At 61.2% G+C, this 111,073-nt stretch carries 95 protein-coding genes (1 of these 95 running past the window's edge); 19 read left to right on the top strand and 76 right to left on the bottom strand.

Annotation, left to right across the window (positions count from 1 at the left end; all coding sequences use genetic code 11):
- From ACRQEG_RS01840 to ACRQEG_RS01830, 3 genes are all read right to left on the bottom strand, one after another.
- On the bottom strand, positions 1–824 hold an 824-nt coding region (locus ACRQEG_RS01840), incomplete at its 3' end, for a dihydrodipicolinate synthase family protein (protein ID WP_435733758.1).
- 169 nt (positions 825–993) lie between these two features.
- Entirely contained in the window at positions 994–2,451 is a 1,458-nt protein-coding gene (locus tag ACRQEG_RS01835; RefSeq protein WP_016442581.1) for a GntP family permease, read from the bottom strand.
- A gap of 136 nt (positions 2,452–2,587) precedes the next feature.
- Positions 2,588–3,871 carry an enolase C-terminal domain-like protein gene (locus ACRQEG_RS01830; RefSeq protein ID WP_016442580.1) on the bottom strand — a complete coding sequence of 428 codons (1,284 nt, stop codon included), beginning with the start codon at positions 3,869–3,871 and terminating at the stop codon, positions 2,588–2,590.
- A gap of 374 nt (positions 3,872–4,245) precedes the next feature.
- Here ACRQEG_RS01830 and ACRQEG_RS01825 point away from each other — a divergent pair, with 374 nt between their 5' ends.
- The gene (locus ACRQEG_RS01825; RefSeq protein ID WP_016442577.1) at positions 4,246–5,004 is read left to right on the top strand and encodes an IclR family transcriptional regulator; all 759 of its coding nucleotides are present in this window, start codon (positions 4,246–4,248) and stop codon (positions 5,002–5,004) included.
- A gap of 28 nt (positions 5,005–5,032) precedes the next feature.
- Here the strand turns inward: ACRQEG_RS01825 and dnaG are convergent, their stop codons facing one another.
- The 3 genes from dnaG to dusB form a co-directional block, all read right to left on the bottom strand.
- Entirely contained in the window at positions 5,033–7,069 is a 2,037-nt protein-coding gene (gene dnaG, locus ACRQEG_RS01820; protein WP_320757823.1) for a DNA primase, read from the bottom strand.
- An 89-nt stretch (positions 7,070–7,158) separates the two neighbouring features.
- Positions 7,159–8,409, bottom strand: coding sequence for a deoxyguanosinetriphosphate triphosphohydrolase (locus tag ACRQEG_RS01815; protein ID WP_320757824.1), 1,251 nt, complete (start codon positions 8,407–8,409; stop codon positions 7,159–7,161).
- Positions 8,410–8,511: 102 nt separating this feature from the next.
- Positions 8,512–9,789: a tRNA dihydrouridine synthase DusB gene (gene dusB / locus ACRQEG_RS01810; protein ID WP_320757825.1), complete on the bottom strand. Its 1,278-nt coding sequence runs from the start codon at positions 9,787–9,789 to the stop codon at positions 8,512–8,514.
- A 287-nt stretch (positions 9,790–10,076) separates the two neighbouring features.
- Between dusB and ACRQEG_RS01805 the strand changes: the two genes are divergently transcribed.
- Together ACRQEG_RS01805 and ACRQEG_RS01800 are read left to right on the top strand one after the other, a co-directional pair.
- A complete protein-coding gene (locus ACRQEG_RS01805) occupies positions 10,077–10,709 on the top strand; it encodes a DUF2382 domain-containing protein (protein ID WP_320757826.1) in 633 nt (210 codons plus the stop codon).
- Positions 10,710–10,809: 100 nt separating this feature from the next.
- Positions 10,810–11,154 (top strand): PRC-barrel domain-containing protein, encoded by a 345-nt coding sequence (locus ACRQEG_RS01800; RefSeq protein ID WP_320757827.1) that lies wholly within the window; start codon positions 10,810–10,812, stop codon positions 11,152–11,154.
- A gap of 107 nt (positions 11,155–11,261) precedes the next feature.
- Here the strand turns inward: ACRQEG_RS01800 and ACRQEG_RS01795 are convergent, their stop codons facing one another.
- Positions 11,262–12,416 (bottom strand): YibE/F family protein, encoded by a 1,155-nt coding sequence (locus ACRQEG_RS01795; RefSeq protein WP_320757828.1) that lies wholly within the window; start codon positions 12,414–12,416, stop codon positions 11,262–11,264.
- Positions 12,417–12,557: 141 nt separating this feature from the next.
- On the opposite strand from ACRQEG_RS01795, the gene ACRQEG_RS01790 reads away from it, so the two are divergent.
- Positions 12,558–13,790: a lipid II:glycine glycyltransferase FemX gene (locus tag ACRQEG_RS01790; protein WP_435733757.1), complete on the top strand. Its 1,233-nt coding sequence runs from the start codon at positions 12,558–12,560 to the stop codon at positions 13,788–13,790.
- A gap of 81 nt (positions 13,791–13,871) precedes the next feature.
- Here the strand turns inward: ACRQEG_RS01790 and murJ are convergent, their stop codons facing one another.
- Positions 13,872–15,641 (bottom strand): murein biosynthesis integral membrane protein MurJ, encoded by a 1,770-nt coding sequence (gene murJ, locus ACRQEG_RS01785; RefSeq protein WP_274734869.1) that lies wholly within the window; start codon positions 15,639–15,641, stop codon positions 13,872–13,874.
- 15 nt (positions 15,642–15,656) lie between these two features.
- Entirely contained in the window at positions 15,657–16,889 is a 1,233-nt protein-coding gene (locus ACRQEG_RS01780) for a carboxylate--amine ligase (protein ID WP_126134603.1), read from the bottom strand.
- A gap of 99 nt (positions 16,890–16,988) precedes the next feature.
- Here ACRQEG_RS01780 and ACRQEG_RS01775 point away from each other — a divergent pair, with 99 nt between their 5' ends.
- Positions 16,989–17,225, top strand: a complete 237-nt coding sequence (locus ACRQEG_RS01775) for an RNA-binding S4 domain-containing protein (protein WP_274734871.1) — start codon at positions 16,989–16,991, stop codon at positions 17,223–17,225.
- Here ACRQEG_RS01775 and ACRQEG_RS01770 read toward each other — a convergent pair.
- The 29 genes from ACRQEG_RS01770 to ACRQEG_RS01630 all read right to left on the bottom strand — a co-directional run bounded on the left by ACRQEG_RS01770 (position 17,222) and on the right by ACRQEG_RS01630 (position 47,750).
- Entirely contained in the window at positions 17,222–18,619 is a 1,398-nt protein-coding gene (locus ACRQEG_RS01770; RefSeq protein WP_126134605.1) for a glycine--tRNA ligase, read from the bottom strand. The two genes, ACRQEG_RS01775 and ACRQEG_RS01770, sit on opposite strands and share 4 nt — an antisense overlap.
- Before the next feature lie 45 nt (positions 18,620–18,664).
- Positions 18,665–19,189 carry a VTT domain-containing protein gene (locus ACRQEG_RS01765; protein WP_435733756.1) on the bottom strand — a complete coding sequence of 175 codons (525 nt, stop codon included), beginning with the start codon at positions 19,187–19,189 and terminating at the stop codon, positions 18,665–18,667.
- A 2-nt stretch (positions 19,190–19,191) separates the two neighbouring features.
- Positions 19,192–19,641 carry a Fur family transcriptional regulator gene (locus ACRQEG_RS01760; protein ID WP_126134607.1) on the bottom strand — a complete coding sequence of 150 codons (450 nt, stop codon included), beginning with the start codon at positions 19,639–19,641 and terminating at the stop codon, positions 19,192–19,194.
- On the bottom strand, positions 19,628–20,488 hold the full coding sequence (locus tag ACRQEG_RS01755) for a metal ABC transporter permease (RefSeq protein ID WP_126134608.1): 861 nt from the start codon (positions 20,486–20,488) through the stop codon (positions 19,628–19,630). Before ACRQEG_RS01755 ends, ACRQEG_RS01760 begins: the two co-directional genes overlap by 14 nt.
- On the bottom strand, positions 20,485–21,234 hold the full coding sequence (locus ACRQEG_RS01750; protein ID WP_274733218.1) for a metal ABC transporter ATP-binding protein: 750 nt from the start codon (positions 21,232–21,234) through the stop codon (positions 20,485–20,487). The genes ACRQEG_RS01755 and ACRQEG_RS01750 overlap by 4 nt, the downstream gene beginning before the upstream one ends.
- Entirely contained in the window at positions 21,225–22,199 is a 975-nt protein-coding gene (locus ACRQEG_RS01745; RefSeq protein ID WP_274733217.1) for a metal ABC transporter substrate-binding protein, read from the bottom strand. The genes ACRQEG_RS01750 and ACRQEG_RS01745 overlap by 10 nt, the downstream gene beginning before the upstream one ends.
- A gap of 23 nt (positions 22,200–22,222) precedes the next feature.
- Positions 22,223–25,753 (bottom strand): DNA polymerase III subunit alpha, encoded by a 3,531-nt coding sequence (gene dnaE, locus ACRQEG_RS01740; protein ID WP_274778467.1) that lies wholly within the window; start codon positions 25,751–25,753, stop codon positions 22,223–22,225.
- Between the two features lie 10 nt (positions 25,754–25,763).
- Positions 25,764–26,219, bottom strand: coding sequence for a GNAT family N-acetyltransferase (locus ACRQEG_RS01735; protein ID WP_435733755.1), 456 nt, complete (start codon positions 26,217–26,219; stop codon positions 25,764–25,766).
- Complete coding sequence (locus ACRQEG_RS01730; RefSeq protein WP_320757840.1) at positions 26,216–27,136, bottom strand: RluA family pseudouridine synthase; 921 nt, start codon at positions 27,134–27,136, stop codon at positions 26,216–26,218. The genes ACRQEG_RS01735 and ACRQEG_RS01730 overlap by 4 nt, the downstream gene beginning before the upstream one ends.
- A gap of 1 nt (position 27,137) precedes the next feature.
- Positions 27,138–27,740 (bottom strand): signal peptidase II, encoded by a 603-nt coding sequence (locus ACRQEG_RS01725; RefSeq protein WP_320757841.1) that lies wholly within the window; start codon positions 27,738–27,740, stop codon positions 27,138–27,140.
- 5 nt (positions 27,741–27,745) lie between these two features.
- Positions 27,746–28,327, bottom strand: coding sequence for a DivIVA domain-containing protein (locus tag ACRQEG_RS01720; protein ID WP_016442554.1), 582 nt, complete (start codon positions 28,325–28,327; stop codon positions 27,746–27,748).
- A gap of 96 nt (positions 28,328–28,423) precedes the next feature.
- Positions 28,424–28,717, bottom strand: coding sequence for a YggT family protein (locus ACRQEG_RS01715; protein ID WP_016442553.1), 294 nt, complete (start codon positions 28,715–28,717; stop codon positions 28,424–28,426).
- Positions 28,717–29,124, bottom strand: a complete 408-nt coding sequence (locus tag ACRQEG_RS01710) for a cell division protein SepF (RefSeq protein WP_284889610.1) — start codon at positions 29,122–29,124, stop codon at positions 28,717–28,719. Before ACRQEG_RS01710 ends, ACRQEG_RS01715 begins: the two co-directional genes overlap by 1 nt.
- A 40-nt stretch (positions 29,125–29,164) precedes the next feature.
- On the bottom strand, positions 29,165–29,980 hold the full coding sequence (locus tag ACRQEG_RS01705) for a purine nucleoside phosphorylase YfiH/LACC1 family protein (RefSeq protein WP_320757842.1): 816 nt from the start codon (positions 29,978–29,980) through the stop codon (positions 29,165–29,167).
- A gap of 64 nt (positions 29,981–30,044) precedes the next feature.
- Positions 30,045–31,256 (bottom strand): cell division protein FtsZ, encoded by a 1,212-nt coding sequence (gene ftsZ / locus ACRQEG_RS01700; protein WP_320757843.1) that lies wholly within the window; start codon positions 31,254–31,256, stop codon positions 30,045–30,047.
- A 231-nt stretch (positions 31,257–31,487) separates the two neighbouring features.
- Positions 31,488–32,378: a cell division protein FtsQ/DivIB gene (locus ACRQEG_RS01695; protein WP_320757844.1), complete on the bottom strand. Its 891-nt coding sequence runs from the start codon at positions 32,376–32,378 to the stop codon at positions 31,488–31,490.
- A complete protein-coding gene (gene murC, locus ACRQEG_RS01690) occupies positions 32,375–33,730 on the bottom strand; it encodes a UDP-N-acetylmuramate--L-alanine ligase (RefSeq protein ID WP_320757845.1) in 1,356 nt (451 codons plus the stop codon). The genes ACRQEG_RS01695 and murC overlap by 4 nt, the downstream gene beginning before the upstream one ends.
- Positions 33,727–34,818, bottom strand: coding sequence for an undecaprenyldiphospho-muramoylpentapeptide beta-N-acetylglucosaminyltransferase (gene murG / locus ACRQEG_RS01685; protein ID WP_435730734.1), 1,092 nt, complete (start codon positions 34,816–34,818; stop codon positions 33,727–33,729). The genes murC and murG overlap by 4 nt, the downstream gene beginning before the upstream one ends.
- Positions 34,815–36,053 (bottom strand): FtsW/RodA/SpoVE family cell cycle protein, encoded by a 1,239-nt coding sequence (locus ACRQEG_RS01680; RefSeq protein ID WP_320757847.1) that lies wholly within the window; start codon positions 36,051–36,053, stop codon positions 34,815–34,817. Before ACRQEG_RS01680 ends, murG begins: the two co-directional genes overlap by 4 nt.
- The gene (gene murD, locus ACRQEG_RS01675) at positions 36,046–37,638 is read right to left on the bottom strand and encodes a UDP-N-acetylmuramoyl-L-alanine--D-glutamate ligase (protein WP_435730735.1); all 1,593 of its coding nucleotides are present in this window, start codon (positions 37,636–37,638) and stop codon (positions 36,046–36,048) included. The genes ACRQEG_RS01680 and murD overlap by 8 nt, the downstream gene beginning before the upstream one ends.
- A complete protein-coding gene (gene mraY / locus ACRQEG_RS01670; RefSeq protein WP_320757849.1) occupies positions 37,635–38,720 on the bottom strand; it encodes a phospho-N-acetylmuramoyl-pentapeptide-transferase in 1,086 nt (361 codons plus the stop codon). Before mraY ends, murD begins: the two co-directional genes overlap by 4 nt.
- Positions 38,720–40,189 (bottom strand): UDP-N-acetylmuramoyl-tripeptide--D-alanyl-D-alanine ligase, encoded by a 1,470-nt coding sequence (locus tag ACRQEG_RS01665; RefSeq protein ID WP_320757850.1) that lies wholly within the window; start codon positions 40,187–40,189, stop codon positions 38,720–38,722. Before ACRQEG_RS01665 ends, mraY begins: the two co-directional genes overlap by 1 nt.
- On the bottom strand, positions 40,186–41,790 hold the full coding sequence (locus tag ACRQEG_RS01660; protein ID WP_320757851.1) for a UDP-N-acetylmuramoyl-L-alanyl-D-glutamate--2,6-diaminopimelate ligase: 1,605 nt from the start codon (positions 41,788–41,790) through the stop codon (positions 40,186–40,188). The genes ACRQEG_RS01665 and ACRQEG_RS01660 overlap by 4 nt, the downstream gene beginning before the upstream one ends.
- Positions 41,790–43,643, bottom strand: a complete 1,854-nt coding sequence (locus ACRQEG_RS01655) for a peptidoglycan D,D-transpeptidase FtsI family protein (protein WP_320757852.1) — start codon at positions 43,641–43,643, stop codon at positions 41,790–41,792. Before ACRQEG_RS01655 ends, ACRQEG_RS01660 begins: the two co-directional genes overlap by 1 nt.
- A gap of 16 nt (positions 43,644–43,659) precedes the next feature.
- Positions 43,660–44,049 (bottom strand): cell division protein FtsL, encoded by a 390-nt coding sequence (gene ftsL, locus ACRQEG_RS01650; protein WP_320757853.1) that lies wholly within the window; start codon positions 44,047–44,049, stop codon positions 43,660–43,662.
- Positions 44,046–45,032, bottom strand: coding sequence for a 16S rRNA (cytosine(1402)-N(4))-methyltransferase RsmH (rsmH, locus tag ACRQEG_RS01645; protein ID WP_016442539.1), 987 nt, complete (start codon positions 45,030–45,032; stop codon positions 44,046–44,048). The genes ftsL and rsmH overlap by 4 nt, the downstream gene beginning before the upstream one ends.
- Positions 45,033–45,144: 112 nt before the next feature.
- Positions 45,145–45,576 (bottom strand): division/cell wall cluster transcriptional repressor MraZ, encoded by a 432-nt coding sequence (mraZ, locus tag ACRQEG_RS01640; RefSeq protein WP_320757854.1) that lies wholly within the window; start codon positions 45,574–45,576, stop codon positions 45,145–45,147.
- 344 nt (positions 45,577–45,920) lie between these two features.
- A complete protein-coding gene (locus ACRQEG_RS01635) occupies positions 45,921–46,328 on the bottom strand; it encodes a DUF3040 domain-containing protein (protein WP_320757855.1) in 408 nt (135 codons plus the stop codon).
- Positions 46,329–46,397: 69 nt separating this feature from the next.
- Entirely contained in the window at positions 46,398–47,750 is a 1,353-nt protein-coding gene (locus tag ACRQEG_RS01630) for a DNA polymerase IV (protein ID WP_435730738.1), read from the bottom strand.
- Positions 47,751–47,882: 132 nt separating this feature from the next.
- Here ACRQEG_RS01630 and ACRQEG_RS01625 point away from each other — a divergent pair, with 132 nt between their 5' ends.
- Positions 47,883–48,716, top strand: a complete 834-nt coding sequence (locus ACRQEG_RS01625) for a spermidine synthase (RefSeq protein WP_320758115.1) — start codon at positions 47,883–47,885, stop codon at positions 48,714–48,716.
- Here the strand turns inward: ACRQEG_RS01625 and ACRQEG_RS01620 are convergent.
- Positions 48,713–49,834, bottom strand: a complete 1,122-nt coding sequence (locus ACRQEG_RS01620) for a PAC2 family protein (RefSeq protein ID WP_320758116.1) — start codon at positions 49,832–49,834, stop codon at positions 48,713–48,715. The genes ACRQEG_RS01625 and ACRQEG_RS01620 overlap by 4 nt on opposite strands.
- A 240-nt stretch (positions 49,835–50,074) precedes the next feature.
- On the opposite strand from ACRQEG_RS01620, the gene ACRQEG_RS01615 reads away from it, so the two are divergent.
- Positions 50,075–52,375: a HelD family protein gene (locus ACRQEG_RS01615; RefSeq protein ID WP_320758117.1), complete on the top strand. Its 2,301-nt coding sequence runs from the start codon at positions 50,075–50,077 to the stop codon at positions 52,373–52,375.
- A 179-nt stretch (positions 52,376–52,554) separates the two neighbouring features.
- Positions 52,555–54,714: an AMP-binding protein gene (locus ACRQEG_RS01610; RefSeq protein ID WP_320758118.1), complete on the top strand. Its 2,160-nt coding sequence runs from the start codon at positions 52,555–52,557 to the stop codon at positions 54,712–54,714.
- Between the two features lie 110 nt (positions 54,715–54,824).
- Here the strand turns inward: ACRQEG_RS01610 and nrdR are convergent, their stop codons facing one another.
- Together nrdR and ACRQEG_RS01600 are read right to left on the bottom strand one after the other, a co-directional pair.
- Positions 54,825–55,328 (bottom strand): transcriptional regulator NrdR, encoded by a 504-nt coding sequence (nrdR, locus tag ACRQEG_RS01605; RefSeq protein ID WP_016442531.1) that lies wholly within the window; start codon positions 55,326–55,328, stop codon positions 54,825–54,827.
- Between the two features lie 102 nt (positions 55,329–55,430).
- Complete coding sequence (locus ACRQEG_RS01600) at positions 55,431–56,081, bottom strand: LysM peptidoglycan-binding domain-containing protein (RefSeq protein ID WP_320758119.1); 651 nt, start codon at positions 56,079–56,081, stop codon at positions 55,431–55,433.
- A 183-nt stretch (positions 56,082–56,264) separates the two neighbouring features.
- On the opposite strand from ACRQEG_RS01600, the gene lexA reads away from it, so the two are divergent.
- The gene (lexA, locus tag ACRQEG_RS01595; RefSeq protein ID WP_016442529.1) at positions 56,265–56,972 is read left to right on the top strand and encodes a transcriptional repressor LexA; all 708 of its coding nucleotides are present in this window, start codon (positions 56,265–56,267) and stop codon (positions 56,970–56,972) included.
- A gap of 120 nt (positions 56,973–57,092) precedes the next feature.
- On the opposite strand, the gene ACRQEG_RS01590 is transcribed toward lexA, so the two are convergent.
- Entirely contained in the window at positions 57,093–59,033 is a 1,941-nt protein-coding gene (locus tag ACRQEG_RS01590) for an ATP-dependent DNA helicase (protein WP_320758120.1), read from the bottom strand.
- Entirely contained in the window at positions 59,030–60,535 is a 1,506-nt protein-coding gene (gene hflX, locus ACRQEG_RS01585) for a GTPase HflX (protein WP_320758121.1), read from the bottom strand. The genes ACRQEG_RS01590 and hflX overlap by 4 nt, the downstream gene beginning before the upstream one ends.
- A 131-nt stretch (positions 60,536–60,666) precedes the next feature.
- Here hflX and ACRQEG_RS01580 point away from each other — a divergent pair, with 131 nt between their 5' ends.
- Positions 60,667–61,266, top strand: coding sequence for a class I SAM-dependent methyltransferase (locus ACRQEG_RS01580; protein WP_320758122.1), 600 nt, complete (start codon positions 60,667–60,669; stop codon positions 61,264–61,266).
- Between the two features lie 39 nt (positions 61,267–61,305).
- Here ACRQEG_RS01580 and miaA read toward each other — a convergent pair whose 3' ends face one another.
- The 11 genes from miaA to dapB form a co-directional block, all read right to left on the bottom strand.
- Positions 61,306–62,244 carry a tRNA (adenosine(37)-N6)-dimethylallyltransferase MiaA gene (gene miaA, locus ACRQEG_RS01575; protein WP_320758123.1) on the bottom strand — a complete coding sequence of 313 codons (939 nt, stop codon included), beginning with the start codon at positions 62,242–62,244 and terminating at the stop codon, positions 61,306–61,308.
- Positions 62,241–62,801, bottom strand: a complete 561-nt coding sequence (locus ACRQEG_RS01570; protein ID WP_320758124.1) for a regulatory protein RecX — start codon at positions 62,799–62,801, stop codon at positions 62,241–62,243. The genes miaA and ACRQEG_RS01570 overlap by 4 nt, the downstream gene beginning before the upstream one ends.
- A 109-nt stretch (positions 62,802–62,910) precedes the next feature.
- Complete coding sequence (gene recA / locus ACRQEG_RS01565) at positions 62,911–64,083, bottom strand: recombinase RecA (RefSeq protein ID WP_320758125.1); 1,173 nt, start codon at positions 64,081–64,083, stop codon at positions 62,911–62,913.
- Positions 64,084–64,385: 302 nt separating this feature from the next.
- Entirely contained in the window at positions 64,386–64,622 is a 237-nt protein-coding gene (locus ACRQEG_RS01560; RefSeq protein WP_320758126.1) for a DUF3046 domain-containing protein, read from the bottom strand.
- A gap of 184 nt (positions 64,623–64,806) precedes the next feature.
- Positions 64,807–65,187, bottom strand: a complete 381-nt coding sequence (locus ACRQEG_RS01555) for a helix-turn-helix domain-containing protein (protein WP_026428564.1) — start codon at positions 65,185–65,187, stop codon at positions 64,807–64,809.
- A 156-nt stretch (positions 65,188–65,343) separates the two neighbouring features.
- A complete protein-coding gene (locus tag ACRQEG_RS01550) occupies positions 65,344–65,886 on the bottom strand; it encodes a CinA family protein (protein WP_320758127.1) in 543 nt (180 codons plus the stop codon).
- Positions 65,883–66,494, bottom strand: a complete 612-nt coding sequence (pgsA, locus tag ACRQEG_RS01545; protein ID WP_435730740.1) for a CDP-diacylglycerol--glycerol-3-phosphate 3-phosphatidyltransferase — start codon at positions 66,492–66,494, stop codon at positions 65,883–65,885. Before pgsA ends, ACRQEG_RS01550 begins: the two co-directional genes overlap by 4 nt.
- A 9-nt stretch (positions 66,495–66,503) precedes the next feature.
- Positions 66,504–69,407: an FtsK/SpoIIIE family DNA translocase gene (locus ACRQEG_RS01540; protein ID WP_435730741.1), complete on the bottom strand. Its 2,904-nt coding sequence runs from the start codon at positions 69,405–69,407 to the stop codon at positions 66,504–66,506.
- Between the two features lie 61 nt (positions 69,408–69,468).
- Positions 69,469–71,145, bottom strand: coding sequence for a ribonuclease J (locus ACRQEG_RS01535; protein WP_320758188.1), 1,677 nt, complete (start codon positions 71,143–71,145; stop codon positions 69,469–69,471).
- A 155-nt stretch (positions 71,146–71,300) separates the two neighbouring features.
- Positions 71,301–72,212: a 4-hydroxy-tetrahydrodipicolinate synthase gene (dapA, locus tag ACRQEG_RS01530; protein WP_320758187.1), complete on the bottom strand. Its 912-nt coding sequence runs from the start codon at positions 72,210–72,212 to the stop codon at positions 71,301–71,303.
- Between the two features lie 9 nt (positions 72,213–72,221).
- Positions 72,222–72,968: a 4-hydroxy-tetrahydrodipicolinate reductase gene (dapB, locus tag ACRQEG_RS01525; protein WP_320758186.1), complete on the bottom strand. Its 747-nt coding sequence runs from the start codon at positions 72,966–72,968 to the stop codon at positions 72,222–72,224.
- Between the two features lie 37 nt (positions 72,969–73,005).
- Between dapB and ACRQEG_RS01520 the strand changes: the two genes are divergently transcribed.
- On the top strand, positions 73,006–74,979 hold the full coding sequence (locus ACRQEG_RS01520) for an ABC-ATPase domain-containing protein (protein WP_435730742.1): 1,974 nt from the start codon (positions 73,006–73,008) through the stop codon (positions 74,977–74,979).
- Here ACRQEG_RS01520 and ACRQEG_RS01515 read toward each other — a convergent pair.
- The 5 genes from ACRQEG_RS01515 to ACRQEG_RS01495 all read right to left on the bottom strand — a co-directional run bounded on the left by ACRQEG_RS01515 (position 74,976) and on the right by ACRQEG_RS01495 (position 80,968).
- Positions 74,976–76,289 carry a M16 family metallopeptidase gene (locus ACRQEG_RS01515; protein WP_320758184.1) on the bottom strand — a complete coding sequence of 438 codons (1,314 nt, stop codon included), beginning with the start codon at positions 76,287–76,289 and terminating at the stop codon, positions 74,976–74,978. The genes ACRQEG_RS01520 and ACRQEG_RS01515 overlap by 4 nt on opposite strands.
- 92 nt (positions 76,290–76,381) lie before the next feature.
- Positions 76,382–78,811 (bottom strand): polyribonucleotide nucleotidyltransferase, encoded by a 2,430-nt coding sequence (locus tag ACRQEG_RS01510; protein WP_320758183.1) that lies wholly within the window; start codon positions 78,809–78,811, stop codon positions 76,382–76,384.
- Positions 78,812–79,084: 273 nt separating this feature from the next.
- On the bottom strand, positions 79,085–79,354 hold the full coding sequence (rpsO, locus tag ACRQEG_RS01505) for a 30S ribosomal protein S15 (RefSeq protein WP_016442511.1): 270 nt from the start codon (positions 79,352–79,354) through the stop codon (positions 79,085–79,087).
- 182 nt (positions 79,355–79,536) lie between these two features.
- Positions 79,537–79,917 carry a phage holin family protein gene (locus tag ACRQEG_RS01500; RefSeq protein WP_320758182.1) on the bottom strand — a complete coding sequence of 127 codons (381 nt, stop codon included), beginning with the start codon at positions 79,915–79,917 and terminating at the stop codon, positions 79,537–79,539.
- 58 nt (positions 79,918–79,975) lie between these two features.
- Complete coding sequence (locus tag ACRQEG_RS01495; RefSeq protein WP_320758181.1) at positions 79,976–80,968, bottom strand: bifunctional riboflavin kinase/FAD synthetase; 993 nt, start codon at positions 80,966–80,968, stop codon at positions 79,976–79,978.
- A 239-nt stretch (positions 80,969–81,207) separates the two neighbouring features.
- On the opposite strand from ACRQEG_RS01495, the gene ACRQEG_RS01490 reads away from it, so the two are divergent.
- Entirely contained in the window at positions 81,208–82,161 is a 954-nt protein-coding gene (locus ACRQEG_RS01490; protein ID WP_320758180.1) for a PfkB family carbohydrate kinase, read from the top strand.
- 23 nt (positions 82,162–82,184) lie between these two features.
- Positions 82,185–83,084 (top strand): DUF4862 family protein, encoded by a 900-nt coding sequence (locus tag ACRQEG_RS01485; protein WP_320758179.1) that lies wholly within the window; start codon positions 82,185–82,187, stop codon positions 83,082–83,084.
- Between the two features lie 76 nt (positions 83,085–83,160).
- On the opposite strand, the gene truB is transcribed toward ACRQEG_RS01485, so the two are convergent.
- From truB to rimP, 6 genes are all read right to left on the bottom strand, one after another.
- Positions 83,161–84,273 (bottom strand): tRNA pseudouridine(55) synthase TruB, encoded by a 1,113-nt coding sequence (gene truB / locus ACRQEG_RS01480; RefSeq protein WP_320758178.1) that lies wholly within the window; start codon positions 84,271–84,273, stop codon positions 83,161–83,163.
- Positions 84,242–84,772: a 30S ribosome-binding factor RbfA gene (rbfA, locus tag ACRQEG_RS01475; RefSeq protein WP_320758177.1), complete on the bottom strand. Its 531-nt coding sequence runs from the start codon at positions 84,770–84,772 to the stop codon at positions 84,242–84,244. Before rbfA ends, truB begins: the two co-directional genes overlap by 32 nt.
- A gap of 88 nt (positions 84,773–84,860) precedes the next feature.
- Positions 84,861–87,923: a translation initiation factor IF-2 gene (gene infB, locus ACRQEG_RS01470; RefSeq protein WP_435730793.1), complete on the bottom strand. Its 3,063-nt coding sequence runs from the start codon at positions 87,921–87,923 to the stop codon at positions 84,861–84,863.
- A gap of 127 nt (positions 87,924–88,050) precedes the next feature.
- Positions 88,051–88,287 carry a YlxR family protein gene (locus tag ACRQEG_RS01465; protein WP_435733759.1) on the bottom strand — a complete coding sequence of 79 codons (237 nt, stop codon included), beginning with the start codon at positions 88,285–88,287 and terminating at the stop codon, positions 88,051–88,053.
- Between the two features lie 70 nt (positions 88,288–88,357).
- Positions 88,358–89,434 carry a transcription termination factor NusA gene (gene nusA / locus ACRQEG_RS01460; RefSeq protein ID WP_320757329.1) on the bottom strand — a complete coding sequence of 359 codons (1,077 nt, stop codon included), beginning with the start codon at positions 89,432–89,434 and terminating at the stop codon, positions 88,358–88,360.
- A gap of 14 nt (positions 89,435–89,448) precedes the next feature.
- Entirely contained in the window at positions 89,449–90,000 is a 552-nt protein-coding gene (rimP, locus tag ACRQEG_RS01455; protein WP_320757289.1) for a ribosome maturation factor RimP, read from the bottom strand.
- A 195-nt stretch (positions 90,001–90,195) separates the two neighbouring features.
- On the opposite strand from rimP, the gene ACRQEG_RS01450 reads away from it, so the two are divergent.
- Together ACRQEG_RS01450 and ACRQEG_RS01445 are read left to right on the top strand one after the other, a co-directional pair.
- Entirely contained in the window at positions 90,196–91,335 is a 1,140-nt protein-coding gene (locus tag ACRQEG_RS01450) for a serine/threonine-protein kinase (RefSeq protein ID WP_320757290.1), read from the top strand.
- Between the two features lie 47 nt (positions 91,336–91,382).
- The gene (locus ACRQEG_RS01445; RefSeq protein WP_320757291.1) at positions 91,383–91,784 is read left to right on the top strand and encodes a hypothetical protein; all 402 of its coding nucleotides are present in this window, start codon (positions 91,383–91,385) and stop codon (positions 91,782–91,784) included.
- Positions 91,785–91,930: 146 nt separating this feature from the next.
- Here the strand turns inward: ACRQEG_RS01445 and ACRQEG_RS01440 are convergent, their stop codons facing one another.
- The 6 genes from ACRQEG_RS01440 to pyrH form a co-directional block, all read right to left on the bottom strand.
- Entirely contained in the window at positions 91,931–93,757 is a 1,827-nt protein-coding gene (locus ACRQEG_RS01440; protein WP_435730811.1) for a proline--tRNA ligase, read from the bottom strand.
- 194 nt (positions 93,758–93,951) lie between these two features.
- A complete protein-coding gene (locus ACRQEG_RS01435; RefSeq protein ID WP_320757292.1) occupies positions 93,952–94,815 on the bottom strand; it encodes a GNAT family N-acetyltransferase in 864 nt (287 codons plus the stop codon).
- Between the two features lie 10 nt (positions 94,816–94,825).
- Positions 94,826–95,365 (bottom strand): DivIVA domain-containing protein, encoded by a 540-nt coding sequence (locus ACRQEG_RS01430; protein WP_016442493.1) that lies wholly within the window; start codon positions 95,363–95,365, stop codon positions 94,826–94,828.
- 156 nt (positions 95,366–95,521) lie between these two features.
- Positions 95,522–96,400, bottom strand: coding sequence for a phosphatidate cytidylyltransferase (locus ACRQEG_RS01425; RefSeq protein WP_320757293.1), 879 nt, complete (start codon positions 96,398–96,400; stop codon positions 95,522–95,524).
- Positions 96,400–96,957 (bottom strand): ribosome recycling factor, encoded by a 558-nt coding sequence (frr, locus tag ACRQEG_RS01420; protein ID WP_016442491.1) that lies wholly within the window; start codon positions 96,955–96,957, stop codon positions 96,400–96,402. The genes ACRQEG_RS01425 and frr overlap by 1 nt, the downstream gene beginning before the upstream one ends.
- A gap of 99 nt (positions 96,958–97,056) precedes the next feature.
- A complete protein-coding gene (gene pyrH / locus ACRQEG_RS01415) occupies positions 97,057–97,806 on the bottom strand; it encodes a UMP kinase (protein WP_284898402.1) in 750 nt (249 codons plus the stop codon).
- Between the two features lie 64 nt (positions 97,807–97,870).
- Here pyrH and ACRQEG_RS01410 point away from each other — a divergent pair, with 64 nt between their 5' ends.
- Complete coding sequence (locus ACRQEG_RS01410; RefSeq protein ID WP_016442489.1) at positions 97,871–98,965, top strand: YeiH family protein; 1,095 nt, start codon at positions 97,871–97,873, stop codon at positions 98,963–98,965.
- A gap of 99 nt (positions 98,966–99,064) precedes the next feature.
- Here the strand turns inward: ACRQEG_RS01410 and ACRQEG_RS01405 are convergent, their stop codons facing one another.
- From ACRQEG_RS01405 to rpsB, 5 genes are all read right to left on the bottom strand, one after another.
- Entirely contained in the window at positions 99,065–99,946 is an 882-nt protein-coding gene (locus ACRQEG_RS01405; protein ID WP_016442488.1) for a formate/nitrite transporter family protein, read from the bottom strand.
- Between the two features lie 176 nt (positions 99,947–100,122).
- Positions 100,123–104,085 carry an SHIRT domain-containing protein gene (locus ACRQEG_RS01400; RefSeq protein ID WP_435730794.1) on the bottom strand — a complete coding sequence of 1,321 codons (3,963 nt, stop codon included), beginning with the start codon at positions 104,083–104,085 and terminating at the stop codon, positions 100,123–100,125.
- A gap of 50 nt (positions 104,086–104,135) precedes the next feature.
- On the bottom strand, positions 104,136–105,782 hold the full coding sequence (locus tag ACRQEG_RS01395; RefSeq protein WP_320757295.1) for an SHIRT domain-containing protein: 1,647 nt from the start codon (positions 105,780–105,782) through the stop codon (positions 104,136–104,138).
- A gap of 546 nt (positions 105,783–106,328) precedes the next feature.
- On the bottom strand, positions 106,329–107,177 hold the full coding sequence (gene tsf / locus ACRQEG_RS01390; protein ID WP_016442485.1) for a translation elongation factor Ts: 849 nt from the start codon (positions 107,175–107,177) through the stop codon (positions 106,329–106,331).
- A gap of 29 nt (positions 107,178–107,206) precedes the next feature.
- Positions 107,207–108,064 carry a 30S ribosomal protein S2 gene (rpsB, locus tag ACRQEG_RS01385; RefSeq protein ID WP_435730795.1) on the bottom strand — a complete coding sequence of 286 codons (858 nt, stop codon included), beginning with the start codon at positions 108,062–108,064 and terminating at the stop codon, positions 107,207–107,209.
- A 669-nt stretch (positions 108,065–108,733) separates the two neighbouring features.
- Here rpsB and ACRQEG_RS01380 point away from each other — a divergent pair.
- The 3 genes in view from ACRQEG_RS01380 to ACRQEG_RS01370 are tightly spaced (at most 14 nt apart) and all read left to right on the top strand, a layout consistent with a single transcriptional unit that may run on beyond the window.
- The gene (locus ACRQEG_RS01380) at positions 108,734–109,696 is read left to right on the top strand and encodes an ABC transporter ATP-binding protein (protein ID WP_320757297.1); all 963 of its coding nucleotides are present in this window, start codon (positions 108,734–108,736) and stop codon (positions 109,694–109,696) included.
- Positions 109,697–109,710: 14 nt separating this feature from the next.
- Positions 109,711–110,439, top strand: coding sequence for an ABC transporter permease (locus ACRQEG_RS01375; RefSeq protein WP_320757298.1), 729 nt, complete (start codon positions 109,711–109,713; stop codon positions 110,437–110,439).
- Positions 110,439–111,073 carry the 5' portion of an ABC transporter permease gene (locus tag ACRQEG_RS01370; RefSeq protein ID WP_320757299.1) on the top strand. The gene runs 118 nt beyond the window's last position, so the window shows 635 of its 753 coding nt (coding positions 1–635); its start codon is at positions 110,439–110,441; its stop codon lies off the right edge, out of view. The genes ACRQEG_RS01375 and ACRQEG_RS01370 overlap by 1 nt, the downstream gene beginning before the upstream one ends.

The following is a 111,073-nucleotide window of genomic DNA, read 5'->3' as shown; positions in this document are numbered from 1 at the left end:
GCAATGAAAATATCACCGATCTCATACACCGCAGCCAAACGCGTAATCTTCCCCAACTCCGCGGCAGCGCCCGTAACATCCCCGGCCTCATACGCCGCATGCATCGCCGCAAATACCTCAGGAATCAAATTCGTCAGACCAGAGAGCACCCCGGCCCCGCCACACACCCGATTCCCAATGTAATACTCATCAAAACCAGAAAGCACCGCAAAATCCGCACGCACCTTCTTCACCTCACGAATCACCCGCCGCGTATGACTCTGAGTATCCACCGTATCCTTGAGCGCCACAATATTTTCGTGGCGGGCGGCCAGCTCAGCCACCAACTCCGGACTCAAATCCGCACCCGTACGCTCCGGGAAGTTGTAAAGCATCACCGGGAGCTGCGTTGCGCCCGCAACCGCGTCATAAAAATCAAGGGCCCGCCCATACGAATGCCCGAAATAGAAGGGCGGAAGAGCCACCACGCCATCCACACCAGCAACCTCAGCAGCCGCGACATTCTCCAGCACCTCACCCAGCCGCGCCGCGCTCACCCCGGCCAACACCTGGAAACGCCCCGCGGCCTGCTTGACCGCGAACTTCAAGAACTCGGCCTTCTCCTCAGTAGCAAAGGAGAAAAACTCCCCGATCGAGCCGAAGAAGAGCACCCCGTTGAGCCCGGACTCGGCAAGACGATCAATATGGGCGGCCATCGCCGGATAATCAATCGCACCCGAATCGTCGATCAACGTGACCGACGGGCAATACACACCAGAAAACATTCCAACCCCTTCCAGGTTTGGGCAAATAAAAGCTACCCATTTCCATGTCTCACGCATCATTGCGACTTGCTTCGAACGATAACAGGAAGAATGCGAATCCATACCCGCGCAAAACACTAGAAGACAATAAGTTGCCGTAGGAAACATCGCTGACCGGCGCGCTGAATCATTGAACACGCCGGCCAGCGATAGCCCTACGTTAGGACCAATTCAAATTATTGAATTTACACTACAACAGGAAGAGTCCAAGACCCCAAACCAGAACTAGCCCAACAATGGAGATCAAACATGTCATCACTGTCCAGGTCTTAAACATCTCGGGAAGAGTGAACCCAAAGTACTCTTTTACCAGCCAAAGGCCCGCGTCGTTTACGAAGGAGAAAATAAACGACCCAGCACCGATTGCAAGGACAAGAAGACCTGTTTGGATCGGATCATAAGCAAGTGCAGTGGCTGTCGGCTCCAGAATGCCGGCAGTAGTAATGGCCGAAACGGTCGAGGACCCTGTAGCCACACGCACGAACACCGCAATCACCCAAGCGATCAAGATGATCGATATATTTGTGTTTTCTACAAACTTAGTGATCATATCTCCAATGCCGGTATCAATCAGAAGGTTCTTGAAACCGCCACCAGCTCCGAGGATAAATACAATTCCAGCAATGGGACGTAACGATTTCCCGGCTTCATCGTTAAGCTTTTCCCACGGGTACCTTGTCGTAACGAAAAGCGTGAGAGATGCAAATACCAGTGAAATCAGAAGGGCAATCTCGGGATTCCCGATAAACTGCAAAATCTGAGCACCCATTTCCTTGGAATCGTGAAGGTCAGGGCGGACCATCATGATAATCGAAGTGATCAAGAGAAGAATGGCCGGCATGGTGACACAAAGCAAAGACAACCCGAAGGAAGGCTTACGACGGCCTTCAACACCGTCCTCTTTATCCGCCATAGCGAACGTGTCCGGTGCACCGCGCGGCACGATGCGCGTCGAGTACTTCGCGAACAGCGGTCCGCAGATAATAACAAGAGGAATAGCAAGGACAATGCCCATACCCATCGTGATGCCCATGGAACCATTCTCAAAGGTTTGGAGAGCGGCGGTGGGCCCGGGGTGTGGAGGAACGAGTGCCTGCATTGCACAGAGGCCCGCCAGGGCTGGCATCGCGATCATCATAAGGGGCATCTTAGATTTCCGCGTAACCATGATGATCACCGGAGCCATGATGATCAGTCCAACATCGAAGAACAGGGGCAACCCAATAAGAGACCCGATGAGAGCCATTGTCCAAGGGAGCATCTTGCGAGACGACTTCGAAATCAGAACGTCAACTAAAACGCCGGTTGCTCCCGTTACCATCAAAACCGCACCCAGCATTGCACCGATACCGACTAGAATACCGACACTTTTAGTGGTGTCTCCAAAGCCGTCAAGGAAGGCGTGGACGGTGTTCATCAGCCCGAACCCGGACCCAATTCCGGTAATCAGGGCCGCAAGCATAATCGCGAGGAAGGGGTGAACTTTCGCCCAGCTAACCAAAATAATGAGGATGGCAACGCCGGTTACGATACTAATGAGAAGTGCCGCCGGGTTAAGACTTACTTCCGGGATATCGCGAGCGAAAGGTAAAAGTCCCTGGGGTATTGAGCTTTGTAGCTGACTCACACCTACAAGTAAAGCATTCATCTATATTTCCTTTTTCTGACGAGTGCAGCGTCCGCACCGCCGCACGCGGGGAATCCAAATGGATTACCAATAGCAAGCAGCGACAGCTATTTATTTAGCCCGCGTGCGGCAGTGGAACGTGGTTTTCCCGGGAGAATTAGCCTCGGTAGAGGTACTTTTCAGCGGTTTCCTGAGTCATCTCAGCACCGTTGCCGGGAGCCGTTTGCGGCATATAGTTGCCATTCTTGATAACTGTCGGGTGCACAAAGTGTTCATGTTGGTTATCAACGTACTCAATCAACCGGTTCTCCATAGTTCCGGATACCGCGACATAATCAAACATCGCAAAGTGCGCCACAGCTTCGCATAGACCAACGCCGCCAGCGTGCGGACAGACAGGCTTATTAAACTTCTTGGCAAGCAGGTATTCGATGACCAGTTCCTGCGGGCCCGCAACACGGGTTGCATCAATCTGCATGATTCCAAACGCATTCATTTGGAGATACTGCTTGAACATGATCCTGTTCTGCATATGTTCGCCAGTTGCTACAGGAATCGGATTAATAGCGCGTGCAATGGTTGCGTGTCCCACCACATCATCCGGCGAAGTTGGCTCTTCAACCCATGCCAAATCGAAATCATGGAATTCATTAATCCAAGAAATCGCATCAGGGACGTCCCACACCTGGTTAGCATCAACAGCCAGCTTCACATCAGGACCAATAGCTTCGCGAGCCAAGCCAAGACGCCGAATATCGTCTTCGACGCGGCGCCCCACCTTCAGCTTGATAAGCTTGAACCCTTTTTCTTGAGTCTCTTCCTTACACAGCGAGACCATCTTTTCATCTGAGTAGCCTAGCCAACCCGCAGCAGTGGAATACCCGGGGTAGCCATTTTCAAGAAGGTTGGCAATTCTTTCTTGCTTACCACGCTGACCGTCCTTTAGAAACTCAATAGCTTCTTCCGGGCGAAGTGCATCAGAAAGATAACGGAAATCAAGGGTTGCGACCAACTCTTCCGGTTCCATTTCACCCAGCAGGCGCCACAGAGGCTTTCCAGCACGCTTGGCTTTAATATCCCAAAGCGCTGAGAGCAATGCACCGATAGCCATATGCTCCACGCCCTTCTCGGGACCAAGCCACCGCAGTTGGGAATCCCCTACGAGCAGATCCCACGCGAGTCGCATATTGTCGAGCAGCTCTTCAACATTACGCCCGACGAGCGTGTGAGCCATAGAGTTCATTGCCGCGCAAACGACATCATTTCCACGACCAATGGTGAACACAAACCCAACACCGATAATTCCATCATCAGCGTCAGTAGAAATCTCTACATAAGCCGACGAGTAGTCAGGGTCAGGATTCATCGCGTCCGAGCCAGAGAGCGTGTTAGATGTGGGGAATCGAAAATCGTACGTTTTTACGCCGGTAATCTTACTCACGAGTAAACTCCTTTGTTTTAGTTACCCACCGTGGAAGTTCCACGTCATGAACCCTAGTCCCATTTGGGGAACTATCCTAGGACCTTTTGCGACCAAGATTTGCACCCAGTGCGTAAAACTGCACAAATACGCGAGTTTAGAATTTAGGTATGACACACTTCACACATCCTCATAATCTCGCCAAAGCTACAGGAAATAATAATTTCAGAGTCAAAACGAATGCGGGGCGACTCTTCCCCCATGACTTTGAATCGTTTCCGGTTCCTCAAGGCTCCTTACGATGAGGAGGCGCACAAGCAACAGCCAACCATCTACAATTGAGTTCCATAAAATGGAACTGGTGGTCCGTATCAATCTAGAAGAAGGTTCTTCTCTTGAGTACCAAACAGAGCCCGAGCGCAGCCGATAAAACTCTCATTGTTCTTCAGGCAGCACTGCAACACCCCCGTTTTACCGACATCGTTAACGCGACCGGCCTGGCAAAATCTAGTGTGCATCGCCTTCTCCAAACTTTGGTGAAGTACGAGTTCATTGCGGTAAGCCCGGACGGAAACTATTACGCCGGACCGGCTGCTTTGTCACTCGCCGCAACAGCATTCGAAAGAATCGACATCTCTCAACAAACGAAACCCTACATCCAACAACTTGCCCGCGAAGTTGGGTGCCAAGTACACATTGGGGCGAGGAACGGTAAGGATGCCGTTTATGTTGCCATACAAGAAACTGATACCCCGTACCGCATACCATCACGAATTGGGGATCGGCTTCCTCTCCATTCAACTTCAATTGGTAAGTGTTTCCTCGCCGATGAAGAGGATGAGGCCATCATTCGTTACGTGGCAGAGATGCAACTCCCTAAACATACACCCCGAACTATTTCGACAACCGCTGAACTGATAAAAGAAATCGACACAGTTCGTGACCGTGGATTCGCTATTGACGACGAAGAGAATGTGCCCGGAATTCGGTGTGTTGCCGTCCCTATTCGCAACCATCTTGGACGTGTGAACCATGCATTATCAATCACGACTTTAACATTGGAGAAAAGCATGGATGAAGTCATTGCTTTGGTTCCCCAAGTTAAACAAACCGCAGCAAAGATCTCGCGTTCTCTTGGTGCTAAAGAATCCTGAGAATAATCAACAGAGTAGTTGGAGTTAGCTACCCCAGCTCCATCCGTTCCTCGCAGGTGCGACGCTGTGCCTCGAGTTCCATGAGGCGGGCGAAATGCTGCTGGTAGGCGGCGTCCTCCGGGTTGGTGCGCTGAAGCGCAGAGCGTACGTCCTCAATCTGGCGCAGCACACCCAAACGAATGAGCGCGAGGGCAATCCCCCACACGTAGTGCGGGAGGCGCTGCACATCGGTCTCCGGAAGCGGCTCGGCCGCGAGCTGGGAAATCACTCCGGCCAGCTCCGGGCCACCGGCCGCGAGCACCGCCTCCACATAAGCGGCGCTCGCCTGGGGCTCGGCATGTTCTACGTCCATACCTGCGCCGGTCAGCTGCGCGAAGCGCTCGGCGAATACCCGGGTTCCCCCCGCCGCCCGAATCGCCGTATGAATGGCGTGGTGCACCGGATGGGTGAAGGTATGCGGGGGCAGATTGTCCATCTCCGCCCGCGCTGCAAAAGCCGGAAGCTGAAGATAAATCTCCAGTGCGGCCCGCTCCACTTTTTCGGTAGGGTCACGCAACTGCGACACCGGTGGCAAGGTCACCGCCTGGTACGACGGCGCATTCCCCGGCTGCACCGCGACTCCCGCCTGCTGTGTACCACCCACCGCTAGCGCCCCCGGGGCATTCTCACTAGCCGCCTCGAGCACGGCACGCGCCTGGGCCCGCCCCTGACGCCCGGCCTCCGCCACCGCCTGGCGCACCACATGCTCATCCATACCGAGCCAGCCGGCCAGATTCCGGGTGTATTCCCCGCGCAGGACCCGGTCCCGAATTCCGGCCACAATCGGAGCGCTCACTCGCAGCCCGGCACTGCGTCCCTCCGCGGTGGTGAGGGGAAGATCCTCAATAAGAGAACGAATTGCGAATTCAAAGAGGGGCCGCCGCCCGGCGATCACCTCGCGCAGCGCCTCATCGCCGCGCTGGAGCCGCACATCGCAGGGATCTAGATTATCCGGCGCTATCGCCACATAGGTTTGGGTGGCAAAAGCCTGATCTTCCCCGAAGGCGCGCAAAGCAGCCTTCTGGCCGGCGCTATCGCCGTCGAAGGTAAAAATAACTTCCCCGCCGTAAGCCTTCCCGGAGGACAGCACCACCCCGGCGGCCGGATTGGCGCCGTCGCCCAAAAGCCGCCGCACGATTTTCACGTGCTCGGCACCGAAAGCTGTACCACACGTCGCTACCGCCGTTGTGATTCCGGCTAGGTGCGCGGCCATGACGTCCGTATAGCCCTCCACGATCACCACGGAACGCGAGGTCGCGATCTCCTTTTTCGCGAGGTTGAGGCCGTAAAGCACCTGCGATTTCTTGTAGATAGGAGTTTCGGGAGTATTGAGGTATTTCGGGCCGCGGTCATCTTCCCCGAGGCGGCGCGCCCCGAAACCGATAGGTTCGCCCGTAATGGAGAAAATCGGCCACATGAGCCGCCCGCGGAAACGGTCGTAAAGCCCGCGGTTGCCCCGGGTGGCCAGGCCCGCCGTTTCGATTTCCCGGTCGGAAAAGCCGTGGCTGCGCAGGTGCGTATAGAGCGCGTCCCAAGAATCCGGGGCGTAACCGCATTCAAAATGGTCAATGGCCGCCCGCTCAAAGCCGCGTTCAGTTAGCAAAGTGCGGGCCGGTGCCGCGGCCGGAGTATCGAATTGCGCGCGATAGAACTGTAAAGCTACCCGGTGGGCATCGATAAGGCGCCGCTTGGGGGGCTCCCCGGGCTTACGCTCACGCGCGCCCTCATAATGCAGCTCGATTCCAGCGCGCCGCGCCAGCAGCTCGACCGCCTCCACAAAGTCAATACTTTCAGCCCGTTGCACGAAAGCGAAAACGTCGCCGCCTTCCCCGCAGCCGAAGCAATGCCAGCGCCCCAGGTTCGGGCGCACGTGGAAGGACGGAGTTTTCTCATCATGGAAGGGGCACAGGCCTTTGAGAGAGTCCACCCCACCGGGGCGCAGGGCCACGTACTGGGAGGCGACGTCGTCGATCCGCACCGCGGCGCGCACCCGATCGATGTCTTCCCTTTTGATGAGCCCGGCCATGCCGCCTAGTCTAAGCGAGGCCGCGGCGCAGCGCACGTGAGGACCGTGCTGCTCCACGATTCACCACACGTGAGACTGCCGCCACAATCTCAGTGCCGCAGCATTCCGCACAGGTGCGCATGCCACTGCCGCGCCGAAAGATCGGTCAGCGAAGCAACCTGGTCAATCACCAGGCGTAGCCGCGCGTCCTTATCGCTACTGGCCCACGATTCCGCCAGGTGCGGCTCTAATTCGGCCGGGTTATCCAACAGTGCTTCAACCAGGTCAAAAATAATGGCCCGCTGCTCCACGTAATGCGGTTCGTGCTCGCGCGGAGCCATAACATAAGCCACCGCGATCCCTTTCAGGACCGTGATTTCGGCAAAAGTTTCTGGCGGTACGACGACGTTACCGTTGTAGCGCACCAATTTGCCGTGCCCGGACTGCGCCCAGGTTGCCTGACAGACAGCAGAAACAAAACGGCCAATGAGGTCGGAGGTGAGGTCTTTCATGCGGGCAAAATCACGGTAATTACCACCGAAGTGCACCGGCCAGGCTTCTTCGCGCAGCAGGCGGTCAAGAGCATCGGAAAGCTCGCCCGCGCTCGGTTCGCCATACCAGGCCAGGGTATCCTCCACGACTTTCTGGCGTTCGCCCGGATCGGTTAGGCATGAAGGGTCGAAGAATCCGCGGGCGATCGCGTCCTCGACATCGTGGACGCTGTAGGCAATATCATCGGCCAGATCCATGATTTGGGCCTCGACGCAGCGGTTATGCCCGTGCTCGCCGTGAATCCACTCGAAAACATCGGCGTCATCGCGATAGTAATTGAATTTCGGGGTTCCGCCCGGACCTTCGTTATTACCCCAGGGGTATTTGATCACGGCATCCAGGGTGGCACGGGTGAGGTTAAGACCGGCCGGGCGCCCGGTGCGGGTAGTACGTTTGGGCTCGAGGCGAGTGAGAATACGTAGAGTCTGGGCATTGCCTTCGAAACCGCCGATATCCGCGCCAACCTCCGCGAGGGCCCGCTCCCCGTTATGCCCGAAGGGCGGGTGGCCGAGGTCGTGGCACAGGCACGCGGTTTCCACGATATCCGGATCGCATCCGAAGTTACTGGCCAGCGAACGTCCGATTTGAGCCACTTCCAGGGAATGAGTGAGACGGGTGCGCACAAAATCGTCCGATTCAGGCCCGAGCACCTGGGTTTTCGCCCCGAGGCGGCGTAGCGCCGAGGAATGTAGCACCCGCGCGCGGTCGCGTTCAAAATCAGTGCGCGAACGGGATTTGGGTGGTTCGTGCACCCACCGTTCGCGGTCGTCGGGCCCGTACACTTCGGCCGCCCCAAATAAATCCGTCACAGCTAGAGGGTACCAAGCCTGCGGGCGGTGCGGTGGCGGCAAGCGGAGCGGTCGTGACGGGCGGAGCACCGGGCCTGAGGCAAGCACCGCGCCGGGGCTGGTTTAGCCGCCGGAAATATCGAGTTCGGCTTCGTGGATCCGGGCCGCTTGTTCCGGGCTAAGCTCGCGCGAATCGAGCCAGCCGTCGGGCAGATGCGGGCGCTTTTCCCCGCCGGCGCGCCCGCGTTTACCTTCCGCGGCCGCCGGATAAGGCTGATCCAAGTCCAGGGCCTGGAGGCGCTCGTGGAGTTCCTCCAGGGTGGAGACGAGCCCTAAGGAGTGGCGGGTTTCCCCGCCGACCGCAAAGCCTTTGAGATACCAGGTGATGTGCTTGCGCAGCTCTCGCATGGCCTTATTTTCGCTTCCGAAATGTTCCACGGAGAGGCGGGCGTGACGCTCGATCATCGCGGCTACTTCGCGCAGCGTGGGGCGGCGCTGGGCGCTGGCCCCGTGCATGAGGGCAGCCAAATCATAGAAAATCCAGGGCCGGCCCTGGCAGCCGCGCCCGACAGCCACCCCGGCGCAGCCGGTATGGGCGCGCAGCGCGGCGGCATCTGCGGCGTCGAAAACATCACCGTTACCGAATACGGGCAGCTCCGTGGAATCTACGAGCTCCGCAATAAAATCCCAATTCGCGTGGCCGGCGTAATGCTGGGCGGTGGTCCGCGCGTGCAAGGTGAGCCCGGCAATCCCGTAGTCTTCGGAGATGCGGGCCACGTCCCGAAAAGTTTCGTGAGCGGCGTCGATCCCGACCCGGAATTTCACCGTGATCGGTACTGCGTGATCGCGCCCGCGGTTCGCGGCGCTCGCTGCCTCGGTGGCCTGGCGCACCAGGTCCTCGTACAAATCAAGTTTCCACGGCAGTGCCGAGCCCCCGCCTTTGCGGGTGACTTTCGGGGCCGGGCAACCAAAGTTAATATCGATGTGGTCCGCGCGGTTTTCCTCGATGAGGAGCCGCACCGCGGCGGCCACCACCCTGGGTTCTACCCCGTAGAGCTGGATGGAGCGCACCGGATCGCTCGGATCGGGCTGGATCATGGTCATGGTTTCCGGGGTGCGTTCCAGCAGCGCCCGGGAAGTAATCATTTCGCATACCCACAGTCCGGCCGGGGCGTAAGAACCGGGTGCGTGGGCGTCCAGGGCCTGCTCTCCCGTATTACTGAAGGGTGCGCCTGGGGCACCGCTAGAGCCCGTCGCGCACCGGATTCCCGCTTCGGCTTCTTCACGGCAGAGCTGGCGGAAGGGCGGGTTAGTCACCCCGGCCATCGGCGCGAGCATGACCGGCGTAGCCAGAGTCAGATCGCCCAGCTGAATCGCCGGCCATGCGGCATTCTCCGCCATATGCTTCCCTTCGTCCTTTCTGCGTCATGGATGAGGGTACCGCACGACCGGGAGCAAGAGTTATTCCGTGAGCTAAACACCCAGCTATATGACCTGCATCACGGTAGGCTGCAAGAGAGCTCGTCAGAGTTCCCAGGCCGATTGCGTTCTTCCCGCACCGCCCACGCCGCGTGGGGACCAGGCTCTTCCGCCGTGGCTGGGAGGTAGGTGTCACCACTACACGTGAGCAGTTAGCTTCGGCTACCTGGCCTCGGTTCTACATTTTCTATCAGGAAGGCGCACCGCATATGGCCGCGAACAGGAATGTTCAGGATCTTCTGAACGCCACCGCATTTGATTCCCATAACGATAAGCTCGGCGGAGTGAAGGAGGTATTCCTTGACGCTAAAACGGGCCAGCCCTTCTTTGTGGAGGTGGGCTACGGGCTCTTCGGTATCTCCTCCAGCCTCGTTCCGCTGCGCGGTTCGCACCTCGAGGGTGAAGAACTCCACCTGGCGTTCGTCAAGGATGCGATTAAGGATGCCCCTGATGTCGACGTGGAACAGGGCATCACCCCCGAAGAGCAGGACCGCCTGCTCGCCCACTACCACCTTACGGATACGCGCGAGGGCGACCGCTACGCCACTGAGGTTTCGCCGGTCGGTGCTGGTGAGCCCCGCGCTGCCGCTGGCGCGCCGCCGGTCACGGCTAGCGGCGCTGCAGAAAGCACGCCCCGCACTGCGGCCGAGCATCCCGCCCCGGTTACTGCTACCGCTGATAATTCCGTGGTTCATTCTGAAGAGCGCGTCAATGTAGAGGAGGAAACCGTACCCGTTGAACGGGTATCTCTCCATAAGGATGTCGTGCAGGATACCGAAACGGTCTCCGAAGATAAGGCCAAGGAACAGATCGAAGACGAAACGGACCGCTCCACCAAATAGTAGGCTCGTGAGAAACCTGGTCTGCTCGGCAAACAACCAGGCAGGCATGTCAGCCGCGCAGGCACGCGAGCCGCGCAGCGAAGCTAGGAAAAGAGGAAGAATGGCCGAGGTAACCGTCCGCGACATTATGGATGCCACCGCTTATGACCGCTCCGAGGTGGAGATTGGGCCGGTGCGCGAGGTATTCCTCGATGACGCCAGTGGGCAACCCACCTTCGCCCTCATCGGGCGGGGATTATTCAATCTTTGCTCCGCCCTGGTCCCGCTGCGCGGTTCGCGCCTGGTGGAGGGCAAGCTCATCCTCTCGGTTTCCGCAGAAGCGGTGGCCAGTGCTCCGGCCTGGTCGGTGGAGGACGGCCTGACCGAGGACCAACAGCAGCGTATTTACGAACATTTCACCCTCACCGATATTGCCGACGGCAAGGAGCACGCCACTAACGCTTAGGGACCTGATCTCCACGGGGAAGCTGTTCTCCGAGGGGAACCTGCTCTCCACGGGAACCCGGTCGCCAACGTATCGCCTGCTGTTTGGCCGCAGCGGGAACCCACAAGCTAGGCGCTCACCCGATCTCGCGCCGGTGCCACGGGGGCGAGGAGCGCGGCTACCGCCGTCGTCAAAGGAATCGCCAGCACCAAACCAACGGAAGCGGCCAGGGTGCGGGTGATTTCCTCCGCGATCTGCTCCACCTGCATGAGGTCAAGGAAAGACCGCTGGTAAATCGAAGCAAGAATGAGAAGGGGCAGCGAAGCCCCCACGTAGGCAAAAGCCAGCGTGTAAACGGTTGAGGCAATATGGTCGCGCCCAATGGCCATCCCGCGGCGGATGAGGCGGCGGCGCGGCGTGCTCGGCGATTCGGCATGCAACTCCCAGATGGTGGAAACCTGGGTAATAGTGACATCATTGAGGGCACCCAGCCCAGCCAGAATAATGCCCGCCAGCAGCAGGGTACGCATATTGATACCGCCTAGGCTCCAGGAGAGCATCGCGGTTTGTTCCCCGCCCGTACCGCTAAGATTCTGCGCGCCCACCGCCCACACCGCCACCGCCGTGGTGATAAGAAGACCCAGGAAAGTGCCGATAATCGCGGTGGTGGTGCGGATAGAAATACCGTGTGCCAGATAAATCGAAGCGAACATCATCGCAGAAGCACCGGTGAGTACCACCGCGAAAGCATTCCCGCCGGCGGCCAGCGCCGGAATAATAAAGAAGCCGACCACCAGGAGGGATACCCCGAGGCCCGCGAGCGCCGCCAGGCCCTTCCAGCGCGCCACCACCACAATGACCAGCACGTACAGTCCAGCAAGCAAGGCCAGGGGCATCCCGCGCTCAAAATCAACGAAAATATGTGCGGTGCCCGAGGTAACCATGGCAGGGTTGAAACGGGCTTCGATCACATCCCCCACTTCTAACCCGGAGGCCACCACCTCGGCCGGGACGTGCACGGGAACGGATACGCCCTCCACTTCCATCTCCACCGGGGTCTGGCCCTGCGCATCCGTTTCCCCTACCGAGGTAATCGGCCCACTCACCATACTCACACCCGGAGAATTCAGCGGAATGGAGCCCACCGGGGACTCCCCACGCGGCCACAGCACAGCCAAGGCAATAGCGGTGAGAAGCGCGAGCGGAACAACAATAGCGGCAAGCAGGCGCCCGACCTTGCGGCGCACCCGCGCCGGGACCTCGATATCTGAATGATGATGCACGCCTTCAGGCTACCGGCCCACCGCCACGCGTGGGAGAAGCGCGCGTCCGGTCCCACGGGACGTGGCAGAATAGTACGCACGGAACGGTGGGAACCGGTGTTTCCTCCCGGGACTGCCCGTCTTCGTCGTTAGACTATATATATGCATTTCACCACCCTAACTGCCGAGGAATACGCTTCCGCTACCCGCCACAGCTCGCGTCTCTTCCTCGCCCAGCTTCCTGAATACGGTCGGTGGCGCACCGAGCAGGGCGACACCGTAGATTATGTGGGGGTGCGCGAGGGCGAGGAGCTGCGCGGCGTCGCCCTCATTACCTACCAGCCGTGGAAAAAGCTGTTCACCCGCGCCATTATTACCAATGGCCCCACCCTGGATTGGGAGGACGGCGAGCTGGTGGATTTCTTTTTCACGCAGCTCGCCGCGTATCTTGCCACCAAGAAGCGGGTGATTGCGCTGCGCATCACCCCCAATGTCCCCGCCGCTTTCTATGAAGACACCACAAAAATTGCTGGTTCGCCGCTGGGGTCGCGGGCGACCGAGCAGCTACGCGCGGCCGGGTTCCAGCATATTCCCGTGGATCCCCATGACCCGGCCGATATTCATTTTATTTACACGAAAGATATTGCCGGGAAGAGTTTCGAGGAGATCGCTGATTCCCTTACGAAAACGATGCGCCGGCAGGTCAAGCACGTGGGGCGCTACGGCGTGGAGGTGCGTACCGGAGGCGTGGAGTTGTGGGAGACTTTCCACCAGCTTTACGAATCCTCGCGCGAGCGCACCGAGATGGCCGAAATCTCGGATTATTCCGCGCACCTGTATACCGCGATGATGGAGAAACTGGGCCCGGAGCGGGCTTTCCTCGCGATTGCCTACGCGCATCCGGCCACCTACCTGGAGGAGATCACCGCGAATATTGCCCGCCTCGATGAGCAGATCGCACAGAATTCCACCGAGCCGCATACTCGCAAAAAGGCGGGAGCGCTCAAGGAGCTCGGTAACCAGCGCGCCTCCCTGGTCAAGCAGGAAACCGAGGCCCGCGATTTAGCGCAGCGTTACGGCACTAGTGTGCCTTTCGCCGGGGTGCTGGCTTTCCGCTGGGGTGACGAACTGGTGCAGCTGCTCCGCGGCTTCAATAAGGATTTCACCACCTATAATCGCGATTACCCGGTGGAATCCACCCTGCTGCGCTGGGCGGCCGCCCACGATATTTCCACCTATAACACTCTCGGGATTTCCGGTATTTTTGACGAGTCCGCACCTGATTACCCGGTGCTTGAGTACAAACGCAAACTCAACGGGAACGTGGAGGAATTTATCGGCACTTTCGCCCTGCCGCTGCGCCCGGAAGCCAGGCTCACGGGAGCGCTGCTCTAGCTTTTCCGGCACGGTGCCGCGGCAGCGGTACGACGACGGGGCTGCGCCACCGGCGCAGCCCGGCTAGTTCCCCGCGCGGACTCATGAACGCCGGCGCAACCGAGCCAGGATCTTCGCCACGGGGCGGAAAAGCACGTCGATTTCTTCCATTTTTGCGAGCTTCATACCGCCCACGTAGATCAGCACCATGACGCTTCCTCCCACGATGAGGGCCAGGAGTGCCTGCGCCGGGGTCATGGGGCTAAAGACGGGGCCCACCAGGCGGGCCGCCCCGTAGCCGGCCGCGGCCGCCAGCCCGGAAATCGCCACGAGTTTGAGATGGAAGGATGTCAGGGTGGCGCCATCGACCCCACCCATGCGCGGGGACAGGTGCCACAACATCACAATGACCGCAAAAATATTGGCGAGGGAGCCCACAATGCCCACCGCCCACACCACGTGCTGGGGCGGCAGCAGCGCGCAGAATACCGTGAGCACGCAGGAGGCGCCCTGGAACGGCAAGCTAATGAGGAAGGCACCGCGGGTGTCCTCAAAAGCGTAGTAAACGCGGTCGAGTACGCTCACCGCACCGATCCCAAAGAGCCCGAGGGCCATAGAAGCCACCACTTTCCCCAGGGTGACCGCCTGCTCCGCGCTCGACGTAATAGCGAAAAGCCGCGAGACGGGAACCGCGAAAACCATGAGGCCGATGGCCGCCAGGAACATGATGGTGGAGACGATGCGCAGGGTGCGGGAAACATCGCGGCGCATGCGATCCCTATCTCCATCCGCGGCCGCCCGCGAGATCCGGGTAAAGACCGCGGTGGCAATAGAAACGACGAAAAGCGAGGTGGGTAGGGAGTAGATAGTGTAGGCGGTGTCGTAGGCGAAATTACCCGCGACGTACTCCGAATTCATGCCCATGCGAATGGCCCGGTCAGAGGCCCCGGCGGCGGCATTGGAAATGAGCGCCGTCGGGATGATCGAGGTGACCATCATGAGGAGCATCCACCAGGAAGCCCGGCCAGCCGCCCCCAACCCGGAATTACGCCACCGGAAATCGAAACGGAAATGGATACCCAGGCGGCGCAGCGGCCAGATAAGGATAAGCGCTTGGGCCACGATCCCCAGGGTGGAAATACCACCGAGCCAGCCCACCCGCGAGGCGGTCCACCGCCCGGCTTCCAGAGCATCCTCCGGGGTGGCCGAACCAAAAATAGCAAGAATGGCGAGCATCCCGAGAACCGCCACCACGTTATTGAGAGCCGGCGCCCACATATAGGGCCCGAAGTTTTCGCGGGCGTTGAGGATCTGCCCGATAACGGTGTACATGCCGTAGAAGAAAATCTGAGGCAGGCACCAGTAGGCCCAGGCCACCGTGAGACGATACCAATCCTCGGACATGGTGGCCGCCATAACTTTCACCACGGCGGGCGCAGCCAGGGTAATAAGCACCGTCACCGCCCCCAGGCCCACAATCGCCACGGTGAGGAGCTTGTTAATAAAAGCGGCGCCTTCTTTCTCCCCCCGTTTGGTGGCCCGCACGATCGCCGGCACCAGCACCGCGTTGACCAGACCGCCCACAATAATCATGTAGATGAGGTTCGGGAGCTTATTGGCAATCCCGAAAGCATTTCCAGCCGGCGAGGTTAGGCCCACCACCGCACCGAGGAGAATCGGGGAACGCACCAGGCCGAGGATGCGCGAGACGAGCGTACCGAAGAACATGATGATGGAGGCCCGCGCGGCACTCGCGCTTTTTGCACCGGAACTAGCGGAGGTATCGGGCTCCGCTAGCTCCGGGCGGGCATCGGCACAATCATCGGCCACAAAATGCCGCCCGGTCGGGCGGCGCGGGGGGAAGAAACGCATGCCTTGAGCTTAGCCTTAGAATCCAGATTCGGTGGGATGCGGGTAGAAGCGCCGCATTTTCTGCACCGCACGAATATCGGAAAGCATCCGGAAAATAGCGCGTTTCAGGTGGCGGTCCTTGCTATAGGCAATCGGATTGACCACCGGGCCACGCCGGCGCACTCGCCGCACCTGCGCAGCCAGCTGCGGATCGCGCACGTAGTTCCGGCCCGCCAGCCACGCGGGAATAATCGCGAAAATACCGGCGCGGTTAACCCGTTGGAGGGGCGCGGTTTCCCCGGCGATATCCGCCACCAGGGCGCGCGCCAGATTCACCCCGCCCACCTTAAGGTAGTAGTGCCCGCGCCCGGCCCGCGGGTTGAGATCCAGCCAGTAGGCCCGGCCGGTGCGCGGATCTATTTTCACGTCCATGGAGAAGAAGCCCCGCAGGCCAACCTCCCGCACGATCCGTTCGGCCCGGTCGGTGAGGAAACCATCCGGATCCGTGAGGATAATCCCAGCATTGCCGATAAGAGAAGGCTCATGCAGTCCCAGTAATACCCGCCCCGAGCCAATCGCGCTGAGGTGCCCGCGTGAATCAATATAGCCATTGACAACCCACTGGGTGGTGTCATCCCCCGGAATAAGCTCTTGGGCGATGAGGTCAATACCAACCTGGCGGCCGGCAAGCATGGCAAATTTCGCGCGGGCTGCGGCGGCGTCGTCGAATACCTCCACCTTTTTCAGACCCGTGGCGTACAGCGAGGTGGGGTTATCCGCGCGCGCGGGTTTCACCACAATGGGGAACGGCAGCGCGGCGAGGGCCGCGTCCCAGGTTTCGGGTCGGGATAAATGGACGACGGCGCGCCGCGGGGCCGCCTCCCCCACCTTTTCGTATACCTGCGCCATCGCCTCTTTCGAATTTGCCAGGTCCACGACCTCCGGGGCGGCGAAAGGGAAGAACCAATTCGACGCCAAACGGTGCCGGTTACGCACAATAACGTCCACACCCTCGTCAACGTTAACGAGGCAGATGAGGGTACGATCCGCGAACTCCGCGGCCAGGGAGTTAAGCAAGGCCACGAATTTTTCTTCGTCCTCCATAATGCGGCGTTCGCAGTACCGCACCGAGAGAATCGAGGAGTTATTAATATGCCCGCGCGGGTATTCGGCAACGACGAGCGAATTCACCCCGTAGGTTTCGTGGAAAAGCCGCGCAAAACTATAGGCTTCCACCTCATTACCGAAGATCACCGGCAGTGCATCCATACGTGTTCTCCCTCCGCGCCCCGCCGCGGGCACGATCATTATGCTAGCAGCGCCGCGCTAAAGTAGAAGCCAGCACTCCGCCCACGTGAAAGGACCGTCATGACCGACACCCCTATCCCCAGCATCGAGGTTCGTTTGCCGATTAAACTCGGCCAGTTCGTGAAATTAGCATCGTTGGCGGCTTCGGGCGCCGAGGCCCGCGAGCTTATCGAAGCGGGCGATATTAGCGTGAACGGTCGGGTAGAAACCCGCCGCGGCAGCGCGCTGGCGGAGGGCGATGTGATTGCCCTCGCCCAGCCGCGCGGCGCGCTGCGCGTACGAGTGACAAGCCTCTAGCAGCCCACCAGTTTCTGGGCCAGGAAGCCCTCCACCTTCTCTAGCGGGATACGGACCTGCTCCATGGTGTCGCGGTCGCGTACCGTGACCGCCTGATCTTCGAGAGTATCGAAGTCCACGGTCACGCAGTACGGGGTGCCAATTTCATCCTGGCGGCGGTAGCGGCGCCCGACCGCTCCTGCGTCGTCGAAATCAACATTCCACGAGGCCCGCAAGCGCGCGGCAAGATCCGCCGCCAAGGGGGTGAGCTTCTCATTGCGCGAGAGCGGGAGCACCGCGGCCTTGACGGGTGCCAGGCGCGGATCCAAGCGCAGCACGGTGCGCTTATCCACCCCGCCCTTGGTATTAGGCGCCTCATCTTCCACGTAAGCATCCACGAGGAAAGCCATAAGCGAACGGGTCAGCCCGGCGGAGGGCTCAATCACGTAAGGAACATAGCGTTCCCCGCTGGCCTGGTCGAAGTAGGACAAATCCTTACCCGAATGCTTCATATGGGTGGTGAGGTCAAAATCGGTACGGTTGGCGATGCCTTCCAGCTCGCCCCAATCCGATCCCTGGAACCCGAATTTGTATTCGATATCCACGGTGCGCTTGGAGTAATGGGAGAGCTTTTCCTGGGGGTGTTCGTACAGGCGCAGGTGCTCCGGGTTAATCCCCAGGTCCTTGTACCAATCCAGGCGCTGGTCAATCCAGTACTGGTGCCATTCTTCATCCTCCCCGGGCTTGACGAAGAACTCCAGTTCCATCTGCTCAAATTCACGGGTGCGGAAAATGAAGTTTCCGGGGGTGATTTCATTGCGGAAAGACTTGCCAATCTGACCGATGCCGAAAGGCGGCTTCTTGCGCGAGGTAGTTTGTACATTCGCGAAATTGACGAAAATACCCTGGGCGGTTTCCGGGCGCAGGTAGTGCAGACCGGATTCGTCTTCCACCGGGCCGAGGGTGGTTTTCAGCATCATGTTAAAATCGCGCGGCTCGGTCCATTGGCCCTTCACCCCGCAATGCGGGCAGCCCAGCTCCGCGGTGGTAATGGAATCCGGGTCGTCAATATGCTTCTTCGCAGCCTGGGCTTCCTGGAGCTGGTCCATGCGCAGGCGCTTGTGACAGTTGAGGCATTCGATGAGCGGATCGTTGAACACCCCGACGTGCCCGGATGCCACCCACACTTCCCGCGGCAAAATAATGGAGGAGTCAATGCCAACAACGTTATCGCGACTTTGCACCATGTAACGCCACCACTGGCGCTTAATATTTTCTTTCAGCTCGGTTCCCAGCGGGCCGTAATCCCAGGCCGAGCGGGTGCCGCCGTAAATTTCCCCGGCGGGGAACACGAAACCGCGGCGCTTGGCCAAAGAAATAACGTTATCGAGACGGGAGGGAGCAGGCTTAGCCAACGTTGTTCCTTTCTATTGCGCGCATCCGGATGATGCGTGGCCCGTCTAGTCTACCGCCGCGCCCGTTTCCGCGCGGTCCCGACCCGTGCGGAAAACGAAAAGGAAATATGCGACGACGACGCCCAGCACCACCACTGCGGCAATTCCCCACGGGTTACCGAAAATAGCTGCCCACACCGCTCGCAAGGCGAGCATACCCACCGTGGAGTAGATCGCCGCCCACCCCAGCCAGCCGGGAAGCGCAGCCAAAGTGAAACGCCAGCCGCCCATGCGGGTAAGCCCGGCACCGATGAGGATGACGGTTTGCACGCCGATGGTGAAGAAGCAGAGAGTGACGAGAGGCCAGCCGCGGCGCGCCACCCGCTGCGAGGCCGCGATAACGCGTTCATCGTGCGCCCAAGCCCAGGCGCGGTGGGCGAGGCGATTGCGCGGTTCACGCTGGCGCGCCACCAAGTAGGCGGCATAGCGGCCCAACCAGAAGGTGGCGCTGGAGCGCAAGGAAACCACGAGGAAAAGGAAAAGATAGACGAAGGCAAAGGAACGCCCGGCCAGGAACGCAAAAGAATCCATGCTCAGCGACCCGCGCTTTCTCCGGTGCGGCTCGTTCCCTGCCCACCCCGCCCGGTTGTTTGCCCGGCGCAATCGGAGCAGACCCCAATGAGTTCAAGGGTGTGGTCCACATCCGAGAAACCGTTGGCGGTGGCAATGGAACGCACCCAATCTTCGGCACCTTCGAGTGCGATTTCCACGGTTTTGCCGCAGCGCCGGCACATGAGATGGTGGTGGTGTTCTTCGGTTTCACAATAGCGGTAGAGAGTTTCGGTCCCCTCCTGCATGGTATCGAGAATCCCCTCCTCCGCCATGGCCTGCAAGGTGCGATACACGGTGGCGAGCCCGATGCGCCGGCCCTCCCGAGAAAGCTTTTCGTGGAGCTCCTGGGCAGAAACAAATTCCGGGATCGTTTCCACCATCTTCGAAATGGCGATCCGCTGGGCAGTTACCCGCGGTTTAGACGCGTTCATGAACCCTCCTGTGATTGCGCCGTACCAGCGTAGATACCATTGCCACGGCCGCGTACCCGGCAATGAGAATCACCGCGATCATAGCCCCCGGAGAGGCAGAAACATAGCGGGTAATGACCAATCCGACAAGTGCGGCTCCGCATCCGAGCCCCATGGCCAGGCGCTGGGTATGCGCCAGGGAGGAGCACACCAGCTGGGCGGTGGCCACCGGGACGATCATCATGGCCGACACCAGCAGAATGCCCACCACCCGCATGGACACCGCGACCGTGAGCGCTGCCGTGACCGCGATGAGGATATTAAAGGCCCGCACCGGCAGTCCCGAGGCACGCGCGAAGTCTTCGTCGTTCGTCACGGAGAAAAGCGGGCCGCGCAGCCCGATACCCACCGCGAGGATAACCACGGTGAGGGCCACGGTGTACCACACGTCCTGCCCCGTGACCGTGGTAACTGAGCCGAAGAGGTAGTAGTTGAGGTTCGCCGTCGTGCCACCCGCAAGGGAAATGAGCAGCACCCCGCAGGCAATACCCCCGTAGAACAAAATCGCGAGCGCGGTATCCCCCGAGGTGATTCCCGCGGACCGCACCCATTCGATAATGAGGGCGCCGAGCACCGCGATAACGAGGGCACCGGGCACCGCGAAACGTTCGGGTTGGCCGTGCAACCACGTGCCGGTGAGCCAGCCGAGGGCCACCCCGGTGAGAGCCACGTGCCCGATACCGTCGCCCATGAGGGCCATGCCGCGTTGGACGAGGTAGCTGCCCACCACCGGCGCCGCCAACCCCACGAGTACCGCTACCAGCAGGGAACGCATCATGAGGGGCGAGGAAAGAATATCTGCGATCATTGCACCACTCCCCCGTGAACGTAGCCATCTGATACCTGGATATCGCGGTGCACCAGGTGAGCGAGTTCCCCGCGTTCGTGGAGCACCATCACGAGGGTGAGCCCCGCGCCGTGCAGGCGGGTGAGGATATCGGCCAGATCGGCGCGGGCGCGGGCATCGATCCCGGCCAGCGGTTCGTCAAGCACCAGTAGATCGGGGCGGCGCACCAGCGCGCGGGCGATCATGACGCGGTGCTGCTGGCCGCCGGAAAAGACCCGTACCGGATCCTGGGCGCGATCTTCCAGTCCCACCGCCGCGAGGGCGTCATAGGCTGCGGCGCGGGCCGCTTTCCCCTTATCCGCGAAAAGGTGACGCCCGGATAGTAAGCCGGAGCGCACAACTTCCAGCGCGGTGGCAGGCAGATTGCCGGCGTGCACCATCGACTGGGGCACGTAGCCCACCCGGTGCCAGGGCACCTGGCGCGGGCGCGCGGTATCCGCCCCGAAAATTTGCGCGGTTCCGGTGTGGGCAACGACGCCGAGAAGCCCCTTGACGAGGGTGGATTTACCCGAGCCATTGGGCCCGAAGATCCCCACCGATTCCCCGGCCGCGATCTCCAGGTGGGCCGAATGCACGATCTCGCGCCCGCCCAGGGTAATACACAGGTCGCGGGCAAGGAGGGCCGGGGGAAGCGTAGGCTGCGCCGGGGCCTGGCCCGCAACGGATATCGCGCCCGTGCCGGGTGCCGGGGACGGACTTACTGGCACTGCAATCCCTCACGCAGGTGGGCGAGGTTGGTATCCATAATGCTCAGGTAACCTGCGCCATCCGGATCGGATTCCGCGGTGCTCAGCGAGGAGAGTTGCGCGCCGGTTTCCGCGGCGATGGCCTCGGCGGTTTTCGCGGGGCTATTTACTTCCGCGAAGATGGTGCGGGTCCCGGTTTCCGCCATAATGCGTTTCACTTCGGAAATATCGAGCGGGGAGGGATCCTGATCCGGGTCAATCCCCGAGATTCCCACCTGGACGAGGTTATAACGGTCCGTGAGGTAACCGAAAGCCGCGTGGGAGGACACCACGGTAGTAGTAGCGCACTGGGCGAGACCCGTGGAATAGCGCGAATTGAGATCGGATAGCTCGTTCTTGAGGCGCGCGAAATTTGCCTCGAAATCAGCGCGATGCTCCGGGTCCATGGAGGAAAGCGACGCCGTGATGGCTTCGCCTACGTCCCGCATCCGCACCGGATCAAGCCAAAAATGCGGATCCAGAACGCGCCCGGCTTCGGTAGCTTCATCCCCGTGATTATCGGCTAGACCGCGGTGGTGAACCAGCTTGGCGGCATCGGCCAGATTGACAGCGTTACCACCCCCAATGGTGGAAATCGCCGCATCGAGGGAGGGCTGGAATCCGGCGACGTAGAAGATGACGTCCGTGGCTTCCAGTTCCGCGACCTGCTTCGGGGAGAACTCGTAGTCATGGGGTTCCACATTGGTGGGGGTGGCGGAGGTGACCTCCACGTAATCCCCGCCGATCTGTTCAGCGAGCCACCGGATCGGGGTGAACGATGCCGTCACACCAATGCGCGCGGTATCCGCGCTCGGTGCAGCTGCGGAGCTTGCGGCGCTATCCGCGGGCGAGGTGGAGGATGGCTGGCAGCCGGCCAGCAGCGCGGTGGATCCCAGCAGCGCTGTGCATCCGAGCAGCGCCACCATACGAGTCAAAGTTTTCTTCACCCGGCCAGTCTACCCAACGCGAACTAGACCAAGCAGTTACGCCCGAGGAGCACCTTGAGATCGGAGAAGAAACGCGCTTCGGGTTTAACATAAAATTCTTGGCCCACCTGCACCACCGAGGTGCGGCCGGGGCGCTGGATATGGAGCCGCACCGGGGCACTCCCCGGGTAGAGCTGCAGCAACTCGCTGAGCTGCCCGAGCAGATCGCGGGTGCACATGCGCTCCGCCAGCTGAACGTCCACGGGCGAATCCGGGAGCAGGTCACCGCTGGGAATTTTCATATCCTGTGCGGAGAGCTGAATATTGCCATCACGATCCGAGACGCGCGCGGTAATAATGGCTACCTGATCCGGGGCGAGCAGCCCGGCCACGGTCTGGTAGGTGGCCGGGAAGAAGTTGATCTCCGTACTGCCCGTCATATCCTCCAGAACAATCGTCGCCCACATCTTCCCGTTTTTCTTGGAGATGCGCGGCTGGACAGCTGTCACGAGTCCGGCCAAGGTCACAGTCCGCCCGTCCGTTGCGGCGTCGTCGTCCAAAAGACGCACCACCGTGGTATCGGCCGCGCGATCCAAAATATGTTCCATGCCGGAGAGCGGGTGGTCGGAAACATACAGGCCGAGCATATCGCGCTCGAGGTTGAGCTTTTCGCGTTTATCCCATTCGGGCAGCTCGGGGATATCGACCTCCACCCCGCCGGCGATTTCCGAACCGCCGAACAAATCGAACTGCCCCACCGCTTCATTCTTCTTCAGGGCGACGACGGCATCCACCGCTTCCGCGACTTTGGAGAGCAAGGCGCGGCGGGTATAGCCCATGGAATCGAAAGCCCCGGCGCGCACGAGGCATTCCACGCTGCGCTTATTGAGGACCTCGAGAGGAACCTTATCGAGGAAGTCCTGGAAAGAAGTGAAGGCACCCTTTTCTTCGCGGGCGCTAATAATGCCGTCCACGACTTTCGCGCCCACGTTGCGCACCGCGGACAGCCCAAAGCGGATCTCCTCCCCCACGGCGGAGAAATTCGCCAGGGATTCGTTCACATCGGGGACGAGCACCCGGATGCCCATGCGACGGGCTTCCCCGAGGTAGACCGCCATTTTGTCTTTATTGTCTTTGCGGGAGGTGAGGAGGGCCGCCATGTATTCCACCGGGTAGTGGGCTTTCAGGTAGGCCGTCCAGTAGGAGATCACGCCGTAGCAGGCCGAATGGGACTTATTGAACGCGTAGGACGCGAAGGGCTCCATGGTGCCCCACAGGGTTTTCACCGCGTCCTTGCTAAAGCCCTGGGCCACCATCCCGGCTTCGAAATCGACGTACATCTTATCCATGACGTCTTTTTTCTTCTTACCCATGGCTTTACGCAGTGAATCTGCCTGGCCCATGGTGAAACCGGCCACCGTCCGGGCGATCTGCATGATCTGTTCCTGGTAGACGATCAGGCCGTAGGTGGGGGCCAGAATCGGCTCGAGGATCTCCTCCAGTTCGGGATGGATTGCCTCGATTTTCTGCAGGCCGTTCTTGCGCAGCGCGTAATTGGTATGGGAGTTCATCCCCATGGGGCCGGGGCGGTAGAGCGCGGACACCGCGGAAATGTCCTCGAAGTTGGTGGGTTTCATCTGCTTGAGCAGCGTGCGCATCCCCGAACCATCCAGCTGGAAAATACCGAGGGTATCTGCATGCTGGAGCAGCTCGAAGGTGCGCTCATCATCGAGGGGAACATTATCGATATCGAGCGGCTCTTTATTATTCGCCACGATATTTTCCAGGGCGTCCTCAATCGTGGTGAGATTGGACAGCCCTAGGAAGTCCATTTTGAGGATGCCAAGGTCCTCGCATTCGGGGTATTCGAATTGGGTGATGACCGCACCGTCAGCCGGACGTTTCATCACCGGGATAACATCGGTGAGCGGGACCGAGGACATAAGGATGGCGCAGGCGTGCACACCCCACTGGCGGGTGAGCCCTTCGATGCCTTGGGCCAGGTCGAAAACACGTTTGGCATCCACATCGGTGGAGACCATATCGCGGAATTCCCCGGCTTCCATATAGCGGGAATTCTTTTCATCAAAAACGCCGGAGAGCGGGATGTCTTTGCCCATGACCGAGGGCGGGAGGGCCTTGGTGAGGCGTTCGCCCATCTCGAAGGGGTAACCGAGCACCCGGGAGGCGTCCTTGAGGGCCTGCTTCGTTTTAATGGTGCCGAAGGTGACCACCTGGGAGACTTTGTCATGCCCGTATTTATCTTCAACGTACGCGATGACTTCCCCGCGGCGCCGTTCATCGAAATCCACGTCAATATCAGGCATAGATACGCGTTCCGGGTTGAGGAAACGTTCGAAGAGGAGGCCGTGTTCGATGGGATCCAATTCGGTGATATGCAGCGCGTAGGCCACCATGGAACCGGCCCCGGAGCCACGCCCCGGGCCCACCCGGATGCCATTGCGTTTGGCCCACAGAATGTAATCGGACACCACGAGGAAGTAGCCGGGGAAGCCCATCTGGACGATGACCTCCACCTCGTAATTGGCGCGCTGGCGCACATGATCGGGAATATGCTCCCCATAGCGCGAATGCAAGCCGCGTTCCACTTCTTTAATGAACCAGGAGGTGATGTCCTCCCCTGCGGGAACCGGGAATACCGGCATGTAATTAGCGCCTTCGGCGGCGGTGGTGAAGGAGATATTGCAGCGTTCGGCCACCAGCAGGGTGTTTTCCATGGCTCCGGGTAGGTCCCCGAAGAGACGGTACATTTCTTCGGTGGAACGCAGGTGGTAGCCGTGGCCATCGAATTTGAAACGGTTGGGATCCTGGAGGGTGGAACCGGAGTTAATGCAGAGCATGGCATCCTGGACGGAATGATCCTCCGCGCGCACATAATGCGAATCATTGGTGGCCAGCAGCGGCGCATTGATTTTCTTAGCGAGATCCAGCAGATCATTGCGGGTGCGCCGCTCGATTTCATTATCGTGGTCCATGATTTCCACGAAATAGTTTTCTTTACCGAAGATCTCCTGCATCCGCCCGGCGGCTTCCAGAGCTTCGGCGTGCTGCCCCAGCCGCAGCCGGGTTTGCACCTCCCCGGAGGGGCAACCGGCGGTGCCGATGAGACCTTCGTGCAGCTCCTCGAGAAGCTCGATATCCATGCGGGGCCATTTGCCCATCTGGCCTTCCAGCGAGGCGCGCGAATCAAGCCGGAAAAGGTTATGCATCCCGGTGTTATTGATGGCCAGCAGCGTCATATGGGTATAGGCTCCGCGCGCGGACACATCGTCGCTGCGCTGCGATTCATCCCCCCACAGCACCCGGTTGCTGGAGTAGCGCGAGGTACCCGGAGTCATATATGCTTCCACCCCGATAATCGGCTTGATACCCGCGTCCTTACAGGCCCGGTAAAACTCATAGGCGCCGAAGCAGTAGCCGTGGTCAGTAATGGCCAACGCACTTTGATGTTGGGCAACGGCCTGCGCTACCAACGGCTTGATTTTCGCGGCCCCGTCCAGCAGGGAGTATTCGGTATGGGTGTGGAGGTGAACGAAATCTGAGGGAGCGGCCATGGGGCCTAGTCTATCCAGCGCTCACTATCCGCGCCATTTCCCGGTGCCAGATGCGCGCGTCCAGGAAGGGTGCGCGGGCGGTGAGTTCGTAGCCGAGGGCCCGGTAGAAGCCGATTTTGTCCTCTTGGGCATCGAGGACAATTCGCACCTGCCCGGCGTGTCCAAATTCGCGCAGTGCCACCTGGGCCGCGGCCTCGCACAGGAAGCGCCCTATGCCCAGGCCGCGGGCGGAAGGGCGCACGCAGACCCGCCCCAGGTGTACGACGCCCTCCGTGGTTGCGTAAACCCGTGCCGCACCTAATGCTTCACCCGCATTATTCTCGACGACGACGTGGTGGGCACGTTCGTCTATGTCGTCAAGTTCTTCTTCCAGCAGCACGCCCTGCTCCCCGCAGAAGACCTCGATGCGGATAGCGCGGGCCCGTTCCAGGTCTCCCTCGAGCCAGCGCAGCTGCGCCGTCGTCATGAAAAAACTCCCGCGCGCATGCGCTCGAGAGCGGTGGCGAGGTCTTCCGGGTAGGGTGCCTCGAATTCGCGCCAGGTGCCGTCCGGATGTTCGAAGCCGAGGTGAGTGGCGTGCAGCCACTGGCGGGTCAGGCCGAGCGTTTCACTCAGCCCCGGATCGGCCCCGTAGGTAGCATCGCCTACGCAGGGGTGGCCGAGGGCGGACATATGCACCCGAATCTGGTGGGTACGCCCCGTTTCCAGGTGAACCTGGAGGAGGCTGCCTCCGGCCATCGCTTCCAGGGTGTCGTAGTGCGTAATGGAGTGGCGCCCGTCTGAGCGCACTCCCATTTTCCACTGGTGGCGCGGATCGCGCCCGATGGGTGCGTCCACGGTGCCGGAAAGCGGGTCGGGATGCCCCTGAACGAGGGCATGATAGATCTTTTCAGGAACACGATTGCGGAACTCGTCCTTGAGCAGCACGTAGGCACGTTCCGATTTAGCCACCACCATGCACCCGGAGGTTCCCACATCTAGGCGATGCACAATCCCCTTGCGTTCGGCCGGGCCGTAGGCGGAGAGCTGCACCCCGGCGTTCATGAGGGCGCCCAGCACGTCCGGGCCGGTGAAGTTGAGCGAAGGGTGGGCTGCCAGGCCGGCCGGTTTATCCACCACCACCAGATCGGCATCTTCGTAGAGGATGGGGATGGGGATATCTCCCCCGCGCGGGGCAACGGTGCGCGGGGTAGGAATATCGATTTCCAGGATGCTCTGCGCGCGTAGCCGCACTGATTTCGGCACTGGGTTGCCGTCCAAGAGCACATCTCCAGCATCGATCAGGCGCTGCACTTCGGCTCGGGACAAGCCGGTCAGGCGCGCGATAGCGGCATCAATACGTACGTCGGTGAATTCTTCCGTGACCGGATAGGTCCGCCACATGCTAGTCGCCTCGCTCGGAGCCGCCCGGCGCGGGCACAGAATCTGATGGATGCACCGTATCTGCCAACTGGGAGAGCGGAAGCGCAGCGGTATCCGGAGTCGCGCCTGAGTCCGCGGATCCCGCAGCTGCGCCGTCGTTCATCAAGAACGCGACGACGATCATGATCACAGCCCCGGCCACCAGCGCAATATCGGCCACGTTTCCCACGAACCAGTCGAAGTAGGCGATGAAATCGACCACGTGCCCGGCGAAACCGCCCGGTTCGAAGAAAATGCGGTCGATGAGGTTGCCGGCCGCGCCACCCCACATGAGGGCAAGACCGACACCGATCCACCGGTGGCGTACCCGCGCCGCGAGAGCTGGGAAGACCGCAAGCACCACAACAAGCGCGATGACGGTAATAACGCGGGTGGAATTTGCCCCCAGTGAGAATGCTGCACCCGGGTTAAAGACCAGGTGCAGCCCGAGGGCATCCCCCACAATGGCGATGCGCTCCGTTTGGCTGAGGTTAGCGATGGCCCACTGCTTCGTGAGTTGGTCGATGGCCACCACGGCCAGCACCCCCACGAGGATGAGGAACCACGAGGTGCTTCGCCTCACCATACGCACTAGTTACGAGCTTCGGGTTCCTGCGCGCCAGAATCGACGTTGGCGAGCAGCGTCTCCAGGTAGCTGTGCAGGCGCGTGCGGTAATCGCGCTCGAAGTCACGCAGCTCGGAGATCTTGCGCTCCACCAGGCCACGTTCCTGCTCCAGCTGGGCAAGGGTACGGTTGGACTGGGCTTCGGCATCCTCGATGATCTTGGCACTGCGGGTTTCCGCATCCTGGATCTTCTGAGCCTTCTCGGTTTCACCGCGGGCCACGAGTTCTTCGTAGGTCTGCTGTGCCATCTGAAGCACGGCGGCGGCCTGTTCCCCAACGGTGCCGGTGGGCTGAGCGAAGGACGCGGTGGTTGTGGCCTGGTCCGGCGCTGCGGGTTCTTCACCCGAACCGTTCTGGAGTTCGGTCACGCGCGCTTCGGCGACGGTGGCGCGATTCTCCGCTTCCTGGAGCTGCTTCGACAAATCGACGATGGTTTCGTAGATCGCGTCAAGGAATTCGTCGACCTGTACCTCGTCGTAACCGGTCTCCGCGGTTTCCGGGCGCTTAAAGCGGACATCCATGACATCCTGTGCCGTGAGCATTGCCATTTCTCACCTCAAGTAGTGTAACGAAACTGTGTTAAGAGCACGTAGCTGTGTTATGAGCACACGGCTCTCGGATAAAGCCTACCTCATCTGGGCGAACTACGAGACAAAGATACGTAAAATTATCCCATTGAGGATTTGAAGCACGATAAAAACAACGATGAAACCGATGTCAATCGCAATGCCTCCCAGCCGCAAGGGCGGGATGATTTTGCGCACCAGATTGAGAATCGGATCCGTGAGTGCGTAGACGATATTAACGATAACGAGAAGGGCGCCACTGGGGCGCCAATCACGCGCCGCAATAGTCACCAGATCAATAATCACCCGCGCGAGCAGCACCAAAAGATAGATGCTGATGAGGGTGGAAAGAATGATTCCAAGTACTGCCATTAGAACGAATCGCGCGACTCCGGGCGCTGGTTTTCCATGCGAACGGTACGCGGGGTCATGAGCAGGACGTCCGCGGAAATCTTATTGAGATCCCCGTGTAGCCCGAAGCAGATTCCGGTGGCGAAATCGACAATGCGATTGCGTGCAACGTCGTCGGCTTCCGCCAGGTTGATAATGACGGGCAGGCCGTCGCGGAATTGTTCGGCGAAGCCCCGCACCTCGGTGAAGGAACGCGGCTTAGCGGTGATGATGCGGGCGATATCCACGGGCTGTTCCACAGCGTGAATTTCGCTGACGGGGCTTTCCGCTTCGGCCTCGTAATCATCTTCGTAGTAATCGGCGTCGTCCTGGTAATCCAGGTACTCGTCGTCGTTAAGCGTTGCCTTGGAGACAAAACGCTGGAACATTCCCATAGCAGCCAACCCTTCTCGCTGTTCTCGTTTTACGTTAGGCGACGCGCCCGGCCTTGTCAGCACGGCGCGCCGCTGGGGCGTTGCAGTCCACCGCGAGCACGCCGGCGAAGCGGCCGGTGCGCGATGCACGTCGGTAAGAATAAAAATCTGGATCTTCGCGGGTGCACCGAGGACTGACATGGATCTCAGACACACCGACGGCGCGCAGCTGGGCAGTGAGCCCGGCCGCAATATCAAGGGAAGGTGTGCCCCAGGCGGTGCGCCCGGCAGCTTCCGGAACGCGTGCGGCAACGCTGGCCCGGAGTTCCTCAGGTACCTCGTAGCAGCGTCCGCAAATGGACGGGCCCAGGTAGGCGATAAGGCGCTCCGGCCCGAGAGAGCGCGCGGCGGCCGGCCCGATACCAGCCTCCAGCCCGCGTCGACCCACGTGCACCGCAGCTCCGGCGGGGCGATCACGTGCCACCAGGAGCAATGGGAGGCAATCGGCCACCATGACCACCGCTGCAGCACCCATCGGTACCTGTGCGGCGCCCGAGCTAAGCGGGATGTCAATGAGGAGGCCGTCGGTGCCGGGGGCCACGAAGGTACCGGCGGAAGTCAGAACGCCAGCATCTTCAAGGTGGTCCCCGTGCACCTGGTCCATATAGACGGGGCGCTGCCCGATTTGCTCTGCCAGGAGAGCCCGGTTACGCTCCACGGCGGCGGGGTCATCCCCGACGTGGTGGGCCACATTGAGGCCCGCAAAAGGAGCACGGGATACCCCACCGGCACGGGATGTGAATCCCGCCCGGATGCGGCCACCGGGCACGGAGATATCCGCTACCCACTCCACCAGAGCGTTACGAGTCATTGCTGCCTGAGGTTTCCTATACGCTGTGTTTCCCTGAAGTCCCTTGAGTCCCCTTGTACTCCTTTTAGTTTTCCTCGAAAAGGAAGGAGGGGATATCCAGATCGGAACGCTGAGGTTCTTCCACCCGCGGGGGGATAGCACGGTGGGTTCCCGGGCGCTGCGGTGCTGCCTGCGCTTCGGGCTGGGCCGCCGGATAGGCCGGGCTGGCCACCGGGTGGGCCGGGCTGGCCACCGCTTCAACTTCCGGTTCGGGTTCCGCCGGGGCCAGATCTTCGATCGGCTCGACGGTATCGTGACCGGCGGGTACGCCGTCCATCTGCAGCAGGTGATCACGTGCCTCATCAAAGCCCGCGGCGATAACGGTCACGCGCACCTCATCACCGAGGGATTCGTCAATAATCTGACCAACGATAATATTCGCGTTCGGATCCACCGCTTCCTTGACCATCTTGGAAGCGGAGGCGAGCTCCTTCATACCGAAGTCCGCGCCGGCCAGGAAGGAAATAAGCACACCGTGCGCCCCGTCAATGGAGGCTTCCAGCAGCGGGGAGGAGATGGCGCTTTCAGTAGCGCGCACCGCCCGATCTTCCCCGGAGGCCGAGCCGATACCCATGAGCGCGGTACCCGCATCCTTCATAATGGCCTTGACGTCCGCGAAGTCGAGGTTGACCAGGCCCGGAATGGTAATGAGATCCGAAATTCCCTTGACGCCCGAGCGTAGCACCTCATCGGCGAGGTGGTAGGCCTCAATAATGGTGAGGTCTTCTTCGGCGATCTCCAGCAGGCGATCATTGGGGATAACGATGAGAGTATCCACGGCTTGGCGCAGTTCCGCGATACCCATGGAGGCATTATTAGCGCGCTGGGCACCTTCAAATTCAAAGGGACGGGTAACGACGCCGACGGTCAGCGCTCCCAGATCCCGAGCCACCTTGGCAACAACGGGGGCGGCACCGGTGCCGGTTCCCCCGCCTTCACCCGCGGTGACGAACACCATATCCGCACCTTCGAGGGCGCTTTGGATAACTTCCACATTTTCTTCCGCGGCACGCTTACCCACCGAGGGATCCGCACCCGCACCCAGGCCCTTGGACACCTCGCGCCCAATATCAAGTTTGGTTTCCGCTTCGGATTTCACCAGGGACTGTCCGTCGGTATTAACGGCAATAAATTCCACACCGGCAAGTCCGTCTTGAATCATGCGGTCAACAGCGTTGACGCCGCCCCCGCCGACCCCGATGACTTTGATATTGGCGGCGTTATTGACTACGGCCATGAGCTTTCCTCCCGAACCTCAAGTAAAACTTGAGGTTTTTCGTTCCTGACTTCGCGGAAAAGATAGTAGGTGAATGACAACGGTGCAATTCCCCGCGCTGGTGTGTTGCGAAGTGATCTGCGCTACGGTGTGGAAATCCGGTCGAACGGTCCGGTAATCGCGCAGAACGGTGCGGAAATTACGTAGAGCGGTGCGGCGGTGGTCTGCATCGGTGCGATAACCGGTTCAGGATTAATGAACGACGACGGCCGTAGGCTCTGACACGTCGTACACCTGGCCGGGGACGGTGATAACGGTGGCCAGTGCTGCCGCCTTGAGGTCCGAGCGTTGGGCATCGCCCCAGATCACCTTCTGCCCGGAGTTGAGATCGAGTCCTACCCGCCCGCTATCGCTCACCGATACCCCGGCTACCTGAGCGCGCACATCCTCCTTCAGGCTGGAGAGTACATCGAGGGCGATGCGAATACCCGGACCGTCGTTCCCATCCTCGGAGCGGGTGGCCGGCCCAGGTGTGAGGCTTACTCGCGGGAGTTTTGCTTCCACCTCGGGGAGAACCGGGAAACTCACGCCGTCCCGATCCATGGCGGAGCATGATCCTCTGTCCACCAGGCAGGCTACCGGCTCACGTACGGTGAGGGTAACCTCCAGTCCGTGGAAGTAGCTGCGGCGTAGCTGCGCTTCCTTGACGGCTGGGAATTGCTCGCTTAGGTCGGTGGCAAGAGCTTCGGTATCCAGGCGTGGGAGCGGGGTTCCTGACCGTTCAGCGAGGGCTGCGGTGATGTCTTCCGCCGTCACCGCAGTGTTCGCGGGGATACCCGAGACGGTAATATCACTGGCACGCAAGGCCAGCAGCGGGCTGAAGAAAATTACCCAGGCCAGGGCGGCGAACGCGGCAAGTCCCGCACCGGCCACCCCGACGCGCCGCCAGCGCACCCGGCGTTTCTCGGAGGCTTTCTCTTCGAGGCGCTCATCCAGAGAAACCGTGGTGGTACTCGCAAGGTCGGCTAGCGGGGCATCACCGTCGTCGTATATCACCGGAGCGGTGGTAGCGGTGGGAACGTAGGTGATCTCCGCGTGCGGATTAATATCGCGCGCGGAGCGACGCCGGGATGGTTCTTTCACCGCACCGTCCCCTCCCCCAGCGCCGCCAGTATTTCGGGTCCCAGTGCCGTCACGTCGCCGGCCCCCATGGTGAGGAGCAGATCCCCAGGCTTCGCGCTTTTCGCGAGCGCCCGGGCAGCCTCGTGTTTATCGGCAATAAAATGCCCAGCGCTTCCCATGCGGGAAGTAATCATATCGCCCTCGATACCATCGAACGGCGTTTCGCGGGCTCCGTATACGGCGGTGACAATGGCGGTATCGGCCAGCTTGAGGGCGGTGGCGAAACGGTCCGCAAAATTGCGGGTGCGCGAATACAGGTGCGGCTGGAAAAGGACGCGCACGCTCCCCTCCCCGGCCTCGGTGCGGGCGGCGCGCAAGGTAGCCTCCACTTCGGTGGGATGGTGAGCGTAATCATCGAAGAGACGGACTCCCCCGACCTCACCGCGCAGCTCGAAACGCCGCCCCGTCCCCGTAAAAGTCTCCAGACCGCGGGCCATATCGGCCAGGCTCACGCCCAGTTCTAGACCTGCGGCTGCCGCTCCGGCCGCGTTGAGTTCGTTATGGGATCCGGGGACCTGGAGGGAGAGCGGCGCGCGGCTTTCCCCGCACCGTAACGCCCTGTTCTCGAGAGCCACGTGGGCTTCCGCGCCAGGGAGCGGTGCGCCCCGCCCGTAACTAACCACCCGAATACCTTCGTTTACCGCTTGAGCACCCAGGCGGGCTGCACCGGCGTCGTCGCCGCAAACAATGAGGAGCCCGCCGGGGACGATGCAGCGCGCGAATTCCGCGAAGGCCTCTTCAAAAGCTTCCCGGCTACCGTAATGGTCGAGATGATCGGGTTCGACGTTAGTGACCAAGGCGATACGGGGCCGGTAGTTGAGGAAGGAAGCATCGGATTCATCGGCTTCGGCAACGAGGACCTTCCCGGTGCCCAGATGCCCTCCGGAGCCGTGCCCGCGTACGCTCCCGCCGATAGCCCAGGACGGTGCCTGGCCCGCTTCATCCAGTGCCACCGCCAGCATTGCCGACGTGGTGGTTTTTCCGTGTGCGCCGGCCACGGCTACAAAATCGCGGTTCCCGCTCGCGAGGGCGAGGGCTTGGGAACGGTGGATGACGCGGGCACCAAGCTGGCGGGCCCGCGCAAGTTCCGGGTTATCTTCCCGGATGGCGGAGGAGACCGCCACGAGGGTGTCGGCGCTGAGGCGCTCCGGTTCCGTTCCGATCCACAGGGTGATGCCGGAATCCGCCAGGCGCTCCGTGGTAGCCGAGGCGCGGGCGTCGGAGCCGGTCACGGTCCAGCCTTCGGCATGCAGCAGATCGGCGATCACGCTCATGCCTGCCCCGCCGATGCCGATGAGATGGATATGTGTCACCTGAGAACCTCCTCAATAAGATCAGCGAGCCGGGCCGCGCCGTCAGCCGGACAGATAGCGCGCGAGGCCTGGGCCATGCGGGTGCGGGTGGATGCGTCGGTGACGATGTCCAATACGGTGCCCACCGAGTCTGCGGTGAACTGGGCATTGGGGATGAGCAGCGCTCCACCGGCAGCCACAACGTCCGCGGCGTTGCGCGCCTGTTCACCGTTCCCAATGGGGAGCGGAACGAAAACGGCGGGGAGCCCTAAGGCGGATACTTCCGCCACGGTGCCGGCTCCGGCGCGGCACACCACGGTATCGGCCACCGCGTAGGCAAGTTCCATTTCTTCCAGATATTCGAGCACGTGGTAGCTGGGGATGGTAGCGGCGGTGCGCTGGGCCTCGGCGGCTTTGCCTCGCCCGGTGAGGTGAAGTACCTGCACGCCAGCCGCGGCGCAGCGGGAGGCGGCGGCGGTCATCACGTCATTGAGGTGAGCAGCGCCCAGGGAACCCCCGGTGACCACCAGGGTAGGTACCAGCGGGTCTAATCCGAGGCGCGCCGCGGCGGCGGTGCGCGCCTCCGCTCTATCTGCACCGGCAAGGGCAGCGATGGCGGGGCGTAGCGGCAGCCCGACGGTGCGGGTGATGCCGCGCGCGGCGCGCAGCGGCGTGGAGGGGAAGGTGAGGGCGACGGCGGCCGCGCCCCGTGCCCCAAGTTTATTGGCGAGGCCCGGCAGTGCGTTTTGTTCGTGCACCACCACCGGGATGCCGGCGCGGCGCGCAGCGGCGTAGACGGGGGTGGAGGCGAAACCACCGAAGCCGACCGCCAGCTCGGCATCGACACCGGTGAGAATACGGCGTGCTTGGCGTATCGCCCGCGGGAAAGCCACGGGGAAACGTAACGCATCTTTATCGGGACGGCGCGGGAACGGTGCGCGTTCCACGGTAGCAAAATCGAAACCGCTGGCGGGAACAAGGTCTTTTTCCATGCCGGTCGCGGTGCCGACCACGAGGATACTGTGCCCGCGTCCGGCGAGTTCATGAGCGGTGGCCAGTAGCGGATTGACGTGCCCGGCGGTTCCCCCGCCGGCGAGCACTAGTGTCACGAGGTCCTCCTGATAACTGCGCGCACCCTGCCCGCGAGCGAGCTGGAGCGCCGGAATGATTCTTTCACGCCCGGAACCGCCAGGGCTGCCGCCACGCAGACTCCCACCGCCATGAGGCAGGAGATGACGGAGGAGCCGCCCTGGCTCATGAAAGGTAGCGGCACCCCAAAAACGGGCAGCAGGCCGGTGACGACGAACATATTTGCTACGGCCTGTCCGCATAGCCACAGTGCGGCACCCCCGGCAACGAAACGCCCGAAACGGTGCGGGTGGTACATGCAGATGGTGAGGAGAGCATAGCCGATTGTGCCGAGAAGAACGATGACGACGGCGCATCCGAAGAACCCAAGTTCTTCTCCCACCACGGCGAAGATGAAATCGGTATGTGCTTCGGCGAGGTTCCCGGGCCATTTTTCAATTCCGGTACCCAGGCCGGAGCCGCCCGGCCCCCCGGAACCGAAAGCCCAGAGCGCGTAATCGGCCTGGGAGGGTGTTTGCCCGGTGGGAAGGGTGAAGAGGTTCTCGAAGAAGTCCTGGATGCGGGTGATGCGCGAGCGGCTTGAAAAAATAAGAACGACGACGAGGAAGAAACCCAAGGCTCCACTGATAAGGAAATAGCGCCCCGGGAAACCCGCCATCCAGAACATTCCCACTCCAATGAGGAGGAAGATGAGGGCGGTTCCCATATCGCCACCCACGAGCACCGCGCCGATGGCCGCGCCGGTAATGCCAATCGGGATGCTCCAGTCGGAAAGCTGGAAGTGGGCGCCTTGCACCATGCGCCCGAGCACCGCGGCCAGGGCCACCACCATGGCGAGTTTGAGAAATTCCGAGGGTTGGAGCCGGATAGGGCCGAAGGCAATCCAGTTGCGATTGCCGGCAACGGAGGCACCCAGCGGGGTGAGCACGAGGAGCTGCAAAAGTATCCCGAAGCCGAGGGCCAGGCCCCATAGGCGCTGGAAAACAGCGAGGGGAATACGGGCGCAGATCACCGCCAAGATGGTGCCAATAGCAGCGTAAGCCATCTGCAAGTAAGCCGAGCGGAACAGGTTGGGGCCGTCTTCGTATTCGGCTCGCACCGCCCCGGGGGTAATGGCAGAAAACACCATGAGGAGCCCGAGGAGAGTGAGGATCGCAGTGGCTACCACGAGAAGGAGCATGGAACGGTGCATGACATTGCGCACGCGTTCCTCCGGGATACTCGGGGCCTGCGGGTTCTCGATCCGATCACGCATGCCGTGTCCCCGTGGAGCTATCCTGTGCACCGTTGTCTCGCGCCGTTCCCTCCGCTGGGGTACCGTCCCCTGCCAAGGAGCCGCTCTCCGACGAGGCGCCGCCCGCTGGCGGTGCCGGTAGGGCTCGCACGGCCGCGGCGAAACGATCACCGCGATCCGCGTAAGACGTGAATTGATCCATGGAGGCACTGGCGGGGGCAAGCATGACGGTGTCCCCCGCTTGGGCGTAGCGCGAAGCGGCCAGCACCGCACGTGCCATCGGTTCGGAGGCAGCCGGGTCAATATAGGTGACCGGAAGATTTGCTCCGTCCAAAGCCGCGTACCAGGGTTCTTGGTTGATGCCAATAACGACGACGGCGCGCAGCCTGTCCCGCACCTGCGCCACGAGGGATTCAAAGCGGGCACCTTTGGGTTGCCCGCCCACGATCCATACACAGCTACCCTCAGCCAGTGCGGACACGGAAGCGAGTGCGGCATGGGCATTGGTGGCCTTGGAATCATCCACGTAGCGCACCCCGGCCCGTTCGCTCACCGTTTCGATCCGGTGGTGGCCCGGCCGCATATGCTGAAGGCCGGCGCGTACCACCTCCGCGGGAATATCGATGGCACGGGTGAGAGCCACGGCGGCCAGGGAGTCCCAGATAAGGTGGCGCGGAAGCGCCGCGGCGGCAGGAGCCAGCTGGGCGACGTCGTTCAAAGAAGCAATCTCCACGGCGCTACTCCACCGTTGCTTCCCGTACGCACGGTCCACGATAAGGCCGTCCACGATGCCGATCTGGCCGACGGCAGGAATGCCGGTAGCGATGCCGATGGCCCGAGCACCTTCGCACACATCCGCGTTATCGACCATAGTTTGGACAGCGCTATCGCCCACCGGGTACACCGCAGCGGTGCGCACATGCTCGTAAATGCGGGCTTTTGCGGCGGCGTAGGCGGCACGGCTACCGTGCCACTCGAGGTGGTCGTCGGCAATATTGAGGCAGATGCTGGCAGCCGGTTCCATGGTGTGGGTGGTGCGCAGCTGGAAGGAAGATAGCTCCAAAGCAAAGGCCTGCGGAGCATCCGGGCCGGTGGCGCTCACGGCAGTAACGGCGGGATTACCGACGTTCCCGATGGGTTCGCCACCCAGGTGCGCAGCCCGCAAAATATGAGCCGCCATCGTCACCGTGGTGGTCTTCCCATTGGTGCCGGTCACGGCAAGCCACGGGGCGGCGTTCCCGGTGCCGTCGTGCGCGCGCAGGCGCCAAGCAAGTTCGATTTCGGACCACAGCTCAATACCGTTGTCAGCGGCTGCGGAAAAAAGCGGGCCGATTTCGGGAATGGCGGGAGCGGGGATGATGACGTCGGGCCGCCAGGCCAGCACTTTGCGCGCCAGTTCGGCCGGGGTTGGGTCGCTCCCTCCGGTGTCCACCGGGAGTGCGGTGACCGCCCCAAGTTTGGTGATATCTGCGTCCCACACGCTCACACGCGCCTCGGTGAGCTCGGTCAGCGCCCGCGCGCAGGCCCGCCCTGATTTCCCTAAACCGACGACGGCGATACGGCGCCCTGCCAGCTCCGCCGCACCCGGATGTTGCCACTCACTCATCTTTGCATCAACCACTCAGCGTAAAAAATACCCAGGGCGATAAAACCGCACAGGGCTTGGATTACCCAGAAGCGCACCACAACCGTGACTTCGTTCCACCCTTTGAGTTCGAAATGGTGGTGGATCGGTGCCATACGGAATACCCGTTTTCGGGTCATTTTGAAAACACCCACCTGGATAACGTCGGAGATGACTTCCAGGAGATAGAGCCCGCCGATGAGTACGGCGAGGAATTCGGTGTGGGTGTAGATAGACATTCCCGCGAAGACCCCACCCAGGGCGAGGGAGCCGGTATCCCCCATGAAGATCTGGGCCGGCGAGGTATTCCACCAGAGGAATCCGATAAGTGCCCCGACAAGGGCCACCGCGATGATATTGAGATCGCGCGGGTCGCGGATGGGATAGCACCCGGGTGCGGCATCAACGAGACCGTAGCAAGGGTGGTTGCTTTGCCACATCGTAATAAGAGTGTAAACCCCGAAAGCGATGATGGAGGCACCGGTGGATAGGCCGTCGAGGCCGTCGGTGAGGTTCACGGCATTGGACCAGGCGGTGATGAGGAAATTCGCCCAGATAATGAAGAGGATAATGCCAACGGCAGTGCCGGCAAAGGCGAGACTCAGGCCGGTATCGCGCACGTGGGAAATACGCATTGATGCCGGAGTTCGGTTATTTTCATCCGAGAACATGAGGGAGAGCACCGCGAAGGCGACGCCAACAATCCCCAGGCCAGCGATTTTTGCCCAGGGGGTGAGGCCCAGGCTTTGTTTGCGAGAAATCTTAGTGAAATCATCGGCAAAGCCTACGCCCGCCATACCGATCATGAGTCCGAGGAGGAGGATCCCGGACATACCCGGACTGCGCCCGGCCCCGATATTGCCCACCAGGTAACCGATAACAACCGCCGCCACAATGGCAAGACCGCCCATGGTTGGTGTGCCGCGTTTGACCAGGTGCGAGGTGGGGCCATCCTGGCGGATAAATTGGCCAAATTGTTTGCGCACGAGAAAACGGATGAGAAGCGGGGTCCCGAATAGGGTGACGAGAAGCGAGACCGCAAAAGCGATAATAAGCGCGAGCACTATTCCCCCTTGAGGTGGGTGGCGATGTGCCACACACCCGAACCGTGCGAACCTTTGATGAGGAGTGCCCCATCCTCATTGAGCATATCGGAGAGCGCTGCTTCCGCTTCTTCCCACGCGCCGACGGAGCGGGCGGTGATACCGGCATCACGGGCCGCCGCCGCGAGGGCTGCCATATGAGGACCCACCGCGATAAGAAGGCTCACACCGGCCGTTTCCAGGGCCGGGAGGAGGGCGAGGTGTTCTTCCCGAGATGTCGCGCCGAGTTCAAGCATATCGCCCAGAATCGCGGCTTTGCGCCCATTCCCGAGCTGTCCGAGCGCGGCGATGCCGGCGCGCATAGAATCCGGGTTGGCATTGTAGGAGTCGTCGATAATAAGGGTCGAGCCGCGGCGGAACACATCCATACGGTGAGCGCTGGCCGGCCCACTCGACAGTCCCGCCACGATGGCGGGCAAACTCACCCCGGCAGCGGACGCGGCAGCTGCCGCCGCGAGTGCGTTCATGACTTGGTGTTCCCCCACGAGCCCGAGGCTGACCGTTGGAGCGGACGGTGTAGCGGAGGCGGATGGCGCCGACTGCACGGTCGGGGCGGAGATGGCGGAGGGTGCGAAGCTGGCTGCGCCGTCGTTCATACGGAGCGTGAAACTCGCCCGGCCGTCGCTTCCGAGGGTGATATCGGTTGCCGTCACGTCCGCCGGGTTCACGCGCCCAAAGGTGCGTACCCGACCGCTCGCAACTCGCCCGGCCATGGCGGCAACCCGCGGATCATCGGCGTTGAGGATGGCGATGCCGTCCTCGCGCAGGCCTTCCACAAGTTCTGCTTTGGCGCGCGCCACGTTCTCGATGCCGCCAAATTCGCCCAGGTGCGCGCGGGCCACCACCAGCACCACGGCGATATCCGGGGGTGCGATAGAGGTGAGGTAGGCGAGGTTGCCGATATGGTCGGCGCCCATTTCCGCCACCAGGGTGGCGGTGCTCGCGTCCACACGGAGCACCGTGAGCGGTAAGCCGATTTCGTTATTGAGTGATCCCGGTGGGGCAACCACGTTCCCACGTTCCCGGCATATCGCGGCGAGAAGATCCTTGGTGGTGGTTTTCCCAACGCTCCCGGTTACCGCGATAACCCGCAAGTCGGGGTTGAGGCGGCGGGCCAGTTCAAGATTATGCCGAGCCAGGCGTCCGAGCGCCGCGGGAATATCATCAACCACGATAATGCGCTCAGCTTCAGCGCCGCCGGCGCGGGCGGCCTGGCCATCTTCGGTGAGAATGAGGCTGGCCCCTGCCGCGCGCGCCTGGCCGCTCAGGGTATTCGCGTCCACGCGCGCGCCTTTCACGGCGGCAAATAGCGCACCGGGCGTGATGGCGCGGGTATCGATAACCGCCGCGGTGACCTCGGTATCGCACAAAGGTGCGAGCGCGGCCCCGCCGACGGCGGCGATAACCTCCGCGGAGGACATGGAAATCATTGCGTGTCTTTCTCTTCTTGCGTGTTTTTGTTGAGTACACCGCGGCTAGCGCGCTCAGCGAGCGCCGCCCGCGCTACCTCGCGGTCGTCCAGCGGAATGTTACGCCCCCCGGCCACCGGTTGATAAGTTTCGTGCCCACGCCCGGCGAGCAGCACGGTATCCTCCGCTGCCGCATCACGGATGGCGGTGCGCATGGCGGTGGCGCGATCAGCGATCTCCACGATGCGGGCGGGGCTGTGCGCGCTGCGGGCCCCGTCCAGGAGTGCGGCGCGAATCGGTGCGGGATCTTCTTCGTGCGGATCATCGTCCGTAATGTAGACGACGTCGGCCAGTTCGGCTACCGCCCGCCCCATCTCGGGGCGTTTGTCCACGTCGCGTTCCCCGGCGCTTCCGGTTACAACGATGAGCTCACCGGAGGTAGTCGGGCGCAGCGCGTTCATGGCCAGACGCAGCGCCGCGGTATTATGCGCAAAATCGACGACGACGCGCGGTGCGCTGCCCACTACTTCCATGCGGCCGGGGACTTGTGGGGTGAGCCCGGCACTCACCACCGCGCCAATGGCACCTCGGTCCGCTCCGCTTTCCAGCACCATAGCAACCGCGAGCGCGGTATTGGCAATATTAAAATCTCCGGGCAGGCCGGTGCGCACCGTCATCTCCCAGCCCTCGCTATGGGCCAGGGTGAAGGATGTAACGGGGCCGCGCTCGATATCGCGCACCTGGTATCCGCTCCGGCCATCCAGCTCGGAGAACACCGCGAGGGCCACGGTGGGCACCTCGGTTTCCCCAACCAGGCGCCGGCCCCAATCATCGTCAACGGTGATAACTGCCTTACGCGAACAGGCCGGCGTAAAAAGGCTACGTTTGGCTTGATAGTAGTTTTCCATGGTGTGGTGGTAGTCGAGATGGTCCCGAGTGAGATTGGTAAATCCTGCCACACTGAAGACCACGGGGCTGGTACGGTGCTGGGCCAGCGCGTGGGAGGAAACTTCCATGGATACATCCGTCCCGCCCCGTTCCACCAGGAGGGCGAGCAATGCTTGCAGATCCGCGGGCATGGGCGTGGTCAGATGCGCCGGGGCGCACAGGTCCGCAATTTTTGTTTCCACGGTTCCTACCAGCCCGGTGGTGCGGCCCAGCGCGGTAAGTAGGCCGTCCAGGAGGTACGTCGTCGTCGTTTTACCATTGGTGCCAGTCACCGCGAAACTGCGCAAGCGCTCGGCCGGTTCCCCGTAGACGCGTGCCGCAATGGCGCCCAGGTGGGCGGCCGGGTCCTCCAAAACCATTAATGGAAGATCCAGGCCGGCCTGCGCGAGAAGCGCTGCCCCGGCGGTATCGGTGAGGATGGCGCGGGCGCCCCGTCGCACCGCCTGTCCGGCAAAGCGCGCCCCATGAGCATGGGCGCCGGGCAGCGCGGCGAAGAGTGCACCATCGCGCACCGCGCGCGAATCGGCAGTCACGGAAGTGACGGTGGTGCCGCTACGACCGCTCAGATCCGTATCGTCAGCGTGCGCTTTCCCCGCGGGGGCGCACGCTTCCACACCCGGAATCTCATTGAGCGCCACCGGGCGCACCTGCGGAAGGGGGAATTCGTCACTCACTAGTTGCCTACCTCGGATGAAAACCACGGATATTTGAAAAGCGGAACGGTGCTGGGCGGCACGCCCAGGTGTCGCATCGCGAAAGGTGCGAAGTTCGCGAAAACAGGCACCGCGGTGTCACCACCGTATCCGGCCCCAGCCCCGCCGTAGACCGCTATCGCTACCGCGATCTGCGGGTCTTCGGCAGGGATGGCCGCAATAAAGGTACCCACACGGCGGGTGAGGTTTCCGTTAGCGTCCGGAACCTGAGCGGTGCCGGTTTTACCGGCCACGTTGTAGCCGGGAACTTTGCCGCGCCACCCGGTGGACTGGTTATTGGTAACCGCCTGCATCATATTCATCATGGTGCGCGAGGATTCCTCGCTCATAACACGGTGGCTTTCCCCAGGAACGGTGGGGGTGGTGCGCCCGCTGGCATCGGTAGTGGAGTCCACCACGTGGAGCGGAATATATACTCCCCCGTTGGCGATGGTGGCCCCTATTTGCGCCAGTTGCACGGTGGTAGCCGCCCATCCCTGCCCGAACATGGTGGTGTAGCGATCACGCTGGCCCCACTGCTCCGGCGGGCGCAAAATACCGCCCGATTCGGCCGGTAATTCGATCCCGGTGGGGCTTCCCAGCCCGTAGCTGCGCATATAGTCATAGCGCACGTTATCGTCCACCGTGTCACCAATCTGAACGAGTCCGGTGTTATAGGACTGCGCGAGAATCCCAGCCACCGTCATCCCCTGGGTGGGATGCGGATCATTATCGGAGATGCTTTCGCCATTGGGCATGGTGATGGTATCCGGCACCGTGAATTGGGTGAGGGGGGTGACGGTTCCGGTATCAATGGCCGCGGTGAAGGTGGGGAGCTTTCCTGAAGATCCCGGCTCGACCGGTGCCTGTACGGCACGCGAGCCCCAAGAATCCGGACTCGCTTCCTGGAGACGGGAAGGATCGGGGGCATGGGAATCTGCTAGGGCGAGCACCCGCCCCGTCCCCACTTCAATAACAACGGCGGCGCCCCAATCCGCAGCGTTTGCATCCACCGAAGCATCGAGGGATTCCATGAGGGCGTTTTGCAGATCGCGGTCGATGGTGAGTTTCACGCTCGCGCCGTTAACCGGATCCACGCGCTCGGTTTTTCCGTTCGGTACGACGGCGCCGCCTCCGGCGGTTTGCACCGTCAAGCGCCCATCCGTGCCAGAAAGGGCATCGTTGAACGTGCGCTCAATACCGGCCTGCCCGGTAGGGAGCGGGTTTTCTGCGGTTTCCCCCACGTAGCCGAGGACGTTCCCGGCCACTGAACCATTGGGGTATTCGCGCTTCATAAACTGTTCGGGTTCGATACCCGGAATTCCTAAGGCGTTGATTTTCCGCCATTTCTCAGGGGAAATATCACGGGCGATATACACAAAGGTAGATTTTTTCTCACCCCCTAGGAGGGTGCCTCCCAATTCCGCCCGATCCACGCCGAGCAGAGGTGCGAGCACTTTCGCGGCTTCTGCCGCCCCGGTACCTTCCACGATGAGCTGATCATTAGCGTCTAGGACATAGTCCCCGTTGTCATCGGTTTTGTAGTGCTGGTAAGAACCAATGAGATTCTGGTTGACGCCCACGTTGTAGCGTTCCACAGAAGTCGCCAAAACTGCCCCGTTGGTGTCAACGATATCGCCCCGTTTGGCCTGCAGGGTGTAGGTACGGGTACGGAAAGCATCTGCCGAGGCAGCCAGGGCATCGGCGCGAATAAACTGCAAATCGATGAGCCGCACCCCGAGGATCCCCAGCGCGAAGAAGAAGATGATCGCCATGGTTCGCACGCGCCGTACATGCGGCTGCGCGGCCTTCCAGCGACGGGCTAGTTCCTTCATGCGCTTTTCCTTCGTGTCACTCCCCCGGAATCGGAGCAAGAATCGTAGCGGACCCCAGGTCCATATGCTGAACGTCCGTGGCGGGGACGAGGCCGAGGTCCTGCGCGCGTTCCTTGAGGCCTTGCGGAGTGGAAGCCCCCACCACTTCATCCGTGAGGGTGGACTCCACCGATTGCGCGACCGCCAGTTCCTGCTTAACGGAGCGGATTTCGTACGCCGTGCCTACCATACGCGTATTAAGAGCGAAAACCGTGGCAAACGCGCCGAAGAAAAGCGCCATGCATATGATCACGGTACCGAGAAAGCCACGGTGCGCCGCCGGGGTGGGGATAAGCGTGAGTTCGGGACGCCCCGAGATCACGGGACGGGTACGCGGCGCTGCAACAGCGTGGGGCTGTGCGCTCATAGCTGACCTCCGGGACGGATTTTCTCGGCAGCGCGTAAGCGAACGGACGCGGACCGGGAGTTGCGGGTGATTTCTTCTTCGCTGGCTCGAATCGCTCCTCGGGTGAGGAGTTCCAACCAAGGTTTATGTTCTTCAAGTTCAACGGGCAGTCCCTTGGGTGCCCGAGAGGTGGCCCCGGCGGCAAAAGCCCGTTTCACCAGGCGGTCTTCCAGGGACTGGTACGCTTCGACGACGATGCGCCCACCCACCCGCAAAGCGGCGAGGGCTGCCGGCAAGGCCCGCTCAAGTGTTCCGAGTTCGTCATTCACCGCGATGCGCAAGGCCTGGAAAGTGCGTTTGGCGGGATTTCCCCCGGTGCGTCGCGCCGGGGCGGGGATGGCCGAACGCACGATATCCACCAGTTCGCCGGTACGGAGCAACGGGGCACTGGCGCGCCGTTGCACAACGGTGGTAGCGATACGATGGGCGAATTTTTCTTCCCCGTACTCGCGCAAAATCCGAGTGAGCTCACCTACCGATTCTTCCGCGAGGATATCTGCGGCGGTGCGCCCGACCTGGGCGTTCATACGCATATCAAGCGGAGCATCGTGGGAGTAGGAGAACCCGCGCTCGGTTTCATCCAATTGCAGGGAGGACACTCCCAAGTCCATGAGGATTCCATCCACGGGGCGATTGCCCGCTGCCGCGGCCACGTCGTCGTACGTGGTTTGGACGGGGCGGAACCGCTTCCCGAAGCGGGCCAGGCGCTCCCCCGCCAAAGTAATGGCTGCGGGATCGCGGTCAATTCCGATAACGGTGAGGTTCTCAAAACGCTCGAGGAAGGCTTCGGTGTGCCCGCCCATCCCGAGGGTGCAGTCAATAAGAACAGGGGCGGGAACCTGGAAAGCGGGAGCGAGGAGCTCGATGCAGGTGTCCACGAGCACCGGGGCATGCAGCGCGTTCCCGGCGGCGCGCGGTGCGCCCGAGGTACGTGCTGTCTCCATCCTGTGCCCTTCTTATTGCGGCGCCCGCGATAGTGATCCCCCGCGAGCGATCTGAAGCTGGGGAAGTGCCTCAGAGCTCTCGCGAAAGACCGCCACCGCGATCACGCGATTCCTAGAAGAGGCCGGGGATGACCTCTTCTTCCCTATCGGCGAAAGCCGATTCTTGATCCTCTAGGTAGACCGCCCACGCGGCGCTATCCCAGATTTCGACCCGGTTGCCCGTGCCGATAACCGCGAGGTTGCGATCCAGGCCCGCGTACGTGCGCAACATCGCCGGGATGGTGATTCGTCCCTGTTTATCAGGGACGTCATCCACGGCGCCGGAGAGCAGCACGCGGGTATATGACCGCGCCTCTTTGGATGTCAAGGGGGCTTTAGCCAGGGTTTGCTGCAATTCCACAAAATCCGCGAGCGGAAAAACGTAGATGCAGTGTTCCTGACCGCGCGTCATCACCAGCCCGCCCTGGAGCTGATCACGAAATTTGGCGGGCAGAATGATTCGACCTTTGTCGTCCAATTTGGGCTCATACGTGCCGAGGAACATCTACCGCACCCCCTCTCGTGGCGCTTGCCTCCACTTTACTCCACTTTGCTCCACCAGTTTGCCATGACGAGGGTATGTCGCGCTAGTGATTCCCAGAAAAGCCCGCCATAACAGGGGAAACTGAGTGGAGCGCAGGTGGAGTACGGTGGGGTGTTCAGGGGTGAAGAACGCCCAATTTGTTACGCGAGGCGCTCGGTAAAGCAGAACGTCCGGTAGCACGGGGGCGCACCCAGCTGCGCCGTCGTATCTATAAAAAGAAAACGGTGAGAGGATCGATATCCTCTCACCGTTATGGGTGCCGAGTTTGAGCTACCGGACGAACCGGGCCCGCGCTACCGTAGTTTCTAGTGCTCGCCGCGGCGGCGCTTTTCCCACATTTCTTGTTGGCGCTGCATAAAAGACGATACCCCGCGCGGCCCCGACGCACTCGGGGATCCCGCGCCTCCAGCAGGCACCGCAACTTTCTCAGTATGTACACCCGCGAGCGCATACCATACCGAGGCAAACATGATGATGACGCCGAGCAAACCAAGCCACCACATCTTCGGTGCAGAAATCCCACCGATAAGAATGGCGATGCCCGCAACCAGCCCGAGAATCCCCAGTACGAGATTGCGCACGGACAGCTGCCGACTGATGGCTTCTACTTCCGGCGCAGCGGGCTTCATATTACGCGCGAAGCTGGGATCCTCGTTGGTGAGCTGCGCTTCCAGCTCAGCGAGCATCTTCTTCTCGTAGTCCGATAGGGCCACTGTGCCTCCTTGTTACTGTACTGCTGCCAGTCTACCGTGCCCGGCGCACCACCGTCACGATATGTTGTGTCACGATACACCGTCCCGGAGCCCCGTGCGTCCCCCTGGTGCGGAGCTTCCCGACGCCCCGCCGTCGCGCCCCGTTCCGGCGCCTCCCGCCCCGCCGTCGCGCCCCGTTCCGGCACCTTCTACCCGACCGTCGCGCCCCGTCGTCGGCCGATGCAAGAGGCTTGCCGGGCCGAGCGCCCCGGCGCCGAACCGCGAGCGCACCGCATCCATGGCGCTCTCGGCCTCCCCGCGGCGCGGATCGTCATCGAAAGCGAGCTGCTGGAAACCGCCCTGCTCGCTCAGGTTCTCTACGCGCAAGCCCAGGAGCCGCAAGCCGGCGGCGGTGACCTCCACCCCGTCCAGCAGCTCGCGGGCGCGTTCGTAGATCTCGGCGGCAACCTGGGTGGCTTGCGGCAGTGTTGCCGAGCGGGTAATGGTGGTGAAATCCGGGAAGCGCACCTTAATAGCGACGGTGCGCCCCACCAGGCCTTTTGCACGCAACCGGACTGCGGTGTCATGCGCCTGGAAAAGCAGAATACGGTGGAGTTCGTCCCGGTCAGCCAGGGGGTCGAAAAAGGTTTCTTCACGTCCGATGGATTTTTCCTCACGGCTCGGGGTAACGGGGCGCGGGTCGACGCCGCTGGCCAGCTGGAAGAGGTGATCCCCGGCAGCGGTGCCAAGGAGGCGGCGGAGTTGATCAGGACCGGCTGCGGCGACGTCCCCCACCGTTTCGATCCCGTGCAAACGCAAACGTTCTTCGGTGCGCCCGCCCACACCCCAGAGGGCTCCGGCCGGTAAATCGTGCAAAAAATGGAGGGTAGCCGCGGCGGGAACAAGGAGAAGCCCGTCTGGTTTGGCGTGCGCGGATGCTATTTTAGCCACGTGTTTGGTGGCGGCGATCCCCACGGAGGCAGGTACTCCAACCTCGGTGCGGATACGTGCGCGCAGCTGCTGACCAATATGAACGGGAGGGCCGAAAAGCCGGCGCGCTCCCCCTACGTCTAGAAAAGCTTCATCCACGGAGAGCTGCTCCACCAGCGGGGTGACTTCCCGCAAAATCGCCATGATTTTTTCCGATACCGCGCGGTAAAGTTCCAGGCGCGGGGTGAGCATAATGAGATTCGGGCAACGCCGCCGTGCCTGTCCCACCGGCATCGCGGAATTCACCCCGAAGGCGCGTGCCTCGTAGGAAGCGGCGGCCACAACACCGCGTTCCTGGCCGCCCACCGCGACGGGGCGCCCGCGCAGCTCCGGATGGTCGAGAAGCTCCACGGATACAAAAAAGGCATCCATATCAATATGGAGGATAGGAGTACGCGAATCGTCATCGCCCCAGGAATGGCGGACTGCGCGTGAGCGCGGTGCGCGTGACATAAGCCCTCCGTTTCCTCTCGCTCCATTTTCTCACCCCGTTTCCGTTCGCCCGGTTCCGCCCGCGTATCCTCACGCGCGGTTTCTTTTTCCGAGTTCCCCTCGTTACGGTGCGCTCTCCATTAGGCTGGAGCTGTGAGTGTGCCTACCGAACCCGTGCGAACTGATTATGCCCTCGCCGAACTGGATCGGCGCTCGGATCGCCCTTCCCTCGTGACCCTCTACCTGGACGGGGTGGAATCCTCCGCCTTGGATCTTGACGATCCCACGTATCTAGAATTCGAGTATATGCAACAGTTTAGGTGCATTCTCGAAGCCATGTATCCCAAGCTCCAGCCGCTGCGAGTACTCCACCTGGGGGCAGCCGGATGCGCTTTTCCACGTGCCCTGGATGCGGCTCGGCCCGGCTCACGCCAGCTAGCAGCGGAAATCGATGGCAAACTCGCCACCTACGCACGCGAATGGTTCGATCTGCCCCCGTCCCCGCGTTTGCGTATCCGGGTACAGGATGCGCGCGTCACCCTGGACACCACGGCGGCGCGCTGGGACGTGGTGGTGCGCGATGCTTTTGCTGACCGTGATGTTCCGTCCCATTTGCGTACCGGCGACGCCGCTGCGCGAGTCGCCCAAGTTTTACAACCAGACGGTGTGTATCTCCTCAACTCGGTGGCCTCCACCGGCCTGACCCGCTTCGCGAATGAATCACGGGCTCTCCTCGAGCATTTCGAGCATGTGCTAGCGATTATGGATCCGGCGGTGCTGCGCGGGCGTCGCTTCGGCAATATCGTATTGGCTGCCTCCCAGCGAGAATTCGCTTTCGCGCAGATCGAGCGACTGATTCGCCGCCTCCCACTGCCCGCGCGCATGGTGGGACGGGCGGATTTACGCCGGCGGGCTCGCGGCGCCATCCTCGAGCGGGATGCCGATATCGGCTACTTACCCGCAGGCGCTCCCCTACCTGAAGACTAGTCCGCGGCGTGCCGACCGCGCGGGCGCTGAGGCGCCGGGCCCCCGTCTTCCGGGCCGTGGGCATCCGGCTCGCCTGTCGTACGCGGCTCGGCTTCAGTATGTGCTTCGGCGCCGGACCGGTGCCCGCTACTGGCGTGCTGCCAGGCAGCCCGCATATTTTCCAGGCGTTCCGTCAGTTGCGCCTGCTCGTTATCAGCATGCTCCTTGCGCTTGACCATTGAGGCATCCACTCGGGCGAGGAAGCTTTCCGCCGCACGCCCAATTTCATCGGCACTGGGAACGGTAAGGGTGTGCTGCGGGGCCTGGATAAGCCCCGGATGCCCCTCCGCGCGATCATATTCGGCTTCCAGGGCAGCTACGATTTCCGCGAGCTGCTCATTATGTTCGGTGAGTTGGGCAAGTTGCTCGGATTCTTCGGCGGCACTGGCTTCCAAGTCTCCCAGAGGCAGGCTCAGCCCGGCCGTTTTCGCGAGCATGGAGAGCGCGCTGGCTGCCCCGGCCGCGTAATGGTGCCCGGCAATATACATGGGCACCCGCACCGTCACAGAGAAGGTCGCCACTCCCATCTGCCCGAGACTGTATTCCAAAAAATCAGAGAAGGACGCCGGATACCACACGTCAGCTTCCAGGGCGGGAGCCACCGGATCGGCATTGCGGGTGCGGATGAGCATATCCGGCTGGCGGGTATGGGGTAGTGCCCCGGCCACCGATCCGGCCCGGTAGAGCCGCTTCACTCCCAGCTGCGCGAAAACCGCCATGAGCTCAGAGTTGAGCCCCTGCCAGCAAAAATCTGGTTCGGTACCGAGCAGAAGTAAGAAAGAGGTGCCCTCGATATCTTTGGCGTGGAACAGCCCGAGCGCCGGGATGGCAATGTCTTCCAGCGCACCGTTGAGATAGTGCACCCGCGGGCGCTGCGCCCGATAATCAACCAGCCCGTCCACATTTATATCGGCCACCGGGCTGAGCTCTAGGGTGTAGAGCTGAGAGGCAATGAGTTCTGACACCGAACCAATATCATTGATGGGATCGGTGAGATGAACGACGACGCTTTCACAGCGCTCCCCGCTCGCCCAGGAATCTTCCTGTTCCCCCTCACAGGGGTAAACGAAATAATTCACCGTGATCCTCCTCCCTCTCCAGCTCGCTAGCTTCCCTTCCAGCCTAGACTACCGGCCCGGCCGAGCGCGCCGGGCGCCGTCGTACTTCAATAACGGCAACCTCTACAACGAGACGTAACCGAACACGGTTCCGGTATTCGCCACCGGCTTATCACTGTCGTTCCCGTCACCGCACTATAGCGCGCCCCGGCGTTTTCCGTCATAATTGATTGTTACTTTTTTCCAGGACACCACCCGATTATGTTCGGTCATCAGGAGGAGCTGCTCGTGGTCAACGATCCTCATAGCGCGCGCGAGGACGCAATACGGGAAGAACAGCTTTTCGTGGATACTGCGTACCGTGCCCTTGATCGCCAGCGTGAAGCCTATGCCCAGCGCCTGGCTGCGGTTCGCAGCCAGAGCGGTCAGGAAAGCGCCGGTGAGATGACCGAGCGAGACTCTTTCGCCACCCATTACGAAGATAATCTCACCCGCTTGCGGCGAGTCGAAAACCGGCTGGTTCTCGGCCGGCTCGATACCCGCGAGGGTGAAACGGATCATATCGGGCGGATCGGTTTGAAGGACGAAAGCGGAGAGATCTTGCTCCTGGATTGGCGTGCCCCGCAATCCGAACCGTTTTATCGGGCCACCGCCGCCCATCCGGGAAAGGTGCGGCGGCGCCGCCATATTCAGACCCGCCTGCGCACGGTCACCGGAGTGGAAGATGAGCTTCTTGACTCTTCGCGTGCCTCCTCAGATCTCAATCTGACGGGCGAGGGCGCTCTCATGGCGGCGATGAACGCGGCGCGCGACGGGAAAATGAACGATATCGTCGCGACGATTCAGGCCGAACAGGACAGTATTATTCGCGCCGATTCTAATAATGTGCTGGTGGTCCAAGGCGGGCCGGGCACCGGGAAAACAGCGGTGGCCCTTCATCGCGCTGCCTACCTTCTGTATACCCATCGCGAGCGCCTGGCGCGTTCTGGCGTACTCATTGTGGGTCCCTCGCCAGTCTTTTTGCGCTATATCGATCAGGTGTTACCGTCATTGGGAGAATCTGATGTCGTATCGACGACGATTGCCGGGCTGGTGCCCGGGGTAACGGTAAGCGCCGTCGATACTGCCCCCGCCGCGGAGATTAAAGGCCGCCTGGTATGGCGTACTATCGCCCCGCGGGCGGTGCGCACCCTCCTCGAACGTCCGTTGCGCAAGGCCGTGCGGATGCGCATCAGCGGGGTTGATGTACGCCTAACCCCGCAGGATGTCGAAAACGCGCAACGGCGGGCGCGCCGTACAGGTAAGCGGCATAACGAAGCCCGCGATACTTACGCGAAATACCTCGTAGATGTTTTAGCGCGGCAGGTGGCCGAAGGCCAGGACGTGGAGCTCTCGGAAAACCCGTGGATTATTGCCGATGTGGCAGAGAGCATTGATGCTCGCCGGGAAATCAACCTGCGCTGGATGCCTTCCTCCGCGGTGGCACTGCTGGAGCGCTTGCTCACCAAACCGCATCTTCTTGCCGAGGTGGCGCCCGAGCTCAATGCTGCGGAGCGAGCCGCGTTGCAGCGTCCGGTCGGGCATGGCATGACCATCGCCGATATTGCCCTCATCGATGAATTCGCTGAAGTTCTCGGATCTTTTGCCACCGATGCGGAACGCCACGCCCGGGCGGCACGCGATGCGGCCGAACAAAATCGACTCAGCTATGCCGGAGAAACAATGGAGGCGCTGGGCGTGGGCGGCGGGATCGTGAGTGCAGAGCTGCTGGCCGAACGGATGGGTGGACGCGGGGACGGTACCTCACTAGCCGAGCGTGCCGCCGCGGATCGGACCTGGACCTACGGTCACGTAGTGGTCGATGAAGCCCAGGAGCTCTCCCCCATGCAGTGGGAAATGCTCATTCGGCGTAATCCTTCCCGTTCCATGACGGTGGTCGGTGACCTTGACCAACGCCCGGATGGTTCACCACGAGCCGGCTGGGAGGGGTTGCTGGGCCGCCTAGCTGATCGGGTGCGCGTAGAAGAACTCACGGTGTCCTACCGAACACCGGCCGTTATTTTGGATACTGCCGGGGCGGTGCAGCGCGCGGCCGGGGTCATGGTGCGCCCCGTGCGTGCGGCCCGTACCGAGGGTGGCACCGTGAAGATCGCCGAGCGCTGCGCACCCGGAACTCTTACCACGGGCATTATTAGGGAGACGGCGCAGGTGTGCGAACGCTTGGATGCACGTTACGGGCAGGCCGGTACCCTCGGAGTGATCGTGCCGGAGACTCGAGTAGCTCGGGTAGCGGCCGCTATCGCGACAGCTCCGGAACTGGCCGGATGGACTGTAGACGTCACCGGTCGTGATGTCACGGCCCGGATCCAAGTTCTCACGGCAGTGCAGTCCAAGGGCTTGGAATTTGACGCTGTCGTGCTCGTGGAGCCAAATGAGATTTTGGCCGAGGGACCGGGCAATATTTACGTGGCGATGACGCGCCCCACCCAGCTCCTCCACGTGGTTTCTGAAGGCGCGCTCCCGGCCGGGCTCACCGCGAGCGCCGCCGGTGTTGGTTCCTAAGACCGCGCGCCCCTTGCGCTGCGGTTCAGAGGGCCGTGGGCTTCGGGCTGTCACGTCGCGGCTTCGCGTGCCGTGGTTACGCATACCGTAGTTACGCGTACCGCAGTTCGCAATTATTACCACTATGATTGATTAGTCAATGCTATGAGGCCGCTGTTCGGGTGGGTGAAGGAGTACGAATGACCGTGAAACCTTGGCTGGATATTTATCCGGAGTGGGTGCCTTCCGATATCACGGTGGACGAGGAAACTTTAGAAGAGTCGCTCCTGCGCGCGGCCGCACGCTATCCCAATCGGGTGGCCTTAGATTTCCTCGGGGCAACAACGAGTTACCGTGAACTTGTTGAGCGGTCCTGCCGTGTTGCCACTCTCCTGCGCAGTTTGGGGGTGCAGCGCGGGGATACCGTCGCCGTGGCCTTGCCAAATTGCCCCCAACATATGTATGCCCTGTGGGGTGCGATCCTGACGGGCGCAACCGTCGCGGAGATGAATCCGCTAGCTCCCCAACCAGAATTGCGCCGCCAAATTGCGATGGTTGATGCGCGAGTTGTTATCGCATGGGAGAAGACCATTGCCACGTTGGCACCAGATCCCCACGACCCGCGCCACTATTTCGCGGTGGACCTCTCCCGAGATTTACCGCTGACCTCTCGGATGCTTCTCAAGCTTCCGGTGGCGCAGGCTCGCACCCAGCGTGCTCGCTTGCGCGGGAGTGTTCCGGCTCACGTGGCATCTTTTGATCGGGAGTGGCGGAAAGCGGTTCCTATGGATCTCGCTACCTTCCGTAAACCGCAGGCGGACGACGTGGCGCTGTATATGTTCACCGGGGGTACCACTGGTAAACCGAAAGCGGTAATGCTCACGCACCGGAATTTGGTGTCCAACCGCAAGCAGATCATTGCTTGGGTGCCTTTTGAAGCTGATCATCACGAGGTGATTGCTGGGGTGCTGCCCCTCTTCCATGCATTCGGCTTTACCCTCATGATGATGTGCGGCCTTGATCTGGCTGCGACCGCTATTTTCTTGCCGAATTTCGATATTCAGTCCTTGCTGGCTGCCCAGAAGCGGCGCCCCATCACCGTGCTACCCGGAGTAACACCCATGTTCTCCCGTATTCTTGCCGAGGTGGAAAAGCGGGAATCCGCCGGGGAAAATATTGATCTGTCCTCGATTCGTTTCGGGGTGTCCGGCGCGATGGCGCTGCCGGAGGAGGTGGCGCGCCGCTGGGAAGAACGCACCGGAGGTTTCCTTATTGAGGGGTACGGGATGACGGAATCGTCTCCGGTGGTTTCTGGATCTCCGATGAGCCAGGATCGGCGCCCCTCCACCCTAGGCGTTCCTTTCCCCGGTACCGAGGTACGCATCGCCAATCCCGATAATTTGGCGGAAGATGCCGAGGATGTGGGTGAAATCTTGGTGCGCGGCCCGCAAGTTTTTGCTGGGTACCTGGGTGAAGCAGAGGAAACCGCGCAGGCGCTGTTCGGAGACTGGCTGCGCACCGGTGACTTGGGGCGCTGGGATGGGCCTTTCATCGTTATGGCAGATCGCGCGAAGGAGATGATTAATTCCTCCGGTTTCAATATTTATCCTTCCGAGGTGGAGGATGTCTTGCGAGAAATGCCCGAGATCCGCGACGTGGCAGTTGTGGGGATCCCCGCCGCGGAACGTGGCGAATCCGTGGTAGCAGCTCTCGTTTTAGAGCCGGGGTCCACGGTTGACCTGGCGGCGGTGCGCCGCTGGGCCGAAGGCAAGCTTGCCCATTACGCGATGCCCTCGTCCATTGCTCTTTTTGATGCCCTTCCCACCTCCCAATTAGGGAAGGTAATGCGCCGCTCGGTGCGCGAACAGCTGGATAATTTCGAACTGACGGCCGGGGTGTGGGTGAAAAAAGCCGGCGCAGTTGCCGGAAGCGCCACTGCCGCGGTAGGTGATATGACCCGTGAAACTTTCGAGCGCGTATTGGCCGGGTTGGAGGCCACCTATAATCTGACTGTCGATCAGATTCAAAGCTGGGCCTCCAACGTCACGAAGTCTGCTACGGAAAGTGGCGGTGCGGTACGCCAGTGGGTGGATAAGACTGCCCCCAGCCAGGAAACGATTGCCACTTTCGTGCGTTCTGCCGGGGCTACTTTGGAATCTTTTGCCACCTGGGTAGTACGGTCCAGCCACGACCTAGTTGCAGGTGCCACGCGATCCATGACACCTGCCGTAGGAGATAATGGAACCGGCCGCAATGACCAGACCAATCCTGAGGGAAGCACCGATGGCGCTACTCGCCCAGACACGGAGAACACCGCCGTATCACAAAATAGGGAAAACCCGGAGAACGCTGAAAGTTAGGCCCCTAGCATTGTGTCTCCGCGTGCGGCATAGTTTTCATAACGACGCCGCATAGCACGCTGACCTCCGACGGTGCACAGCATTCACGCAGTTTTCCGCGTATTGCTCCCTCAGGACTGAGGTTTCGAGAAATCCGGCGATTCTGATGCAACCGGAACATCCGGATCCTGGCGGAGATCTGCGATGGCCCGCTCGAAATCGTCAATGGAATCGTAATTTGAGTAGACCGATGCGAACCGAAGGTACGCAACTAGGTCAAGGGCCTTGAGCGGTTCAAGAATGGCGAGGCCTATATCATGCGCATCAATCTGCGAGCTGCCCGAGGAGCGGACTTTCTCTTCCACCTGGGCTCCGAGTAATGCCAGTTGGTCTTCGGTGACCGGACGCCCCTGGCATGCCTTCCCCACCCCGTTAATAATTTTTTGACGTGAGAAAGGTTCGGTAGCACCCGAACGCTTGACGACCACAAGGCTAGCTGTTTCCAGCGTGGAAAAGCGCCGGTGGCAGTTCGGGCATTCACGACGACGGCGAATGGACAGGCCATCATCAGCGGTACGAGAATCAATCACCCGTGAATCAGGGTTGCGACAAAATGGGCAATGCACATTAATCATTCTAAATGGCTCAGCTATAATGCGCCAACCGCATAACTATGGTAGTCCCGTAGGTATCACCCGTACCATCCGGGCGGTCTATGCCCAGCCGGTACCTCAGGACTAATAACCCGGAATCTCAAGCACCTGGCCGGGAACCAGATCATGAGAAGCGAGCCCATTGAGATTGACAATATCCGCCACCCCGGTGGAAATATCCGGAACACCCGGAATGCTGGCGGCAATACTCGCCAAGGTATCCCCGCCTTGCACTGTTACGGTTGCCATTCCTGTTTCCAGGAAAGTGGTCCCTACGATCATGGCAAAACTGGCCAGGAGAAGAGTGACAGCAATGGTCAGCGCAACCCGCACACCCATCCGCACGATTCCATCCAAAGAAGCTGAAGCGGCGCGCGAAGGTACCGACACCTGAGCCGCTACCCGAGTAGTAGATGAGGCTTCCCCTCGAGTAGCTATATGACTAGCGGATCGGGCCGGCGCACCCGCCGCCGATCGCACAACCGGCCGTGGCGCAACGACCACCGGGCGGCGCACCGCACCCAGAGCCGGAGTGTTCCAGCGCCGGCGTGCCCCAGCTACCCGTAGCGCGGTGACCGAAGCTCCCCCGCGAACATCCCCGCGGCGAACTTCTTCCCCGCACGGCTTACTGTGCACGGCCGCGGACTGCTCACCCACTACCCGCAGTTTCGGGTGCCGCCGGCTGGTGTGAGCACGGCTAGTTTCCCGCGTTATCTCCTGGTATGCGACACTCATTTTTCACTCCTCGAACATTCGTTCGCCGAACATCTGTATGTTAGACTAGTACGACAGCAAGGGTTTGTCTAGAACGTTCGTTCGATTCCGTGTGGTTCGGTTACGCTCCGAACCCCGCCGTCGTAGAACTATTCAAACCCGCCCTTACGACAAAAAATTCGGCACGAACGCTCGGGAGTGCATATGGATCATCCTCAGCTCACGGCTCGCCAGGCAGAGATACTGGACGTTGTGATTGACGGAATCGTCACCCACCGTGTCCCGCCAACGGTGCGGGAAATTGGTGAAGAAGTGGGTATGTCCTCCCCTTCTTCAGTGAAATACCAACTCGATGCACTTGAGGAAAAGGGCTACATCTCCCGCAATCCGCGCCGGCCGCGCATGATTGAGCTCACAGACGCCGGGCTCGCCCACGCACGCCGCTCCCGCGGTGATTCCGAGTGGGGAAGCGGGCTACTTCCGGTGGGCGAACCGGACCGAACCAGCTTAGAATCTGACCTCCCGGTAGATATTAGTGAAGCAATTAATGTGCCAGTTGTCGGGAAGATCGCGGCTGGAGCTCCGATTCTGGCTGAAGAGCTCATTGAAGATGTCTTCCCGCTACCGCGCCAATTGACGGGAACTGGTGAGCTTTTCACCCTGAAAGTCCAGGGCGAATCGATGATTGATGCCGCGATTTGCGATGGGGACTGGGTGGTGGTGCGCCGCCAACCCACCGCTGAAAACGGGGAAATCGTTGCCGCCATGATCGACGGCGAGGCCACGGTAAAAGTTCTCCAACGCCGCGATGGCCACGTTACGCTACTTCCTTGTAACCCCGCCTACTCCCCCATTCCCGCTGATGATAGCGAAGTACTCGGGCGCGTCGTTATGGTACTGCGCACCCTCTAGCCAAGCCCGGTTTCGGGTGGCCACCGGAGCGCCACGATTGGTAAACCCGCATACCGAGCAGGGGCGCGTCGTCGTACCACTGCCTGCTGCCCAAGCGGGGTTACCATCCAGGTAAGGCCGCTATTTAACCTGAGCCGCGAGCCGCCCCAGGGCCGCACGCACCACGGCACCGTCGCCCGTTCCCCACATATGCGGAAGGGAGGCACGCAAGAACCCACCGTAACGCGCGGTAACAAGCCGCGGATCTAGAATCGCCACCACACCCCGGTCACCCTCACTGCGGATGAGGCGCCCGGCCCCCTGCGCCAGCAATAGAGCAGCATGCGCCGCGGACACTTCCATGAAGCCGTTATATCCGCGCTCGTTAGCCCGGCGTGAACGCGCTTGCACCAGCGCATCGTTGGGGCGCGGGAACGGAATCCGGTCAATGGTCACCAAACGGCACGTCACACCGGGAACATCCACACCCTGCCACAGCGAAAGCGTCCCAAAAAGCGAAGCGTGGGGATCCGCGGCGAAATCTTTGACGAGGGTGGGCAGCTGGTCTTCGCCCTGCGCCAAAATCGGTACATCGAGGTGATCGCGAGCGAAAGCCGCGGCCTCGTTTGCGGCCTTCCGGGAAGTGAAAAGGCACAGCGCCCCGCCCTCCGAAGCCTCGATCAATTCGACGAGTTCACGCAGAGTTTCCTCCCCGTACCCCTCCTTCCCCGGGACGGGTAGGTGGCGCGCAATATAGAGAATGCCCTGCTGATGGTAGGTGAATGGCGATCCGACGTTGATTCCCCGCCACGGTCCCTGGCTCGGATAAGAAAAACCGATCTGACGCGCGGCCAGGTCAAAACGCCCACCGATGGCCAGCGTTGCAGAAGTAAGGATCGCGGGGCGGGCCTCGAAAAGCGTATCCGCCAACGGCGCGGACACATCGAGAGGCGCCGCGCACAGACTCGAACGCCCCTCCAGATCGCGGGAAAGCCACACGACCAAAGCGCCGGCTGCCACCTCCTCACTCACCATGGCGCTTACCATATCGACGCAGGTAGAGAGCCGATGACGTACCACGGCTTTCGTCGCGGCATCTGATTCGGTACTGCCGGGCAAAGCTGCGACGTCGTTCTCCACCAGCTGCAATTCACGCAACAACAGCATGAGAGCGTCCTGCAGGGGCGCGGGAAGGCACGTGAGGCGCCCTTCCTCCAGTTCATCCATAATGGCGACGACGCCGTCACGGGCCCGTTCGATCCCCTCGGCCAAGATTTTTTCGCGGCGCAGCAAGCGCGCCAATCCCGAGATTTCGCCATGCGAGAGCGCAAACGTGAGTTGGCTCGTGACACGGTCGGCAAGATCATGAGCCTCGTCTACAACGAAAGCATCCACGTCGGGGAGTACCGGGGTGCCGGAACTATGCACGCCCAGCATGGCGTGGTTCGTGATAACAATATCCGCCTCGGCGGCTTCGGTGCGCGCCCGCACCGGAAAACACACGTCACGCAGCGGGCACTTCACCCCCACACATTCGGGTTTACTCAAGGACACCTGGCGCCAGGCCCGCTCGGATACCCCGGGGACAAGGTCGTCACGGTCCCCGGTTTCAGTTTCCGCGGCCCATTCACGCAAGCGCTTGACTTCTTCACCGGTTGCGCTCGCGCCATATTCTCCTTCGGCGCGGCTGACAAGCGCATCATCTTCGGGATAACCGCCGTGGACCTTGCGCAAACACACGTAGTTATTCCAGCCTTTGAGCAGGGCAATATGCGGTTCATGACCGGTTACCGCGCTGACGGCCCGCGCCACACGCGGCGCGTCCTGCCCCACGATTTGGCGCTGCAAAGCAAGGGTGGCGGTGGACACGGCCGCACGCTGACCGGTCCGCACCGACCATTCCATGAGCGGGACCAGGTAGCCGATGGATTTCCCAGTTCCCGTCCCGGCTTGAATCAGTACGTGGGAGGAGTCCTCCAGAGCGGTGGCGGTCTCCTCGACCATACGATTCTGTCCCTCGCGGACCGCTCCCCCGAGATCCGCGACCACCAGCTCGAGGATCTCGGTCAGTTCTTTCCTCATGCCCGCATCCTGCTGGACACCTCTGTTTGGATACCCCAGCGGGCGTCGATCTGCCCAGCAATATTGGCGCGTACCCGGGCGTGAATACGAGTGCCGGTTGGCAGATACTCGAGCTCGTCCAAAAGTTCGCCCTCTTCCAGAATCCGCGAGACGAGATCGCCACGCTCGAAAGGAATAATGGCATCAATTTCAATATTGGGGTGGGGCAGTTCTTCTTCGATGCGCGCAAGCAACTCATCGATACCCACCCCGCTATGGGAAGAAACCGCAATAGCGGACGGGTAGCGTGAACGCAGTGCGGTCAGATCTACCGGATCAGCAATATCGGCTTTGGAGAGCACAATAATCTCCGGGATATCACGGGCACCGGGCACATCCACGAGCACGTCATGTACGGCGGTGACCTGGGCGACCGGGTCTGCGTTGGAAGCATCGACCACGTGAAGGAGGACATCTGCCCCGTCCACTTCCTCGAGGGTGGAGCGGAAAGCTTCGACCAGCTGGGTAGGAAGATTACGCACGAATCCCACCGTATCTGAAAGCGTGAATTCGCGCCCTTCCGGGGTAATAGCTTTACGTACAGTCGGGTCGAGAGTGGCGAAGAGGGCATTTTCTACCAGAACATTCGCCCCGGTAAGCCGGTTGAGCAGCGAGGATTTCCCGGCGTTCGTGTAACCAACCACCACCACGGAGGGGATACCGGTACGGCGCCGTTCAGCACGCCGAGTGGAGCGGGCCGGTGCCATCTTTTTGATATCGCGCCGGAGTTTTGCCATGCGTTGGCGGATGCGGCGTCGATCTAATTCCAGCTGAGTTTCACCCGGGCCGCGCGATCCGATTCCTGCACCGCCGGCCACCTGCCCACCGGCCTGACGTGACATCGATTCACCCCAACCGCGCAACCGTGGAAGGAGGTATTCGAGCTGTGCGAGCTCTACCTGAGCTTTGCCCTCCTTCGATTGGGCATGCCGCGCAAAAATGTCGAGGATGAGGGCGGTACGGTCAATAACCTTGACGTTGACGAGATCTTCGAGGGCACGCCGTTGAGAAGGCGCCAGCTCGGTATCAACAATGACGGTATCAGCTTCTTGAGCCTCCACCATCGCGGCTAGTTCTCGGGCTTTTCCCGCCCCGAGGTAGGTGGCGCGGTCAGGAAGCGCGCGGCGTTGGATAACCCCGGCGAGTACCGTGGAGCCGGCAGTATCAGCTAGTGCTGCGAGTTCACGGAGGGATTCTTCGGCCCGGGGACGGTCATCAGCGAAAACTCCCACAAGGATGACTCGTTCCAGGCGAACCTGACGGTATTCAACATCGATACCTTGTTCGCGTTCGATACCGCGGGCTAGGCCTTCCACTTCCTGGAGGCCGATGTAGTCGCGGTGGATGTTATCCGTACTCGCTTGCCATACGGTATCGGCTTGGAGCACCGTGCCGCGGCGGGTAGAGATATCAACATCACCGACGTGGTGCTCATGTTCATGTACTTCGTTGCTAATGGCCACGTTCTCCTTCGTATGGACTCTTATTTTCTCACGTTGCGCCGAAGTTTCCTACCGGTAACTTGGCGCATATGCGTGTTCTACGGCGCTTCCTGCGAGTTTCTTCCTCTCCGTGGCTCGTTTAAGCTGGTGTTATGACTTCGCACTACTTTTCAGAGCATCCGGATACCGCGAGCAATACCCGCACCATGGAGGTAACGATCCGCGGGCGGGACTATTCCGTTACGGTCGACGACGGCGTCTTTTCCGGCAACGGCCTCGATAAAGGAACCGCGGTCCTCTTACGAAAAGTGCCCGAACCGGAGTTGGAGCCAGGTGAAATCGCAGTGGACCTCGGATGCGGCTGGGGGCCGATCACCTTGGCTTTGGCCGCTGAAACTCCTCACGTTATCGGGGTGGATGTGAATGAGCGGGCTCGTGAATTGACGCGTATCAACCTTGAAACCAATGGCTTGCGTGGCGAGGTGCTTACCCCCGGCGAGGCCCTGGAGCGTTTAGGAGAGAAATCAATTCGGTTGCTCTGGTCTAATCCTCCTATCCGGATCGGGAAAACTGCCTTGCATAACTTGCTTGCTACCTGGCTGGGCCGCCTGGCCTCAGATGGCGAAGCCTACCTGGTTGTACAGAAAAATTTGGGTGCGGATTCTCTTGCTACCTGGATAGCGGGCGAGGGCTACCTGTGCGAGAAGATTGGATCCTCCAAGGGATTCCGGGTCCTGCATGTACGCCGGTAGCTATGCGCATTGGCCACTAGGTTCGAAGAAAATACCCCGCTAGTGACACGGGCACTCCTCGCACTCCTCAGTCAAATCCTCGAGGATTCGGGAGGCAAGCTGGACCGGGGTATCCGCATCAGCTTCCAGCCACGTTATACGCGGATCGGCCCGGAACCACGAGCGTTGCCGACGCGCAAGTTTCCGGGTAGCGATACGGATTTCTTCCGTTCCTTCAGAGAGGCTGAGGCTGCCGTCCAGGATCGCCATGGCCTGAGGGTATCCGGTGGCCCGCGATGCGGTAGGGGCTTCTCGCAAGCCGCGGCGCAACAAGTCCGCGGTTTCTTCGAGGAGTCCTTCCCTCATCATCTCATCCACACGTGCGTTGATCGCGGCATGAAGGTCAGTTATTTCGCGGTGGATCGCGAAGATATGTACATCCTCATAGTGCGAGGTGTGGCGCGGGAAACGCGGGGTGTAGGGCTTACCCGTGAGCCGAATAACTTCCAGAGCTCGAATGACCCGGCGTTCATTACGAGTATCGATGGTGGCATACGCCTCCGGATCGCGTTCCTCCAACTCCCGCAAGAGCCGAGGGTAATCGCTGCGGGCTTCTTCCGTAATCACAGCACGCAGCCCGGGATCGGTCCCGGGGAACTGCAATTCATCAAGAAGCGCAGACACATAGAGCCCCGAGCCTCCCACCACCAAGGGGATTTTCCCCGCCGCGGTGATAGAAGCTAGATCCTGCCGAGCATGCTTTTGATAGGCAGCAACCGAAGCTTCTTCCGCGATATCCAGCTCATCAATTTGATGGTGGTGAATTCCATGCCGCTGCGCGAGCGGAAGTTTAGCGGTACCGATATCTAAACCGCGGTACAGCTGCATCGCATCGGCGGAGATGATCTCCACCCTGGATGGCCCACCCAAAAATTCTGCAAGTTCCAGCGATACAGATGTTTTTCCGCTTGCGGTGGGCCCCACGACTGCAATAATCACTCTGCCACCGTACCTTCGGACGCGTAACTGTACCCGCCATCACCCATTTCTTCCGCGGTGCGTTCATCTAGGAGAAGCGCCCGGGCTTGACGCAGCGCCTGTGCGCATTGCTCGGCTGTGAAGCCGCGCCGGGCGAGCATGGCGTACGTGCGCTGAGCTAGCGTTTCCGGTTTCCCGGAAGCGCTGCGCAGCTTCTTCACGGCTAGCTCCACCGCGGAATCAAGTTCAGCATCGGGACTAATTTCCGCGAGCGTTTCTTCGATGAGATCCGCGGCTACGCCTTTGCGGCGCAACTCAGCTGCGATAGCACGCCGGGAAGCATTTTTATCACGCCGACGAACCGCAGCGAGGACACGCGCAAACTTGGCATCGTCAATGTAGCCAGCAACTTCAAATTCGTGGAGTACCCGTTCAGCCACTACCTCCGGCACCTGACGGGTGTGGAGCGCCTGACTGAGCTGATAACGGGAACGGTCCATCATACCTAGCTGGCGATAGACAATATCCCGAGCCCGGCGTAGTTGTTCTTCTTCACTCAAGGATTCAAGGTCACGCACACCTCGGTTCCCTCGCCCATTCCGGGTGCCCCGCTGTGATCGGCTGCGGCCCGGTGATCGCCCAGAGTGCTTGTTGGTATCCGAGTAGTTTGTCACCGTGACCACCTACTTAGAAGTCAACAGTCTCGGTAGCATTCCCACTGCTTTTCGCGGATGAGCTCTGCTTGGTACCCGTGGAACTGGTAGCAGCACCACCGCTACCCGCCTTAGTTTCGGTTTCTCCGGTTTCGGTTCCTTCCGTATCTTCACGCAGTCCGGCCTTGCGGAGAATTTTATCCTCAATTTCATCACGCAAATCCGGATTATCCATAAGGAATTGGCGGGCCTTTTCTTTGCCTTGGCCCAATTGATCACTCTCATACGTGAACCAGGCGCCGGCTTTGCGAATAATATTCAACTCCACACCGACATCGAGAAGGCTTCCCTCCCGGGAAATTCCCTCACCGTAGATGAGGTCAAATTCTGCCTGCTTGAAAGGCGGAGCCATCTTGTTCTTGACGATCTTGACGCGGCAACGATTCCCCACCGGCTCACTACCGTTTTTAAGAGTTTCAATGCGCCGCACGTCCATGCGAACGGAAGCATAGAACTTGAGTGCCTTCCCTCCGGTGGTCGTTTCCGGGTTACCGAACATCACGCCAATTTTTTCACGCAGCTGGTTAATGAAGATAGCGGTGGTTCCCGAAGCCGAGAGTGCACCGGTCATTTTCCGCAGCGCTTGGCTCATGAGGCGTGCCTGTAAGCCAACGTGGGAATCACCCATATCGCCTTCGATTTCCGCCTTGGGAACAAGGGCCGCCACGGAATCGATGACGATAATATCGATCGCGCCAGAGCGGATGAGCATATCGGCAATTTCCAAGCCCTGTTCTCCGGTATCCGGCTGGGAGACAATCAGCGAATCAGTATCAACGCCCAAAGCCCGCGCATAGATCGGATCAAGTGCGTGTTCTGCGTCGATAAACGCAGCGATGCCACCATTGCGCTGCGCGCTGGCAACAGCATGGAGAGCAACCGTGGTTTTACCCGAAGATTCCGGGCCGTAAATTTCTACCACGCGCCCGCGCGGCAATCCGCCAATACCGAGGGCGATATCCAGGGCGATAGATCCGGTAGGAATGACTTCCACCCGGGGACGGACATGATCCCCCAGCCGCATAACGGAGCCCTTACCGAATTGCTTATCAATTTGCGCCAGGGCGGTATCAATTGCCTGTTTGCGATCATCCGCCATGGGGCGCCCGACCGTTTTGGTGCGGGCACTAGCTTTAGCTGCGGCCATATCCCATCCTTACTCACGTTTCCTACAGATCAGGCCTAGGCGAGACACTCCCTCTCCGAGAGGCTCGAGATCACTGTATATCCGGCCTACGACATACTTAGACGCTGCGAAACTCTTGTGGATAACGCTGACGCCTGAGGATCTGTGGATCTGTGGATCATTCTAGTACGAACGGTTGTTCGGTACCGCATTGAACAGGTGTGTCACCCACTGCATTCACACCTAACTCGCGAATACTGCACGCAACTGCCTACCGCGAGAACGACGTGCGAGCACTACTTCACGAGTACTACTCCCGGTCACTATTCACGGGCCGCGAAATCTTCCGGGCTAAGCCTATGGAGGTAGTGATAGTAATCCGGGAATCCCATCGTGTCGCACACGGCATCCCAGATACGTTGCGGATCTTCCCCAGCTTCAAGGGCTTGGGCCGGGCTACGATCTCCCAGGGCGGAAAGAACGAGATCTTGGGCTGCACTTCTCCCGCGCCCATGCGGGAAAGCACGATCAATATTGAGCCAGAATTCTGATTCACGCACCGGTGGATTATATTCCTTCATGTGTTGTGGGGTCGTGGGTAAGACGCGCCTGGCGAGAAGCGCTCCGACACAGCATAACGGCGCGTATCAAGGAGAGCTGAAGCCACGGAGCTAGCTCTGAGCGCCCCCGCTTCGCGAGCGGTGCGCACCTTGACCGCGCCGTTTGCGACGTGGTGCACAGGGATTACTTTGTAGTGGAGAGTTCCCCACGCATGAGTTCCGCCGGGCTTTCCGGCACGCGCAGGTGGGCCGGGATGCGACCTTCAACCAGGTCAATCCGATCGGCAACCAAGCGCAGCACGTGACTCATGGGTACGTTAAGCGCCCGGCAAATCGAAGCGAGGAGTTCCGAAGAAGCTTCCTTCTGGCCACGTTCGACTTCGGAGAGATATCCGAGAGATACACGTGCATCGGAGGAAACTTCCCGCAGGGTACGCCCTTGCCGTTGCCGGTAAGCCCGTAAAACCTCACCAATCTCTTCGCGAAGGAGAGCGGGTTGGCGCTGTTCAGGACGCACTACGAAATCATTCTTCCGGGTTACGCCGGTACGGGTATCAATTGTCATCACTAACCTCAACGCCTACTTCCTGTTTTTATTCCCCACAGAGCGAAACATCTTCATCGCCTCCGGTGCCAGGCTCGTGGCACGAGGCCATCAAAAGGTTCCACAAATATTAAGCCAGGCGAATCTGAAGATTTACTGGGAGCGAACAGGAGTTAGTCAGGACACAGCCGACTCGGCACCCTGATCGGTTGCGCCGTCGTGCAAAAACGCGTCAAGAAGTTCGACGGCGCCGCGCACCGCCCCGCTCCGTACGTCGCTACGCCCCCCGGCAATATGAAGTTCGCGCGCCATATGCGCCCCGTTCCGCGTGCTCACCGCAATCCATACCGTTCCCGCCGGGTGTCCATCATGCGGGCCGGGCCCGGCTACCCCGGTGGTGGCCATGCCGATATCAGCTCCGGCGACGTCGCATACGCCCTGCGCCATCTGGAGCGCCACGTCCCGATCCACCGGCCCGTGGCTACGTAGACGTTCACGGGATACGCCCAGGATGCTGGCTTTGAGGTCGGTGGCATAGCTGACCACTCCCCCGCGCAGCACCGCGGAAACCCCGGGAATGGTGACGAATTGTGCGGTGAGCAGCCCTCCGGTGAGGGATTCCGCGCAGGCGAGGCTGAGGCCGCGTTCCCGCAAGCGTCTCACGCAAGTTTGCGTAAGCGCGGCGAGCTCCGCCGTGCCAATGGGCTGCGCCGTCGTCATGAGTGCGCCTCGTGGCCGCCACCGCGGGCAATACGCACCGCGTCACCTACATATCCGATCGCGGACCACACCGAAAGTACGAGGGCAACCCCGAGGGTTATCCACCCGAGCCACTGGAAAATATCTCCGCCCGGGTGACCAAGCCACGCGATCCACGGCAGCATGAGGATACCGGCGCCGATGGACTGGGCAAACATCTTGAGTTTGCCGATCCATCCAGCTGCTATGACCTGTTTCGTCACCACGAGCATCCGCACCAGAGTAATGAAAATTTCGCGGGAGATCATGAGGATGGTGACCCACCACCACAACCGGTCATGAAGAGACAGCATAATGAGCGCCGCTGCTATGAGGCCTTTATCAGCGATGGAATCGGCAAGTTTCCCGAAGTTGGTGATGAGGCCCCGCGAACGCGCCAGCTGCCCGTCAAGGCGGTCAGTGAACGCGGCGACGGCGAAAACTACCCACGCCCAGAAACTGCGAGTAGCAGTGGGCTCCCAGAACACCCAGATAAAAACGGGGATGAGGATAATCCGCGTGACCGTCAAAGCATTCGCAATATTGAGGAGGGGCGGCTCGCTCGCCTCCGGAGCGTTCGTGTGAGACATGGCCCTACTTTACCGCCCCGTGAGCTGCCAGGCGTCCTCCCCGGATTCGCCAGCGGGGTCATCGTCGTCATACCAGGTGGGTGCGGTGCTCTCCGGGTCGTGTGCCAGTGGATCTTCGGCGTAGCGGTTTGCGTACCCGGTGCCGGCTCCGGCGCCGTTCGCGCCGTTTGCTGCGCCTGCACCGCTTCCAGCGTAGGCACCGTTAGCGACGTTCCCGGCGTTCCCGCCTTCCGCACCGTGCCCCGTTGCCGCGCCATTCGCTCCAGTTCCCGGCGCACCGGCGCCAGCTCCGGACCCGCCATCACCTGTTTCGTCCTCGTAAATCGAGTCGCGTTCTCCGCGCAGCATAGCGAGGGCATCCTCCACCAGTTCCGGGGCCACCAGCACGTCGCGGGCCTTGGAGCCTTCGGAAGGCCCCACAATCTCGTATTGTTCAAGCAGGTCCATCATCCGCCCCGCCTTGGCGAAGCCAATGCGCAATTTGCGTTGCAACATAGAGGTAGATCCGAATTGGGTGGTGATAACAATTTCCGCGGCCTGGAGCAGAATATCGAGGTCTTCACCGATTTCTTCGCGCTGTTTCTTCTCGCGCCCGGCGGCCTCTACCGTTTCTTGGAAGTCTTCGCGGTACTGGGGGCGCAGCTGCGTTTTCACATGCTCGACAACACGCTCAATTTCCGCCTCGTCCACCCAGGCACCTTGAAGGCGAATCGGCTGGGCACCGCCCGGCATGAAGAGAGCATCACCTTGCCCGATAAGCTTCTCCGCCCCACCTTGATCGAGGATGGTACGCGAATCAGCTAGCGACGAGGTCATAAAGGCTAGGCGGGAAGGAATATTCGCTTTAATGAGACCGGTGACCACGTCCACGGAGGGACGCTGGGTGGCGAGCACCAGGTGAATGCCGGCGGCGCGCGCCAGCTGGGTGATGCGTTGGATGGAGGATTCCACGTCGCGCGGGGCCACCATCATCATGTCAGCCAATTCGTCCACCACGACTAGCAGGTAGGGGTAGGGCTGGAGGGTACGGTGCGGATCATGCGCCTTAACGGTGCCCGCCCGTATCGCCTCGTTGAAATCGGTGATGTTCTTGAAGCGGTAGGACTGCATATCGTCGTAGCGCGCGTCCATCTCCTTGACCACCCATTCCAGCGCCTCGGCGGCCTTCTTCGGGTTGGTGATAATCGGGGTGATGAGATGGGGAATGCCCGCGTAAATCGTCAGCTCCACACGTTTGGGATCCACGAGGATCATCCGCACTTCGTCCGGGGTGCAACGCATGAGCACCGAGGTAATCATCGAGTTGATGAACGATGACTTACCGGCACCGGTGGCGCCCGCCACCAGCAGGTGCGGCATTTTCGCCAGGTTGGTCACCACGAACTGCCCACGCACGTTCTTTCCCACCGCCACGGTGAGGGGATGGTGGTCACGGCGCGCCACGTCGGATGCCAAGACGTCGCCTAGCTGCACCACTTCACGGTCCGCATTGGGAATTTCGATGCCGATCGCGGATTTACCGGGAATGGGGGAAAGAATACGCACATCGGCGCTCGCCACCGCGTAAGCAATATTTTTCGAGAGCTGGGTGATGCGCTCTACCTTGACACCCGGCCCCAATTCAACTTCGTACTGGGTGACCGTCGGGCCGCGCGAAAAGCCTACTACCTGCGCATCCACCCCGAAATCAGTGAAGACCTGGGTAAGCGCAGCCACAACACGATCATTGGCTTCGGTACGTTCGGGATGCACCGCTCCGCGTTTGAGCAGCTCCGGTGAGGGAAGCTCATACAAAATACTCGGGTCGAGGGCCAGTTGCTGAGTGCGGGTGAACGGTGCACCGGTATCGGGTGCGGGCAGATCAGGCACCGTAGCCTCCGCATCCTGGGTCTCAGCCACGCCGCCGGTTTTCTTGGTGCGCACTGTTTTTTTCGGCGACGGCGCCGCCCGGCCCGCCGGCCCGCCGCCCGCCGTAGTCTGCGGCAGCACCGTGGTAGCGCCCTGGGATTGCGCACCGTTGGCGCCATTGGCACCGTCTGCCCAGGCAGCCCCCGCCGCCCCGTCCGCACCATTCCCGCCGTTACTGGAGGCTGGATCGGTAGCGGCGTCGTCGTGCTCAGAAGAAGCCCCGGACAGTGCCGCATCCAAGTAACTGCGCGCGGATTTTTTTCCACGCCGGGACGTGCGCCCGGCGCTGGGGAGCCGGGTGGTGTTCTCCGCCGCGTCAATATCATGCGGGGAATCGTAGGGCACCGAGGCGGAATGCCCGCGGTTGGCGATCTCCTCCCCCGCATCAAGCTGGCGCTGTTCGCGCCGGTCCCGAATAGTCGCGGCGATATCCGCCATCGAGACGTCGGCGATATAGAACCCGGCCCACAGGATAATAATGACGAGGATAGGAACAGCTCCCCACGGGGAGAAAAGCATCTCGAGGACACCCCCGCTGAGCCACCCGATCAGGCCGCCGGCGTTTTCTACGTCCGCGAAGTGGTCGGCTGGGCTACGCGGCTGTTTTACCACATGAATAATGCCGGCCAGGCACACCACAATAATCAACACACCCAGCAGTACCCGCCGGTGTTCATTCCCGCGCGCCGGGACCACCAGCCTGATAGCGAGGGCCAAGAAGACGGCAGGAAGAAGAACGGAGAGCAGCCCGAAGATACCGGCGGTGGCGTGGTGAATAACCCCGCCAAGCACTCCGGAAATATTGAACCATTCGCGCAGTGCCACAATAACCGCGAGACCGAGGAACGTCGCCACGAGGGCGTTGCGCACATTGCCCGTCAGCTGGCGCCCCTCCGCCCGCTCCGTGGCCGCCCCGTTTGCGGGCGTGGCGGAGCGTCGGGACGGGCGGCGCGCGGGCGCCGTCGTCTCTTTCTCGGTTTTTTTGACACGTCGCTGAAACTTCACATCAAAAGCCTAGCCTTTGTGCAAAAAGTTGCCCCTCCCGGCGCGCCGCGTGCGAGGGGGACTACACCTCTACGACGGTCGGAATAATCATGGGCGAACGGCGCAGTTTACGGGAAACCCAGCGTCCCACCACACGCCGCATGGCCTGCTGCATCCCGTAGCTATCCGAACCCTTCGCCACGGCTTCTTCCAGGGCCCGCGTGACTTCCGGAGTGATGCTGTCAAAGACAGTTTCATCTTCAGCCATAGCGCGCGCCTGGAGGTGCGGGCCGGTAACGATACGCCGCGCATTGGTATCCACCACCGCGAAAATAGCAATAAAGCCTTCGTTGGAGAGGATCTGACGGTCCTTGAGTTCAGATTCGGTAATATCCCCGACCGAGGAGCCGTCTACGTAAATATTCTGGAAAGGCACCGAGCCGACGAGGCGAACTTCGCCGTCGATCATATCGATAACCGAACCGTTTTCCGCCAGGATCACATTATCGGCAGGAACCCCGGTTTTCACCGCGACGCCAGCGTTCGCGACCTGGTGGCGCACCTCCCCGTGAATGGGCATGGCGTAGGCCGGTTGCAATATGTTGTAGCAGTAGAGCAATTCGCCCTGGGCAGCGTGCCCGGATACGTGCACCCGCGCATTGCCCTGGTGGATCACATTCGCGCCGAGCTTGATGAGCCCGTTGATCACCCGGAACACCGAATTTTCGTTTCCGGGAATGAGTGAGGAGGCCAGCAGCACCGTATCCCCGGGATTAATCGCCACCTTGGGATGGGAACGATTCGCGATGCGGGAAAGCACCGCCATGGGTTCACCCTGCGAGCCGGTCGACATGTAGATGCGGCGGTTTTCGGGCAGATCCTTCATGTTCTTGAGATCGACGACGGTGCCTTCTGGCACGTCCAAATACCCCAGTTCCTCCGCGATCTTCATATTGCGCACCATGGAGCGGCCCACGAAGGCGACCTTACGACCGTTCTGAGCCGCGGCGTTGAGGACCTGCTGGACCCGGTGCACGTGCGAGGCAAAAGAGGCAACGACGATCTGCCCGGTAGCCCCGCCGATCACCGAATCAATCACCGGCTGAATTTCCGATTCGGAATGCACAAAACCGGGAATTTCGGCATTGGTGGAATCGCACATGAAGAGGTCTACGCCTTCATCCCCGGCCGCCGCGAAAGCACGCAGGTCGGTGAGGCGCCCGTCCAGCGGAAGCTGATCCATCTTGAAATCACCGGTGATGAGAATATTGCCCTCCGGGGTGCGGATGAAGAGGGCCAGTGCATCCGGAATGGAATGGTTGACGGCGATGAACTCAAATTCCATGCCCGCGATGCTCATAGAATCCCCTTCGGCCACCACGGTAACATTCGGGGAGATGTGGTGCTCCTGGAGTTTCGCCTCCACAAAAGCAATGGTCAATTGGGAGCCGATTACCGGGATATCCGGGCGCATTTTCAGCAGATACGGCACCGCCCCGATATGGTCCTCATGCCCGTGAGTGAGCACGATGGCGGCAATATCCTCGAGGCGATCTTCCAGATAGTCAAGATTCGGGAGAATAAGATCAACACCGGGTTGGGCTTCTTCGGGGAACAGCACGCCACAATCGGCAACCACCAGTTTTCCCTGGTATTCAAGAACGTTGCAATTGCGGCCAACTTCACCAAGCCCACCTAGGGGAACAATACGAACGGCATTCCGCAGCGGTGGTACAGATTTCTTCACTTCATCACTCACCCCTGTATTCTCTCACGAAGCGGGGCGCTTCCATAGGTGCTTCGTGCCCGGGCTTAAAACTGGCGGCTAGGTACCCGTGAAGTCGCGGGCACCGCGTGCGTCACCAATGAGCACCGCGTGCATCACCGGGGCACACCGTGCCCGCACCAGCAGGGTTAGCTAGCTGGGAGAAGCCCCTCGGCGCGCAGCGCTTCCGCCAATTCGGCGATTTGCGCCGTAGATGCCCCTACCAAGGGCAGACGCAGAGTAGCCGAGGGGATAATCCCGAGAAGTTTGAGTGCTTCTTTCGCCATAACGGCCCCCTGCCCGCTTCCCATAATCGCGGAAATAATTTGGCGTTGCGCGGCGGCTTCCCGGCGAGCAGCCGGCAGATCTCCGGCATCAACTTGTTCTACCAGGGCCCGCAAGCGCGCCGCAATAACATGCCCGGCCACCGAAATCACCCCGGAGGCCCCGTGCGCGAGCCAGGCGAAATTGAGGGCATCGTCGCCCGAGTAATATTCCAAGCCGGTACGTGCCATTTTGACGAAACCTGCCGCCACGTCCCCGGTGGCATCTTTCACGGCGCGGATGCGAGGGTGCTCAGCCAGGCGCAACAGCGTATCCAGTTCGAGCCGTACCCCGGTACGCCCCGGGATATCGTAAACCATCACGGGCAGATCCGTGGCTTCTGTCACGTTCACAATATGTTGGTAGACGCCTTCTTGGGAGGGCCGGTTGTAATACGGGGCGACGACGAGCAGCCCCTGCGCCCCACTCTTCTCGGCGCCGCGGGCAATGCGCACCGCGTGAGCGGTGTCATTGGAACCGGCACCGGCGATCACCATGGCGCGGTTACCCACCGCCGCGCACACTTCCCGCACCAGGACATCTTTTTCCGGCTGGTGCGTGGTGGGAGATTCTCCGGTGGTGCCAGATAGGAGCAGGGAATCACAGCCCTGATCCACGAGGGTGGTGGCCAGCGCCACCGCGGCATCAACATCCAAGGACCCGTCGGCGTGGAAAGGTGTCACCATAGCGACGCTAACGGATCCGAAACTACGTGAAGGCAAAGTGTGCTCGTCCATGGGCTCAGCCTATCGTTCCCAGCTCATGTACCGCTCTAATCCCACCTGCACGCCCGGATGCTGGTCAATGCCGCGGATGGCCAGAAGCACCCCGGGCATAAAAGACTCACGGGTGAACGAGTCTTGGCGCAAAGTGAGCTGTTCCCCCGGATTTCCCAGCAGCACAGTTTCGTGGGCATTCAGGCCCCGGAGGCGGACCGCGTGCACCGGGATGCCGGCAATTTTCTCCCCGCGAGCGGGTGCAGGCCCGACGGTGGCATCGGGAGCCGGGGCGCATCCGGCTGCAGCCCGGGCCGCCGCGATTTTCTCCGCGGTGGCGCGCGCCGTTCCCGAGGGAGCATCAACTTTATCGGGATGGTGCATTTCCACCACTTCGACGGATTCGAAATACGGGGCGGCCATTTCCGCGAACATCATGGTGAGCACGGCACTCAAACCAAAATTCGGGGCAATAAGCACATGGCGCCCCGTCTCCTTGGCCACCGTCTCGATGCGCGCAATCTTTTCCGGGGTCCATCCCGTGGCCCCGACGACGGCGTGACAGCCATTGGTCAGCAAAGCCCGCACGGTATCTTCCGTGGCATCGGGAACGGTGAAATCAACTCCCACGGTGGCACCCGCCAGGGTCCGGGCGTTGATGGGATCGTCCTTGGTGATCCGGGCGGTCAGGTTCATATCGGGAGCATCGGTAACGGCGGTGCACACGGTGCTACCCATCCGTCCCGCCGCGCCGATTACAGCTACGTTGATAGTCATACCGTCCATGCTACGTGGCCTGGATAGACTAGGTGCTATGAGTTTTGGATATGAGCACAGCTCGGAACGTTACGATGCCCACGGTGGGCGCGACTACCGGGGCACCCGGGGCCCGCGCGAAGGCCGAGATCGCCAATTTGACCGCCGGAATAGGCGAGGCGGGGGGCCGCGGGAACGGCGTGAATTTGTGCGGGTCGAGGGAGACGACGTCGATCTTATCGACCGTCTCCACGAACTGGACGGACGTAACTACCCGGCCTACAAGTCCGTTATCGGTGATTATGACTACGGCATGTACACGGTCCATATTGATCGGGTGCAATCCGATCCCTACGCCCCGCCCTCCTCGTTGCGGGTGACCGCCGATCCGGCGAAGGTGGGGATTCCCGCTGACCTTCTCACCACCCCGGAACAGCGCCTGGCTGTTGCTGATTTCCTGGCCCGTACTTTTGCGGAGCGCGCCCGCCATTCTCGCGATATTTCCATCGCGAAAGTGGGGCAAGAGATTTTGGAGCGTTCGAGCGCGACTGTTTTCGCCAATCACGTGGAACTACGTTTCCAATGTCATTTCCCGGCTCAGGGGCGCACCATCCTCGGGCACGCCATGGCGCAAACCGCAGATGAGTACCTTCCCGAGATTATCGAAGCCACGCTCAATTTCTCCTCCGAAGGGGAAGAATTCGCTGCTCACCGGGCCGCATTACGCAGGCACGTGGAAGCCTATGAGGATTATCTCGCTCTCCAGGCAGTGGTTCGGGAGCGCGGTTGGATTGGTTTTATTAACGACGGCGCGGTGCTGGTGCGCCGCTCAGGAATTTCCGATCTTCCTTTGACAGACGCCATCGCCTTCTCCAGCCCCGAGAACTTGCGTGAAAGTGTGCATCTCCCCCATGCCGGTGAGGTGACCGGTATGCCGATTATCCCGGGTATCACGGTGATCGTCGGCGGGGGCTACCACGGTAAATCCACGCTGCTCTCCGCTCTCGAGCGCAGCGTCTATCCGCATATCCCCGGGGACGGCCGCGAACTGGTGGCCCTGGATCCCAGCGCGATGAAAGTGCGTGCTGCCGATGGGCGCTGGGTGACTGGCGTGGATGTCTCGGCTTTCATTAATTCCCTGCCCGATGGCACGGACACCACCGATTTTTCTACCGAAAACGCGTCGGGTTCCACGTCGCAGGCCGCCGCTATTTCCGAGTCCATCGAAGCAGGTTCGCGGGTCTTGCTTATTGATGAGGACACGTCGGCTACTAATCTCATGATTCGTGATGAGCGGATGCGCGAGCTGGTTCCTGCCACTCAGGAACCTATTACACCTTTTGTGGATCGGGTGGCCGGTATGGCGCGCGCCGGTATTTCCACCATTATGGTCATGGGTGGCTCGGGCGATTATTTAGATGCCGCGGATCGGGTGCTTCTCATGGACCACTATGTGTGCCACGATGTTACGGAACAGGCCCGTAAGGTAGCGGCAGCACACCCGCGGGAACGCAATGATATTGCTGAGTTTACACACCCGGCACCGCGCTATCCGCTCCCGCTCAAAGCCCACGGGGTGAAGGCGAAAACGAAATCGCGCGGGGTGGATCTTATTTCTCTGGACCGCGCGGATATTGATGTCAGTGATGTGCCCCAGATTGTGGATCCGGGTCAGACCGCCGCGATTGCCTGGGCGATTCGCTCCCTGACCGACCCCACCCGCGCTCTATGCCTGCGGGGCAAATACAGCGTCCCGGAGGGTATAGAGCGCCTCGAAGAAGCGATCGCTACGCACGGTCTGGATGCCCTGGGTGCCGGTGAGAAACCAGCTTTCCTGGTACGGCCGCGCGCGGTGGATATCGCCGCGGCGCTTAACCGTTACCGCACCCTCAAGGTGGTGCACGCACCGGTGGACGATCCGACCTCGGACGGGGCGGAGGATGCAGAAAACGCTCAAGATACCGTCGCCACGGAGGTCGCGCCGTCGGCCGAAAGCGCACCGTCCGCACCGTCGGCCGAAAGCGCCCGCTAGTTCTCCGGTCCGACCGTTACACACGAACGCTGGCCTGCCGCAATACGGCGGGCCAGCTCGTTTATATCGGCGGCGCGCACGGCGCGGGCCCGGCGCAGGTGTTCCTCATGCGAAATGAGGCTGCCGCGCACCAGCTCGGAGGTGCCGAGCCGGGTCATGGCGGTGCCCACTCGTTCGGCGTCGAATACAATATCGGCACGCAGGCGCCGGAAGGCGGATTCCGTTTCTTCTTCGCTTACGCCGTCGCGGGCGAGGCGATCCAATTCGGTCATCATGAGCTCGCGTACGGTGCCCACATTATGCGGGGCGCAGCCTGCCGCTAGGCAGAACATCCCACCTTCGCGATAGCTGACCGGGAAGGAATAAGTCGAGTAGGCCAGGGCGCGCCGCTCGCGAATTTCCTGGAAAAGCCGCGAGGAAGTTCCCCCGCCCAGAATCGCATTGAGGGCGAGCAAAGTGGGCAGGTCCTCACTGGTCAAGCTCACCCCCGGCATCCCCACGATAACCGCCGCCTGCTCCACTTCCTTCGGAACGTGCAGCTCGCGCGCTTCCTGGTAGACGATAGGCGGGGCGATACGGCGCGGGTGCGCATCGCGCTCCGTGCTCAAATCCCAGCCCCCGTCACTCAGCGCGCGCACCGCCAGCTCGCATAGTTTGTCATGGTCGACGGCGCCCGCGGCAACCACCACCACTTCATCAGGATGGTAGACCCCGTGGTAGTGCTCGAGAAGCGCCTCGTGTTGCAATGCCCGCACCGTCTGCGCCGTTCCCCCGACGGGGCGCGCCAGCGGGTGATCCCCAAAGACAAGCTGCGGGATTTTTTCCATGGCGGTATCGGTGGCGTCGTCAGTGTACATGGCGAGCTCTTCGAGGATAACGCCGCGTTCCACCGCAAAGTCTTCGGCACTGAGGGTCGCGCTGGTGAGCATATCGGCGAGGATATCAATAGCCTGGGGCAGGTCCTCGTCAAAAATATGACCGTGATAGTGGGTGTATTGCTTCGAGGTAGCCGCGTTGAATCCCCCGCCCAGGTAGTCCGTTTCTCGCGAAATATCGAGGGAGCTGCGCCGCTTCGTGCCTTTGAACAGCAGATGCTCGAGGAAATGGGTGGATCCTTGGGTCGCCGCCACTTCGTCGCGAGACCCGGCGCCCACCCACATGCTGACGTAGGTGGAGTGAATATGGGGCAGGCGGTAGCTGAGGACACGGAGCCCGCCGGGGAGGACGGTGCGGCGCAGAAGTGCGCCGTCGTCGTCAATACTGAGACTTGCGCCCGTATCAAGCGGAAGGGGCAGTTCGCTATACAACATGGGAATACTTTCCTGGATAGTTACGCAAACTCCCCGAACGTCCGGAAACATTCGGGGAGCTCACTGTACCTTAGCGCCCGTAGGCGCGGGTTTTAGTCTTCGTCCGTGTGAACGGTGCGACGACGCCGCCGCGAACCGCGACTTCCACGCGAACCGCGACTCGAGCTGGAATCAGCATCGGAATCGTCGGCCGAAGGTGCGCTGGGCGCCGAGGACTCGCTGCGCCGGCGCGAACGGGAACGTGCCCGGTTCTGCCGCGGGGCGCTCTCCTCCGCGTCATCGTGTTCGCCCTGCTCGGTAGTTTCGGTTTCGGCGTTTGCTTCGCCTTCCGGAACGACCGCTTCCAGGGAGATCTTGCCGCGATCATCGATTTCACCGATTTCAACCTCGACCTTATCGCCCACGTTGAGGACATCTTCCACGTTCTCCACGCGCTTGCCGCCCACGAGGCGGCGAATCTGGGAAATGTGGAGGAGGCCATCACGGCCCGGGGTAAGGGAGATAAACGCACCGAAGGTGGTGGTCTTGACCACGGTACCCACGTAGCGTTCACCCACTTCGGGAAGCTGCGGGTTGGCGATGGAATTGACGGTGTCACGAGCGGCTTCCGCGGAGACGCCGTCGGAGGCGCCGATGAAGACGGTGCCGTCATCTTCGATAGTGATTTCCGCGCCGGTGTCTTCCTGGATCTGGTTGATCATCTTGCCCTTGGGGCCGATGACCTCACCGATCTTGTCCACCGGAATCTTCACCGTGAGGATGCGAGGGGCGGTGGGCGCCATCTCATCGGGACCGTCAATGGCCTGGTTCATGAGATCGAGAATGGCCAGGCGGGCATCACGGGCCTGGGAAAGCGCCGCGGAAAGAACTTCCGCGGGGATGCCGTCCAGTTTGGTGTCCAGCTGGAGCGCGGTCACATACTCGCGGGTACCGGCCACCTTGAAGTCCATATCGCCCAGGGCGTCTTCCGCACCGAGGATATCGGTGAGGGTCACGTACTTGGTTTCCCCGTCGATCTGGGCGGAGATAAGGCCCATGGCGATGCCGGCAACCGGGGCCTTGAGCGGCACCCCGGCATTGAGCAAGGACATGGTCGAGGCGCATACGGAACCCATGGACGAGGAGCCGTTCGAGCCCATCGTCTCAGAGACCTGGCGGATGGCGTAGGGGAATTCTTCCCGGCTGGGCAGCTGGGATTCCAGGGCCATTTCGGCCAGGTGCCCGTGCCCGATTTCGCGGCGCTTGGGGCTGCCCACACGCCCGGTTTCCCCGGTGCAGTAAGGCGGGAAGTTGTAGTGGTGGATGTAGCGCTTGTGGGTAATCGGGGAAAGATTATCCAGCGGCTGCTCCATCTTGAGCATATTGAGAGTGGTCACCCCGAGGATCTGCGTTTCGCCACGCTGGAAGATCGCCGAGCCGTGCACGCGCGGCAGCACGCCGGCCTGCGCGGAAATCGAGCGAATATCGGTGGGGCGGCGCCCGTCCATACGCACGTTTTCGGTGAGGACGTGGCGGCGCATAACTTCCTTGAAGTGGTCATTGACCGCAGCAGCGAGGCACGGACCGTCTTCTTCCAGGTCGAACTGGGCATCGGCGGGCACCGTCAGTTCGGAAACGATCTGATCGGTGAGGTCGTTGAGAGCGGTATCGCGCTCCACCTTGTCCACAATTCCGAGGATGGTGTTGAAACGATCCCCGAGTGCATTCCCGACGGCCTCAAATTGGGCATCGGTGTAATTCGGGAAGAAGGGGTAGTCCGCGGTGGGCTTCCCGCATTCTTCGATGAGGGTGCGCTGCGCTTCGCAGAGGGTGCGGATAACACCCTTGGCGGCTTCCAGACCCTGGGTAATAACCTCTTCGGTGGGGGCGATGCCACCGGCGGCCACATTAGCTTCCGTTTGTTCGGGAGCTTGGGCCTCCACCATGGTGATGGCGACGTCATCCCCAACAATGCGCCCGGCAATATCCATGGAGAAGGTGGCGCGCGCCATTTCCGACCAGCGCGGGAAGGCGATCCACTGCCCGTCCACGAGGGACACGCGAGTGCCGCCGACCGGCCCGGCGAAGGGCAGATCCGTCAGCGAGGTGGACAGGGAAGCGGCGTTAATCGCGAGGACGTCGTAAGCATCATCCGGATGGATTGAGAGGACTGTTTCCACGATCTGCACTTCGTTACGCATGCCCTTGGTGAAGAGCGGGCGCAGGGGGCGGTCGATAAGGCGGGCAGCCAGAATGGCGTCCGTACCGGGCCGACCTTCGCGACGGAAGAAGGAGCCGGGAATTTTACCGGCCGCGTAGGATCGCTCTTCTACGTCCACCGTCAGCGGGAAGAAATCAAAATGTTCCTTCGGGCTTTTCGAGGCGGTGGTTGCGGAGAAAACGGTGGTTTCCCCGTCCAGGTAGGCCAGGGCAGCGCCGTTAGCCTGTTGGGCAAGCAGCCCGGTTTCAAAACGAATGGTACGTGTTCCAAAGGAACCGTTATCAACAACGGCTTCCACACTATGAATATTGGGACCCTCCACGGGACCTCCTTTTATTTCGGCCGCGAGGCGGCCATCAGTGGTAATTCACGAAAACGGGCCTTGCGTTCCCGCCTTCGTCAACCATCACCGAAGACCACGTTCGCGGTACTCCACATATTGGGGTGCGCAGGCGCGCCACACCCTGTCTATCGTAGTGCCCGAGCAAGCAGCTGAGCGCCGCGCGCGGTTCACTTGCGGCGATGCTGAGCAGCTTCTCACGCCTGCGGGCATACGGAAAGCGGCCCGGGATGAAACCCGAGCCGCTTTAAGTACTTATCGACGCAAGCCGAGACGTGCGATCAGCGACCGGTACCGCTCGATATCTTCCTCAGCGAGGTAGCTGAGAAGGCGGCGGCGCTGGCCGATAAGAAGCATAAGACCACGACGCGAATGGTGGTCGTGGATGTGCGAGCGGAAGTGCTCCGTCAGCTGTGAAATACGAGCCGAGAGCAGGGCCACCTGCACTTCGGGGGAACCGGTATCGCCCTCATGCGTGGCGTATTCGGCAATGATCTTCTGCTTTTCTTCAGGCTTGAGGGCCATGCGATTCTCCTTAGTTTCCGTTGCACGGAGCTCCGGGGCATGTTCTCCCAGGCATGACGCTACCGTGGCCGATGTAAACGGCCTGAAAATTCTAGCACACGGCGACGACGCCCCGCACTGGCGTATCCGCCAGTGCGGGTGTGGCCTTCCCCGCTTTCTCTTGGCCGGTCGATGGCAGGTAGCTAGGAGCGATCGACGAAACCGCTGAGCGCCATATTGACGAGGGAGACCACAATCCCACCGAAGAGGGCCGCCCAGAAGCTGCCCACAACCAGGTGCACCGCCAAGCTCTGGGAGGCCCAGGCGGTGAGCGAGATCATCGCCGCGTTGACCACGAGGGAGAAGAGCCCGAGGGTGAGGATATAGAGCGGGAAGGAAAGGAATTTCAGGATCGGGCGGATAACCGCGTTAAGGATGGCAAGAATGAGGCCGGCCACCACGAACCATCCAATGAGACGGAGGGTATCGGGGGCCTCCCCCACCATTGCCAGACCGGGGATCAAGAGCGTGGCCACCCACAGCGCAAGAGCATTAATGGCGACGCGAAGAGCGAATGTACTCATGCACCTACCCTAGCGAATGCTGCACGCCGTTTCCCGACCGTGCTGATGATGCGGCCGGTCATGAGGCCTGCACTGACCCGGGTGGGACACGTCCGGCGGGCGGAACACCCAGTCGGTCTGCGGTTTCCAAAACGTCCATGTCGATCCGAGTCAACAATTCATCAACCGAACCGAATGTGAGCATGGGGCGGATACGGGAAACGAAATCGATACTGATGGGTTCTCCGTAGAGGTTGAGATCGCTACGCCCGAGTACGTGGGCTTCCACGGTGCGTTCCTGGCCCTCGAATTGAGGATTGGTGCCCACCGAGATGGCCGCCGGGAGATATTCTTCGGCGGTACCACCTGGAATATGGCGCACCAGCCACCCGGCGTACACGCCATCCGCGGGAACTTCGCCCAAATCATCCCCGCTGAGATTGGCGGTGGGGAACCCCAATTCGCGCCCGCGCCGTGCCCCGTGTACCACGGTGCCGTGAATACGGTGCGGGCGCCCCAGGATCTGCGCGGCGCTAGCGACATCACCGGTAGCAAGCGCGGCGCGCACCCGAGTAGAGGACCACCGTTCCCCCTCGGCGTCACAGCGGTCTCCTACGATTTCCACACCGAAACCCAGCTCGGTACCGAAGCGGCGCAGCACCGCCTCATCCCCGGTATTCCCCGCCCCGAAGCGGGCATCGTGCCCAACCACCACGAAACCGGCCCGGAGTTGGCCCACAAGCTGATCCCGCACAAATTCCGCGGCGGTGGCGCGGGCGTAGGCCGCGTCGTAATGCTGGAGATAGAGCGCATCCACTCCCAGCGTTTCAATGCGGTTAATACGATCTTGCAGGCTCATAACGAGGCGAATATGCGCCTCGGGGCGGTGGACGGTGGCCGGATGGGGATCAAACGTGAGAACAATAACGGGCCAACCGAGTTCCCGGCCAATATCAACCGCGCGGGTGAGAACGGCGCGGTGCCCACGGTGGACGCCGTCGTATACCCCGAAGGTCACCACGCTCCGGTCAAAATCCGGCGAAATATCTAAGGGAGATGTCCAAATCTGCACGTTCTCCAGGGTAGCTTATCCCCACCGTTATCCCACGTGCGCAAAAACCAAAATTTTTTGCGCGCGCGGGCTTGACATTTTTCCGTCATGGCGCAGGGCCGTTCGTGCCCCGTATACCCCAAAATCCCGGTGATTTTCCAGATAAACTGGTACGCGAAGAAAGCGTGCGCAGCGTCGGGCAGCCAGGTTACGGTGCCCCGGGCCTGCGCGCAGAACAGCTGTGGCGATGGGAGGCACCAATGGCACGATTTGTGAGCGCCGGTGAAGCGCTTGTGGACATTATTATCCGTGAGGGAGAGACCGGACCGGGCACTGAGGTCGTGGGCGGTTCACTTCTCAATGTGGCATCCGGTGTCTCCCGACTCGGCCAGCACGTGGAGCTCGCTACCTGGTTCGGACGTGATGAGCGCGGGGAACGAATCGCTGCGCAGGCAGCCGCCATGGGTGTGGAGATTGTCCCCGGGTCCGACGGCGCCAGTCGCACCACCACCGCGAGCGCTTTCCTCGACGCGGAGGGCCGGGCGCGTTATGAGTTCGACGTCGAATCGGACCTCCCCGAGATTCCGGACCCGGATACGGTGGGGCACCTGCACTGTGGTTCGTACTCTGCGGTGGTGGGCACCTCGAGCAAGAAGATTTTGCGCGCCGTCAAGCGCCAGGCCCTCACCGGCACAGTTTCTTATGATCCGAATGCCCGCCCGGATCTGATGGGTTCTCCCGAAAAGGTGCGGGAGAGCATTGAGGAACTGGTGGCACTGTGCGATGTGGTCAAGGCCTCTGATGAGGACCTCGAATGGCTCTACCCCGGTGAGCCGGTGGAGCGGATTATGCGCCGGTGGGTTACCTCCGGGCCTGGCATGGTGGTGGTCACCCGCGGGCCGTGGGGTGCTTATGTCAAGCTAGCCGGGGAACGCGATATGCTCGTCGTCGATCCGCTTAATGTGGAGCTGGGAGACACGGTAGGTGCCGGTGATTCCTTCATGGCCGGGATGCTGGCCGGGCTCTTGGAGGCCGGGCTCCTCGGCTCGGTGGAAGCCAAGCAGCGCCTGCGCGCAGCCCATTTCTCTGACGTACGCCCCGCCCTGCACCAGGCGGTTATTACGGCGGGGCTGACCGTCAGCCACGACGGTGCGTACTCCCCCACTCCCGCGGAGGTGGACACCGTCCGCACCGGCGATCCGGCGCTACGTTAAGTATTATTTTGGAAGGAAAATAAATGACACTCCCCTTCGTTGTTGGGGCGTATGCTTCGCTCCCCGAACCTGCCTCGCAGCCCGACTACTATCATCTGCTGGCGGAGCAGGAATGGATCTCCGGAATCGAGATTCCTTTCCCCGGAGTCCTGGCCAGCGATGCCAAGACTATTGCGGATGTGATCGCCCCGCACTGGACACTTAACACAATTACCGCGATTCCCGGCACCATGCAGAACGTCGGCAAAAACCCGGCTTTCGGACTGGCCTCCCCCGACGAGGAGGGCCGCGCGGCCGCTCTCGCTTTCACCCGCGAGATTCGCGACGCCGTTGCCTCCCTCTCTCAGCTCAGCGGCCGCCCCGTCATCACGAAGGTGCAGCTCCATTCAGCCCCCACAAAGCAGGCCGACGGCGCAGCTTTCCGCGCCTCCCTTGCCGAGCTATCGGAGTGGGATTGGTCCGGGGCAGTTCCGGTGATTGAGCATTGTGACCGCTATATTGAAGGTCAAGCTCCGGAAAAGGGCTTCCTTGCTCTCGAGGAAGAAATCGCCATCTGCCAAGAGCTGGGCCTGGGTATCCACATTAACTGGGGCCGCTCCGCACTCGAGGAACGTAGCGCGGATACTGCTTTCGCCCATATCGAGGCGTGCGGACAGGCGGGGGTACTTGCAGGTCTCATGTTCTCCGGGGCGGGCCCGGCAGAAACCCAGTACGGCTACTCCTGGATTGATGGGCATCTCCCCTCGCAGACCGATGAACCAACATCGATTATGACGGCGGGAGAAATCACCCGCTGTGCCACCGCCGCTCGTGAGGGCGGGGCGCAGTACCTAGGTGCTAAGATCTGCGTGCCGGCCAATGCTTCCTTGCCCGAGCGCGTGGCCATGCTTGAGCATATTCACCGTGCCGCGGTAGCGAACTAGCCGCACATTACCGCTAGCGCATGCATCACCCCGCGCCGGTCACCTTCACGGTGCCGGCGCGGGAATTTTTATGCGTCTACACGCCGAGAGGGAATACTGTGGCCGGCCGGAAAGTATCCCCGTGCCGGTGCACAACCGCAACAAGGTCATCATCGCGCAGCAGGGCAACGGTGCCAGCTTCACTTCCCACACCGGGGGTATCTGCCTGCGCCATTCCTCGAGCGAGCCCGTCCTCCGGTGCCATTACTCCGGCAGAAGTCACTTCTCTCCCCCGCACTTTGAGGAACTGGCCGTGACGCACAGATTCGGCTTCAGATGGGTCAATCTGTGCTGTTGGCAGCGCACGAGCGGCCACCTGTGCCAGCGGGATGACCGGGAGCTGTGCCCCGTTCTCCACCAGTTGCGCCAATTCCGCTATGCTCACCGCTTCGTCTTGGCTGAAGCCACCTACGCGGGTGCGTCGCAACGAGCTCATAAGGGCCGCGCATCCCAGCGCTATCCCGGTATCGCGGGCTAGGGCGCGGACGTACGTACCCGAGGAGCAGCTCACTTCCACATCAACATCCGCAACCGATAGCGGTGCTTCTTCGGCTTCGACCTGATGCGCACCATCCCCCAGAGCCGCGCCATCCGGTACCACCACGTTATCGGTCTCCACGTGGCGCCAACGGAGCTCCCCGCTACGCTCCAGCCGCGCGATATGAACCGGCACCGCATCGAGCACCACCTCCTGGCCAGCTCGAGCCAGGTCATAGGCCCGCTTGCCGGCGATCTTCTTGGCCGAATACGCCGAGGGCACCTGGGAGATGTCACCTTGTAGGGAGGAGAGGGCAGCGTCAAGCTGCGCCGTCGTTCCAGAAAAACCTGGAGCGGACGTGACGGTACCGGTGCAGTCCTCGGTATCGGAGCCGATGCCGAGTGTAAACGTGGCCCGGTAGTCTTTATCGGCTCCGCTCAGGTAGGTGAGGAGCCGGGTACCTGCGCCGATGCCCACCACAAGCACCCCGGTGGCCATCGGGTCGAGAGTGCCGGCATGCCCCACTTTGCGGGTGGCGCATAAACGACGCAGCGCGGCAACGACATCGTGGGAGGTCACTCCGGCGGGTTTATCAATAATCAGAACGCCGCTCGGCGCCGGATACTGCGCGCGGGGTAGATCAGGCCAAGGATTCTGGCGCATCGGTTTCATGCGGTGCCTCCGGGGCAGACGGAGCATGCGGGAGCGACGGTGCCTCGGAGCCTGACGGGGTGGCACCACCGTCCTCCGTTACCTCACGGGGCTTACGGTAGGGATCGGCTTCCCCCGCGTATTCCTTTCCCTCCGCGTTGCGCGCCAGTTCGGCATCACGGTGCAGGGCCGCGGCCAACACATCCTCAAAAGTGCGGGCACCTTCGGGTAGTTCGTCGGCCACGAATTCCAGGGTAGGGGTGAGCCGCAAGCCGAGCTGGCGCCCCACTTCCGAGCGCAACGCGCCCTTGGCCGCTTCCAGTCCGCGGGCGGCATCTTTCACCTGGTGCTCGTGCCCGATCGCGGTGAAGAATACGGTGGCATGCTGGAGATCACCGGTCACCCGGGTATCGGTAATGGTCACCATATTCAGGCGTGGGTCTTTCATACGGGTGTTAATGGTTTGCGCCACGATCTGCTGGATGCGTTTCGCCACCCGTTCCGCACGGGGATTAGCCATCTTCGTCTCCTTTATTACTGGTGATATGCTGCGGCCCGCCAGCGCCAGTGGCGATCCGGCGGGCCGCAACATTCCTCAGAACTGGCCCCTAGCTGCGAGCCTTCTCCTGCATCTCGAAGGTTTCAATAATGTCGCCTTCGTGAATATCGCGGTAGCCGAGCGTAATGCCGCATTCGTAGCCTTCGCGTACTTCGGTAACATCGTCCTTTTCGCGGCGCAGCGAGACAATTTCGAGCTCGGGTTGTACCACGACGCCGTCGCGTACCAACCGTGCCTTCGCCCCGCGCTTGATCGCGCCAGTGCGGACAATGGAGCCGGCAATGGTGCCGGCCTTGCCCGAGCGGAAGAGCTGGCGCACTTCGGCGCTGCCCAGCTGAACTTCCTCGAGAACGGGCTTGAGCATGCCCTTGAGGGCCGCTTCCACTTCCTCGATGGCCTGGTAGATGACCGAGTAGAACTTCATCTCCACGCCTTCGCGTTCGGCCAGATCCGCTACGCGTTCCGCCGGGCGCACATTGAAACCGATAATGACGGCGTTATCAACGGTTGCGAGATTGACGTCGTTCTGGGTGATAGCACCCACACCACGGTGGATGATCTGCAGCGCCACTTCGTCGTCGACCTCAATATCGAGAAGCGAGGATTCCAGCGCTTCCACCGCACCGGAGGAATCGCCCTTGATAATAAGGTTGAGCGTTTCGACGCTGCCTTCCTTAAGGACATCCCCGAGGTTCTCCAGCGAGACGCGCTTGCGACGCCGTGCCAGAGAAGCCGCCCGTTGGGCCGACTCGCGCTGTTCGGCAATTTGGCGTGCGGTTCGTTCGTCGTCTGCCACGAGGAAGGCATCCCCGGCGGAGGGCACCGCGTCCAAGCCGAGCACCTGGACCGGCATGGAGGGGCCGGCTTCCTTGACCGGGTTGCCGCTGGCATCGAACATGGCACGCACGCGCCCGTGGGCAATACCCACCACGATGGGATCGGAGATCCGCAGCGTACCGGTTTGCACCAGTGCGGTAATCACCGAACCGCGGCCCTGATCGAGCTTCGCTTCGATGGCAACACCGCGCGCGGTGCGATCCGGATTGGCCTTGAGTTCCAGTTCGGCATCGGCCACGTAAAGGATGGCTTCGAGGAGATCGTCGATGCCGATACGCTGCTTGGCCGACACGTCGAGGAACATGGTGTCCCCGCCGTATTCTTCGGCGATGAGGCCGTATTCGGTTAGCTGGCTGCGCACCTTCTGCGGGTTGGCGCCTTCCACGTCGATCTTGTTGACCGCGACGATGATCTTCACACCCGCGGATTGCGCGTGGTTGATAGCTTCCACCGTCTGGGGCATCACACCGTCGTCCGCGGCGACCACGAGGATCGCGATGTCGGTAATATCCGCACCGCGGGCGCGCATCTGGGTGAAGGCTTCGTGACCGGGGGTATCAATGAACGTGATCGCCCGGGTTTCGCCTTCGTATTCGATATCGGTCTGGAAAGCACCGATGGCCTGGGTAATACCGCCCGATTCGGTACCTTCCACCCGCGAGTGGCGGAACGCATCGAGGAGCTTGGTTTTACCGTGGTCCACGTGGCCCATAACGGTAACAACCGGGGGACGCGGCTTGAGGTTCTCTTCGTCTTCCAGGAGCTCTTCTTCTTCGAGGTTAATATCGAAGCTCTCCAGGATTTCACGATCCTCATCCTCAGCGGAGAGAACTTCCACCTCGTAGCCGAGTTCGGCTCCCAGCAGCTTGAAGGTATCTTCGTCCAGCGACTGGTTCATCGTGGCCATTTCGCCCATGCGGAAGAGCACGGTGATGAGGGCCGCCGAGGACGCACCGATACGTTCGGCGAAGTCCGCCAGCGAAGCACCCTGGCGCAGGCGCACCACGGTGGAGCCATCCCCGCGGGGAACCTGGACGCCGGAAAGCATTGGCGAGGACTGTGCCTCGTATTCTTCGCGCCGGGTCCGCTTGGACTTGCGGCCTCCGCCACCTCCGCGGCGCCCGAAAGCACCGGCGGTGGAACCGCCGCGCGAGCGCCCGCCACTGCGGGTGAAACCGCCCGTGGGCCGACCCTGACCGCCGCGGTTCTGACCGCCACCAGCCGGGCCCCGCCCGCGGCCACCGCCGCGACCGCCCCGCCCGGAGGAGGGAGCACCGGCCATCTGGTTAGGCATCATCGCCGGCGAGGGGCGCGAACCTCCGTGCCCGCGCCCGCCACCGGAACGCTGCCCGCCGCCACCGTGGTTGTTCTGATGCGAGCCCTGATGCGCACCGGGGCGGGGAGTACCCGCATTCTTGCGCCCGCCACCGGGACGGGGCATACCTTGCGAAGTGGCATACGGATTATTGCCGGGCCGCGGGCCGCGCCCGCCACCGGGACGGGGCATACCCTGCGAGGTGGCATAAGGGTTGTTCCCGGGGCGCGGGGTGCGCTGATCGGCTTCGGCACGCGCCGCCTTGGCGGATTTCACCGCGCCGCGCGGGGTAGGAATATTGGAGCGGCCGGAGTGCCCATTTTCCTGGGGCTTTGCGCCGCCGTGCGCGGCATCAGCGCCGTGCCCAGTTCCCGCTCCCTCGGACTTGCCGGACGGTGCAGACGCACCGGGCTTGGGAGCCGGTTTCGGCGTGGCTTGCTGCGGGCCGGGCTTACCGGGCTTCGGGGCCGCACTGCCATGAGCGCCAGCTGCGGAGCCGGGCTTAGGCACACCGGCGCTAGCGCCGGTTCCGGTAACGGCTCCGGCAGCGCCTGCCACCGCGGCCGGGGTGGGCGCCGCGGCACTATCCGAACGCTGCTTGGCAGGAGTCGGCTTCGGGCCGGGCTTGGGTGCGCCGGTGCCGGCAACACCGGAGTTCGCGGCTGCCTTCGCCTGCGCCGTCACATCGACAATCGAGGCCGAACCGGCGGGCATATCCACCGCATCGGGTGCCACGGGATGCTTACGGGCAGGTTTGCGCGGTGCCGGCTTTGCGCTCCCCTTGGATTCAACCAATTCGGGGTGCGCTTCAAAGTATTCACGTGCTTTACGCACAACAGGTGCCTCAATGGTGGACGAGGCAGATTTGACGAATTCGCCATTCTCCTTGAGTGTGGCCAGCAGCTTCTTGCTGGTCACCCCCAGTTCTTTGGCGAGTTCATGGACGCGGACTTTTGCCACAGTTCTCCTTCGTTGGGCCCGGCAAAAGTGCGCGCGGACCCGCTAAATCCGGTTGTTCATCGTTGGGTACTCATCGGGTGCCCATCAGCTTCCAACCCGCTTTCTTGGTCTCGGGTTTTCGCTCCGCTCACGCGAGCGAACTGATTACTTCTGTTACGGCATGCGGAGGAAGAACGACGGCGCAGCGAAAGGCATGCGCAAGTTGTCCCGTCCGCATTCCCCTGGCTAGACAGTCAGGGTGGGCGTGCACCCACGCACCCCGGCCGGGCAGTCGCTGTTCTCTATCCACAACAACTCCCGCATCGGTTAGCGCTAAGCGCACCAGATCCTCCCGGGCAGCACGCTGACGGCACCCCACGCACATGCGCGGATTTTTCGCCATCATCCCACCGCCTCGAAATTCACACCCTATCTATTTTAGCGGCAAGATGCTACTAGCGCACGTCATCATGCACGTGTGCCGCGTGATCTTCCCCGTGTTCAGCATCGTTGGGGGCTTCGCCACCGGAAATTTCCGCGACGGGAGCTTCGTGCACATCGGATTCTTTACGAATATCGATGGACCACCCGGTGAGCTTGGCTGCTAGGCGCACATTCTGCGCTTCTTTACCGATAGCGAGGGATGCCTGCCCATCGGGAACAATGGCGCGGGCCTGGCGTTTCTCCACGGAGATGATATCCACCCGGGTTACCTTCGCGGGGGACAGTGACGCGGCGATAAATACCGCCGGATCATCGTTGTAATCAACGATGTCAATTTTCTCCCCACCCAGCTCCGTGGTGACCGCACGCACGCGCTGACCGTTATGGCCAATACATGCACCCTTGGCATTAACCTCCGGATCCTCGGCGTACACGGCAAGCTTGGAGCGGTGCCCCGCTTCGCGCGCGAGCGCCACGAGTTCCACCGTCCCACTGGCAATTTCAGGCACTTCCAGTTCAAAGAGACGGCGCACAAAATCCGGGTGGGTACGCGAGAGCCGAATAGAAGCACCACGGCTGGTGACCACTACGTCCAAGACAAGGGCGCGGATGCGATCCCCCCTGTTGAGATGCTCGGTAGGAACCTGTTCCTCCGCTCGCAAAATAGCTTCGTGGTCCCCCACTTCCACGAGGAGATCGCGGGAGAAGCTATCGCGTCCGGCCCGGCCTTGCACAACGCCGGAAATAATGTCACCCTGCTTATTTTTGAAGGAGCCGAGCACGCGATTCGCCTCGGCTTCCTTGAGGCGCTGGGCGATAACGGATTTCGCCGTCGCCGTCGCAATGCGCCCAAAATCGTGCGGGGTGTCATCGAATTCACCGACGACATTACCCTCTTCGTCAATTTCCGGGGCCCACACCACGATTTTTCCGGTGCGCCGATCCATATCGACCCGGGCCCCGCGAATCGCGCCGGGCACCCGCGCATAGGCGTGCAACAGGGCATCTTCAATTGCTTCGACGAGTACATCGGAGCTCAGGCCAAGTTCACTTTCCAGGGCCCGCAGCTCGTTCATGTGAATTTGAATATCCACGATTTCTCCTACTCTTCCTCGCCGTCGCGATGGAATTCAATATCAACGCGGGCCCGTTCCACCCGGCCAATGGGTAAGCGCCGTTCCGCTCCCCCGTTATCCGATGCGAGGACCAGGGTATCGCCCTCGACGGCGCGCAGCCGGCTCACGATCTCGTCTTCACCGGAGGGTGTCAGACGCAGCAGGCGCCCCACTGCGCGGGAAAAGTGGCGCGGTTCCACGAGCGGGCGGGTGGCACCGGGGGTGGACACTTCCAGGTTATAGGCACCCTGAACGAGGTCGACGTCGTCCAAACGCGCGGAAATAAGACGCGAAACGTCGGTCAGTTGATCCGAGCCAACACCGCCGGGGCCGCTGGGGAGATCGACCGTGACGTGAACGACGGCGCGCCCACCGGCACGGCCCACCGTTACGCCTTCCAGGTAGAGCCCGCATTGGGAAACAAGAGGTTCAATCGCGGCGATGATTTCGCCGATCCGCTGTGCCTGACTGGATTTACGGGGCCCGGTAGAGCGGCGGTCCCGCCGCGCGGGAGGACGCGAACTCTTGGAATGACTCATGGGCTAATCCTACAGTTTCCGCGCCGCGCCGTGGTACACGGGCGTGCCAAGCGGTGCCTACGTCGCAGGTATCACCGCCGTTGCCCACGGTGGCACGGTGCGCAGCGCACCATCATCAGCGCGCGCACCGTCTCCCAGGCCGATCGAGGTGGCACAATGTAAGCGGTTTTATTCTCGTCACGAAAGCGGAGAAGCATGGCAGCTGCACCCCGGAGCGGAGCGCTCGCTCATCGGCGCACCTCTCAGCCGGTTCGAACCACGGTGCAGCTGGTGGGCACCGCCGTGCTTACGATCCTCATCATTGGCGCCATTCTTATTGCGATGGGAGCACGGTGGGAACACGGCGACCCCTCCCCCACACCTATGACGATGACGCAGGAACTGCGCCAAAGTCTTGCCGTGGCATCCCAGCGGTGCTCGGCAGCCGCCACCGATCTGGCCGCTGAAACGGGCGGCTACACCGCGCAGGTATACCAGGATGTTGCCGAGCACGCGAGCATATGGGAGAACCAGCTTGGTGGGGTATGGCAGGCGTGGCCGAGCGGAGCCCCGGCCGGGCATACAAATTCTCCCGAGCCTTCTCCCCTGGCTCCCGATGCTGCTGAATTACTCGCGGAATTATCCAAGATTAGCTCCGCGGCGGTAACGGCAGCGGATGCGCTACTGCCCGAAGCGGAAACTCCGGCGAAAGGCGCGACCGCGAGTACGGCGGATGGCGCAACAGACGGCGCAGCGAAAGGCCTCGTCGCTCGCGAGGAGATATCTGAGGAAGTAGCCGGCGAGCGCGCACTTTATTTCGCTATTGCGCTGCGGGCAACGTGGGATGCCCAGGTAGTGGCCGAGGCTAGCGGGTTACCCGCCCCGGATCCCTTTGGTGCCGCGGCTGCGGGTGGCCCTAGGTACGACGTCGCCCAGCTGGTACCAGCGGGCGGCGACGCGAAGCTTCTCGCTGCCGCGAATACGGCCCGCCAGTGGTACGAAGTTGATGCGGCACGCCGGGATATGGAGGGACATGCCGAGCGCATGGAACGCATCGCGCGCATTGCTGATCTGGAGGAAGCCCTACTTCGCGCCGGCACCCCGGATACCCGCGCCGCCAGCATTCCCCTCCCGGCTGTTGCAGACGATGAGCTCGCATCCGCCGCGTATGCCACTTTGATCGGTGCACTATGGCAAAGCGGAGCGCCGGCCACGGAGGCTCTTAATTTTGCGCTTGTTTTGGATGGTGGTGGCGGCGGGACCGCTGCGGGCGGTGTTATCGGGCCCAGCGGTGCCACGAGCCAGAGCCTCGGTAGTGCAGCACTCCCCGGGCTTTCACCGCACACGGCAGGCTAATTACGTTATGTCCACGATAATCACTACCAATACGGTACGTTGTTTGCATGCGGACAAACAGCGATTCTCCCAGCGATGAGTCAAAGCAGCCCAGCTTCAATGACCCGTTGCCGCGTTCAGATGAAGACTCTGTCATTGAGCGGCGTATGCGGCGCATTTTAGACCTGCTTGCCGATTATGTTCTGTGGATTTTCTTGCTGCTCACTTTCCACATCAATAATTCACGGGCATTACTCGAGAAAAAAGTGGGCTACGGCGAGGCGCTCGCCTACCAATGGCCGCGTTTGTTAGGCGCCTGCGCCGTTTTCACGGTTTTATTCGTTATCGTCAAGAAATACCGCAAGCCCGGCAGTAAACCGCCACGTTTCGGGTTCAACCTTGAGACCGTCGCGGATATGGGAACTCTCCTGGCTTTCTGCTTCGCGGTGGGGGTCCTAGGTGCCTTTTAGCTGAACACAGCCCGGATACCGGCCAGTTCCGCCCCGCCCCCGAGCACACAAAATGCGCTTCCAGAACATACATATTTATGTAGCTGGAAGCGCATTTTGTGGTTACGAGCAAGATCCGAGCACACTGTCAGCCAGCGTGGGAAGGATTACTCGCTAGCCTGGGCAGCAGCCAGAATCTCCTGTACCCGAGCGGCGGCATCCGCCACCGCCACGTCTTCGGATTCCCCGGTGGCGCGGGTGCGTACTTCCACCGTTCCATTGGCCAGACCCCGGCCAACCACCACCGCGTAGGGCATGCCCAGGAGCTCGTAATCAGCGAATTTCACTCCGGCGCTCACCTTACGGCGGTCATCGAAGAGGACTTCGATACCCGCGGCGGTCAGCTGTTTCGCTAAGTCCTCGGCGGCAGAGAAGACGGCGTCGTCCTTACCGGTAGCAAGAATATGTACCTGCGCGGGCGCTACGCCCACCGGCCAGACCAGGCCCTTCTCATCGTGGTACTGCTCGGCAATAGCGGCGAGGACGCGGGACACACCCACCCCGTAGGAACCCATGGTGACCACGCGAGTTTTACCGTTTTCGTCGAGCACCGTGAGGCCTAGAGCCTCGGCGTATTTGCGCCCCAGCTGGAAAATATGGCCAATTTCGATACCGCGCGCGATATCGAGCGGGCCCGAACCGTCCGGGGCTTCGTCGCCGGCACGTACTTCCGCGGCTTCGATGGTGCCATCGGCCTCGAAATCGCGTCCGTAGACCAGGTTGAAAATATGCTTATCCACCGCGTTGCCGCCGGCGATCCAGCGCGAGCCGCGGGCCACGTGGGGGTCAAGGAGGAGGCGCGCCACCGGCACCGTTGCGCCGTCGCCAGCACCGTCAGCTCCGTCGCCGGAATTGTCAGCAACGGCGCCACCGCGGGCCTGCGGGCCAACCGCACCGGGGCCGGTATAACCCGGCACGATTCCCGGGTACTTCTCCATATCCTCAGGAGCAGCAAGCTCCACCTCGGCCGGCGCCAAGCTGGCTTCCACGCGCTTCATATCAACTTCGCGGTCCCCGGGAAGAGCGATGACCACCACTTCTTTCTCCCCATCGGGATGAGTGAGGGTAACGATTACCGACTTGAGCGTATCTGCGGCGCTCCAGGGGCGGTCCGAACGCGGATGCACCTGATTTGCCATCTCAACCAGGTCAGCGATAGTTTTCGCCCCGGGGGTATCCACCAGCTCGGGTGCCGGAACGTCAGAGAAGTCCTGCTTGGGAAGCGGCGGCGTCGTAACCGCTTCGGTATTCGCAGCGTAACCACCCGCGGACCGGACAAAAGTATCCTCCCCAATCGCGGTGGGGAACAGGAACTCTTCCGAACGCGAGCCGCCCATTGCCCCGGACATCGCGGAAACAATCGCGTAAGGCAGACCCAAGCGCTCGAAAATACGCTGGTAGGCGGCGCGCATCGTATTGTAGGAAGCGTCCAGCCCCGCCTCGTCCATATCAAAGGAATACGCATCCTTCATGACGAATTCGCGCCCGCGAATCACGCCGGCGCGCGGGCGGGCCTCATCGCGGTACTTCGTTTGGATTTGATAGAGCGTAAGAGGCAGATCCTTGTAGGAAGAATAAAGATCCTTGACGAGAAGCGTGAACATTTCCTCGTGCGTGGGGGCAAGCAACATGTCGTTACCCTTGCGATCCACCAGCTTGAAGAGGGTGGGGCCGTATTCACTCCAGCGGTTTGTCGCTTCGTAAGGTTCGCGCGGGAGCAGGGCCGGGAAAAGTACTTCCTGAGCCCCGGATGCATCCATTTCTTCGCGGACAACCCGCTCCACTTTCCGCAGCACGCGCAAGCCGAGCGGCAGCCAGGTGTAAATACCTGGGGCCACGCGCCGCACGTACCCGCCGCGGACTAGGAGCTTATGACTGGCGACCTCGGCGTCGGCCGGGTCTTCGCGCAAGGTGCGCACAAAAAGACTAGACATTCTCAGCACGCCCGCCATTCTACCCGCTCATGATGCAGGACGGCGCGGCACCGGTGGTGGATGGGGCAACGGCGCAAACGGGGCACGGCCCACTCGGCGCACCGGAGCGGATGGTGGGAACGGTACCCGAGCGGAGCAACAGCGCCAAACGGAGCGGCAACGTGATGCCAGAGGGTACATGCGGCGCCCTGAAGCTAGAGGAGGACCGTTGCCCATTCCCCCGCGCGGCTAAAACCTACGTGCTGGTAGAGCCTAACCGCGGCGGTATTGTAGTCATTGACGTAGAGGGAGACGGTGGATGCATAGCGGGCGCGCACCTGGTCGACGACGCTGGCCATCGCCCGGGTCGCTATCCCACGTCCCCGTAGGTCAGGAGCAGTCCATACACCTTGGATCTGCGCCACTCCCCCGGCCAATGCACCGATATCAGCCTTGAATTCCACCCGCGGGGCGCCGGTGGCGGGATCGATGCCCATGCGCACGAAAGTGTAACCGGAGCGGATCAGCTCACGGACCCGCCGCCCGTAGCTCGGCCCATAAACAGTCGGGTCGTATCCGACTTCCTCGGTGAACATGGCGACTGCCGCGGGGAAAACAGCGTCGAATTCCCAGGGCTCGGCCGGACGCACCTGCGGATCTGGTGCTACCGCGGAGGCGTGAGTCATGGAGAGGGAATACTGGCGCGCACGAATTTCGCGAGCGGGGCTCCAGGAGCGCTCCAGATGCTCCCACAGTCCAAGAACCTGATCGGCTGGCCCGAGGATGGAGCAGGCTACCCGATGGCGGGAAAGAATATCGTCGCCCAGTTCACGCAGACCCGCCGGGGAAAATCCCAGGGGAATAATATTGCCGCCGTCCCAGGCTAGTGCTTCAATATCGCGGCGGTGCATCGCCGCCAGCGCCGAGGATGTCCCCACGCCCATGCGTTCTACATTGACGCGGGCGAGCACGGAGTTGATCGGGTCGCGGGCTAAAAATTCCAGAGCGCGGGATTTATCCGCGCCCGTGAGACGGCGCAGCGAGGACGCAGCTCGATGCGGCCAAATGGAGCGTTTCATCGCAGTGTGTTTACTCCACCGCAAGCAAGACGCTGACAGCCCGCTCGAGGAACACATCAACGACGGCTTCGTCATAAGCGTTTTTCCCGCGTGATTCCGGGAAAATAGCGTCGCGTACCACTTCTGAGGTGATGGTTTCTTCACCGTCGAAATACCGGGCGAGGCGATCGAGCAGTTCGTCAACATCCGATTTGCGGTATCCCCAGCCTTCAGCGTCAGCAAAACGCTGCCCGGCCGGGCGCAGGAGGCGCGGATAAAGGCTTTTAGCATCCTGGTAGGCGAGGTTGAGCCAGGCTTGTTCCCCACGCGCCCCGATAGTATTAGCCCGCTTAAGATGAATAAAGGCAGCTTCGAGACGGTCGAGAGCAGCATCTACCCGGGCCGGATCATATCCGCCACGCTGGCGGGAAAAACCGGCACGCCGCACATCCGTTTCGTCCATATCACCAGTGCCCCGCGAATATGCGTCTTTTGCGCGGGCGAGGAAATCATCGACCTGCTCGGTATTGTATCCGCGCGTGAGCGGACCCACTCGTTTAAACGTGCTCACAACTCACCTCACTTATCTACGCCGGCACCACGGTGCCGACCTGCCGACCTTCCCTCTTAATGTGCCGCACTCATTTTGCCATATGCGCCCACCACACGCCGCTCTCGCTCACAGCGCAGTCGCACCGTACACCGGGCTCGCCTTACCGGGCTTGCCTCAGAACACCCCTTGCGCCACCGCGAAGAAAAGGTAGCAGAACGGCGCCCACAGCAGGATGGAATCAATACGATCAAGCATGCCACCGTGCCCGGGGAAAATTGCACCCATATCTTTAACACCGAGCCAGCGTTTGAGGCGTGATTCAAGCAGATCACCGGCAGTGCAGCACACCACCGCTGCCATCCCGATACCGAAGGCCCACCACACGCTGTGCCCGAGAGCCACTGTGGCAAGCAACAATGCCACCACCAGGCAGGCCAGGATTGATCCCGCCAACCCCTCCCAGGTTTTCTTCGGCGAAATTCGCGGGGCGAGCGGATGGCGCCCAAAAAGCACCCCGGCAGCCCAGCCCCCGGTGTCATTGGCAACGGGCAAAAGGATGAGTGCTGCCACCATCCACGCCGGGGAATCCAGCTGGCACAGTGCCACCGCGAAACTCCCCAGCACGCTAACCCATAGAGAGACGAACACCGCGCAGGCGGCGTCGCTCACTTGCGCGCGCGCCCGGTCGCGTAGCCCCAACCACAGGGCGCAGGCCACCACCGTTGCCCCGAAAGCCAGCATGGCTGCACCGAGTCCGCGCCACCAGGCCAGCGCCAGTATCACGATATTCCCGGCCAGTAGCGTCGTGAGCGGCAGTCGGATACGGCGCGCGAGAAACGCGCCCGCGGCCTCCCATACGGCAAAGCTGAGCGCCACCACCACGAGCACCACAAAGAGCTCGATACGCCAGAGAACGCTAAGCGCCACCAGCGCTAGCAGGATGAGCGCGGTGGGCACGGCGGCTTTGAGGTTACGTCCGGCCCGCGAGGAGGTGGGGCGCGGCGGTTGCGGGGGACGCGGAGCGAGCAGGCTCCGCAACGAGGGGCGCGACATTAGATTTCGAGCAGGTCCTTTTCCTTGCCTTCGAGGAGCTTATCGATCTGCTCCACGAAGCTCTTCGTCAGCTTTTCCAGTTCGTCTTCGGCGCGCTTGACTTCATCTTCCCCGGCCTCGCCATCTTTTTGGATAGCTTCGAGGGTGTCCTTCGCCTTGCGACGTACTGCGCGGATGGACACGCGCCCGTCTTCAGCGCGGTTGCGAGCCAGCTTGACGTAGTCCTTGCGGCGTTCCTCGGTCAGAGCCGGGAGGTTCACGCGCAGCACATTGCCGTCATCGGAGGGATTGACGCCCAGGTCGGATTCGCGCAGCGCCTTATCAATGCCCTGCTTGGCACCTGGGTCGAAAGGCGTGATCATCACGGTGCGCGGTTCGGGAATGGTAATGGTGGCTAGCTGCTGGAGCGGCGTGAGGGTGCCATAGTAGTCCACCAGAATCGGGTTAAACATCCCGGCACTGGCCCGCCCGGAGCGGATATGCGAAAATTCTTCGCTGGTTGCTTCAATAGTTTTGCCCATCTTTTCGCGGGCTTCGCGCAAAGCTTCTTCAATCATCTTTTTTCCTTCGCAGTTTCGTTCACGGCGCGTAGCTACGTGGTACGACGACGCAGCTACCATGCGCCCGATGTGACATATCTTACCGGCTTAGCGGGGCTATACGCCCTGGGCGGAGACCACCGTTCCAATATTCTCACCGCGCAGCGCTGCGGTGACGTTACCCGGCTCGGTCATACCGAAAACCCGCATCGGCAGAGAGTTATTCCGTGCCAGAGCAAAGGCGGCACCGTCGGCCACCTGGAGATTATGGGAAAGCACCGTATCGTAGCTGATAGCGGTGAGCTTTTCCGCTTCCGGATGGGTGCGCGGATCTGCGGTATAGACTCCGTCCACCCCGTTCTTGCCCATAAGAAGCTCATCGCAGCGCAGCTCCAGGGCACGCTGGGCGGAAACCGTGTCGGTGGAGAAGTAGGGCATGCCGGCTCCGGCACCGAAAATAACCACCCGTCCCTTCTGGAGGTGACGGATGGCGCGCAAGGGAATATAGGGTTCGGCAATCTGCGTCATCTGAATTGCGGTTTGCACGCGACACTGGGTTCCGGCCTGCTCGATAAAATCCTGGAGCGCGATCGCGTTCATAACGGTACCGAGCATCCCCATATAGTCCGCCCGGGCACGATCCATTCCAGATTGCTGCAATTCAGCTCCGCGGAAGAAGTTTCCTCCACCAACAACAATGGCTACTTCGATTCCAGAAGCCGCCGCTTCGGCAATTTCCCCGGCGACACGCTGGAGTACCGCGGCATCGACGCCAACACTACCCGCCCCGAAAGTTTCCCCAGATAATTTAAGAAGAACTCGGCGGACCCCATCCGAGCTCGCATCATGTTCCAGTAGCGTCACCATTGCCTCCCGTCGCTCAGTTCATCGGGCTTAACCATACCAGCGCGCACTGGGGCATAATATCCGGGTGTCTAATGAAAATACTTCTTCTGATGCCGCCACATGGGCGGCGTCACTGCGCGCCCTCACGCCGGGCGTACTGCTTGCCGCTCTCATCGCGGTAGCATCCTGGGGCCTGAGTAAACTGATGCCCCTGCTTTCCGCCATGCTCTTCGCTATCGTATTGGGCATGCTGGTGCGCAACCTGGGACTTATTCCTCGTTCAGCAAACCGCGGTCTCACTTTCACCTCCAAACGGGTACTGCGCACCGGGGTGGTACTCCTGGGGCTGCGCCTGTCCATCCCCGCAATTTTGGGCTTGGGCTGGGGTACCCTCATCACGATCGTCACCTGCGTGACCGCAACGATGCTCATTTCTGTGCCCCTGAGCAAACTCCTGCGGGTGCCCCACGCTTCGGCTATTCTCACCGCCGTGGGTACCTCCATCTGCGGGGCCTCCGCGGTGGCGGGAACTTCCGCCGTGGTGCGGGTGCGTAACGAAGATGAACGCGATACCGCCGCGGCAACCGCTATTGCCTGCGTGACGCTTTTCGGTACCCTCACCCTGGTGGCACTCCCCTGGCTCGCCCACCTGCTGGACTTGAGTGCCAACCAGGCGGCTGTATGGATGGGCGCCACCATTCACGAAGTTGGCCAGGTGGTGGCCGCCGCCAATATTTACGGTGGGGTTGCCGATACCGCTACTGCCGCCAAGCTTGGGCGCGTGGTGTGCCTGGCCGCGGTGATCGCCGTGGTGGGGCTACTGGAGCGCGCAGCTAAGCAACGCGAGGCCCGCGCCGCGGGGCTGGACGGTGCGGCACTCGATACTCACGGCCATACGCGGAGCTCCGCACCTCTCATCCCGTTATTCGTACTCGGCTTCCTGATCGCGGTGGGGATCGCCTCCGTGCTGGAAAACCAGGCTTGGGCGGCCAGCGCCTTGCAGATTCTTGGTAACGACGTCGCCAACTGGCTCCTCATCGCCGCCATGGGCGCCATGGGCGCCGGCGTTCATCTCAAAACGATTATGCATACGGGGGCACGCACCGTCCTCTTCGGTTTCCTTCTCACTCTGGTGATTGTGGGGATCGGACTGGCGTGCGTGGCCGTTTTTGTGGTGTAGCAACGGCGTAAGATGCACGAAGCGGGGGCTTTCCTACGTAGATGGAAGCCCCCGCTTCGTGTATGTCCATATGCGGGCACGTTACGGTATCGGCGTGGATTACTTCAACGGCGCGTCGTAAACGTCGGCTGCGTCGTCGTCACGCAGATACGCAACCCAGAAGTAGGTGGCGAGGATGAAACCGCCGCCCACAATATTGCCAAGAATCACCACGCCGATATTGAGGGCAACGGCGCCCGGCGTGAATGCGGCGTAGTCAGCGAGCCCGTGACCGGAAGCGAGGACCGCTTCGGAATTCCAGAAAGCATCCCCGCCCCAGTACTTGCACATAAGGCCGAGCGGAAGCAGGAACATATTGGCCACCGAGTGCTCGAATCCGGCGGCAACGAAAAGCGGGATGGGGCATAGACAGGCGAGAATCTTATCCGCCGTAGAACGCCCCGATTGCGCAATCCATACACCGGCACACACCGCGATATTCGCGAGCACGCCCAGGAGGAAGGCCTCCGGGATAGAATGCGCGGCCTTGCCCGCCGCGGTATGGAGGGCAACCTCCCCCCACGCCCCGCCGTTGGAGAGCGCCTGGCCCGCGCCAAAGACGAGCAACGCCAAAAACAGCGCACCAACCAAATTGCCGGCCAAAGAAGTGCCCCAGTGAGCGAAGAACCGCCGGGGACGCACCCTCTTGTGGTAGAGCGGCATAACCGTCATCGTGGTTGAGGTGAAGAGATCCGAGCCGGTCAGCACCACCAGGATGAGGCCAACCGAGAAGCACAGGCCTCCCAGGACTTTCGCCGGGCCGAGCGGACCGTCGGCCAGGCCCTGTTGCGACGTAATGTAGAAAATGTAGCCCATGCCAATGAAGGCGCCGCCCGAGAGTGCCATCACGAAGGATCGCGTCAGCGGTTTCTTAGTTTTCTTGTATGCCGCGCGGGCGTTCTCAACCGCGAGGGTGTGCGGATCGGGAATGGTTATGCTCACCTCTTACTCCTTTGTCAGTTCAGCGCCCCTCATCTTATGTGAAAGTGCCCGGTGGGAGCTATAGACATTTATGAGCAGATAGGGACAGGGCACGGTGCGTGAGGGTACGACGACGGAGCTGTGCGCCCCGTCCTTGCCGGACGGAGCGCACAGCTCAACTATCTCACGCTACCTGTTTAGCGACGCTCACCGCGCCGATAAACCATGGCGCCTGCGCCCAGGAGCATCGAGAGGAAGGCTACGCCAATGGCGCCGCCAGTCCCGCTACCCGTATGCACGAGGCGCTGCGAGCGCCCAGCTGGTGGCGTAGGTGTTTGATCCGGCGTGGGCGCCGGCTGGGCTGGCTGCCCTGACGTCGGCACCGGTGTCGGAATCAGACTCGGCTCCCGTGTAGGTTCGGGGCTCGGCCTTCCAGGTGCCGACGGCGTGACACTCGGGTGCGGGTCAGGCCGCGGAGCAGGCTGCTTGCTCGGTTCCGGTTGCGGATCTGGTTGAGGATCCGGCTCCGGGCCGGGCCCTGGATCAGGCTGCGGTGCGGGACCAGGTTCCGGTTGCGGTGCCGGTGCAGGCGGCTGCGGCCCAGGCTCCGGTGCCGGATCTGGCTCCACCGCGCATTCCTTGATTTCCGCAGCGGTCATTGGCCGAGACTGCGTCTCGGTGCTCGACGTTGCCGTTTCCTCCCAGCTCAAGGCAGCCGCATTCCAGGTATACGTGTACGCGGTCTTGGTGCGGGATTGCGCCACCTGGTGGCTTTCACAGAATTTCTCCCCATCAATCCACTCGGTGAACGTCGGGTCCTTGGTGGGTTCCGGAGTGCAGGCCTTCACTTCCTCCGGAGTCTTCTCCCGCTCCTGGTTTTCGGTCTCAGTCGTGGGCACCGTATCCCACTCCAAAGTAGTGGCATTCCAGGTGACCGTATACGTGGTCTTCATACGGGTCTGCGTCACCGTATTCTTCTCACAGGTCACCTCCTCGTCCTGCCATTCCCCGTAGGCTCCCATCACAGCTGGCTGCGGATACCGTGTCAGGCTCCAGTAGCCGAGGAAGTGAACGTCGGCATCGGTAATGGTGTCGCTCGCGCGGTCCCACCCCGTGAAAGACCAGACTTCCCCGGGAGCATCCGAGTATCTCGCCTTATCGAAGGTGTCTGTGGGGGTGACAAGCGTTCCCTTCGGGAAACCCTGACCGTTCTCACCGAGGTTATCGGCGGGAGTGCGCGCCGCTAGTGCCTCTGGCAGGGCTTTTTTAGCACCGTCCGCAGCTTGGAATTCATGGGTTACCTTGAAAAGCTGCTGGTGCCACACCCACGTACCGATAAATTCCTGATCGGCCCCCGTGACCTTTTTGGTGGTCGCATCCCAGCTCTGGAAAGTCCACTGGCCGTTGCCATCGGGCACCGCCGTGAAATCTGGTACGGCCGAAGCGACAGTATCGCCCTCCGTGTAGCCAGCACCGTTTTTGGTGTCAATGGCGGGGGTCTGTTTCTTTACGCCCTCGGGCAGTTCCTTGCCGGCAGTACCGCTCACGAATGTGGAGGTCACGCCGTAAGCAGGAGCGTAGCCCGCATAGGCAGTGAGCTCATTCGGGTCCACAATCTGCGTGATGGGGGCGGCCGGCTGTGACGGTGCGGGCTCAGCGCGCGCCGTCTCGGCGCCAATTACTCGACTAGCGGCCGTGCACGGGTTCTTGTTCCCCTTAGCATCGGCCACGGAGTTAGCTGAGACACCGTCGGTAAAGGCGTGCGCGAAATCGTATCCCTTATTATTCGCTTGCCCGCTCGCAATCTCGGCGGGAGTGACGGCAGAGCAATACCAACCCACGAATGTGTAGGTGCCGAGCTCAGCGGTGCGGCCCAGGCTGTCGGTAATGGTGCGCGTCTCCTCGCGAACCGGGTTCGCACCCTCGTACCGGGTCATTTGAGCGGGGCGAGCCGCCGGGTGCTCCTGAAGGAGCTTTGTAGAGGAGTAGATCGTATAGGGCTGTTCTGCCTCAACGTTCTGCGCTTGGGCATCGAAGTGCCCTTCATTGGGGTGATACCACATCGTGGCACGCTGCCCAAGGACCACGGTGCCCTCATCGGAAAGCACGTAATCCCAGGAACCCGCACCTGTGTGGTCACCGAATTCCGCGGCAGCCTGGCGGTTATCGCGAGTGACATAGTGGACCATATTCGCGTCATCTGCGCCGGGCACGTAGCCGTCCGCGCCCTTCGCAACCGTGTAGCCGATGTAGCGCTGCGTCGGCTCGTTTTGCCCGGCGTACGGCGCTTCACTGGCATTCTTAACATTCTCACTCAGGGAAATATTGAGCTGGTTAGTGAGCTTGCCCGTTAGGAGCACCGCGGATTGTCCGTCGATCACCCGCACGTCACCGGTATCAAGGCGCGCCTTGGGCGTGATAATCACATCCTTATTGGCATACACATTCAAACCCGGGTACTCCCCAATCCGGGCACCGTCCACCTCGATGCTCGACGGATGATCCTGATGTACTGACCAGTCGCCCTTCTTGTTGCCGCCCAAACTCATGTCGTCGAGTTTCAGGTAGCCGTCATTGAAAATACCCGCGCCAACTGCCGAATAGACAAAACCGCCCGAGAGTTTCGAGGGGCCCGTCCCACCGGTGATGGTGGTAGAGCCTTCGTTGTATATAAGACCACCGCGCCCCGAGCGCCCGGAGCTCAGCGTCGCACCTTCCAGAGCTACCGTGTTTCCCGGGCCCACGAAGAGCGCACCGCCTACTTGTGTGGCAGGCCCCCAAACCAGGGTTCCGGCATTAGAAATCGTGGAATCGACAACGCGAAGATTAACCGCAGATTCTTCACCGATCCGGGTAGAAAGGGAAATCGCACCGCCGTTGGAATCTGCGTGCACATCGCGAATGGTGGAATTCTGGATCACCGCGGTGGCGCTCGATCCTGTTTCAAAGGCAATAGCACCGCCGAAGGTGGCCAGCCCCTTTCCGTTGCCGCTGCCGCGTCCGGTTAGTTGCGAATTGGTCAGTTCAAAACTTCCGGTGCCGACAATATCGATGAAACCGCCGGCGAAAGTCACCTTGGAACTATCACTGGCCACGAAGCGCGAATTATTAATTTTGAGCGCCGAGTCCTGGCTCGCAAAAGCACCACCGGAAATTCCGTAGGCATCCCCGCGCCCAGTGAAGGTGAAATCACTGTTATCCACGGTAACTTTCGCGTTGAATGCACGGAGGAATCCACCGGTATTGAAGGGGGCGCCAACGTTGACGGTGCTGCCGGTGATGCGCGCCGTCGTCCTGTCACCCGCATAGATCGCACCGCCTTGGTACCCGCCGGTAGCAACCCTGGCGACGTGGTTATCAATGAAGGAAGCCCGTTCCGCCACCAATGTGGCCGCCCCGTCCATGTAGATGGCACCGCCGTTACCTTCGTTACCGCGCACCCTTGCACTGTCCTGCGAATGATCCTTCGCCTGGTTTGTACGGAGCGTGGAATCGCTAATGTTCACCGTAGAGCGCGCCCCGGTGGCGTAAATCGCCCCACCGTTAGGCATCTGGCTGATCTGAGCACCCTGAGTTTCGGCGGGAAGGTTCCCAAAGGCAGGATTCCTCTTCGTCTCATCTGCGACCCGCATATCGTAGGTGGCCTGTGACCAGATACTCGAATTGTTTTCGATTACCGAATCGTTGGTGACGTTCAGGGCGGCGTCAAGAACGTACACGGCCCCACCTTCGAAATTGCGGGTTCCGGCGGTTGTTCCGTTCTTGATCGCCACCTTGTCGAGGGTGGCGGTAGAGCCCGCACCGAGCCACAGTCCCCGGCGCTTACCTGCACCATCAAGGGTGACATCAGAGAAGGTCACCTGCCCACCAGCGGTGCGGAACATATTGTAATGGTCGTTCCCGCCCGGGGCAGCGCTCGGTGCTCCGGCCGTAATGGTGTGCCCTTGGCCCTCAACGCTCAGATCCGCGTTGCTCGGGATCTCAATTTCACCGGTTAGCGTGATATCTGCGCTCAGACTCACGCTCTGGCCGGCCGTGATGGCGCTACGGAGCTCCTGCTCCGTCCCCACCGTTGTCGCCGCAAAAGCCGGGGATATTAGAGCATTCGTTGAAAAACCAAGGAGGGCTGCGGCTACTACCGCAACAGTTTTCTTGCCCACGTTGTTATTCCTATCTTTAAACTTGCGTTTCTTGCGTCGTTCGGTTGTTTTTAGTGAGAACGACGGCGCAAGCCGAGAACCCCGACTCCGGCAAGCATAAGAACTCCGGCAGCGAGCGCAAACGGGCTCGCGGACTGCCCGGTCTTTGACAGTTCTTGTGCTACTGGCGCGGGCTTAGCCGTTGGTGCGACCGCTGGGGAGATCGTGGGAGTGGCCGTGGGCGCCACGGGCGCTGGCACCGTGGGCTGCGGTGCGGAGGTTGGTGCCGGCTCCGGTATTGGAGCGACCGTCGGGGTTTGTGACGGCTCCGTCGATGGACGGGGCGAGGGCTCCGTGCTGGGAGTATCCGTCGGATCAACCGTTGGCTCAACTGTTGGATCACACGTCGGGTCGGGTTCCGGCTCCGTTGTGGGCCCCGGTTCAGGCTCCGGATTGGGCGGTAGCGGTGTTTCCACAACCGTCTTCGTCCAGGTGCCCGTGAAGCTCAGATCCGCACCATCAACAACCGCGCTCGTAGGCTCCCACCCATCAAACTTCCACGTTGTCACCACATCTGCGCTCTCGGTGCGAGTGGTACTTATGAACTCTGTTTGTGCCGGAGTTGGAGCAGTGACAGTGGAGCCTTGGACAACCTGCTCCGAATTCGGGAGGGTGGCCATCACTTCTTCGGGAAGCGCAGATCCATCAGCTGCCACATAGTTGTACGTTGCGGTGAAGATCGCGTCGGGATTCACCGTGTACTTCCAGTAACCAACGAAGTTGAGATTGCTTCCAGCCACAGTTGCCTCAGCGGGTTCCCACGCATCAAAGGTCCAGGTGCCTTCGCCGTCGACAACGCTTGTCTGAGCTAGTGCGGGCGGGGTCACCCGTGCACCGTCACGCAACTTAGTCACGCGCTCCGGTACGAGTTTGGTGACGCTCTCGGGGAGCTGACGTTCAGGATCCCGGCTGGCGAAGGTGAAGCTGGCATCGTTGGTAGCAACCATCGTCAAGGTCACCGGCTCCGAAGTGTCGTTGAAACGCAGCGGCATCCCCACGTAGAAGTAATCCATTGCCATGGTGCCGCGCACGGTGGGCTCCACCATGGAGAAGGTCTTGCCGGCCTCAAACTTGGACTGCGGAACGTAGAAGGCGTGCGCCGGGGTGGTAAGAACAAGCTTGGCGGGCTGGTATTCCGGCTTGTCGAGGTCCGCGCCCGTCACCTTGCTGCCGTCCGCGTGGTGCAGTCCAAAATGAGCGGTGAACTTGCCGGTGGCGGCATCGTATGCGGCAGTTTCGCAGCGCATGATCTCGCCGAACTTGGAGGGAGCATTCTGCCTATCCATTTCGGACTGCACAGCCTCGCAGCTCACAAAGTCCGGATTTGAGGAGACCACCGAGGGATCAACAGTGAAGGAAATATCCCACTCCCCGCTGAAGGTTTTAGTGGCGTAGCGCGCCTTGTCAAAGCCATTCTTGAACATCCACGCCATTTTGAAGATGTTGTATCTGTTCCACACACCCTTCATATCGAGGGTGCCGCGGTAGGCAATTTGGTAGGCATCAGCAGCGGTATCGCCCTTGGATGAGTCGTAGAGGAACTCGCTCTCACTGGTGATCTGACCTTCATTATCGATTGCGTAGGCGTCGCTACCTACGGTAATCGGGACATCGGTCGCCGCAGAGGCAGGGACGGTGCTAAATCCGATGAACCCCACAGCAAGGAGAATAGTTAGAACAACACGGATACGCTTGGACAAAATAAGCTCCCCCCGAGATGTGTGCAACCATGGCAAATATTTCCTTAGGTTTATAACTGCTGAAATGCATTTTATTCTCAAAGAATATTCATGTCTATACTCTAAATTTTAGACATTAAGCACCCCGGCCCTGAGCTGGTACGTCGTATATCTCAACCATCCTGCAAGATTATTTAGGTTCCGAAGCCACTGAAATCCACGCATCCTAAAATTCGGTACGGAGCGTACGTCGGGTAGCCCTGTCCCGCCCCGCGGCACGCGGGGCGCCGTCGTCGTACTACTGGCGCACTTTCACTGCACACGCACCGCACCCACACCGGTGCCCATCAATCGCGCCGCATCTGCATGCACACGTAGCCCGCACCTGCACTCAAAGCGCCGGCGCTACATACAACAGAGGGCGGGAGGTACTCTCGTACATCCCGCCCTCCGGCGTTTAGTGTTCTCACAACCGAAAGCTAAGCTCCCGGCAACCGGAAACTACGTCCCGGCACGCGCATGAACTTACTCAGCGTGCGAACCGACACGCAGGCGCTTGAAACCGGTCACCTTGCCGCCGGTCTGGGACACGATGGTCTTGACCGGGGTCTTCGGCTCGCGGGCGTAGCCCTGCTCCTCGAGAACGACCTGCTTGTAGAAGCCGTGCATGCGGCCTTCCACGATCTTCGGCACGGCCTTTTCCGGCTTGCCTTCGGCGATGGTGGTTTCGGTGGCGATGCGCTTCTCAGTTTCCACCACGTCGGCCGGAACATCCTCAATGGAGAGGTACTTCGGGTCGAGCGCGGCGATGTGCACGGCGATGTCGTGCGCGACTTCGGCGGCCTTGGCATCGGTGGCAACCAACACGCCCACCTGCGGGGGCAGGTCGGGGTTGGTGCGGTGCATATAAGCTTCCACGTGCTCGCCCTCGAGGACTTCCACGTGGGAAACTTCCATCTTTTCGCCGATAACGGCGGTCATGGCGGTGATGCGATCTGCAACGGTGCCGTCGCCCAGCTTGGCGGCGAGCAGCGCTTCCACGCTATCGGCGCCGGAATCCACGGCGGCGGTCAGGATTTCATCGGCCATACCGATGAACTTCTCATTCTTGGCCACGAAATCGGTTTCGGCGTTGATCTCCACGAGAATGCCACGCTGGCCGGCAGCGGTATCGGACACATGCGAGGCAACCAGGCCGTTCGCAGCGGTGCGGTCCGAACGCTTGGCGGCGGACTTCATGCCCTTGACGCGCAGGATCTCTTCGGCCTTGGCGGAATCCCCCTGGGCTTCGTCGAGAGCCTTCTTGGCGTCCATCATGCCGGCGCCGGTCTTGTCACGCAGCGCCTTCACATCGGCGGCTGTGTAATTAGCCATGCTTCACTCCTCACTTGTAGCGCTCAGGCTTAGGCCTGGGCGTCAGCTTCTTCGGACTTGTTTTCTTCAGATTCGGTGGCTTCGGCCGGAGCAGCTTCAGCTTCCGCGGCGGGAGCAGCTTCTTCAGTGGATTCCCCGGCCGCGAGAACTTCACGTTCCCATTCGGGCATCGCATCTTCGGTGGCGTTCTTGCCGGCGCCGCGGGCCAGGAGGCCTTCGGCTACCGCATCACCGATGACGCGGGTAAGCAGCCCAACGGCGCCAATGGCGTCGTCGTTACCCGGAATCGGGTAGGCAACTTCATCCGGATCGCAGTTGGTGTCCAGGATGGCAACCACCGGAATGTTGAGCTTATTGGCTTCGGAAACCGCGAGGTGTTCCTTGTTGGTATCCACAACCCACACGGCAGAGGGAAGACGGTGCATATCACGCAGGCCGCCGAGGGTCTTCTCCAGCTTGTCCTTTTCGCGGGACAGCATGAGGAGTTCCTTCTTGGTCAGGCCCGAGCCAGCGACGTCCTCGAAGTCCATCTGCTCGAGTTCCTTGAGGCGCTCGATGCGCTTGGCAACGGTCTGGAAGTTGGTGAGCATACCGCCCAGCCAACGTTCATTCACGTAGGGCATCCCGGTGCGTTCGGCCTGTTCCTTCACGGCTTCCTGCGCCTGCTTCTTGGTGCCCACAAAGAGGATATTTCCGCCGTGCGCCACGGTTTCCTTAACGAAATCGTAGGTGCGGTCGATATCGGCGACCGTCTTGCGCAGGTCAATAATGTAAATCGAGTTACGATCCGTAAGGATGTAACGCTTCATCTTCGGGTTCCAACGGCGGGTCTGATGCCCGAAGTGCACACCAGCTTCCAGCAGCTGGCTCATGGTGACGACAGCCATGCGGCGTCCTTTCTCAGGCGCCATTATTACAATGGCGCGGTATCGGTTCTTGCACGACGGCGGAATTGCCGCCGCGCCCTGGTGCCCACGAACCGCGGTTCCCAATATGCGCCACCCACTGGGCAGCCCGTACCGGGACCGATCCGCGACCCTCGTATGCGGGCACGCGTATTTCGACCGGGGATAACCGGCCGCCTGTACATATTACCCCACCCGGAAAAACTACGAACGGCGGGCGGATGTGATTTTCGCGGGAATCTTGCGGCTAGAACGAAGGTGCACACGGGGCCAACACGTACACGGGGCGGGCGGGGCGAGCGCCGCTACAAGCGAGCCCACGCGACGTCTCAGAATGCGAGTGGGATTGCACAGCACTACGACATGACTATAGGATGATCTGCATAGTTACTGACACTGCAATCTAGGAGCAACCTGCCCTATGCGAGTCCTTGAATCCAAGACCTATCGCATCAAGGAAATCTTCTTTATATAAAAATTGCGAGAACGTCGTATTCTCGCACGCACTTAGCAATGATGCGCGCCCGGCACCTATACATAAATTCCTGAAGCCCCGGGTGGGTACACCTATGTACTTTTTCCTAAATGGTGCGTGCGATAGGGGTTCATGCTGCCCTGAATACGGTAATTGGATTGATAAGGATAAGGATTTTGATAGATCCTCATATTCCCGTCCTCGATGTCGCCCATGTGCGGCGCGCCTTCGGGAAAGAAAAATTTGTTGCAGTTGAAGACGTGTCCCTCCAGGTAATGGCGGGTCAGGTGCATGCCTTGCTCGGCCCGAACGGGGCCGGGAAAACCACAACGGTGCGGATATGCGCCACCTTACTAGCCCCCACGTCGGGACAGGTGCGGATCGCGGGGATTGACGCGGTGCGCCATCCGGAGAAGGCACGCTCGCGCCTGGGCCTGGTGCTGGGCGGCGACCTGGGGTTTTATCCCCGGGCTACGGCGCGCGATAATCTCCTGTATTTTGCCGACCTGCAAGGGGTGGCAAGCGGGCGGCGGCGCGGCGTCGTCACTGATGTTCTTGAACGTGTCAAGCTCACCGATTCTGCCGGGGTGAAAGTCGGGCAGTTTTCGCGTGGGATGCGCCAGCGTCTCCACCTGGCGCGCGCCTTATTGGGTGCCCCGCCACTGCTCCTTCTTGACGAACCGACCACGGGGCTGGACCCCGACGTCGCGCTCACGGTGCGCGATATTATCCGCGACGTTGCCGCCAATGGAACCGCGGTGCTCCTCACCTCGCATTCCATGCCGGAGGTCGAAGAGCTGGCGGATATCATCACCGTCATCGGCGCGGGAAAAATCGCGGTGCGCGGCAGCGTTCGCGATATTGCGGACTATGCCGGGGTGGGTGCAACCACGACCTTCACGCTAGGGGCGCGCAAGGCGGATATTTTCGCGGGCCTCGAAGCTGAATTCCCCGGCGCGGTGATTATTCGCCGTCCGCGCGCGGGCAATTGGGCGGTCACGATCTACTGGGATGCGCGCTCCGGTGCGCAAGCCGAACGCCTGGTGGCGTTCCTCGGGCACGAGCCAGAGGACCTGATTACCCGCCCGGCCTCGCTGGAGGAAACGTATCTCGCACTGGCAGATGGGTTGGCGCGGTGATCCGGCAGTTCCGTATGAGCACTTTTCACGTGCGCCAATTTGTGTCTGTCCCCTATTTCATCCAGCTCATGGTGACGACGACGCTCGCCACCGCACTGGTGCAATTCCTGAGTTTCCGAGCTTTCGGGGCGATGAGCGCGACCCAGGGGTGGGTGCGTGCCGGGATTATCGGCATGTGGACCACGGCCACCTGCGCCGCCGGAATTATTGGTTTCGAGCGTTATAAAGGCACCCTCGTCTATCTGGTGAGCGCGCCGATTGGGGCGCTACGGAGCGTGGCGGCAGTGGTGGCTTCGGCCGGTTCCTTCGGGCTGGCGGCATTCCCGGTGGCCTGGGTGACGTGGGCTCTATGCTCCGCCTCGGTCACCTTTACTGCACCGTCCTGGGGATTTGCGTGCGGCGTTGTTCTGTTGTGGATGGGGTGCTTGAGCGTATCCTTCGTCATCGCCGCGCTTTTCGTGCTCACCCCGAACGCGATTAGTTACGAAGGTCTGCTTTTAGTTCCGATGTTTTTAGCGTCCGGCATTCTTTTTACGACGACGGCGCCACCCGCGTGGCTGGCCTATCTTTCCCTCTTCGTACCCCTCTCAATGCCCACCTCCCTGCTCTTCGGAGAGGTTATTACCGGGAGTGACGTGGCGATCTGGGCGGTCGCGCTGGGTGCGTGGCTGACGGTGGCGGGAGTGGCAGGGCGCGCGGCACTGCGCCGTGCTACCCGCTCCGGGACTTTGGAGGTGATGTGATGCTGACGCGCTATCGCTCGATCATTCGGGTCTCCTGGGCATCCTCGGTGACCTTTGCGACGGTGGGGACGGCGGTGACCACTCTCCTGGTTCTTCCTCTCCTCGACGTGCTTTTTGATGTGGTGCTCGGCAATGACGTGGGGACCCCGGACCTGGTGCGCACCGGCTATGCCGCGGCGCTGGTTGCTTTGGCCACGTCGGTGGCCTCCGGGGTGGTCAGCGCAGTGGCAACCGACCGGGCGCTAGGGATCTTCCAGGAGGTTCACCTGCGCCGGCGTTTCGACGTGGTGTACTGGGTGGCGGTGTCCACCATCCCATGTGCCTTGGCAGTCTCCACCGGTAGTGCAGCCATCGGCGCCGTCTTCCTCCTCTCCCCGGACAAAGATGCGGCACTACTGGGACGAGTAGCGCTCTTAGCGGTGGCTGCCTTGGTATGTGGGGTGCTGCTCGGAGTGGCAGCAGCCGGGATCGGAGTGGATCTGCCCGATCCATATCTGGGGGCGACACTGCTCGCGACGTTCCTGCCGGTGTTTACCGGGGTGATTGTGCCCCTCGATTACTATCCGCCCGCGCTGGCAGCACTGGCGAATGCGGTCCCCCTCTCGGGAACCATTGCCGGTATCGCGGCGCCAGC

This window comes from Actinotignum stranguriae (genome assembly GCF_051265215.1).
In the GTDB taxonomy this organism is placed as follows: domain Bacteria; phylum Actinomycetota; class Actinomycetes; order Actinomycetales; family Actinomycetaceae; genus Actinotignum; species Actinotignum schaalii_C.
This window is presented reverse-complemented; position numbering and strand designations above follow the sequence as displayed.

Coding starts and splice junctions, on each gene's coding strand:
- ACRQEG_RS01835 (WP_016442581.1), bottom strand. CDS start 2,451: ATGAATGCTTTACTTGTAGGTGTGAGTCAGCTACAAAGCTCAATACCC.
- dnaG (WP_320757823.1), bottom strand. CDS start 7,069: ATGGCCGGGCTCATCAAAAGGGAAGACATCGATCGGGTGCGCGCCGCG.
- dusB (WP_320757825.1), bottom strand. CDS start 9,789: ATGGCGGAGAATGCCGCATGGCCGGCGATTCAGCTGGGCGATCTGACT.
- ACRQEG_RS01805 (WP_320757826.1), top strand. CDS start 10,077: ATGGCCGCGAACAGGAATGTTCAGGATCTTCTGAACGCCACCGCATTT.
- ACRQEG_RS01800 (WP_320757827.1), top strand. CDS start 10,810: ATGGCCGAGGTAACCGTCCGCGACATTATGGATGCCACCGCTTATGAC.
- ACRQEG_RS01790 (WP_435733757.1), top strand. CDS start 12,558: ATGCATTTCACCACCCTAACTGCCGAGGAATACGCTTCCGCTACCCGC.
- murJ (WP_274734869.1), bottom strand. CDS start 15,641: ATGCGTTTCTTCCCCCCGCGCCGCCCGACCGGGCGGCATTTTGTGGCC.
- ACRQEG_RS01780 (WP_126134603.1), bottom strand. CDS start 16,889: ATGGATGCACTGCCGGTGATCTTCGGTAATGAGGTGGAAGCCTATAGT.
- ACRQEG_RS01775 (WP_274734871.1), top strand. CDS start 16,989: ATGACCGACACCCCTATCCCCAGCATCGAGGTTCGTTTGCCGATTAAA.
- ACRQEG_RS01765 (WP_435733756.1), bottom strand. CDS start 19,189: ATGGATTCTTTTGCGTTCCTGGCCGGGCGTTCCTTTGCCTTCGTCTAT.
- ACRQEG_RS01760 (WP_126134607.1), bottom strand. CDS start 19,641: ATGAACGCGTCTAAACCGCGGGTAACTGCCCAGCGGATCGCCATTTCG.
- ACRQEG_RS01755 (WP_126134608.1), bottom strand. CDS start 20,488: ATGATCGCAGATATTCTTTCCTCGCCCCTCATGATGCGTTCCCTGCTG.
- dnaE (WP_274778467.1), bottom strand. CDS start 25,753: ATGGCCGCTCCCTCAGATTTCGTTCACCTCCACACCCATACCGAATAC.
- ACRQEG_RS01735 (WP_435733755.1), bottom strand. CDS start 26,219: ATGACGACGGCGCAGCTGCGCTGGCTCGAGGGAGACCTGGAACGGGCC.
- ACRQEG_RS01730 (WP_320757840.1), bottom strand. CDS start 27,136: ATGTGGCGGACCTATCCGGTCACGGAAGAATTCACCGACGTACGTATT.
- ACRQEG_RS01725 (WP_320757841.1), bottom strand. CDS start 27,740: ATGGTGAGGCGAAGCACCTCGTGGTTCCTCATCCTCGTGGGGGTGCTG.
- ACRQEG_RS01720 (WP_016442554.1), bottom strand. CDS start 28,327: ATGGCAATGCTCACGGCACAGGATGTCATGGATGTCCGCTTTAAGCGC.
- ACRQEG_RS01715 (WP_016442553.1), bottom strand. CDS start 28,717: ATGGCAGTACTTGGAATCATTCTTTCCACCCTCATCAGCATCTATCTT.
- ACRQEG_RS01710 (WP_284889610.1), bottom strand. CDS start 29,124: ATGTTCCAGCGTTTTGTCTCCAAGGCAACGCTTAACGACGACGAGTAC.
- ACRQEG_RS01705 (WP_320757842.1), bottom strand. CDS start 29,980: ATGACTCGTAACGCTCTGGTGGAGTGGGTAGCGGATATCTCCGTGCCC.
- ftsZ (WP_320757843.1), bottom strand. CDS start 31,256: ATGGCCGTAGTCAATAACGCCGCCAATATCAAAGTCATCGGGGTCGGC.
- ACRQEG_RS01680 (WP_320757847.1), bottom strand. CDS start 36,053: ATGCGTGATCGGATCGAGAACCCGCAGGCCCCGAGTATCCCGGAGGAA.
- murD (WP_435730735.1), bottom strand. CDS start 37,638: ATGAGTGAGTGGCAACATCCGGGTGCGGCGGAGCTGGCAGGGCGCCGT.
- ACRQEG_RS01665 (WP_320757850.1), bottom strand. CDS start 40,189: ATGATTTCCATGTCCTCCGCGGAGGTTATCGCCGCCGTCGGCGGGGCC.
- ACRQEG_RS01655 (WP_320757852.1), bottom strand. CDS start 43,643: ATGAAGGAACTAGCCCGTCGCTGGAAGGCCGCGCAGCCGCATGTACGG.
- ftsL (WP_320757853.1), bottom strand. CDS start 44,049: ATGAGCGCACAGCCCCACGCTGTTGCAGCGCCGCGTACCCGTCCCGTG.
- rsmH (WP_016442539.1), bottom strand. CDS start 45,032: ATGGAGACAGCACGTACCTCGGGCGCACCGCGCGCCGCCGGGAACGCG.
- mraZ (WP_320757854.1), bottom strand. CDS start 45,576: ATGTTCCTCGGCACGTATGAGCCCAAATTGGACGACAAAGGTCGAATC.
- ACRQEG_RS01630 (WP_435730738.1), bottom strand. CDS start 47,750: ATGTCACGCGCACCGCGCTCACGCGCAGTCCGCCATTCCTGGGGCGAT.
- ACRQEG_RS01615 (WP_320758117.1), top strand. CDS start 50,075: ATGTTCGGTCATCAGGAGGAGCTGCTCGTGGTCAACGATCCTCATAGC.
- ACRQEG_RS01610 (WP_320758118.1), top strand. CDS start 52,555: ATGACCGTGAAACCTTGGCTGGATATTTATCCGGAGTGGGTGCCTTCC.
- nrdR (WP_016442531.1), bottom strand. CDS start 55,328: ATGATTAATGTGCATTGCCCATTTTGTCGCAACCCTGATTCACGGGTG.
- ACRQEG_RS01600 (WP_320758119.1), bottom strand. CDS start 56,081: ATGAGTGTCGCATACCAGGAGATAACGCGGGAAACTAGCCGTGCTCAC.
- lexA (WP_016442529.1), top strand. CDS start 56,265: ATGGATCATCCTCAGCTCACGGCTCGCCAGGCAGAGATACTGGACGTT.
- ACRQEG_RS01590 (WP_320758120.1), bottom strand. CDS start 59,033: ATGAGGAAAGAACTGACCGAGATCCTCGAGCTGGTGGTCGCGGATCTC.
- ACRQEG_RS01580 (WP_320758122.1), top strand. CDS start 60,667: ATGACTTCGCACTACTTTTCAGAGCATCCGGATACCGCGAGCAATACC.
- recA (WP_320758125.1), bottom strand. CDS start 64,083: ATGGCCGCAGCTAAAGCTAGTGCCCGCACCAAAACGGTCGGGCGCCCC.
- ACRQEG_RS01555 (WP_026428564.1), bottom strand. CDS start 65,187: ATGACAATTGATACCCGTACCGGCGTAACCCGGAAGAATGATTTCGTA.
- ACRQEG_RS01550 (WP_320758127.1), bottom strand. CDS start 65,886: ATGACGACGGCGCAGCCCATTGGCACGGCGGAGCTCGCCGCGCTTACG.
- pgsA (WP_435730740.1), bottom strand. CDS start 66,494: ATGTCTCACACGAACGCTCCGGAGGCGAGCGAGCCGCCCCTCCTCAAT.
- dapA (WP_320758187.1), bottom strand. CDS start 72,212: ATGGACGAGCACACTTTGCCTTCACGTAGTTTCGGATCCGTTAGCGTC.
- dapB (WP_320758186.1), bottom strand. CDS start 72,968: ATGACTATCAACGTAGCTGTAATCGGCGCGGCGGGACGGATGGGTAGC.
- ACRQEG_RS01520 (WP_435730742.1), top strand. CDS start 73,006: ATGAGTTTTGGATATGAGCACAGCTCGGAACGTTACGATGCCCACGGT.
- ACRQEG_RS01515 (WP_320758184.1), bottom strand. CDS start 76,289: ATGTTGTATAGCGAACTGCCCCTTCCGCTTGATACGGGCGCAAGTCTC.
- rpsO (WP_016442511.1), bottom strand. CDS start 79,354: ATGGCCCTCAAGCCTGAAGAAAAGCAGAAGATCATTGCCGAATACGCC.
- ACRQEG_RS01500 (WP_320758182.1), bottom strand. CDS start 79,917: ATGAGTACATTCGCTCTTCGCGTCGCCATTAATGCTCTTGCGCTGTGG.
- ACRQEG_RS01490 (WP_320758180.1), top strand. CDS start 81,208: ATGGCACGATTTGTGAGCGCCGGTGAAGCGCTTGTGGACATTATTATC.
- ACRQEG_RS01485 (WP_320758179.1), top strand. CDS start 82,185: ATGACACTCCCCTTCGTTGTTGGGGCGTATGCTTCGCTCCCCGAACCT.
- truB (WP_320758178.1), bottom strand. CDS start 84,273: ATGAAACCGATGCGCCAGAATCCTTGGCCTGATCTACCCCGCGCGCAG.
- rbfA (WP_320758177.1), bottom strand. CDS start 84,772: ATGGCTAATCCCCGTGCGGAACGGGTGGCGAAACGCATCCAGCAGATC.
- ACRQEG_RS01465 (WP_435733759.1), bottom strand. CDS start 88,287: ATGTGCGTGGGGTGCCGTCAGCGTGCTGCCCGGGAGGATCTGGTGCGC.
- rimP (WP_320757289.1), bottom strand. CDS start 90,000: ATGAGTCATTCCAAGAGTTCGCGTCCTCCCGCGCGGCGGGACCGCCGC.
- ACRQEG_RS01450 (WP_320757290.1), top strand. CDS start 90,196: ATGGCAGCTGCACCCCGGAGCGGAGCGCTCGCTCATCGGCGCACCTCT.
- ACRQEG_RS01445 (WP_320757291.1), top strand. CDS start 91,383: ATGCGGACAAACAGCGATTCTCCCAGCGATGAGTCAAAGCAGCCCAGC.
- ACRQEG_RS01440 (WP_435730811.1), bottom strand. CDS start 93,757: ATGTCTAGTCTTTTTGTGCGCACCTTGCGCGAAGACCCGGCCGACGCC.
- ACRQEG_RS01435 (WP_320757292.1), bottom strand. CDS start 94,815: ATGAAACGCTCCATTTGGCCGCATCGAGCTGCGTCCTCGCTGCGCCGT.
- ACRQEG_RS01425 (WP_320757293.1), bottom strand. CDS start 96,400: ATGTCGCGCCCCTCGTTGCGGAGCCTGCTCGCTCCGCGTCCCCCGCAA.
- frr (WP_016442491.1), bottom strand. CDS start 96,957: ATGATTGAAGAAGCTTTGCGCGAAGCCCGCGAAAAGATGGGCAAAACT.
- pyrH (WP_284898402.1), bottom strand. CDS start 97,806: ATGGTGACGCTACTGGAACATGATGCGAGCTCGGATGGGGTCCGCCGA.
- tsf (WP_016442485.1), bottom strand. CDS start 107,177: ATGGCTAATTACACAGCCGCCGATGTGAAGGCGCTGCGTGACAAGACC.
- rpsB (WP_435730795.1), bottom strand. CDS start 108,064: ATGGCTGTCGTCACCATGAGCCAGCTGCTGGAAGCTGGTGTGCACTTC.
- ACRQEG_RS01375 (WP_320757298.1), top strand. CDS start 109,711: ATGAGCACTTTTCACGTGCGCCAATTTGTGTCTGTCCCCTATTTCATC.